The organism is Phycisphaerae bacterium, assembly GCA_035384605.1.
In the GTDB taxonomy this organism is placed as follows: Bacteria; Planctomycetota; Phycisphaerae; order UBA1845; family PWPN01; genus JAUCQB01.
In genome coordinates, this window is the sequence record DAOOIV010000002.1 from 1 (window position 1) to 115,343 (window position 115,343).

A 115,343-nucleotide genomic window follows, 5' to 3' on the forward strand; every position below is an offset into this window, starting at 1 on the left:
TTTTTACGAACAAAGCGAGAAAACCTCGCCGGAGTATGCTTGATCAGGGCCTAGTGGCCTGTCACCACGGGCACGGCCCGCGTAACCTTGTGATAAAGGCCGTCATGTTCGTCGTGTCCGGCGGTCCCGACTCTCGCCAGACGTACGGCTGGCCGAACTCGGCAAACAGCTCCCGCCCCATCGTCTTGGCCGGGTACAGGCGGCTTTCGGCATGGCCGTCGAGGAACACCACGCTCGTCCGCCCCTCGGGCGTTCCGCCCTTGGCCCCGCCCTTGAGCAGATGCCGGGTGGCGATCCGGTCCAGGCAGTTGAAGTTCCCCTCTGGGAAACTCGTGTTCATGTGGTAAAAAGGGTGTTCCTCGAACAGCACCATGAAGGCCCCGGGCGAAAAGACCACCCGCTGCCCGGCCGCAAACGAGCGCCTTTTCTGACCGCCCGGCAAGCGGTTGTCCGGCGATGCCGCGACGTACGTAAAGCTCTGCAGGTGCTCAGGCGCCTTGTAACCGATGTAAGCGTTGAGCGAATACCCGAGCCGGCCGTTGCCTCCCCCGCCGAGGGCCGTGTCCTCGGCCTTGCCGGGCCTGTCTGAAGGGCACGTGTAGATCCGCTCCTCCTTCGTGTACCGGAAGATCGTGCCCTTCCGGGGTACGTCGGCAATGAACTCCGGATCCAGATGGTGCGGTTCGGCATAAGCGGCTTTGAACGTCAGCCCCACCAGCCGGTCCCTGGCTCCGTCCCAGGTCACCCCCGACGGCCGGGGCCAGGCCGCGCCGAAAAGAGCTTGAAAAAAGAAAAGACTGTGCGTACCCGGCAATACGTGGTAGTCCGCCACATAGAATGACACGCCGTTCATGAGCTGCTTCATGTTCGAACGACAAGCCAGGCTGCGGGCTTGATCCCTCGCTCCCGACAGCGCCGGCACCAGAATCGCCGCCAGCAGCGCCACCACCGCTACGACAATTAGAACCTCCAGCAACGTGAACCCGCGCCGCCACGCCCACGCCCGGGCAAGCCTGTCTCCTCTGAAACCCGCAGCCCCGGTGCGGGACCGGCATCTGGCCGGTCGGACCTGAAACCCAACCCACACTGTCTGAGGATACGTCCTTGTCGGCAACGGTGGCGAACTCTTCGCAGCTATGCAAAACACTTGGGCCATCAGCGTCTGTCTCCCAAACGGCGCAGCGCCGGTTTCAGCATCCGGCGGTTTCCGCTCACCTCGCAAAATCATTATTCTACCTCGTCCCGGTCTGCCCCTGCCAATAGGGCGATTCTCCTGCCGCCGGAATACCACACGGCTTTAGTTTGCGCCGTGCCGACACGACCCGAATCATCGCCATCATCATGGGGAATAATAGTGACAACTCCAGTCACCGAGCCGGGCCACCGATCGGCGATGAGTTGTTCAAGCCATACCACTTGCCTCGCCTGCGGCGGCGGTGTTCATGCCACCAGTTGTCGCCAGGACCTTGTCGCGCCGGCGGAGGCGTCGTCGGCGCGCGGGGTTGAACGCCTCCTCTTCCGGCCGGTGACATTCGCCGAACGGTCATCGGCGAGCAGAACCCGCCTTGACGAGTTTGCTCGCGGAAAGAAACACTCATACAATGCGGCGCTGTGCGCGCCTGGGGGATCACCAAGCTTCTGAGGAGACAACCCTTTGAACCTCTGCGGATCGGCCTGTCGGACGGCCGGTGTGTGCTCGTTCGCCATCCGGACCAGGTCGTTGTTGCCGAGCGCCATCTTCTCGTCGGCTTGGCCCGAATCGAGTCCTCGCACCCGATGGCCACTCCCCGTTCTGCCGACGCCATCGCTCGGGATTGGATGATCATCAACCTTCTGCACATTTCGATGATCGAGCCGCAAAACGGCAATGGACGCCGCAGACGTTCCGGTCGCTCGACGTGATCGGTGGACGAAACCCACCCTACCGTCTCTATGCCCGTCGGCCGGGCTTGTGAGATCACCGTCTCGGGCTACACTGTCAGCCGATGCGAACACGAATCGACCACGCAACGATCATCACCTGCCGCGGAAATGATCCGGTCGTCCTGTCAGACCATTCCGTCGAGTTCTGCGACGGCGTTATCACGGGGGTGGGACCGACCGATCACGTGACTGAAACAAACGGCCGGCCGACGAACCAACCGCCTCCGGAACTCAAGGGACGGCCGCTCGGGACAATCCTGTTGGCGACCGGCAAAGTCACCCAGGAACAGATCCAGGAAGCCCTGCAAATCCAAGGCCAAAGCCACGGCGTCATCGGCCAGGAACTGCTTCACCTCGGCTACGTCAGTGAGGCTGACATCGAGTACGCGCTGTCCATACAGTCCGGCGGTATCTCGCAAGCCGGTACGGCCCGCGCCAACGACCTCACCGTCATCGACGGCCGTGACTGCCTGGTCATTCCCGGGCTGATCAACACCCACCACCACCTTTTCCAGTCACTGACCCGTTGCGCCCCGCACGTACAAAACGCTTGCCTGTTCGACTGGCTCGTCGGGCTGTATCCGCGCTGGCAGCATCTGACCTATGACGCCCTGCACCTGGCCGCTCTGATCACCATCGCGGAGTTGATTCTCAACGGCTGCACGACGACCTCCGATCACATGTATCTGTTCCCACCGGCCAGCGATGTCGCCGCTGAGGCGGTGTTGAGAGCCGCCGAGACCCTGGGCATTCGCATTCATTTCTGCCGGGGCAGCATGACACTCGGACGATCGGCGGGAGGGTTGCCACCCGATGAGTGCGTGGAAACCGACGAGCATGTCCTGGCCGACTCGGTACGAGTTATCGAGCTTTACCACGACCCTTCGCCGCTGGCCATGCGCCGGATCGACCTGGCCCCGTGCGCGCCGTTCAACATCACGCCGGCGTTGCTCGACCAGACCAGGGATCTAGCGGCCGAGCGCGACGTTCTGCTTCACACGCACATCGCCGAGACGCTCGATGAGGAGCGGTATTGCCTGGATCGGTTTGGCGTAAGGCCGCTGGAGTACCTGAGGCAACACCGGTGGCTGGGACCGAACGTCTACCTGGCCCACTGCGTTCATGTGGACGAAGCCGAGATACGCCTGCTCGCAGAAACCTCGACCGGCGTGGCCCATTGCCCCTGCTCGAACATGCGTTTGGGCAGCGGCATCGCGCCGGTTTGCAAGATGCTCGATGCCGGCATTAAGGTAGGCTTGGCTGTCGATGGCAGCAGCAGCAACGACGCCGGCAACCTGCTGGCCGAGGCCCGGCAGGCCCTCCTGCTTCAGCGAGTGGTCAACGGGGCGGGCGCCATGAGTCCCGCGGATGCATTTCGCCTCGCGACGGCCGGAGGTGCGGCGGTCCTGGGACGGCCCAAACTGGGCCGAATCGAGCCCGCTTGCGCTGCCGACTTGGTTTTGTACGATGCCACTGACATCGCGATGGCCGGCGGCGCGGCTCAAGATGCCTTGGGAGCTCTTCTTCTCTGTCAGCCTTCCCGCCCCAAGCGCGTCATTGTAGCAGGCCGGACCCTGGCCCAGGACGGACGCCTCGTCGGGATCGATCAAGCCGGGCTTGCGGCCGATTTCAACCAACTTGTCCGGCAACAATTCACAAACGGATAAGAACCGCTTAGAATAGCCCCGCGTCAGCTTTTGACAAGAGGCACTCGATCATGATTGTTGATTCTCTCAAGAACGCGGATTTGTATAAGACCATTCATCCCCTGTTGCCCAAGGCGATCGATTTCCTTCGGCGTCCCGATCTCGCGACGCTGCCGGCCGGCCGATATCCGATCGACGGCGACCGGCTCTTCGCCTTTGTCTGCGATAATCAGACCAAGCCTGCGAACCAGGGCAAGTGGGAAGCCCACCACAAGTACTGGGATGTTCAGTATGTGGTACGAGGCCGCGAGCGAATGGGATATGCCCGAATGAACGGTGCTTCGATCAGAGAACCTTACAACCCTGAGACGGATCTGGTCTTCTTCAACACCCGCGGCGATTTCTTCGACGTCGAAGAGGGCATGTTCGCCGTCTTTACCCTGCAAGACATTCACATGCCCGGCCTGGCGGTGGAAAAGCCGGAACCCGTGCGCAAGGTGATTGTCAAAGTCGCCCCGTAGCCCTCACCGGACGTGCCCAGCATAGACCTCGTCAGTTCTCGCCGCCATGATGAAATCGTTCCGGTGCAGGCCCTTGATCTTGTGCGTCCACCAGTGCACCGTCACCCGGCCCCATTCCGTCAGAATCGCAGGGTGATGGCCGACCTCCTCCGCCAGGGACGCCACCTGGTCGGTGAAATCAACCGCCCGAGCGAAGTTAGAGAAGGTGTAAACACGCTCCAGCCGCTGCAAGCCGTCACATTCGATGATCCGCCAGTCGGGGATTGCTTTCAACAGATCAAGGCTTTCCGCCCTGGTGACGCACGGCTCGTCTCTACGGCATGCCTCGCACTTCAGTTCAGCCAAGCGCGACATCGTCAACCTCCTTCTTCTATCCGCCGTCCGCAAAGATTCTCATACGCACATCCTCAAACACTTATAGGTCGGCTCTTGAAACTAGACCACGCACAGCAGAACTGCCCGGCGGCACAGGAGGAGCGAGGCGGCATCAAGCCCGGCCGGCAGGACAGACGTTGGTGGTGCGCAAGTGCGGTCCTTCAGCAGCTTTCCAGACCGAGTTCTGTCGTCCTGCCATCCGAACCGAATGATGCCTGCAGGGAAACTGGGGACATGGCGAGGCACAAGCCGGCAGATCAGTCCACGGCCCCCTCGGCCATGAGTCTTCGGATCTTGTCGCGGATCAGCTTGGGCGTCAGCCCCAGCGACTTAAGGGCCTCGTAGCCCACGGAGCCCTTTTCGAGCAGCAGCCCGATCAATAAGTGCTCGGTGGAGACTTCCTTGCTGCCGAAATTGCGGGCCTCTTGAATCGCCTTGGCCATCACATTGCGAAAGTGGGGCGTACCCGGCAAACGCCCGAAAACCCATGTATCCTCAAGGCTGTTCTTGATCAGCCTGTCCACGGCGGCCTTGGTTTTCTCCTCACTGGCACCCACCTCCGCCAGCACTTGACCCGAGAGCCCTTCCCTCTCTCGGGCGATCGCTAGAAGCAGATGTTCCGTGCCCACGTACTCCTGCTCATACTCCCGCGCAATCTCGTGGGCGACTTTTATGACCCGCTCCAGCCCCTTGTCCAACCGCTCGTACATATCAGTCAATCCGCCTCAGCCGGCCTTGTTAAAGCACCCCCCGCAGGCGCGCTCACGGGGATCCCCTCCACGCCGGCGGGAACAGGTTTGATATTCGACTTGAGCAGAGTATAGCCGTAGCTCATCAGCGCCACAAGAATCGACGCCACCAGCGTGATCTTGATGATCTTGAGGCGGTTGGCGATCTCACGGTCCCGCCATTCCGCAAGACGCCGGTCGATCTCATCGAGCTTGCGATCGATCCTGGCTTCGATCTCGTCCATCTTTTGACGAACGTAATCGTCTGCCACGCCCCGAATAGTCCGAGCCAGGCCGCTCACCACCCCTTGCTCGGCGATCCGCTCCTTGAGCGAGGTATGACCGCTCTCTTCTGGAAGAAAACGATAGGCCTCTTTCGATTCAGGCTCCGCATCGTCAAGCAGGTGACTGATGAGCGACCCGATCAGCCGCCGTCGCTTGCGCGTGATCTTGTCCCAAAAGGGTTCGCTCGCGCGAACGGCTTTCTCGAGTTCTTTCCGCGGCTGCTTGGGCGAGACGGGCACGCCTCGCAGTCTGGCCAGGGCCACCAGACCCCTGTCGCTCAGGCCCTGAAAATCAACCCGCTTGACGGAGGCGATTTCCTTGGCAAGCTCCTCTTTGCTGGCTGATTGGCGCACCGGCCGGCGTGCCCAGACGACGATGTCCAACAGGACCTCGTGCTCCAACTCTGCCAGGAGCGCTTGCCGCTCGCGCACCAGACGCAGCAGCTCCCCCCTTCCGGCGTTCGCGTTCAGGTGCATCCCGAGTGTCCGACCGTAGGCGACCAGTTCGTCAACCGGCAGGTCGTCAATTGCAGCCGATTTGCCTTGCTGTTCGCTCATGATTCCCGCTACCCCCGTCAACTCGGGACACAAGCCGCCTTGCGAGCCGCAAACCAAAGAGTGCGGCCATCATAAACACGCGCGTCAAACACAGGTCTCTCAGGCCGTAAGGTCTCAAAAGCCGCGATGAGCATAGACCAGCCCAACAAAGATCGCCAACAGTACCCCGATCTGCCACAGGTCACGCGCAAAGCGTCGCAACCTTGCCCTCAGAAGCAACACCACCGCATAGTGGCCGAGAACCTGTGTCCGCCTCGACTGGCTGAAATAGTCCAGCCAGCCGACCAACGTCTGCCCCAGGCAGGCCAACGTGTAGACGCCGCAGATGATCATCAGCACCCAGCGGTACATCTCGAACAGGTCCGGTTCCTTGGGCATTGTGCTTTCCTGCTACGCCGCCGCAATGCCCCGTCAGGGTTGTCCCCCGGGCACAATCCGGGCGCTTCTGCTATGATAACGGAAAATAACCCCTGCAACGCCAATAGCGGGAAGTGAGTTGCTCTTATGCCAGACCAATCCAAACAGACCGTCGTTTCCTTCCGTGTCGATCAGCATCTGGCCGAGATCCTGAACGATATCCCCGACAAGTCCACGTTTATCCGCGACGCCATTCTTCAGCGGTTTCATGCCGTCTGCCCTTTTTGCCGGGGCCGGGGCGTGCTTCCGCAGCTCCTCGCCGACTGGCTCAAGGCCCATACGCCCGACTTCGAGGCCGTCGTGTGCACCTGCTGCCATTTCGCCTACCCGGCAGAGATAGCCCAGACTCAACGGGGCAAGACCGACAATCAGGGTTTCGTCTGCCCCCACTGTGAACAGCACGACCACCTTCATTGAGGCCAACTCCGCTCGGCGGGTGCAACCCGCGAAACCCTCCCACGAAGACACGTGCGCGGGACGCAGGACTTCTTGCGGGGAAGGCCTTCATTAACCGGCCGCCTGCAAGTCCTTTATCACGAGCCAGTTGACACTGTAATACGCGCGCCTATGATATGGAAAGGGGTGAAACCCGTAGGCCCTGAGGCCAAACCGTGTTGGCATCGTTCGCAAGCACCTGAGAGGAACGAGAATGAAACCTGCATCGGGCGCGCACTGGCGAACCATCCTCCTGATTGCGGTCATACTGGCCATAGTGGTTGCCGTCGTTTTCTTGCCCAGCGGACGCGACTCCCAACAGGCAGCCAGGCTCAAGGTCGTCTGCACCTTCCTGCCCAACTACGTGTTCACCCGCAACGTCGTCGGCGACACCCCGGGTGTCGATATCCGCCTGCTCGTATCCACCGCTGTCGGATGCCCCCACAACTATGTTGTGACCCCCGCAGATCTCAAGGCCGTGTCGCAAGCCGACTTGATTGTTGCCAATGGACTCGGGCTTGAATCGTTTCTGGATACGTTGCAGAAAGCCAATCCCAAAGCCAGGCTTATCACCATTTCCGACGACTGTGAGATCCTGCAAAGCCGGACCTCGCACCATCACAAGCACCACTCGGCAGAAACGGCTGCTTCAAGACCGGCGACGGACCGTCAAGCCGCACCCAACCGGAACGAACACGAGCACGACAATCACCACCAGGGTGCGGCAACCGCCCCTGCCCCGGAGACTGACGACCATTACGATGAGGAACATGCCGCCGGTGAACCGAACCCTCACGTATGGGTCTCGCCCATTCAAGCCATACGGCAGATCCGAAACCTGGCTCACCGGCTCTCCGAGGCAGACCCCCAATACGCCGCTCGCTATCAGGCCAATGCCGAAGCCTACGTTGCCCGCATCCAGGCCCTTCACCGGCGACTGCGGGAAGCATCTGTTCGCTTCGCCAACCGCCGGATTGTGACTTTCCACGACGCTTTCGCTTACCTGGCAAAGGATCTTGACCTCGAGGTCGTTGCCACATTGACGCTCGATCCATCAAGGCCCCCTTCCGCGGCGGAGATGACGGAGGTCATCGATGCCATACGCCGGACGGGAGCGGCGGCCGTGTTCTTTGAGCCCGCCTATTCGGATGCGGTCGCCCGCACCATCAGCCGTGACGCCGGCGTACCCGCCTTCCCGCTCAACCCCTTCAACAGCCTTGACGTCGATCCAACAGAACGGTCTTATGAAGAGGTCATGGAAGCAAACCTTGAAGTGCTGGTAAAGGCCCTTGGATCATGACCTTGAACGCGGTTCCCGACAACGCGGCGCCCACCTTCGCACTACGCTTGACGAACGTCGGCGTCACGCTCGGTGCGCGACCGATCCTGGAACATATCACCTTCGAGCCTGCCGTCGGGCAGATCAATGCGATCATCGGTCCCAACGGAGCCGGCAAGACTACGCTGCTGCGGGCCATTCTCGGCTTGGTGCCCTATACCGGTCGCATCGAGTGGGGTGCAAGCAGGAATGGCAAGCCGTTGCGGGTGGGCTACGTTCCGCAACGCTTGGACTTCGATCGCGGAATCCCGATGACCGTCATGGATTTCATGTGCGCAGGCCTTCAACGCACTCCCGTCTGGCTCGGACACCACAGGCAGGCTCGCCAATTGGCCCAGACCTGGCTGGATCGCGTCGGCGGCAAGGACTGGGCCGACCAGCCGCTTGGAAGGCTTTCGGGCGGCGAATTGCAGCGAGTGCTCCTGGCCATGGCCCTGTCCGACGAACCGGAAATCCTGCTGCTCGATGAACCCGTATCAGGCGTGGACGTGACCGGCGAGGAACTGTTCTGCGACCTCCTGGCCTCCCTGCAACGTGATTCTCGTTACACCATGCTGCTGGTCAGCCACGACCTGAGCATCGTCACGCGGCATGCCCAGTATGTTCTGTGTCTCAACAAAACGGTGAAATGCAGCGGAAGAACTGTCGAGACACTCACGGCAGAGAATCTAAAAGCTCTCTACCAGCAGGAAGTCGCCCTCTACGCCCATACCGGCGAGCACGAGGGGCACTCTCACGGCCACACGCATCATCACGGGGGCAGTTGCGGCAAATGAGTACGGCGTTGGCCACTATCGACCTCTGGAGCAGCGTTATCCTGCCGGCGATTGACGAGGCGCTCCGTCGTATCCTGCCCACAAAGTGGGGCGAATATCAGTTCATGCGATATGCTCTGCTGGAATGCCTGCTCTTGGCTCCGGTTTGTGCCGCCGTGGGCGTCAAAGTGGTCAACTTCCGAATGGCTTTCTTCTCCGACGCGATTTCGCACTCCGCGTTTGCCGGCGTGGCTATCGGCCTGCTGCTGCACGAATCCTTTTCTGCGGCCGATCCGCGCATGACGCTGGTGCTATTCGGCCTGATCGTCGGCCTCGGAATCGCCTACGTACGCCGTACCACCGATCTGTCGAACGATACGGTCATCGGCGTGTTCTTCAGCGCCGTGGTGGCCCTCGGCATCGCCATCGTCACCCGAAGCGGCGCCCGGACGACGCAGTTCCAACGGTATCTCTACGGCGATATCCTGAACCTCGACAGCGCAGACCTCGGACTGAGCCTCCTGTTGGGAATCGCCGTCCTCGTGTTCATGATCGCCGGATTCAACAGGCTGATTCTCGTCGGCCTGAACGACGAGTTGGCCCATAGCCGCGGCATCCGCGTGCGGCTCTATGATTACTTGTTTACTCTCCTCTTGGCCTTGGTCGTGACGGTGTCCATCCGGACCGCGGGAATCCTCCTGGTCACTGCCCTGCTGGTCATTCCCGCCGCAACCGCCCGCAACCTCGCACGAAGCGCCGGTGGAATGTTCTGGTGGGCAATAGCCTTCGGCTTACTCAGCGGCGTGGCCGGGACGCTGGCTTCCTTCTCAGACTACCTGGCCAACGTAGGTACCGGCGCCGTCATCGTCCTGGCAAGTGTGTTCTTCTTCATTATCAGTGCTCTTCTTCGGCACAAATAGGCCCCGCCCTGCTCCGGGCGGGTCCGTCGCCTGCGCCGGCATGGCTCGGAAGGGCCGAAGACAACCCGGCCCGCTGAATCGTCCGGTCCCGCACCTTGCACTGAAGCCTTTTCCCGGTGATTATTGGGGACGGTGCCCCATGGCTGAAACAACCGCCCCGACGCTTTCCGGATTATCCGTGCCCCAACAACAGGGCCGTCTTGTCAGCTTGGACGTCTTTCGAGGAATCACCATCGCGGGAATGATCCTGGTCAATAATCCAGGCTCGGGGTCACACGTTTACGCGCCGCTGCGGCATGCGGACTGGAATGGCTGGACGCCGACCGACCTGGTGTTCCCCTTCTTCGTGTTTATCGTCGGCGTGGCGATGACCTTCTCGTTTGACCGGCGAATCGCTCAAGGGGCCGGCCGGCCGGCTTTGTTCGGGCAGGTTGTCCGTCGAACCATCATTCTTTTCGTGCTCGGCTTGATCCTTAATGGCTATCTCACCTGCTTTCCTGCCTGGGACGCGTTGGCCAAGCCCTCGGGCTGGAAAATCATGGGACCGTTTGTCGCAGTCATCGTCGGCCTGGCTCTGATGTTCGCTGACAGAGGCCCCTTCTGCTGGCCTCGCGGCACGTGGCCACAGATGCGCATGGTGGCCGGCTGGCTTCTGACGATCGGCGCGATTGCAACCTTCGCGACCTGCTTTGACGCCTTCAAGGAATCCAGGATTCGCGTTCCAGGCGTCTTGCAGCGCATCGCCTTGTGCTACTTCTTCAGCTCGATCATCGTGATGTACTCAGGCGTCCGAGGTCGGGCCATCTGGACCGCAGTTCTCGTTGTCGGATACTGGGCCCTGCTGAGATATGCCTTGCCGCCGGGCGATTTTCGCGCAGAGCTTCTTCCGCCCGATCGTCCGGAAGGTCTGCTCCACGAATGGGTCGACCTTCGCATGTTCCGCCTGGGCAATCACCTCTATGGCGAGCGCCCCGACCCCGAGGGGGTATTAAGCACCATCCCAGCCATAGCCACGTGCCTTCTGGGTGTCCTGGCCGGCAACTGGCTGCACAGCAGCCGTGACAAGCGCGACACGGCCGCCGGCCTGTTTCTGGCGGCCAGTGCCGCCATCGCGGTCGGCTACTTTATGAACTACAGCGTGCCGATCAATAAGAAGATATGGACCAGTTCATACGTACTCTTCACCGGCGGGCTGGCCCTTCAGTCTCTGGCTGTCTCCTTCTGGCTGGTCGACGTGAAGAGATACCGCCGGTGGGCATGGCCGTTCCTGGTATTCGGCACGAATGCGATCGCCGTCTATTTCGTTTCCGGCATCTTCGGACGGCTCATGATGACATACAAATGGCACTTGGCCGACGGCAGCGAGATCAGCCTGAGAACCTGGCTCTACCAAACCATCTTCGCCTCCTGGGCCGGCCCCTTCAATGCCTCCCTGCTCTGGGCGATCACCTACGTTCTGCTCTGGCTACTGCTCACCGCGCCGCTCTATAGAAGGCGGATCTTCATCAAGGTCTGACCCCCCCACAAAAACGCGGACGACAAGCCGGCTACCATCGTTCCGCTCTCAATGAATCATGTGGCCTGCAGCGGGCCCGCTGCAACTTTGCCCCGCGCTCGGATCAACACAATAAGACCCACCGCCACGGCGAGCAGTCCAACCACGGGTAGGAACCCCACGATCACGGCGATTAGCCCCAAAACGATCGTGACCACGGCCCCGCGCCGACTGGTGCAGCAGGTGAACGCCTTCTGCGCCAACGCGCGATAGCATGCCAGGGCCGCGCCGGCGAGTACCAGCACCACGACAAGATACCTAAGATTGCTCAGGAAGCCGCGTGAGACCGCCCGGGCAGTGATCTCCGCTTTGCCTTGGGGAGTGGTAAAGAAGTAGACTTGGCCGCGGACCGGGATATCCACATCGAGGCTGGCCAGTCCTTTCGCCGAGAACCCGCCAGGTACTCTTGCGGTCAGGACACCGGCACCTGCACCGCCCGTCATTACATCGCCCCCTCCGGCGTACGCGCCATATCCGGCGCCCATCCCCTCCATCCCTCCGCCCATGCCTCCCATGCCCATGCCGCCCATGGTGCCGCGGTATCGGCTACGATCCTTTGCATCATCACCGTCGGCATCATCCATCGCGTCAAGCGTTATCGTGCTCCTGTGGCCCAGCTCCACACCATGGCCATACGACATACTCGAGCGGCGTTGCGACACCGATGCCCGCTCACGCACAACGTCCTGGTAACGCGTCAGAGTGTCGCCTTTCCCATCGAGAACGTCTTCCTTCTTTCTTTCCCTCGCGGATACCTGGACCCTATCGAGGCTCTGGCGAAGATCCTCCATCTGCGCCTCCTGAATCACCTGCGGAACCGCAGGTTGCCTGGCCTTAGCCCCTTCCTGCCTCACGCTGAAATAGAGATTCGCGACACCCTGAATGCCGGCGAGGTCTTGCACCTCAGCAGGAGCGGTTGCTGGAGCATCCCAGATGATGGATTGCGGCGCGGGGCTCACCAGGCCGTTGGCGACGAACCAATCATGGCTGAACCCGTCGTCCCCGCCCGGTTGAAGTGTTGCCGCTGAGGCGTCTCCTGTTTCGAAATTGGTGCCCAGCTCCATGACCACATTGCTTGATCGGGTGTTCGCCTGGCCGGCGAAGTAATCGTTCAGATCCCCGCGGTTGTCCGTCACAGCCCCTTGTTCCAGTACCTTGGCAAGTTCTTTGACCTGCTCACCAGCCTGCGAGATGACCATGGCGTTCGAGAGGAGCTCTTTTCGTAGCCTGCCCTCTTGGACAATCGCGCTGTTGAAACTCTGGAACTCCTGCATCTGCCCTCCGAGAACTCTCACGTTCTCGGCCGCCCGGACCTTGGCGTAATCGTCGGCCGAGCTCAGCGCCTCTGCCAGTTGGCGGGCCTTCCTGGTCTGATACGTCACGTAGTCGGCCGCGAGCTCGACCTCGTCGCCCGCCTGCCGCATCGTCCCGCCGAAGCGAAACCACCGATGAGTTTCCGGAAGATATAAGCGAACTTGGCTCAGGGCTACCTCGATGTTCACCGTCTCAATCACCGGAAACGTCACCGAGCCGGTTATCCCGATGGGGCCAAGCCGGCCGCCGTACTTGAGAACAACCTCATAGTCGAGGTCGCCGGTGGCTGTCTTGATCAGGGGAATGCGTACATGACGGGCCTTGGTCCGGTCGGGCACCTGCGTGGGTTTCACCGGCTCGCCCGCGACTCGCGCGGTCCAGAGCACCGCCCCATCCGGCATGAGAATCTCCAGATACTGCTCCGTGGCGTTGTTCACCCTGAGGATCTGGCCCGCCCGATATGTGCCCTGTGCGTCGACGACCATTAACGTCTCGGCCAGGCCGATCGATGCCCCGGCCGTTTCGACGACGGCCCGCTCCTGCGTGCGGAATTTCAGCGCGGGCTGCTGGGCTTCGGGCTGTACCAGATAAGCCTGCGTCACCTTCCCGCCAAGAACCGAACTGAGCCATCTCCACTCCTGTTGCTCGCGCGTCAGGGCGTCGAGCCCCGGCGAGGACTCGATGACGACCTCGCTTCGCCCGGCACTTTCAAGCACGACATATCGGCGAACCGTGCGTCCCGTCTCGACCACCGGAATCGGCACGCTCTGAACCGCTGCCGTCAGAAGCCGATCGTTCTCGATCAGCACCCGCACCTGCCCCATGAGCCTGTCCTGCAACTCCAGACGCACGCGTATCGGCGCACCCGTTCCGTCGGAGGTCGGCTGAATGGTCTTCAGACGCAGTTGGGGCACGCTGATACGGGCATCCTTCATCTGTGCCGGCAGGAGAAAACTGAGTTCCCTGATCCCGGCATCGCGAACGTTGAAGTCCAGAAGGACCGTCTCCTCGATCGCCCGGCTGGTCACCCGAACGCTGCTGACTGTGTGGCATGAAACGTCCGGCTGCCTTTGTGTCACGCGCACCGAGCCTTTGTACTTGTCCCCACGGTAGTGAACCGCAAGCTGAGCCGGCGCACGTTGAGCATCCGTCAGCCAGCCGAAAACGCGCGTGAGCAGGACCGACTCGCAATCAACCAGATCCTCCGCCTCGATGCGGTACGCCGGATCGCCCTGAACGACAATGTCGCCCTCCTGCTCGGCAACGTCCTGAACCGCCAGTCTAGGCAAGGGTACCTGCTCAACCGGACCCGGCTTGCCGAGCGTACCGGTGAGCGTGATCGGAACGTCCCCACGCTGCCCGCCGGCCAGGTAGATGTTCAACAAGGGTCCGCCGGCTTGCTGCGCGATCGCCCATTCGAAGACCCCCGGGGCCGTGACCCGATCGACCTTCAGATCCGCCGGCAAGGCGATGCGAACCTGGTAAAGCGGTCGGTCTTCCACCTTGAGAATTACTCGTGACTCGAGCATCCGCTCTCGTTCCGCAACCCGAAGGATGGTTTGAAACCGAGCCGTGACACGAGCACTTACAGGCGTGGCCTCCAGGCGAATCACAAACGGTGTTGCCGCGAATCGATAGGCCTGGTACGGCCGGATCCCCAGCGGGCTTGTATTGTCGGCCGGTCGCGAGGCTGAGGTGTCCGTCAGATCGGTGCGAGCCACGCCGGATACCTCGATGGTCCTCAGATTCAACAGCGGGCTCCGGCGAATGGCCACCGAACCCTGGTGAAGAATCGCATCCGGCACGCTCACCATGGGCAATTCAAAGGTCGAAAACGACTCGTCTCCCACTTTCCCCCGATGCCAGAGGTGAACAGCGATTTCATCGCGATCCTTGGCCGGCTTCAGCAGGGTCACTTCGATCTCCCGGCGGCCGTCGACATCGCGAGTTTCCCAGCCGCGCACGTTGCTGCCGGTCACCTGAAGCACGATATAGTCGGTCGGCAACCCGAAACGGAAAAACTCCCGCTCGCCGCGGCGAAATGACAACCGCAACGTCCAATCCAGCATCAAACCGTCCTCTTGGACGTCGAATCGCGCCGAGGATTCAACTGTCAGGCTCCGATCGATGGCCGCTTCCCCGACCTTGGGCCGCCAGCTCACGTCAAACTTACCATCAGCATTGAGTGCGGTATTAAGGACCTCGCCGGGACCGCTGGTGACGAGCGTCCGCCGGTCCGCAACCTGGCCAATGCGGAGTTCGGTTTGTGCCTGTGGGATGACGAGGCTGAGCGCCGTCGCAGGAGCCGCAGGCAGTTGCCCTTGGGCTACCCGCCAGCCGCCGGGACGATCAAGGCGCATCCGTACACTCAATTCGAGACGGTGACGCCCTTTCCCGGTGACATGCAGTAAAAAGACGCTCCCCCTCGGCGGGCGCTTGCCTTTCGCGGGGACTTGAACCGCTTGCGAGGGCTGATCTGCGCTCACCGTGGCGATGCTCAGCCGGGCCGTCCTGCCGTCCAGCGTTGCGCCGGCAAGCACCCCCCCTTCGAGCCCCAGCGGAATCGAAACCATCTCGTCGGTGTATACCTCGATCTCCATGACCCCTTCGACAAGCAAGTACTCATCGCCCTGCAGCGTCGCCATGTAGGTCGCCCCCGCAAGACCGTAAGATTTCGGCGGCTTGATCGCCTCGATCTGCCGATCCGGGTGAGCCTGGTTCCACAACTCGACGAACTGGTCGTACGGCACAAGCAACTGGGCGGCATCCCGGATACCCGTACCCGTCTTGGGGTCATAGGGCACGATAACCGCATCGGCCGGCACGCCGGCCGGCGCCGGCGGTTGCAGCCGCTCGACCAGCGAGCGAATCATGTGGTCATTGCTCATTTCAGCATGGGCCGCCGGACACAAGACCAGCATGACCAAGAGCGTGGCTGCGGCCGTGGCAACCAAGTTCGAGACTGCGGAGTTGGGACGAAACCGGACGGCCAGTCGGCGAACCACCGAGATGGCGACATAGAGCGGAATCAGTGCGAACCCGGCGTAACAGGCCGGGTTCAGGACCTGGGCCAGAGCCGCCGATCCGGCAATCAGCGGAAGAATCGTGGCAACCCCGATGATCGCAACCACCATGGTTGCGCGAGACTTCACCGACCAATTCACTCTTGCCAGACCGACCAGAATCACAAGGCCCGCCAGTGCCCACGCCAGGGAGCTTGATCGCCGCGTATGGGCGACACCCACCACAAGCTTCGGCTCCTCGCCAAGACTGTGGAACACAATCTCTTTGCCGCCTCGCTGCAGCTCAATTCTCAAACTGCGAACGCCCGACAGCGCCCAGCCAATGCCGGCCTGCTGTGGCTTGAGCGGCGGCTTTGTGGTCGATGCCGCTTGCGGCGCCAACGCCACCGATGGCCGTGGCTGACCAGGGCTGCCTGCGGTCTGGACAGCCGGTGGCGGGGGTGGCGGCGCAGGCTGTCGCGGTTCAATGGCAGCTTCGCGTGGTTGCATAGAAACACCCCAAACAGGGCGTTTGTCCTCCTCCTGCGAAACGGCATTAAGTTCGCCATATTTCAGCCTCATGCCGACTTTCGCCATTGCACGAGCACGGGCCAGTCCAGACGATCCGTAGAACCAGTTCACACCACCGCCGGTCTTGAACAACCACTGGGCGACGTTGCTTAAAGCGAGACTCGATGGCGTTACCTGCTCGGTGACGACGGTTCCGGCTGTTGAGAGAACCTCATAGCCGCTGGGCGTGTACAATCGCCACAGGAGGTCGGCAGCGGGAACGTCAATCGCAGTCGCCTCTTCTTCACCTCGCAGACGAAGCCTGGGAGCTGACACCTCGAGATTGCCGAATAATGCTACGCCCTCGATCTGTGTTTCATAAACGACGCGCAAATCGCGCAATGTGCCGCCCGCCTTGGCCGGCAGACTGATCATCAACGACTCGCCCTCTCGTTGCGGCGCGGCTGGCAGACCGTCGACTTCAACCGACCACAGCTTTGAACCGGAAGGCAGTTCAAGCTGCACGAACGGCGCCTTGGTACGCAGCGCATAGCGGGCCGCCGTCTGGGCCAGGCCACCCGCGTCAAGCAGCGTCGCCAGCTCGGCTCGCTGGACAATGACCGCCGGCAGCATATAAGCGACATCCCGCGACACGTTCACGGTGATCGCGGGTTGATCTCCAACAAAACGATAAACGCCGAGCAACCGCTTCCCGGGCTGATACTCAGCGTCAACGAGTTCACCCACGTCGGCCTTGCCAAGGTCCGTCTTGACCTCGACGTTCAATTCCGCGCTTCCTTCCACGGATACGAGGCCCGACTGATATGACACTCCTTCGGCCTTCACCACCGGCAGAGACAGCGTGCTTGTGCCCTCTTCGGTCAAAGGCTGCCGGCAATCCACGGCCAGACGAACGCTCCCTCGGCCGGGCTCGGCCAACAAAATCTGCCAGCGCCTGTAATCGCCGTCCAACTGGCTTGAGTATTCCTTCAGGCGGGCAGGACCGAGTCCACGAATGACCAACGATTCAGGCATGCTCTTCGGCAGCAGCAGGGCCAGCTCGCGGGTGGCGGCCTCCTGGATTTCATAGAAGACTTCATAGTGAGCGATCAGAAAGTCAGGTGTGACAACAAATGATGATATGCTTCGCGCCGTCAGTCTGGGCTTCACCCGCTCGACGGCCAGTGTCATCCGGTAATCAGCTCCCTCAAAACGGAAAGCCAACTGGGTCGGTACGCCCCCCAGGCCGTATTTCTCCTTTTCATGCTCGTCGAGCGGTTCAATCCGTTCGGTCTCGCTCGGCCTCACGGCAATGTCATCCTTAACCGCCACGGCCAGCGCGCCACTTTCACGAGAGGCTCCCAGAACACCGAAGATCGGAAACGCCGTTTCTCTTGTCGTCCAGAGGGCCAGCCACCCGGCCGGCTGGTGTGAGGCCTGAAAATAGATTCGATACTCCTGCAGCGGTGCCACCCCCTGCGGGAGCCTGACGTGAACTCGTGTACCGCCTTTCGGGCGGTCAAAACGCTCGATCGGCAGTGTCTTGTTCTCGGCATCCGTGACGGTGGTGACATCCCACCCTTCCGGGACCGCGAAATCCAAGCTGAAGCGCTTCTCCTCTTTGGGCAGAATGGCAAAGCCGCCGCGCATCTCGTGCCCCTTGTCCGTCAGGGTCAGCAGAAGATTCGTGGTGACGAACATCTCGGCCTCGGGTTTGTGAAACTCGGCCAAGATGCTGAAATCGCGCTGCGGAGCATACCCCGCAATAATGGGTCGCACGCGAGGCGATCCCGGCTCCGCCTGAAACACCGAGGCCGGCAAAGCCCGTGTCAACACAAGCGTATCCACGGGAATCAGGCCGTCCGTCTTCAGGGACCGGGGTTGCAGACGATCCTCAAGCACCAGGCCGACAACAGATACCTGTCCCTCAACGTCGAGCGGAATCAACCTGGGCATGGACCATGCGTCAAGCTTGGGGGCGGCCCGAATCGCCGAAAGGCTCAAGACCACAAGCCCGGCCGTCTGCTCGCGCAAATGAATACGAAGAATGCGATCACCGCCGCTCGAATCAACGCTCCACCGCGCCATCTGCGGCGACTGGACATAAGTCACCTCGAAACCCGCCGGCAACCGGAATTCGAACGCATCAACGGCCTTGTGGAGAGCCGTCATGGAGAAGGTCGCGTGCAACCGCTCATAGACTTGCGTCACTTCAGCCACTATGACACTGCGAGCGACAACCACGCGTTCTTGCCGAAGCAGCTTGCTGTTCAGTGTCACGACCAGCGACACGTCCCCCTGCCGGGGAACGAGTTCGAAACGGGTGGCGCTGCCGTCCTGCTCAACCTCGCGGCTGATGGTTTCCGCACCCGCCTTGACCTCCACGTCACCCGGAACGGTCAGTCGCACTCTCGTGGCCGCCGGCGTCGGCAAACGGTAGTTGAGCACCTGCGTCGCCGCCGTCGTCTCCAGCGGCGCAACAAGCTCAAGCCGCAGGCTATGGAGGCCTTTGCCGCTCACGAACAAGTCGAGATGACCGTCATCCGAGCGACCGATCGCGGCGTTGCCGCCATCAAGTTCCGCCTTGCGCAGCCCCACCCCCGCCAGATCCAGGGCCAAGGCATGAATGCCCGGCACGAGCACCTCGATCGAAAGCTCGCCTGTGATCGCCGCACGCCCGGCTTGGACTTCCACGCGATAATCGGCCGCAAGAATGGCCGCGTCGTGCCCGGGCCGAGCCTCCGCCTCGGCGACGGCCGCCTTCTTCAACTGCGCATATTCCTCTCGCGACAGGAGCACGCGCCGGGGCTGACCTTCAAGAATAACATTGAGATCTTCATATGGAACGTACAGCTCGCGAGCGGTCATTGCATCGCCGGTCCGCGTCAAGCCGATCCCGCTTGCCGCGGAGCCGCTCAAGTGCGGTATAGCGACCGCGGCCAGGAGTGGAAGGAGTGTCTTACGCATGGCTTGAGTCTCCTTCCCTCACCTCTTTGTTCGCAGCATTTGTCTCGCTCGGCGAGCCCGCGTTTGGCCCCGGAGCAGCCGGTGAGACTCCTGCTCCTGCTCCTGCCGCCGCCGCTTGCATCCCCAGCCGGGCCAACTTCATCTGCTCGCGGGCCTGGCGACGGGCAATCAGGACCGGATCATATGGTCGAACACGAATGAAGTAATGCAGGCACCAGATGGTCAGCACGATCACGACCGCCGCCACAAGTTTTCCGTCAACGATTTGTCGACTCAGCGTCGGGAAGAAGATCCCTATTGCGATCAGCAAGACCACAAAGACGCCGCAGGCCGTCCACCGAACCGACGCCCTTGTCCATAGCAGCACCACGCCGGGCACCAGGACGATCGCCAACACCAGGAATGCGAGCCAGTCTTCGTCCATCGTGATGAGATGCAGCGCTCCCGCCGGCGGCGCCGCCGGACAAAGGGATGAGAACAGGTACATGCGTCCGTCGGTCTGGAACGTATCCACCGGGCCCGCCGCAGTGGAAACCCCTTCGTCAACCCAGGAAACCAACTGCGTATTCGTGCAACTCGCCGACGGTTGCCGATCAAACACCGGCCGCCATGTCCAGTCCATTTCATCCGTCCACGGACCGGTTGAACCCAGGTACGTCCATTCCGGAGGGAGAAATACGCACAGATATACCTTCTGCACTGCCGGTTCCGACGGGAAGGCCGGCGGAGACAGCCGCCGACCGGCCCCCGCAATCCGGTATCGCAGTTCAAGCAGGAACGGCTGCTCCGGATTGAGGCCGACGAGCGGCACAAAAAACTCATCCTTGTCGCCCCGCTCCAACGGAACCCGACGACCGTTGATCCGAAGCGGCTCGCTGTCGAACTCCACCCCGCCGGGCAGGACCACCGCGAGCCGCTGGTGCGCGCTGCGGATTCTATAGAGCGCCTGCACCGTCGTCTGACCGCCTCTGGTCACGACCATCTGTATCAATGCACGCTCGATACTCGTGCGTTTGACTTCTTCCAACTTGTAGCGCGTCACTTGGATGCGAAGCCGCCAGTCATCATGAAACTCGAAAGCCCTTGCCGCGTTCGGAACGCTCGCCCCAGGCATCAGGTCGTGCTGCGGGTCGATGGGTCGGACGCCCGTGGGCTCGCCGGTTTCCTGGACGTCAATGCTCTCGGCCTTGATCAGGACGATCTGACCCCAATGCCGGTCAACCTCTGCCGGTCTGAGCTGAGGGACCGCCACTTCCACGCTCTTGCCGAGGTCAAGCTTGTCGATCTTCCTCTCCCACGTCAGACGAATCGCGACCGCGCCAAGGAATTCGGTCTCCCCCGTGAAACTCCAGGCGACGTGGTGCTCGCGAAGGTCCTTCGGCGGCGGTTCGATCACCTTGTCGCGTATCCCCGGCGAGTTGTTCCGTACGTCCGGGGCCAGATCGGCCGGAAGATCGATCCGCAGCGATTTGACCCCGCTGTATAAGATGTCGTAGAAGAAAGCGGCTTCGTACTTGACCACTCCCGAATCCACCGACGCCGTCAGCAGTTGGCGAGCAGTCACCTGAGGCTTACGCCGCTCGGCCAGCAGCGTCAGCGCGGCGGGCTCCTGCCCGAAGATGAACGCCAGAACGGGCCTCGCCCCGGCAAACCGCTTCTCGCTGGGCGTTCCCATGCCCTGCACGGCCTCACCAAAAGACGCGGGCCGCAGGCCTTCCGTGGCTCCCGGATTGACCCGAAGTCCCTCCGGCGCGTGAATGATCATTCGCCCGATGCTTCGCTCAATGGCTTTGCCGGCCACGCGAGGCAGCGGTATCGCCAGGGCCGCGGGCTTGCCCGTCGGTGCAAGCAGATCGGGCTCCGTCAGCACCCTCTCCAACCGAACACCCAGACCCGCACGCCCCATCGCCTTACGCGAGAGGTTCATCACCAGCCTGGTCTTGTCGTCTCCCTGCCGATCATGCGTGTCGACCTGCACCGGAGCAATCCCGGGAGCCTCACGGCCGGCAACGTGCCTGATCTCAAAATCGGCCGGAACCGTCATCTCAAGCTGGAAAACACCCGCCTGCTCGATGGCGTACACGGCGAATACCTCGATGCTCAGCTTGTCCGGCTCCAGCAGAACCTCGACAAGCGAGTCAGTCGTGATCCGAGGCTGAATCTTCTCGATCTGAATACGCAGGTCGAAAGGCACCGCCCCATACCGGTACGCAAAACTCCACGGCGTCTTCGCAAGCGCAGACGGCAGTTCCCCGGCATCGATTTGGAGCACGCCCGTATGTCGTGTCGTCTCCGCTCGAAGTCCGGAAGCGACTTGGACCACTACAATGCCCTGTTGACGCCCCACGCCGACGGCCTCAACCACTGCTATGCCCACCTCGCTGCGATCGGCCTCGCCCCGGAAATGTTCGAGCTCAACCATGACACGCTGGGAAGCTCGCGCCGCCTCAAAAAGCTGAACGGTGATGTGCTGTTTGCCATCGGCATCCTTGACCGTCCATTGACGCACGTTCGCATCCAGAACGTTGACAATCTTCTGCTCGGCCGGAACCGCAATTACCAGTTGGCTGAGTTCGGCACGACTGATCTCATAGGTCAGCGCCGCCCGGGACCGGGTGACGCCCTCCTCGATAAGTACCTGCTGCTCTCCTTTTACACTGACCAGGGCCTCCAGGCCCGTTGCCCCCTCGGCCTTCGGCGTCCAATCCAGCCGAACGGACGACGCCGCCCCCACAAACGCGAGGACGACCGTCTCACTCGGCTGCGTCGCCGTACCGGAACCCCCGCCGGGTACTTCCGTCGCAGCGATCAGCGGCTCGATATTCACCTTGATGCCCGGCTCCGGGATGCGGATCGTCCATCTGCTGACCGGCGCCTGCGGGCACATGAAACGAACGCTGTTCTGGCCGGGCGCCTTGCTGTAGGCTTGAACGTATTCGAGCTTGACGTCGACCGTCTCTGAACCATCCTCCGCCTTGTCGAGCAACAGCTTGTACCCTGCCTCCGGCTGGAAGATGATCCGCGCCGGCTTGCCGCCGATCGTGGCTCCTGTTATCGCCGATGTGGCAAGATGCAGCGGCACCTCCCTCCACCCTTTCTTCAGCAACTCAATCTTGAGGCTGGCCGTCACTCTTACAACATCCTTTGTCACCACCGCGTCATGCGAAGCCTCTGTGATCAACGCATCCACGGGCGGTCCCACCTCTGGGGGTGGTTTTGTGCCTGCGCGGGCGGCCCGCCAAAGCTTCTCGAACTCCTCGTAGGGAAGAAACACACCTCGCCCTTGCTTCTCGAAAACCTCCCGCAGTTTCTCATACGGGATATAGATGCTCTGCTCGGTGAAGACCTGCGTGTCTGCAGGACGGCTGGCAACTCCGACAGCCGCCGACCCACCTGCCGCATAGGCAGTCGGCAGGATAAGAGCGGCAACAAACACGGCGAGGCTCCAAAAAAGGATACGGATCGATCGCGGCTGGGAACTGGTTTGCATTTTCATTCCCTCGAATCTTGACCGGCCTGACAATCTACACGACAGGAGAAGCGTCATTCATTCCTACACCCCAATGCACCGGGGGTTGCTTAACTCGTCACGATGACATGACGTCAGGGTCGCCATGATCGGCAGGTCCCTACGTCGGTACGCAGGTAGACTGCTCTGCCACTAAACCGCCGGCTTAGCCGCCCTGGCAGCGTCCTGCCCGTACAGCAGTTTAGACGAAAGCGCCCACCCGTGGTTTCGTTTTCCTGTAACGGCCATGTAACTTTTTTCACCGGCGGCACCGAAGGCGCTCCTTCACCCATGACTCTTCGCTTACCTGGCTAAAGCCTTACGGCCAGAAAGCGGTGGGGTTTGCACGCATCTTTTTGGATCGCGCTCCGCTTGGGTTGCGGCCCGCAAAAAGGCGGTCCGCCTTAGTCTCTTCCGTCGCGACTGGTGCGCATTCTGCGCGCGCGTTCTGGTTACGGCTGAAGGCCGCCTTGGATTTCTGAGGTCTCCACAAGCGCCGCAGCCAACCAACCCTCGAAACGTGCATTCCCGCCCGCAAGAGCCGCGCATGACGCCTGGGTACCACTGGGCGCCTCAAACCACCCGAAAGGTTCCTGCGGGTTCAGGCGGGGGGCACTGGAAACCCGTCTGCCACCCCCCTGACAGAGGGTCCGTGACAGTGCCCGGGTATGCAGCCGCTTCCGCACGTGTTGCAGACCCCGGACGCCGAAACGGCTCAAGCTGCACACCCAAGGTTCCTGCGCCAGGCACAGTCCGAAATCTGAGTCACGAGGGAATACGATTCTCACTTATTTATTTCTATTTTTGCTGTCTAAAGGCCCCCAACGTGCTCATCGCCAGGCTGCGAGCTGCCCCACCGGAGATCGCATATATAGGCTGGCCGACCTCGTTGGAGGTCTACCGGATGAAATGCCCCCCGGATATTTTGTCGACAAGGTTGACTTGGCTCCGTTGACACGTTAAAATACTTGTGGTTGGCGAGTGTTCCGTCGGTGCCTGTCGGTTTGGAACGGCTGGCAACGCAAGAACAGCGAGGTGAGGGCCCCCATCATGAAGCGTCTTTGTCGGATGACCAATAGTACGATTGCACCTTCTCGGCTCGGCTTTACCCTTATTGAGGTCCTAGTCGTTGTGGCCATCATCGCCCTTCTGATCGCCGTACTGCTCCCTTCTCTCAGCAAGGCGAAGGAAAAGGCCAGGCAGTCGGTGTGTTTGTCCAATCTCCACCAGCAGGGAATCGGCTTTGCGGCTTATGCCGCCGAGAATCGCCACATGCTCCCCATGGTGGGGCGTTTTAGGTACACGCTCGCCGAAGGCAAGTATTACACGTTGGGAGACCCCAACCGAAGTGACTGGATCAAGGTCAACAACGGCCTCCTTTATCGCAAATACGTCGGCGGCAATCCCGAAGTATTCTATTGTCCCAGCAACACTGATGCCGATGCGGATGGCGACCGCGGCATGGCTGTCTTCCTGCAAAGATACCAGCACCCGGCTGCCTCCGATCCCCAGTACGTTGACTCGCACAACGCAGCCAATTCTCCCATCGGTGCCTACACCTATGCTTTGCCCATCGCCGCAGGAAAGTCTCCCACGGACGCCGGAGCCAAGATGTACCCGGTCGAGGCGATGATCGGCGGGCCCTATTACTCCTACATGACGGATCCCACCGAGCTCGACCACCAGCAGGCTCTCGAGTTCCTCGGACACTTTCCCCAGTATCTTCGAGGTAAGCACAGCATGCACGCGCTGCTCACCGATGCCTATTTCGGCGGGTACAGGGGATATCACCTCAATGGGTTCAACGTCCTCTATGGCGACTACCACGCCAAGAGAGTTCCCGACCCGGCGGGTAAGATCATCAAAGGCGTCGGCGGCGGGGCCGTCTATACGCCCGGAGAACTCGCCACCAAGGGCAAAGCGTTCATGGTCTGGGACTACTTCTCCCGAAATCCTTGAACAACGGCTAAGCCCGCCGGCCGCAACCGAGGTTCTTCCGCCTCTATCCGGACCGGGCGGAAAACCCGCGCCAGATGGTTACCCACTGGAATATGGGGAGAACGGCGGCGGAATCTCCCACGAACCCAGCATGGCAATCATGTCCTTGACGCCCACCGGGCGAGGCAGACAGTACAGCTCCCCGTACCGGTAGCCGGCTTGGCCGCCCTCCGCGCCTGCCACGCTGGTTACGTAATGTCGGAGTCGATCAAATCGCTGGCCGTCGAACTGCGAACGGTAACAACGAATCGCCTCAAGCTTACGTTCCAGTGTGTCCGTGATATCCACCACGAACTGCCCATGAAAGTGCATCCGCTCTGCGGCCGACGGGATCGGGCGATAGACGAGATGATCGATCCGGTGCGGGGATGTGTGGCCAAAACGGTCATCCCACTTGGTGAGCTGTGAGTAGAAGCGCGCCGCCTCAACTATTAGCTGTGCCTGATAGTGGTCGGGAGAAGCCGCGGTCGTCCGCCCTGCCAGGCCGACCAGGATCCGCGGGCGATATCGTCGCAAGATTGTTGCCAGCGCATAGCGGGCCGGCGGCCCATCCATGAGTTCGCGGTTTGTCAGCGGCAGGATCTCGCACACCGCCGCCCCCAGCACTTCTGCCGCTTTCACGGCCTCCTGCGATCGGCGTTCGGGCGACCCGTTCGGCGTCGGCTCGCCATTGGTCAAATGAACCATTCCCACCTGATAGCCTTTGTCCGCCAGCGAAGCAATCGTGCCTCCACAGCCGATTTCCAGGTCGTCGGGGTGAGGTGCGGCAAAAACGATATCCAGTTGTCGGTCGTCCATCATGATCTCGATCCCAAGGCAAAGGCCGGGCGATTCTCGGGTTAACCTCATGGACACTATAGGCCCTGCCGGCACCTGGGAAAAGACGGCCGTCCGCGCTTATCGGCCCCACTTAATGTCTTATCGCTGCGGCGGTCCCCCGCCTCGGAAAACGCCGTCATCCTCCCGTCAGGCCGGAATGACAACTCCGCGGGACGGTCACCAGGCGGACAAACACGAGCGGGACTAAACACGCATGCTTCGAGAACCGATCCAACCCCCGGCGCCAAGGCATTTGCCCTGGGCCGATAATCGACAAGGAGAGTGCAATGAGATCCCGCACGCGTCTGGTCGGTTCCTGCATCGGTGCCATGATGTTCTTGCCGTTAGCCGGTTGCTCGCCACCCACCGTCAACAGCAATGGGGATCGCGGAACAGTGCTGTCAACGCTGACCAAGCTGACCGATCCCGTGAAGAACATCGGCGCCCTCAACTCAGCCGAATTGCAGATTCTTGTCACTCAACTGCCCACGCTTACCGACGAGTTGGCCAAGCTCGGCTTCTACTTGCCGCCCGACATAGCCCTCCCTGACTTGGACGACCAGGAAGCCGAGGCTCTCGAACAGTTCCTTGCAGCGAATGGCGTGAATACTTTCGAAGACCTGGCAGACCTCGCAAGCGCGGTGACCGCCGGCTTGGTCCAGATCCCCGAGATTCTGCAGGACGATTTCGACGCCTTTGCAGCCCAATTCGGCCGTCCGCGACCGACGTGACCACGTCGTGCTCCGAGTCGCCTGTTCGATGGCGGGCCGCGACCAGCAAAGCCAAAACCAGAGGATTGGGCTGCCATCATCAGGCGGTTCCCTCGCTGGAGACAGAAAACCGCCATGGCCGATCCTCACCGTTCGACCGCGAAACTCTGCCGCAACCATGGTATGATCGCATGCCATGCGAAGAAACTTTCATTCCCATTCGACATCGCATGGCATGATTGCAGCGCTTGTTGGTGCGACGACGCTGTTAGGTTGTCGCCTCGACACGGCAAGTCCTACCACCGTCCCGGCAGGCACCGAGGAATTACCCATCCTCTGGCAGGCATCAGGGACGTATTCCCGCCTCACAAAGGCAGTTCGGTTGGTTGTTCGTGATCCGGCCACACTCGCCCAGATACCCTTGTGCGAGGTTCCCGTTGATTTCCGAACCGAGATGATTCTGATTGCCGGTCTTGGCCCCACGCCGCGAGATGACTGCGGGATCATCATCCAGCATGTCTGGAAAGAGGGTGACAGACTCCGCGTTCTCGAACGGCAAATCTACCCTGGTTCGCGCATCAGACCCGGGTTTCGACTGGCAAGCCCCTGGACTGTTGTCGTCGTCCCGCGATGCGACTTGGACGTGGAAGGCTACTCCTCGCGCTTGCCGCGGGGCACCTTCTTATCCGCAAACCCGCCTCGCTGAGGACCCGCCGACCCCGTCAAGGCCCGTTGGCCGCCTCGTCAATTTTCGGTAAGCTCTCGGGCGGCGGAGGCTAACAGGTTTATGGTCATCTCCACACCCGCAACAGATCGTGAGCTTCAGCGCGGGCTTCAGCGGCTCGTTTACCATCCGAAGTTGTCCCCGGCAGAGATCGACCGTCGGGTCAAAACACTGGTCAACCACGCCGAAAGACGCGGCCTGTCGCTCAAACACTGCCTGATCGCACGCCACGAAAGGAATATCCTCTATAGCTGCTTGTGCATCGATTCGCCCGGCCGATCGTCGGCGGTCTACCTCCCTGGTTGGCTGCCCGATCCCCAAGCCGCTGAAACGCTTGTCAGTCTTCTGCGCAAAGCTGCTGATGAGGCACGCAACCGCGGCATTTCTTTCCTGCAAGCCATCATTCCGCTCGACGCTGCCCTTGAGCGAAACGCGTATGAACAAGCGGGGTTTCAACGTCTTGCTGAGCTGATCTACATGGAGCGCGAGTCCACCGAACCGCTCGTCGTCGAAAAGCCGTCCCCTGCCCTGTCTTGGATTACCTATTCTCCCGAAACCCACCAGCTTTTCGCGCAAACCGTTCAAGACACTTACGAAGGCAGCCTGGATTGCGCAGGTATCAGCGGAAAAAGAGACATTGAGGACGTCATGGCCACTCACCGCTGCACCGGCGTGTTCAATCCTCGCACTTGGTTCGTCGGTGTTGCAGACGGCAGGCCGGTCGGTACTCTCCTGCTCTCTGAAGTGCCGGAGCAGGCCGCTCTTGAGGTCGTGTATATGGGATTGCGACCCGGCTATCGCGGCAAAGGTTACGCGTCCACGCTCCTCGAGCATGCGGTGCGAACCGCACGCAATCGCGCGGCCCTCAGATTGACGCTGGCTGTGGATGCCGAGAATTCGCCGGCCCGACGGCTGTATGCGCGATTTGCCTTTGTGGAAACATCGCGACGATCCGCATGGGTGCGAATCCTCAGTCCCGCCAACAAACCCCCAGACCGCTGAAAAACGCTGGTTCATAAACCAACGCGAGTTATGCAACTACCCACGGCTTTTCCACATTCTGTGCCCCAAACGCGTGGATAAGTTTTTTTCTCGTCGCAAGTCTCGGTATGACCGAACACTTGGCGCACCGGCCTTTGCGTGGGGCATTTTTCCGTATTGATTTCGTGAAGAACGCTGTATAAGTTACGCCCCGCTGAGTTTCAATTCCGCGACGATCCTGAGGCGCCGTGGATCGTCGCCAACATCAGCGACAGTTGAGACGGTAACCTCGCTCTACTCTCTCAAGCAAGGAAGGAGTCGCCAGTGATTACTCCGCGCATGGACAGCGTTGCTTTGATTCAAAGCACGATCGCCCAGGAGGTCGGTCCTCAGCGTTACAAGGTGTGGTTCAAGAATGCCACGCAGTTCACCATGACCGACGGTCATTTGAAAATCAGCACTCCCAACGCGTTCATATGTGGCTGGATTGAAAGACATTTCGCGGACACCATCAGCGACGCGGCCCGCCGGGCCACCGGCCAGGACTTGCAGCTTTCTTTCGTCGTCGACCCGAACCTGTTGCACGCCCTCAGAAAGCGACAACTCAACTCACAGGCCGACTTCATCGCCAAGAACCCCGACCGCGTGGCTCGCCGCCATCGTCACGAACCAACTACCCCCTTGTCCCGCCTGCGCGGCCGTTTCGACTCTCTCGTCGTCGGTCCGTCAAATGAACTGGCTTTCTCCGTGGTCAAACGGATCGCCGATCGCGACCCGGCCGCATACAGCCCCGTCTTTGTCCATGGCGGCTGCGGTGTGGGCAAGACCCACTTGATGCATGCGTTAGCCAACCACTTGGCTGAGCATCATCCGGATTGCCGGTGGCTCTGCGTAACCGGAGATGACTTCACCAACGGCTTCATTCATGCGCTGCAGACCAAGCGGATCGAGGCCTTCCGGCAGCAGTACCGCAACGTGGACGTCCTGATCATCGATGACGTCCACTTCCTCGCCAACAAAAAGGCGACTCAGGAGGAGTTCCTCCACACCTTCAACGCCATCGACGGGCATCGCAAACAGGTCGTCTTGGCCAGCGACTCGCATCCCAAGCTGATCGGGCAATTCAGCGAGCAACTCGTCAATCGCTTCGTCGCGGGGATGGTCGTGCGGATCGACGTGCCGGATTACCGCATGCGCTGCGAAATCCTCAACCGCCGCGCCCGCGTCGCGACCTCACAACCCGTTCCGCAGGAAGTCATCGCATACATCGCCGAACATCTTCAAGCCAACGTCCGGGAACTCGAAGGCGCCCTGCTCAAGCTGATCATGTTCAGTCGCGTGGCACATCAACCGATTACCCTTTCCCTTGCCCGGCACGCGCTCGCCGACCATTTGGCCCGCACGCAACGAGCCCTCGGCCTCGATGACATAGACCACATCGTGGCCACGTACTTCGGCCTGACGCCCGCCGACCTTCACACCTCGCGCAAGACGCGCACCCTTGCCCTGGCTCGCAACATCGCCATGTATCTCGCCCGCAAGCACACCCGCATGAGTTTCCCCGAAATCGGGCGCTTCATGGGCGACAAGAACCACTCGACTGTGATCCTGGCCAATCGAAAGATCGAGCGACTACTGGCGGCGGATGAGATCGTGGCCCGACAAACGCCTGCCGGTATCAAAGAGGAGCGCCTCCGAGACATCATCACAAGCATCGAGGAGCAGATCGCTCGGCAAAGAACCAGCCAGCATCCAAGACCATCGTCCGAACCGGCGACGCCCGACTCCGGCGTCGTTCGGCAGCCTCGTGTGGCAATCGGCTGATCCGAGAAGATGGGTACCGGGGGCGATCAACGCCGCCGTCACTCACCACGGCGATTCCGCGTTGTCCGGCAACGTATCCGCCTGGCTCGCCGGACACTCTGGCCGTTCCGCCCCGAGCCTCTCAATCAAAACGTTGCCTTCAACTGAACCGTGATGTCAACATCGCTTTTCGATGGGCGGAGCCTCAAAACAAGCGGCGCACCGCGGCTCATAGCAGTCAGCGCCGCCAACCATTTTCTGGCCCGTGATCGGGGCTACTCGCTGAGTGTGATCCGCGGGCCTGCCACATCTTGCGCAGACCGCCTGAAGACGAATGACGCGATCGGCTGTTCCTGCAAGCCCTGGCATCGGTCCGAACGGCAGGCCCCACGAGTCCAGATCCAGCCCCGCCACAAGAACCTCCTTGCCGGCGACGACCAGCTCTCGGCAGACGTCGACCAGATCTTCGGCAAAAAACTGCCCCTCGTCGATCGCCACCACCTCGGCCACCTTGGCCAGATCTGCAATTCGCGACGCCTCCGGCACGGCCATCGCCCTGAAGCGTCGGCCTGTATGCGACGCAATGTCGCGATGACAGTAGCGGTTATCGGAACTGTGCTTGAAGGCGGCGGTCGCCCGGCCCCGTCGGGCAGCTTCCTCGAGCTGCGAAACCAGAAACTCGCTCTTGCCGCTGAACATGCAGCCCACGACGACCGTGAGGCTGCCCCGATTCCCTTGCTCGCGCCCGTCGGTCATCCTTGCCACCCCCGCTATGCCTCCTCGTCCGTCCTGCCAACGCCCGCCGCAGGGCCGACCTGATCATCTCGAAACCGCAGCATACCGGCAAGCACGCGTACCGCCGTCATTCTCCTCTTCGCCGCGTTGTGCAATCCTCCCCGCGCTAACCACATGCTCCTCGGCATGTTGCAGTGTCTCAAGCGCCTGTGAACAGCCCCCAACACAAGCGCATCGTCATAAACGACATAAACCCTACGGCCCGATCGCCCTTCGCAACCTTTTGACAGTGCAATACTTACACGTACCTACGGCATAGTTGTTTCCCCCCTGTCGGGCCGGTACGCCGTCTGCCCCATGCCCCTCCAAGCGGGGGAAATGCGGAGAGCGCCAGTCCCGGAGGAGGAACGATGAGCGCGGTTTCACCAATCAGTGGTTACGGCGGAAGTCTGCCCACTCAGCCGCCGCAGTGCACACAACCAGCCCAGTTGGGCGGCGTTGACGGCGGCCAAGCAGCCAAGGCCGGCGGGCCCATCGCTGGAGCGTCCGTCTCGGCCGGCCAGTCGGCCGTCGCCATCTCGCAGACATCCATATCCGCCGGCGTCGAGTCCTTCGTCAGCACCTACGGTCCCGTGCTCGCGGATAATCAGATTCTTGGGGCGATGCTCCTCCTTCTGATGCTCGAATACATGCAAAGCGACGACGACGATGAGAAGAAGGGTCTACTCGGCCTCATGTTGAGCCTCCTCCAGCAACAACAGGCCTCGCAGGCCGGCGGCACCTTCATATACTCATCCTCCCAGTTCAGCCTTCAAAGCACCCAAATGGTCGCCGTGTCGCAGCAACTGGCGGTGGACGTCTACGCCGGCGGCGGATCGGCCGGAGCGGCCGCGCCTGTCTCAGGTCCCGCCGGCGGCGGCGTCGATGTGGTGGCCTGAACGAGGCTCTCGGCAATCGCCCGTCAGTGATCGCCGCCAGAGCCGGCTACCGCCGAAATCCCAGCGCGCTTTGCATCAAATCGCGCCGATCCCGGGAAGTGTTCACCCATTCATCAACGCTTCAACATGCGCCTGCGTCGAGTCGGCCAGCGCATCCAGGTTGTAGCCCCCCTCCAGGGTGCTGACCAGGCGATGTCGCGCAACCTCGCCCGCCAACTCGACCAGGCGGTGCGTCATCCAGTGATAGCATGCGGTGCTGAGCTGAATATATGCGAGCGGATCCCCCCGATGACCGTCAAAACCAGCCGAAACCAGGATGAACTCCGGCTTGAAATCAGCGACCGCCGGAAGAATCACCTCCTCAAAAGCCCGTTTGTACTCCGCATCGCCGCTGCCCGCGGCCATCGGAACGTTGAGCGTCGTGCCGACGGCGTCGCCCTGTCCCCTTTCCCATTCAAAGCCCGATCCCGGATAAAGCGTATTCGGATCCTGGTGAATGCTGCAGAAGAACACGTTCGGGTCGCGCTCAAACTGGTGCTGCGTCCCGTTGCCGTGGTGCACGTCAAAATCGACGATAGCCACGCGCGACAAACCATGATGAGATCGCAAGTACTCCGCGGCAATCGCGATGTTATTGAGATAGCAGAAACCCATCGCCCGGCGCCGCTCCGCGTGATGACCCGGCGGCCGAACCGCGCAGAAAGCATTGCGAATACGTCCCTCCATCACCGCGTCGACCGCCTGCAGCAATCCCCCCACGGCCATCAGCGCAATCTCATACGTTTCGTCGCAGACGGGACACTCGGGCGTGTCGATAAAGCCCGCCCGCATCTCGCAGGCGTGCCGGAGCCTGGACACGTATTCGGGAGGATGAACGGGATCGATCACCGAAGGGTCGGCCGGCCTGGGGTCGATGAGCAAAGCCGCATCCGCCAGACCGCTTTCCCGCATCCGCAAGCGAATGGTCCGCACCCGCTCAGGCGCCTCCGGATGGTGCGGACCGGTGTCATGATCTTCGTACCGTTCCGAGAGTACCAAGCCGGTATGTGCCATGAGCCTGCCCATGCTCCGGATACGAACGCGCAAGAAACCACGTCAGACTTGTCAATCGGCCCGGGACAAACACTCTCTGGACGCGCAATACCGAAGACGAGTCCGCACATCATCTGAACAAATCCGGGGGGAAAAGTCAAAACACGAACGCTCCAACGCGGTTTCTTCCCGTGGCGGAAGTACGCGGGAGTTGCCGCCCTCTCCCCGCTCCCGCCGGACATCAGCGATGACCTGCCGGCCAACCGTGCAATCTGCCAATCCTCCGCCACGTGCATTCCGATCCGGGAAGCCTCTTGGAGCAAGCCGCCCGCCTGCTTGCGGATGCAAGCAAACCCGCACATAATCGGTTGTGGCGTCTGACGCCGTCGCGGCGCCTTTGCCTCAATACCAAAATACCAGGCAAAGCAAGCACGAGCATTCGACCATGCCCAGCCGCTTGAGATACATCGGCCGAGTGATCAGCCTCTTCTTCCGGCTCTTTATCGTGCGCTCGGCGAAGGTGATGTTCCTTCCGAAGTCCGGGCCCAAGGGCGCGCCCGTGCCGCCGCCGGTGATCAAGAGGCTCGAGAACAGGCCGCAAATGGTTGCAGGCGCCTTATTGGTCTTCCTGTTCTTCTTGCTGAATCTTCTGTATTTCCTTCATGTCGACCCGGTGCAGCACGCTCACTACGCCGTCTACATCGTGGGCGGCGTTTTCGTGATCTGCTTCCTGATTCTACCATGGAGCAGGAAGGAAATTGTCGTTCTGCTTCGCGAAGCTGGAGCCAATGACTGTCGCCTTTGCCTCCACTGCGGGTACAACCTTAAAGGGCTTCCGGCGCAGCACCGCTGCCCCGAGTGCGGCAGCCCCTACGAGATCGAGCAGGTGAAGCGCACATGGTCGGAATACCTCGCCGACCGCGCGGCCGGACACACTCTATTGTAAGTGCCCCCTACCGACAGGCCGGTGTCGGCAGATCAGCTTGACTGCACGGCAACGCAATTGTACGAATGTGCCATGCCGTCACAATTCTCTGACATGCACACGCCGACGGGAAACTCACGCTCAGCCCTGCGGGGCCAACCGTCCATTCTCGCCGGCCCGACGGACCGTCCGGGTCCGTGGGTCATAGAAAGGGTGCTTGAAAGGTACCGAAGTCTCGAAATCCTCGCCGGTGGTTTGGCTTTGTTCGTCATCGTCTTGCCGGGGCAATGGCCAACGTTCTCGTCCGGCTGCGTGGTTGTGGCTCTCTGTGCACTCGCGGCAGTGGCGCTGCTCCTGGAATTCCTGGCGCGTACAGAGGTGCGCCGAATCGAAAGGTCAGCGGTGGAGTACGACAACAGCCTTTGCCTGATCTGCGGTTACTGCCTGAAACACCTGCCCGAAACGCACATGTGCCCGGAGTGCGGCACGCAGTATGACCTGAACCACGTTGTCGCTGAATGGCAGGCCTACTTCATTTCGCGGAAACGGAAACGCTGAACCGATTGGTACTGTCCTACCTCGGCTCTTCGAGCTTCCGCCGCCACTGTGGCATCCGTTCCGTTGTGACTTCCTTCCACAAGCCCCGTTTCTGCTTGCGGGCCCGTCTTTCAAGATCGATGAACCGCGGCGTCCACGGGTGCGGATACGTCGTGTAAGCGTAACCGTAGCCCTGGGCAATGATCTCCTCGTTAAGCATCGTCGTACCGTCGCCTAGGTACACGTACGCCAGCAGCCGGCGAAACCGGTCGCGAGTCTCCTTTTCCTTCAACACGATTCTGACCGGTTTGCCCTCCGCCTGCGAGCGGGTGAACGCCGAGGCCTCAGCCCCGAAATAAGTCGGCCGCCCAAGGCTCTCATCGACCTCGGGTGTGTCCACGCCGATCAGTCGAACGGACGTATACGACTTGTTGCCGTCGGGGGCATCAATATATAACGTGTCGCCGTCGATGACCTTGATGCAGGTGAAAGTGCGATTGTTGTAGCGGTCGTGGTCCGTGCCGGCGATGATCGCGGCAGGCTGCTCGCGCCCACCGGGCCCGCCAAACAGGCCGAACCGCTCAAACAGGATGACCGTCGCCAGAACCAGTAGAAAAACCAGCCCGACCCCTCGTCGCCGCCAGAACGGCAGCCAGATGTCAGGCCGACGCGTGCCACTGGCTTTTCGGGTTTTACGTCGCACCAGACTGCTCTCGCGATACCGACCACCGTGGCAGTGAGCAAGCGGCGATTAGTGACGCGGGAGATGATGGATGACAAGCGATGAATGCCGAATCGCCGCTAATGGCTTCTGTCTCGATTCATCCTTCAGCCTTCATCCTTCTCTTCACAGGTTCCCCCGATACCACTCAATCGCCCGCCGCAACCCCTCGTCGAACTTCACCACCGGCTCGAAGCCGATGATCTTGCGGGCCAGGCTGATGTCGGCCAGCGAGTGCTTCACGTCGCCCGGACGAACATCGGTGTAGATCGGCTTGACATCCTTGCCGAGCAACTCGTTGATCAGCCGGATCGTCCGGTTGACGCTCACGCTCTCGGCACAGGCAATGTTGATCACCTCGCCACTGAGCCTGGGAGCCTGAGCCGCCAGCATGTTCGCGTGAACCACGTTGTCGATGTACGTGAAATCGCGGGTCTGCTCGCCGTCACCATGGATCGTCGGCGGCTTGTCATTGAGAATCGCCGTCACAAACGCCGGAATGGCCGCTGCGTACTGGCTCTTGGGATCCTGCCGCGGGCCGAACACGTTGAAATACCGCAGCGAGATCGTCTCCAGGCCGTAACACAAATGAAAGGCCTTCAGGTAGTACTCCCCCACCAGCTTATTGACCGCATACGGGCTCAGCGGGGCCGGCCGCATCGATTCACGCTTGGGAGACTCCACCTGGTCGCCGTAGGCGCTGCTGCTGGCGGCGTAGATCACCCGGCGGCAGCCGCAATCACGGGCCGCCATCAGAATATTGAACGTGCCGTTGATGTTGCAGTCGTGCGAGGACCGCGGGTCGGCCACCGACTTGGGCACCGACGGCAAGGCCCCCTCGTGAAAGATGATCTCAACGCCTTCGCAGGCCTTGCGACAATCGTCCATCGATCGAAGATCGCCCTCGATAATCTCGATATCCTTGCTCACCGCGGCCAGGTTGGCCCGCTTGCCGGTCGAGAAGTTGTCCAGAACGCGGACCCTCTGCCCGTCGGCCGCCAGCCGATGAACGATGTGCGATCCGATGAAGCCCCCGCCGCCGGTGACAAGATATGTTGACATAGAATCACATCCCAATGCCCAAAAACCATCCTTCGCTTGACGAGCCGGCGGCTTTATGCCGCCGGTCTTCCATGAAACAGCAGGGCAGTGAGCCCCGGCTCATCAAGCCTCACGGCCGCAAGCCGCTCCTACGAATATCGACCGATTCGAGCGAACATGCACACGCAAAGCCGTGAGCATCGCACCCGACGCGCATCTCACCCGATCCACTCCGGCCCGGTCGGTACGGCGGCGTCGAGGTCGCCGCAGCGACCGAGGCCTGCCGCATTATTCAGCCGGGACGCCAGGTCTCCGCCTCCTTTGGTGGCTCCGACCGCGCCTTACTCAATCAACTCTGGGCCGGCGGGCCAGTTCGGCTCCTTGCCCTGCAGAACCGCAATGACATCGTCGACCACGTCGTCCATGGCCGCCAAGCCCTCGGGGCTGCGGGCTCCAATGTGCGCGGTCAACACGCAATTGGGCGCTGCCAGAAGCGGGTAATCCGCCGGCGGCGGCTCAGGATCGTGCACGTCGACCGCCGCTCCGGCCAGATGCCCCGATTCCAAAGCTTCGGCCAGCGCCCTTGCCACCACAACCGGCCCGCGAGCAGCGTTGACCAGGTATGAGCCCTGCTTGAACGACGCCAGTGCATCAGCATCAATCATTCCTCGCGTCAACTTCGTGAGCGGCACGTGCAGGGTAACCACGTCGGCCTCAGCATACACCGCCTCGTGGCTGCTCTTGCTCTCGGCCGGAAACGGCAGCCATCCGATCTCGCGGATGTCATGATAGATGATCCGAGTCCCGAAACCGTTGGCCAGTCGAAAACCCACGGCCGTCCCAATCCGACCCATGCCGATCACGCCCACCGTCTGGTGGCGAAGCTCCTTGGCCCTGGGCCTGACTGACCGGATGGAATCGAACTCGCCGCCCCGCATCCCCTTATCGTTCTCCACCACCCGCCGCTGCAGCGCAATAATCAGCCCCACCACCAGATCGGCAACCGCGTGCGTCGAAGCGGCTGGCGTGTAAACCACCTTGATGCCGGCATCCAGCGCCGCCTTCAGGTCGATATTGTCCAGACCCACTCCGCCCCGACCAATGACCTTCAGCCGTCCACCCGCCTTTGCCGCCTCGATCACCTTCGCGTTGATCAACGAGTACGTCCGCACAACCATTGCGTCCGCCGTTGCAGCCGCCTCAATCAGACTGGCTTCATCGCATTTGGGAAGCACAACGACGTCGCCGACGGCCGCCAGCCGGGCCATCGCCGCCTCGCTGGCCCGCTCGGTCACCACAATCTTCAATCGGGATGCTTCACTCATGGCCGGGAATTATGGCCGGATTCCCTTCCCGCGACAAGGCGACATCCTACTCCTGCCGACCGGTTGAGCCCAGGCTGGCAGATTCTTATACTACCCCACTCGTTTCAACACTGAGTGAGAAACGACGGGTTCTGCAAAGGGATACAAATGACGGAGATCAAGGCAACAAACATCACTTGGCATGAAGGTCACGTCAGTCGGGCCGACCGCGAAAAGCTCCTCGGGCAGAAAGGCGCGACCATCTGGTTTACCGGCCTCAGCGGCTCCGGCAAGAGCACCATCGCCTTCACGGTCGAACACGCCCTCGTCGAGCGAGGCCACTTGGCCTACGTGGCCGACGGCGACAACATCCGCCACGGCCTGAATAAGAATCTGGGGTTCTCCGCCGCCGACCGCGAGGAGAACATCCGCCGCATCGGCGAGGTCGCCAAGCTCTTCGCCGACGCCGGCTGCATCATACTCACCAGCTTCATCAGCCCTTACCGCAAGGACCGCGACCAGGCCCGTAAAATCCACGAAGAGGCAGGCCTGGCCTTTATCGAGGTCTTCGTCGACGTCCCGATCGAGAAATGCGAACAGCGCGACCCGAAGGGCCTTTACAAGAAGGCCCGCGACGCACTCGCCGCCGGCAAGGGCATGGGCTTTACCGGCGTGGACGACCCCTATGAGCCCCCGCTCAAGCCCGAACTGGTCATCCATAACGACAAGGTGACCCCGCAAGAGGCCGCCACCCAGGTCCTGGACTACCTGCAACAGAAGGGCCTGTTGACCAAGTAGGCCGTGCTCTGCACGCCAACGACAGCCCGGCCAAGCGTCGGGCAAGCCCGACCTACATCATCATGCTCCACACAGCCAGCGTGCTGATCGCCAGGGCCTGCTGCATCTCGGCGATATCCACGTATTCGTGATCGCTATGAGCAACATCGAGACGGCCGGCCCCGAAGATGGCCACGGGATACCCCCGAGCATGGTACAACCGGGCGTCGCAACTCGTCCGCCAACCGACGACCTCGACCGGCGGCAACCCGACCGCCTCGCGAGCGGCCAGCAGAGCCCGCATCGGCTCGATGCCTGGGTCGGCCGCGTAGGCATCATTGTGCAGCCGGTCAAAGCTCATTTCGATCATGCTCTCGTCAAAACGGAAACCGCAAGCCGCGCTGCAATCCATCGCCCCTCGCCGCGCCGCCGCCGCCAGTCGAGCTTCGATGTCCTCCATACGATGACAGGGTGTGAACCCCTGCCCACCCTCGAGCACAACCTCGGCCGCCTCCTCATCCGCATCGGCCAGTCGAACGATCACATCCCGCAAAGGGATATCCGCCGAATCGAGAAGACCACGCAACATGTACGCTGCCTTGGTGATCGCGTTGTCGCATTCAGACAAAGCACCCATGTGCCCGCCAACGCCGAAAACATCGATGCGAAACCCAGGCGGCCCTGACTGAGAGACGCATTCAACCGAGAAGTGCTTCTCAAGCATCGGCTTGCCGGTGGCCGCGTCAAGTATGACGGTCTTGTCGCCATGTCTGCGACAATATGCCCTTAGCGAATCCGCCAGGCATCGCTCGATGCTCACCGCAGCCTCTTCTGGACTTGCCTGCGAACCCAGAGCCACCACCACCGCCACATGATCACAGACCGTTCCGGGCGTCCTGCCGTAAGGACCCAGGATGCCCGGGTTCGCCTGAACGTGCTCGAGCCCGAACAGCGGATGGCGCGTCTCCTCCTGGAAGCGACGACCCTCCTCATCCAGCGCCGTGACAACGTACGGAACCATTTTCAACGCGTTGCCCTCGGTGCCGTTGCCGACCGACAACCGGCATCGATAGTACACACACCCCCGGTGGGCACAGTAGGGAACAAGCCCCGTACACTCGTGCACGATCATTGGGCAACCCGAAAACCGCGGGTCCATCGCCAGCGACAGCGAGCCGTTTCCGCCAATCTCCTCGTCAATGACAAACTGGTACACGCGCCCGCGCCGGCCCTGACGCCCCAGATGACGCTGCAACTCGTCCAACAGGCGCATCTGTGCCAGAAGCACCGCTACCTGGGCCTTGTTGTCGCACGCCCCGCGCCCGACGACGCGATGCCCCACCGCTCGCGGTGCCGTCCAGAATGGCACAATGTCCACGTGAGCGTGTTGAACCACCGGTCGTGGGTTCGTACCGGGGTTCCCGTCGAAGATAACCACCAGGTTCGTCCGGCCTGCATAGACCTGTTCAGCCGGCGGCACCCGCCCCCGCCGATCAGCCGCGTATCCCGGCGCGGTGTACGCCGGCTCTGACTCGATCGCGGGGTCGATAGGCGGACGTTCCACTTCCCCGCTGCAATCACGCAAGCCCTCAACTTCTCGCTGAATCAGGTCAAAAAGCTGCTGTTCTCGTGATGCGGTTGAGGCCAAGTCTGAATCGGGCGCCGTGTCCACCGCACACAGACTCAGCAACGTATCACGTAGGTACGTCGCATAACCATCGCTGCCGGCTAGGTGGCTCACGAAGTCAACAGCCGCCGGGTCGAGCTTTGGCATACACCGGTCTCCCCCGTCTTCCCGTCACGGCACAACCTGCAACCGCGGCTGATCCACGGCATTCAGTGTGCCGTCGAACCGGATGGGGCGGAATGAATACCCAACCGCGGCCCGCAGAGCCTGTCTCCGCCTTGGCGAAGCCATGTCCGCAAGCGAGTCAAGCAGCTTGCCTGTCGACGCCCGCCGGCGGCTGCGCCAGTAATCCTCGAAATCATTCCGACGTCGCAGGATGAGTTGCCAGACATAGATCGAATGAGTGGCCGAATCGATTTGCAGGATGCGCGGATCATCCAAAGCCTTCGCCGCCGCCGCCGCCAATTGTTGATCGAGCGCCTCAGCGCGGATCGGCTCCTGACCCAGAAGCGGCGTGCTGACCGCCGCGCGACTCGTTGCAAACAACGTCCGAACGTCATTATCGCTGGCTCGAAGCATCTCCTGCTCGACTTCCGCAAGGGTCACGATTCGCCGATCCACGCGGAAGGTGTATTCCGTCTCCAGCCGTGGCAACGACACGTCGTACACGGATCGGGCGGGGTAGTGCTGCAGGACCACCTTCAACACCATCGCATTGAAAGCATTAACCCAGTAAGCCGTCGCCGCCGCACGCGTGGGAAACTGATCCGGCGTGCTGGCAGGGCCGGTCACGCTCAGCAGCGCGTAGTAACGGTCCAGATCCTCGGGGTGCGCCGCCAACCCGACGTAATCAACAAGGCCGTTTCGCACATAAGCCTGAAGCACGCGGGCCCAATCACGGTCGGAGTACCGGTAGGGCCGCTCCAACAGTGCTGTCTCCGGACGAATGTCCGGTTGCGTGCAGCCGACGATCGCGGCCAGCCAGACGACCGCGACCCATCTGCAACCCGGCTCCCTTGTCGATAGTCTCACGCTTGGGACACTCCAACGAACACGACCACCGTATTCTATCAGGCAACGACACGCCGTCGAGTGGTATCACGATGCGCCCATCTTCCGGGGTACATGACAGTCTGGGCGGGCATGCCGACCGGTCCAGGTTGGGCGATCAACCCCGTTCAGCGGGTTTGCCCGCCAAAACGGGCTTGATGGGGTAACACCGTGAAGGAGGAATCGGCCGACCGTGAACCGGTCGTAAAACGACCGACCTGTTTGCCCTTCGGGAAAGACCGCTACAGCGGTCTGCTTTCGGCTTGCGTTCACGACAACCGGGTCAGCCGCCAGGAGTGCCGCCGCTTCTGTCACGGGCCCCATCTTCCAGGCCCCGTGACACGTCGCCAGTGTGTGCCACCGGTAGCTTGCCTGCCCGTGTCCCTCGCGCACGCGGGCAAGTCGCCCGTGGTGCTTGCGAAATGACCTGCCGAATACCAAGAATCCCGTTCCGCCCACGCCACCACAACCGGCGACCGCGCCAGGACATCATCGCACCCGAAGACCGCCTCGCCAGTTTCAGCGCAAAAAAACCCGAGGCCGTGCCGTCCAGCCGGGGTGAACCAGACGGACTTTGGGGGGTGCCTCGGGTACGATCATGTTAACCGGCTCCGCCCACCGCCTGCAAGCCCCGTCAGTGAGACCGCCGCAGCGACAGTACCTGAGTCTTGGCACCACAAAAAACGCCGGGCCGGTAAGCGTCGGCCTTTTCCACCAGCCCCTTGACAGATATGCTGTGGGCATCGATCAAGAGGTCGCGCGAGTCGCAGCCGCGTTCTTGCTTGAGGGCCGTTTGTGACTGAGCCAACAACAGTTGCTCTTGTCTCGCTGGGATGCGTCAAGAACCTGGTGGATTCTGAGAAGATCCTCGGCCAATTGGCGGAACGAGGGGCCGTCATAGCCGCCGACCCGGCCGACGCCGACATTATTGTGATCAACACCTGCGGTTTCCTCCAAGCCGCGCGGGCCGAAGGCCACAAAGTCATCGCCGAGATGCTGCGTTACAGACGGTCCGGCCGTTGCCGCCGCATCGTGGTGGTCGGCTGCCTGGTCCAGCGCGACGGGCACGCGCTGCTGGACGCCTTCCCCGAAATCGACGCCCTCGTCAGCGTCCACCGCCGAGACGACGTCCCTGACGCGGTACTGGCCGGAACGACCAAACCGGCAGCGCCCCCGTCACAACCCCGGCGCAGGTCGGGTGCCAAGGCCGGCCATCGCCGCCAGGCCGATCTCTACCTGGGCGCGTACCACCCCCACGTTGCATTGGATACCGCTCGCCTCCGCCTGACGCCCCGCCACTATGCGTACCTGCGGATCAGCGAGGGCTGCAACCAGAAGTGCAGCTTCTGCAACATCCCGGCCATCCGTGGCCCGATGCGATCAAAACCCCCTCAAGTCGTCCTTGCCGAAGCCCGGGAACTGATCTCCGACGGTGCGGCGGAACTCAACATCATCGGCCAGGACACCACCGCTTACGGAAAAGATCTCCACTACCGGCCGGGTCTGGCCGGCTTGCTTCGGCAACTCGATAAACTCGACGGGCTGCGATGGATTCGCCTGCTCTACGCTTACCCCACGGCTTTCACCGACGACATGATCGACGCCGTTGCAGAATGCTCCAAGGTGGTCAAATACGTCGACCTGCCTTTGCAGCACATCAACGATCGCATCCTCAAGGCCATGCGCCGCCGGGTAACGCGAGCTCAGATAGAGGCGCTTCTCGACAAGCTTCGCCGTCGCGTCCCCGATGTCGCCATCCGCACAACCCTCATTGCGGGTTTTCCAGGCGAGACCGAAGAGGAATTCGACGAGTTGATCCACTTTGTCAGGCAGATGCGTTTTGCGGCCGTGGGGGTGTTCGCCTATTCTCAAGAGCCGGATACCCCGGCCGGCCGATTCGAAGCACAACTCCCCGAAAAAGTCAAACAGCAGCGCGTTGAAGTAATCATGAAAACTCAGCAGGAGATCGCCTTCGCCCACGCCGCCGGCCTCAAAGGCCACGTGCTCGAAGTCCTCGTGGATGAGAAGGCCGCCAGAGGCCGGTACATCGCCCGCCATGCGGGTCAGGCACCCGATGTCGATGCGGTCACCTATGTCCTGTCCGACAAAGTCCACCCCGGCCGGTTTGTTCAGGTCCGTTGCGAAGCCTCGGAGGGTTACGATTTGATTGCCCGCCCTGTCGACGATATCCTGCCGAACCGAAAGACCGGAAGAACAAGCCGACGTGAGGCGGGACGATCCAGGCCCACGCTGGAAAGCCTGTTGGATCCCGTCGGAAACACCACGAAAAACCATGAAGATTAACCTCCCAAATCAGATCACCATCGGCCGGCTGCTGCTGGCAATCGTCTTTTTTATTTGCCTCGAACAATACGACGCTAAGGCCCCCAAGGCCTGGCTTATGGATTTCTCCCTGGCTCTCTTCGTCGTCGCCGCCTTGACCGACGTGATTGATGGCTACTTGGCCCGCAAGCATAATCAGGTGACGTCCTTTGGTCGTCTGATCGATCCGTTCGTGGACAAGATCCTCGTTCTCGGAGCCTATATCTTTCTGGCCGGCGACGGCTTCATCGACTCCGCCGGCCGAAAAGTCACCGATGTCGCCATGTGGATGGTAGTCGTCATCCTCGGACGCGAACTGTTGGTGACCAGCCTCCGCGGCGTGACCGAGGCCGCTGGAACGTCCTTCGGCGCAAATATCCACGGCAAAGCCAAAATGTTCCTGCAGTCCGTGACCGTCGGGTGGATTCTGGTTACCGTCGGCCATCCACAATCACTGGCGTTCGCCGTCGGCCTCCGAGCGCCGCTCATCTACCTGACGGTCATCATCACCGTGCTCTCCGGCTTCTCCTATCTCCACGCCGCCCGCCATCTGCTCTCCGAGACGTCGAGGCCGACCACATGATGCGTAAATGGGCGGTAACCGGGCTGGGGCTTGGCTTTGCCCCGCTGGCCCCAGGCACTTTCGGGTCTGCCGGAGCAATCCTGGCGGGCACGGCCGCATGGACGATCTGCCACAAGTCCGCGACCGACCCGGCTGTTCTCAACGTCATCTGGGTACTGCTGACATTGCTGGCCGGCATCGGCTGCGTCGCTTGGGGCCCCTGGGCCATCGATTATTTCGCCGCCAGATCCCGCAAACCCGGCGACCCGGGACCCGTGGTCATCGACGAGTTCGCCGGACAATGGATCTCGCTCGTCGCGTTGCCCATGGGTAGCCTCCGCCAGGCACTGACGGTGCTGGCCGTCCAGTTCTTTCTCTTTCGCCTCTTTGACGTCATCAAGCCGCCGCCGGCCCGACGACTGGAAAGGCTGCCCGCAGGTTGGGGCATTCTGCTCGACGACTTGGCCGCCGGCATCTACGCCAACATCGTCGGGCAGGTCATCTTCAGGTACTTTAGTCTATGGAGCTGAGCTTCCGGCCACCGGAGGCTCTAGAGAAACTGGCATGAACGACATTCTTCGAGCCGTCATCCTCGGCGTCGTCCAGGGCTTGACCGAATTCCTGCCCGTCTCCAGCACAGGGCACATGATCCTGACGATGCCGCTCTTGGGTATCCATGCAAGCGACCCGGATTTCCATTTCTGGAACGGGGCATTCGACATCTTCATCCAACTCGGCTCGATCCTGGCCGTCTTGATCTACTGCTGGCGCCGGCTCTGCCGACTGACATTCAATCCCTCCCACACGCCCTGGTACGAACATTTCTCCGTCAAGCTGCTCATAGCTTTCCTGCCGGCCATCGTCGTTGGATACCTCGCGCATCACTTCATAGAAGAGAAACTCAAGGTTCCTTCTGTCGTCGCCTGCGCCCTCATCGTGGGGGGAATTCTCATACTTGTCATTCAGAAGGCAATCAAAACACCGTCGATCAACGATGCCGGCGCTGTCTCGCTGCCGCGGGCCGCCATCATCGGGCTGATCCAGTGCCTGTCTCTGATTCCGGGTACTTCTCGTTCGGGCGCCACGATCATGGGTGCCCTGAGTGTGGGCATGGCTCCGGCCGCAGCGGCAGAGTTCTCCTTCTTCCTCGCTATCCCCACCATGTTCGCCGCTGGGTTGTTCTCTCTCTACAAGCATCGGCACGAGATCAGCAGTGACCAACTCATGCCGTTGGCCGTCGGCTTTGCGGTCTCATTTGTCGTCGCTTGGGCTGTGGTGGCGGCTTTCATGCGCTTCATCCAGACACACAGGTTTACCATGTTCGCCATCTACCGGATCGCGCTCGGTGTCATCGTCTTGGCGTGGGTACTCGGCCGATCCTCAATCGGCTCGCCATAACATCAGTGACCGGCCGAAGTTGCGACATCGCCAATACCTGACACCCATTTCTATTCACAGGCGAACCAACCAGCCTTAACGCTTTGACCGCAAAGCCGCCGATACTTCTAGAGCCGGCTTATAGCCTGTCTCAGTGGGCTGTGTCGGCTGCGCGGGACAGGCTTCCGGCCTGTCGATAGGCTCCTGGTTTTCACGCCACCGCATGCGAGTATGGTTAGCCGCGGCCCAAGGCCGCTGGGGCAAGCCGCCCCTTAATTGGAGTCTTGTCACATGGTATCCTCTCTCGGAACGCCGTTCAGTCAGGCCATGTCAGCCTTCACGGATGAGCAGATCGCTTCGCTGGCAAGAACCTACGGCAGCGCCATCCATCCGGTCTGGATCACCGACTTCCAAGACCGTTGCGTGTATCGCAATATCCCGGCCACCCGGGACAAACACCCCATGAACGGTGCCCTCGCCTTCGACATCCTGGACCACAACGGAAGAGTAATTGGCAGGCTCAAGACCATCGTCAGATAATCTTTTGCTGCCGCCCCTTTACCGGGCTCATCTATTCGGACGCATCTCCCAGAGCTGCCGGTTCCGGCTCGGTTGGCTGCCAGTGCGGCCGTCGGCCAACGGCAAACCCCAGCCTCAAGCCCCCCCTTGTCCCAACCGATAGACGGAAACGGGACAAACCGACTTATGTCTCCCTGTTGAAGGGCGGTTCGCCGGCACAATTGAAGTGTGAGTACCGCTTCTTCATGTAAGCGGCCTCCAACATGTTTGCACCGTGAGGTGTCCGGCGTGCTCGACCGCCTGCGGGCAGGCAGACGGCGGTTGACCGGGGTCTGGACGTCCGCCCCGCGGATGAAAGGCCGTACCCGACTGATCGGCGAGGCTCGCGGGACGTGCAGAACCTTGGTGTGCCTGCGTATGCTATAGTGAGTAAACGACTGTGAAATGGAGACGGACAAGACATACTTCGGAGATTGCGTGCTTGAGCCCATGATTGCTGCGTTCGCAAAGGCGTTCAGACTCATCGCCGACACGGACGCCCCCGGGTAGGCCCGCAAGAACGTCAATGCCGGAAATCGCGCAGAACCATCCCCACATTGTCGTATCCAAGGACAAACTGCGCGTTGAAATCGACCTCAGGAAAACCGCCCTCGAGGACGTCAAACCCGATCGCGTCAAGGAAACGCTCGAAAAACTGGGCGTCTGCATTACCGATGAAGGGGCCGCCCGCATTCAGGACGTCGCCAAGCTGGCCGCCGAGGCCAAGCGGAACAAGCAGGATACCCTGGTCCTCTTCTCGGGTAAGAAACCGGTCGCGGGCCAACCCGCCGCGTTCAAGCCGGTCGAAGACCGCCAACAAGCCGGCTCCGAAAAGTCCGGCGATGCCTCATTCGACAACCGCAGTTGCAGAATTCACACCGTCAAGAGCGGTGAGGTAATCGGCGAATACGTTCCCGAGACCCCGCCCCAGCCGGGCATGGACGTCTACGGCAAGCCCATTCCCGGCGCGCCTTCCCTCTTGCGTTTTGAACTCGGCGCCAACGTCAAACTGGCGGACGACGGCAAGACCGTCTACGCCACCTCCAATGGCATGGTCCGGGTCACCCGGCAGGGAGTCTCCGTCGTTGAACAGGTCAAAGTCGATGGCGACGTCGATCTCAAGAGCGGAAACGTCGACGCCCCCTCTGATGTCCTGATCACCGGCAACGTCGTGGAAACCTTCCTCGTCCGATCCCCCAAAAGCATAACCATCAAGGGAATGGTCGAAGCAGCCAACGTCGAGGCCGGAAGCCACGTCATCATCGCCGGCGGAGTCGCCGGAAAAAGCAAGGCCCTCATTCGCGCCGGTGGTGAGCTGCAGGTCAAGTTCCTGGAAGAGGCCGCGATCGAGGCGACCGGCGACGTCATCGTCACCAAGGAAGTCATGAACTGCCGCATCCGGACAATGGGCAGACTCCTGGTCCCCAGGGGCCCGATCATTGGCGGCTCCGTCTATGCCCGCCAGGGCGTCGAAGTCCTGGCCCTCGGAAATGATGTCGATGTTCCTACGCAGGTCGCCGTTGGTGTCTTCCCCCCCGCACTCCTCGAAGTTGCCAAGATGAGTGACATTATTAAGAAAAAACGCGAGGCGGCAACCAAGGTTCGGAATACCGTTCAGCCTCTGCTCGCCCAACTGAAGCGCCTTAATCCCCAGCAAAGAGAGAAAGCAACAGAGCTGATGTACGAGGCCGACCGGCTCGAAGAGGAAGCCAACGCGCTCAATGCGAAGAAGGATGAGATCCTGCGCCCCTTCATTCCCTCGGGCGATCGCGAGGTCTCCATCCTGGTAAACAGAATGGTCAATTGCAGAGTAAGCATCGTCTTCGGTGACAAGGTCGCCACGATCCTCAAACCCCGCCGGGGTCCGGTCAAGTTCGTGAGTCGAGTCGTGGATCGCGTCGAGTCGATCCTCATGGTGGACGCGGTTTCGGGTAGCACGCAGATTCTACCCAGCCAGCCTTACGAGCCGGAACCGTCAGCAACCGAGGCTGACACGAAATCACCCGGTAACAACGAGAATGAGCCCGCCGCCTCCCAAAAAGCGACAAGACCCGTCGCCCCGGCTCAACCATAGTCCCGGCCGATACCGGCGCGCCAGGCCTCAAGACTTCATCGCAAATAGGCATCGCAGCCGCTTAAGCAGCTTCTTCTGCGTGGAATCCTTCGTGTCCAGGAAATTGCCCCAATACAGAATGCTCGAACGCCGGGCGTCATGCCGCACGCGCGCAAGCAGCTTTTCGATCCGTTTGACGCATTCCTTCATCACCTCGCCGCCCTTGCCTACCCCCGTGTTGATGACGACGACGTCCGACTCGACGAGAGCGTGATACTCGGGCTGAAGCTGAATACGCGACGCGATCTCAACGCCCAGCGGCGAGTTGAGAAAGCCGCGAATCTGCGATTCGGCAATCTCAAGCCGTTCGACCGCAACCTGGCAAGGATCTATGACAACCGGCTCATGGTGCGACACCCCAACGCCGTCGTCAAAACCGGCCGCATTGAACAAACCGAAAATCTCTGATGCAAACGCTGCCGTGTCCTGCATCACCTGCTGCAGCGCTTGGGTCGCCTCACGCGTATCCCGAAACACTTGGTGAACGTCCGTTGGCGGCGACATCACAAAAACGCGGTAGTCGTAAGGGTATGCATGCCGAAGCGGCGGATCTCCGTCAGCCTCTATGATCGCGAATCCGTATCGGTCGATCTTGCGAACCTCTCGGAGCCCGTCAGGCAAAGTCTCAAACACGCGCTCGGGAGTGTAGCCGACCATAAAACAGGAAGCCCAACCCGTCGCGAAGCCATCGTTGGCCGGGTCAAGAGGTATGATCGCATTGGTGTATCCGTCGGCCGATCGGCGCGTCCGAAGGTAGTGCGCTGGCCGGTCCAGCACTTGACTGGCTATAAGACGGGCCAATGTGCTCTTTCCGCCTCCGCGCGGACCGCTGATCAACAGAGTCTCCACCGGCATGTCGTGTTATCCCAACGGACCACTCTTGAAAAACGTGGATCCCAAGAGAAAGGGCCCGATACTCATTCTATTCACGAGATTATCGATTCTCCACCGCCGAAAGATTAAGTTCACGTCCCTATTGACTTGGCCGGCCTTTTCAAAGCCGAGACTCCGATTCGCCGAGCCGACCGGGCTTGCCCTGCAGAGGCCCCTGGCAAAACCGCAACGGAGCGGCCCCTTTTATGGCGTCACCGCTTGGCAGTCCGGCCGATCCCCTGGGCTTTCACCTCCGTAAGCGCCACCCGATCCCTGCTCGCCCCACGATCGCCCGTAGTCTATTGCCCCATATGAGCTTAACTGGATCCAACGGCCGGCCTCAAGGCCGCCATCCGCACGAGCCGGCAACCTGCCTCACCCCGTTCGATGGCGCCAATCTACCTCGCTCGACTGAAACCCAGATTCATGATCCGCTGAACGAGCCGCTCATAAGAAATGCCCACCGCCCTGGCTGATTCGGCGAAGTCCTCCCCTCGTGCCAACTGGGGGTTCGGATTCGCCTCCAATACATACACCTGCCCGTCCGCCGTCATCCGCATGTCGATCCGCGCGTAACCCTTGAGCCCCAGGTTGCGGTAGATGCGCTTACACAGCCTCAAAATCCCCTTGACCACTTCGGGCGCGAGATCCTTGGCTTCCGAAGTCTCCACTCCAAGCTTCTTCTGGTATTCCAGGTCGAACTTCACCTTTGCCGTCGCGATCAGCGGGACGCCGTTCCCGGCCTTCGTGAACTTGAGCTCCCAGATCGGAAACACCTCCAGCCGCCGATTGCCCAGCACACTCACGTAAAACTCCCGCCCTTCAATGTACTGCTCGGCAATCGCGTCCGTGCCGATCCGCTCGTGGATGAAAGCCACCCGTTCTCTGAGCTTCTCGTCATCGTCGACGATCGAGGCCTGCGCAATGCCCAACGACGCCTCTTCAATCAGCGATTTCACGAACAACGGAAACTTGAGGCGACTCGGCCGCTTGACAGCCTTACGCCTCGGAAAAACCGCAAAGGCCGGTACCCGGATGCGATGGTAACTCAGGATCTTCTTCGACAGCCCCTTGTCTCGGGCCAGGATCAGACCTCGCGGCGAACAGCCGGTATACGGCAGCTTGAGCAGCTCAAGGTAGCTCACCACGTTATGATCCATCACCGCCTCGCCGTCGAATTCCTCAAGCAGATTGAAGACAATGTGCGGCTTCCACTCCTCGATCGTCTTGCCCAGGACGCTCAGATCGCTCTGAATGCCCAGCGACCGCACCTCATGTCCCAACGACCGGCACGCCGCGATGACGTCGTATTCCGTCTTGAACGGTGCAACCTCAGCCTCGGTCAGCCCCTCGATGCTGTCGGGGGGAACCAGATCCTTGTGCATGATGGCCAGAACGCGCTTCTTCCTCATGGCTCACATGATCAGCAATCGCCGGCGGCCGCTGTGAATGTAGTTCATCGTCTCAACCGTCAGCAGAATGGCAAAATCCATCTTCACCTGCTCGCCCGGACCCTGCACGTACAAATTCAGCTCCTGGCACCGCGCGATCATCTCTCGCATGACCAGATCCAACGTGTACTGGTACTCCCGCGTCCACCGCGACACGATCCGCCGGACCTCGGCACGATGGCGGCGAATAAACGAAGCCGCCGACTCACGCCGCGGGTGGTCGCCCGTTCCACAGAAGAGCCTGCGAAGGTCCCGATCGTAAAAGGCCGGCAGCCCTTCTCCGTAACGGGCCCGCTTCTGTTCGTAGTGCTCGCGCAGCGTCTTGCGAATCCTCGACAAAGGCTCGATAACCTTCCGACTCGTGACCACGGGAGGCTTCCCCGCAATCTCCCGCATCAACTCGTCGACATACTCCAGCTTCTTGAGCGCCGGCCAGCCCTGGTACCTCTTTCGCCACCATGCCTTCGGCCGAAGCCAGACGGCAAAGGTCTCGGCAAAATCCTCGTCCGGATGACTCTGCGCATACCAGTGATCGAGATGCAGCACGTACCGCTTGCTGTTCGGCTTGGGAACGTAACGCTCCGGATACGGCTGCGATGATTTGCCGAAAAGCTGCTGCCAGCGTCGACGACGATGCAGCAGATAAGCATGGTCGATCGCGTGACCCACCTCATGGCGAAGAATCCGCATGCACCACTTGTAAGTGCCCCCCTCGGCCTCGAGCATCTGGCTTCGCTCGAGCCGCGCCAGCCTCGGGTGAGCCAGATAGAAGGGAATAGCCGCGCCCGGAATCCCGTCCGGAGTGAACCACTCCTCACCCAGCCAGAAGTGAGGCCGAAAACGAATCTGCCGCTGCTCCAATTCCTGGTGGATTCGCTCGATGCAACGCTTGATCGGCCTCCGCGACAGACTCACCCCAAGGTCACATAACCGCATGTCCAGGAGCCGATCCTCGGGATAGTTGCTCCACACGTGCGGCGGAATCGGCCCGGGCTTGTTCCCACGCTTGCGCTTCGAGAAACCTGATTGCGGCACCATCGTTCGATTTGTCCCGACTTGCGGCACGGCCGGTATCAACGGGAACCATCGACAACCACGCCGCCCGCTGACCAGATATATCGGTCCTCCATCAAAGGATCGTAACACCCCGTCCCCCAACGTGCGAATCAGCAGCGCAATTCACTGATCGGCCGGTAAACTTCCGCTCATCCGGACGCAACGGCTCGCGGCTTGTTCGCCACGGCACAACCGACGCACCGGAGAACGGTCCCCCCGCCGGCCGGCCTTACACAACCGGCGCCTTTCCGTCCGTCGACGCCGTTTTCAGTACTGCCCGAAGCATTCTTCCATGGCGCATAAAAATGGGAAGTACCACGCCGTGGCGAGGGGTACTTCCCACATGGTGTTGTCGTTCTTCCGTACTCAGCGAAGAGACGACCGCCGCAGCCTCGCACTGATGGGGCCGTTCACGGCACGCACTGTCAGGCGCCAGCCGCGGCTGATGCTTGCTTCGGCTTATTTCTTCTTGCGAGCCGGCTTCTTGGCCTTCTTCGCAGCCTTCTTGGCTTTCTTCTTTGCCACCGAAGTATCTCCTTTCTGGTAGCAGGCCCAAACGAACATCTCAACGCTTGTCAAAGAGCATTGGCGTTTCCTGAGATTTTCCTGCAAAAAATCCTCAAGTTTCAACGCCGTTCGTTATATCGACCAGTTGCACCGGGTCTCTTTACTATTTTCACTTGCCGATGCAGAAGCGAGAGAAGATCCGACCCAGCAGCTCCTCGGTTGCCACCTCCCCCACCAGCACCGACAGCCCGTTGATCGCTTCGCGAATCTCAACCGCGAGCAGCTCGGCAGCGTTCATCACCTCCCTGTTCTCCTCGCACAGGTGACGCGCACGACCCAATGCCTCATGGGCGATCCGAAGCGCCTGCCGCTGACGATCCGAAAGCATCACAACATCCGCCTCGCTCGATTCACCCGCCGCAAACAGGGTCCTCCCGATCTCCTCGCGAAGCAAATCGAGACCCAGCCCTGTGACCGCGCTGACAACCCGGACCGGTGCGGCTCCTTGCAACTCTGCCGCCAGACGATCCGACTCGATCTCCCCGACCAGATCGGCCTTGCTGAGCGCAACGCACATCGGTCGCGGCGGCAGAATGCGCCGCAGTAATTCAAGCGTTTCCCTCGGCGAATCCGTCGCGTCCACGACCGGAATCAGCATGGCGGCTCGCAACATCAAGCGACGAGCCGTGGCTTGTGCCTGCGCGTCCGGATGCCGATCCTCTTCATCAGCCGATTCACCGATGCCCGCCTCCAGGCCCGCCGCATCCAGCAACATCACTTCGCCCCCCGGAACGTTCAACGGAACCGAGAGCACGTCACGCGTCGTACCGGGCATCGCCGACTGAATCGCCCGGTCCATGCCCGTAAGCACATTCATCAGCGTGCTCTTCCCCGCGTTGGGCCGGCCCACGAGCATCACCTCGGGCAGGGTCTCAAGCCGCTCGATGGAGGGGGCCTGATGAATCAGCAAAGCCAGCTCCTCATATACGCGGCTCACCACCTCCGCTACCCGTTGCGGCGCCACGAACTCAACCGCTTCTTCGGAGAAGTCGATTTCCGCTTCGATAAGAGCCAGCAGATCGATCAGTTGCTCGCGCAGCTCATTGGAGCGTCGACTCAAACGGCCGTGCAGGAGTGCCTCCGAAGCACGCAACTGCGAGTCATTGCGGGCATGGATGATCCCCGCAACACCCTCGACGCGAGTCAGGTCCATCGCCCCGGAGAAAAACGCCCGGGCGGTGAACTCGCCGGGCTCGGCCGGCCGTGCGCCGGCGCTGGTCAAGCGCTCCAAAACCGCCCCAAGCACCGCCGGCGAGCCGATGGTATGAAGCTCGATCACGTCCTGGCGCGTGTAGCTGGCGGGCGCACGAAACGTGTATGCCTCCGCGGGCACTGAGGCCGTCGCCTCCATCCACAATCGGCCGGCGACCCGACGATGGCCGGCCAACTCCGCCACAGATCGCCCATCGTTGCAAGTGAACACACCCGCGGCCAAGCCGAACGCACCCGGCCCGCTGAGCCGTAGGATCCCCCGCACGCCGGTCCCGGCCGGAGACGAAACGGCCACAATGGTGTCGTCCAACTGGTGGAACATCGCACACATGATACGCGATCGGATGGGGAGTCTGTTAGTCTATTGGTCTGTTAGTCTGCCCGTCTGTTGGGGTGCCATACTCCCGGGATCCCTGCCTGCTGAACCGTTGCGTCTGGGACGGACTGGGGATCTCAAATTGGAGATTTCAGATTGCGGACGGAATTGACCGCCCTTAGCATACTGGCCGGGCCAGACGGATACCTTCAATGGAAGTACACGGGCAATCCGATGTTGCGAAAGCCGACGAGGTGTCGGCTGCGACATCATTGCAGGCCGATTCCGTCCCGCATGACGACCCCCTCGCCGACGCATCATGCCTTCACTGCGGCTACTCCCTGCGCGGGCTCACAGAGAATCGCTGCCCGGAATGCGGTGCTCCATTCGACCGGCAGGAGATGGCGAGCAGTTACCTGCCGGAATGGCCCCGGCTGATGGTCTGGTACCTTACGGCTGCCTGCATGACCGCTTTTCTCCAACTGCTCTCGCACGGGCTGTGGGCCGTCGGTTCCGGAGGGGCCGGATTGCCCCTTTTTGAGATGGGCGGGGCGATCGGCTACCTGTTCCAGCCGGTAGTGACGCTCCTGATCGCCCCCTTCGCAATCATCGGGCTGCTGCGAAAGACCGACTGGGGCCGCAAGGCCGCCATCGGTTTGTTCGTGGTCCAGTCCTTGCCGCTGCTGCCTGTCTCCATCTACATCATCTCCAGGCTCGTCTCGCCCAGCCCGTACATCGGATTCGTCGCGCCAGGAATCATCGAGTTCATACCCGCGTGGAACTTCGCCGCTCAGGTGTCTCTCCCATCCATCTTGCTCGCCTGCGTCCTCTCAACCCGGCTTCGGCGAAGGTCCCTGCGTCGCAGTGCGTCTGACCCACCGCTTGTTCTGTCTCGCGCGGCCTTCTTGCCCAGCAACGACTGGCCACTCGTACTCGTCAGCCTGCTGACCGCAGGAGCCTTCACGCACTTCGGCTCCCTGGGGACAAAGGCGCTGTGGCTTGTCGCTTTGTCTGACGGCACAGTAAGTGTCCGTGGCTCCTGGGCCAACATCGTGACCTCAATGGCATGTTGGATGCTTCTGACAGCCCTCCAGTGCGGGTGGCTCATATGGATCGCCCGCGAGATTGGGAGAAGACCAGCCTCAGCTCAGCAGCGACTCAAGTCCTTTCTCATCGTGGCCTTCGTCAGCAACGTCGCCGGCCACGTCATCAACGTGGTTTTCACACCCGAGCGGTACTCCTTATCCTCGCCGGAATCCGCTGCTCTCCACGTATCGGGATCGGCCGTATACACCCTGGCCTCGCTGGCGATACCACTCGCCCTGTACCTCTATGCCTCGCGCGCACTGCCGCCCGAGGCCGTCGCTCGCGTGGCACGACCACAGGAGAAAATGACAACCGCTACCCGGCATTCTTCGGCTGAAAGCTGATCGCTGATAACTGACGGCTTTCAAACCACAAACTTCTCCTGGCTGAGCTGCTCCAGCATGTTCTCCATGAATTCGCCGACGTTGACGGAAATGACCACGCCGATCTGGCGGGATTTGTCCTTGACTACCACCGGTTTGCACCGCCCCGCCTGCTCACCCGAAACAATGACCTCCAGCCCCATCCTCGATCGCATGAACAGCTTCGGCCAGAGCAGTACGCCCATCGCAACCGCGTCGTGCACAACGAACGAGCCTGGCAACGCATCCGCCGTCTCACGTTCCATCGGCAACCGGATCATGCGGCCCAGCAGGTCCCCCGCCCGCGTCCCCCCCCGAGACAGGTGAGCGGTGTGAGATTCATCCATCGCCACCTGCCGCGTCACATCCAGCGGCACCACCGTCAGCGGCAACCCCGCCGATAACACCGCCGCGGCCGCCGCCGGGTCGCGGTAAAAATTGAACTCAGCCCAGCGGGTAACATTGCCCGGACACCAGATAGCCCCGCCCATGACGACGATCTGGCCCACCTTGGCCAAAACCTCCGGCTTCTCCTGCAACACCGCCGCAAGATTGGTCAGCGGACCAAGGGCTAACACCGTCAGCGAGTGGCCATGCTGCTCGGCAAGCCGCTCGTAAAGCTCCAGGAATTCGCCCGGCGCAAAATCGGGCGGCACTGCCAGCTCGATTCCGCCCAGGCCATCCTCGCCGAACACGTGCGTCGCATCTCTCAACTGCGAAACTCGCTGCCCCAAACCACGGGCCACCTGAGGCAACGACTCCGGCACCAGACCGCCGAGCAGACGCCCGATGTTGGCCGTCGCCTGTTCGATCGACACGTTGCCCGCCACGCTGACCAGACCCGCTACTTGGATTTCACTGGAACTGAGTGCCAGCGCAATCGCCACGGCATCATCCACACCCATGTCCGTGTCTATCAGAACCGGCCGGAACATGACAGGTCCACCAATTCCCTGGGCCTCCACCGCCCCCAGTATAGGGCGGGCACCTCGCCGCTCCATCTTCGGGTACACGCCTGGGCGTTTCTTGACAGGCCTGAACTGACGCCCTACAGTCGCACCGCCTATTGTTGAGGAGATCATGAGCATGGTCAATACCGGCGAACTGAAGGACCTGCACGCCCGCCTTTACCCGGGTTCGGCCCCACGCGTGGCCGTGCGGGCGCCAGGTCGGGTAAACCTCATCGGCGAACACACCGATTACAACGACGGCTGCGTCCTGCCGATCGCCATGTCTCAGGCCTTGTACGTCACCGCAAGCCCCTCGCCCGACGGCCGCATCGCCGTGCATTCCAACGCGTTCAATGAGACGGTCGAGTTTCCCGCCGACAATCCCGGCTCGCCGTGCGATCCTGCGTGGGCAAACTACGTCCGCGGTGTCGCAGCCATGCTCATCCGTCAGGGAATCCCCCTCAAACCCTGCCGCCTCGCCATCCACAGCGATGTCCCCTTGGGCGCCGGCGTGAGCAGCTCGGCCGCCCTTGAGGTCGGCTCCGCCTTGGCCCTGTTGGCAATGGCTGAGCAACGCATCCAGGCCATCCCCCTGGCCCTGCTGGCTCGCCAGGCCGAGCATGAGTACGCCCATTCGCCATGCGGCATCATGGACCAGTTTATCTGCGTCCTCGGGAAAGCCCGCCATGCACTGATGCTCGATTGCCGCTCACAAACCTACGAGCAGATTCCTCTGCCTTTCGAGAACACTACGCTGGTTATTATGAATACGCAGGTGAAGCACGCCATCGGATCCAGCCAATACCCCGTCCGGCAGAAACAGTGCCGCGAGGGGCTGACCATCCTCCAGCGATCCGACCCCAGGCTGATCGCCTTGCGCGATGCCCACATGGGCATGCTTCTTCAGCACCGGTCCCGCATGGACGAAGTGGTCTTCCGGCGATGCCGCCATGTCATCACAGAAATCGCTCGCGTGCCGCTGGCCGCCGAAGCCATGAAGGCCGGCGACGCCGCGACCTTCGGCCGGCTCATGTTCGAATCCCACCAGTCCCTGAAGGATGATTATGAGGTGTCTTGCACCGAACTCGATACCTTGGTCGATATCGCCCGGCAGGTACCCGGGGTTTATGGCGCCCGGATGACCGGCGGCGGTTTCGGTGGCTGCGCAATCGCCTTGATCGACAGCGGCTCCGAACACGCTTTGCGAGCCGCCGTCAAGAACAAGTACGACACACGCTTCGAGCAGCCCGCGATTGTCTACACCACCACGGCCTCGGAGGGCGCAACCATCATCCCGCTTTGATAACGCCTGCTTCCCCGCAGGCTCCGACTGTGACGGAGAAAACAATGACCATCTCGATCCATGAAATCATCGCTCACCTCAGTGCCGGTCGCCACCTGTCGCGGGAACACATGCGCGAAATCTTCGAACTCATCATGACCGGCCGGGTCGAGCCCGGACCAATGGGCGACTTCCTCAAAGCCCTTGCCTCCAAGGGTGAGACCGTCGATGAAATCGCCGGCGCAGCCGACGTGATGAACGAAAAGGTCACGCGCGTCCGATGTGATGCCGATTGCATTGATACCTGCGGCACCGGCGGCGACAGAATCAGTACGCTCAACGTCTCATCCACTGCGGCCATCATCGCCGCTGCCGCCGGCGCTGTCGTCGCCAAGCACGGCAATCGAACAAACACCCGCATCAGCGGATCGGCCGAGGTGTTCGCCGCTTTAGGTGTGAATCTCGACGCGCCCGTCCCCGTCCTCGAACGCTGCCTGCGGGATTGCGGCATCGCCTTCCTGTATGCACCCAACTTGCACCCGGCAATGAGATATGCCGGTCCCGTCCGCAAACAACTGGGTATCCGCACAATCTTTAACTATCTCGGACCATTCACCAATCCCGCGGGGGCCAGACGGCAAGTCATGGGAGTCGCCCGTCCCGAAATGACCGAAACACTGGCCGGCGTGCTCGCCGCCCGCGGGGCAACCCTCGCCTGGGTCGTCACCGGATATACCGGCGTCGCCGACCATCCATATCTCTGCGATATCACCATCACCGGCAACACCAAGGTCAGCGAGGTCCGCAACGGACAAGTCAGAACCTTCACGATCAATCCGTCCGATGTCGGCTTCGACATGGCCCCACTCGATTCCCTGTTGATCGATTCCGTACAGGCCAGTGCCGACGCCGTCCTTGCCATCCTTTCGGGTCGGGACCAAGGCCCTCGTCGCCAACACGCCTTACTCAACGCCGGCGCCGCCCTGGTTGTCGCCGGTCTGGCCCCCGACCTGCCGGCCGCCATCGCCAAAGCTGCCCAGACCCTTGACTCCGGCGCCGCCATGGCCAAGTTGGAGCAGTTGGTAAGAACGTCCAAGGCTTGAACCCGGCTGAAACCTTCCCACCGGCAGGGCAGGGTTTTGGTCGCCGCGACGACCGCGACCTCACGCGGACTTGGCTCCGGCCCACCCTGTTCGCGAGCGTTCTCAGTGACGGCTTTCGAGCCTGTCAAGCGGCACACCCAGCCGAACAAGCTCCCCGCGCAAATCCTCCATCCGGACCATCTCAGGTAAGCGACCATTCATCGACATGCTGAAACCCGTTGAGCTCGGCCTGCGCAGGTTGCCGTGCGCGGCCGTAAGATGAACGATGCTCGACATGAACGCGCTGCCGCAATGGTAGCCGTCCTGCGTGGACACCAGCACGTCAGGAGTATGCTGAACCAACCCGTGGAAAGCCCGCCATAGCCGATGCACGACGTCGGGGTAGCTGTGAGTCGCCGTTGCCTCCTTCAGCACTCCGTCACCGGCGAAACCATCAGCGTCCACCTTGCCCTCGGCCCGCAACGACGCGTAGATCGGCAGGAGATCGAGCGGGTCGCCGAAGTCGGCCCGGTACGCGAATCGACCCGCCGAATGCGTGATCCGCGCACGCCCCGTCCGGCTCAGAACGACAAGATTATCCGAGGCATCGCGATAGGCGGTCAGTTCCACGCCCTCGATCCCCAAAACGTCTCGTGCAACTTCCGCCGCCTCTCGTGTGTGAATCACGGCGCAACTCACCATCCCAAACTCGGGCACCACTACGTCGCCGGAACGTTCAAGCCCCCTCCCGGGACGATAGCCGAACTCCGCCAGCAGCCTGCTCAGAGGAATTCGCTTGCTGCTCGAATAATGGTGACCGTGATCCGAAAGAAGGCTGATCCGTACGCGACCGCGGGACTCAAATACCAGTTGCCGGCAAAAACGGTCCAACTGGATCAAGCCCGCTTGATGCCCGTCACGCCCGACTCTGGCTCCAAGAGCCGACGTCCCAACGATGTAGGCGATCACCCGCGGTCCGCCGCTCCCCCGAAAGTGCTCCTGCACCTGTCGAAGCTCGTGCAGGTACCATTTCTTCGCCCCAAGATAGACCGATACGTGAGTCGCCGGCTCCAGATGCCAGTCCACAAGATCCATCCAGGGAACATTCTCCTTGCTCGCATAGGCGACGTACCCGTTCCTGAGCTGCTCCCCGTCGAAGTACTCCGACTCCACACCCGGGCAGGGCGAAACGCCGAAAAAGTCTGACAGACACAAATCGGTCATCACCGGAAACGGGCTGATGACCCGACTCGGCTGCGAAAACAGGCGAAAACGACCTTCGGCCCACAGACTCTCCACCATCGCAAACGGAACGCTGTCCAGGATCATGATCAGATGACGCCGTTCCTGCTCAGGAACGTCAGCCAGCACGACCCACGCGTCGCGATCGTCAAGGCAGCCGTCCTTGTTGTCGTCAAATCGGATAGCCTCGACGACCCCCGTCGCATTCACGCGTTCGCTGCAATCGGCTTTGCCGTCACCCGTCGTGTCATAACCCTGCTCCACGCTCCCGTCGACCCCGACTCGAACGACCATGGGCGTCACCGGGAACAGCTCCGGGCCCGGGCCCGGAAGCGCGCAACCGACCAGCGCCGACACGACGCAATTGAGAACAACCACCCTCCGCACCGTAAGACAAAACCATCTGAACATAACTGGGTCCGACTCAACAACAATCACCTGGCGATCTCTGCTAATACGCGGCTTTGTGATGTGGATGGAATGCTAAATGGCGGCGAGTCAGATGGCAATATCCAGTAGAAACCCTGCCGGGCTGCCTTCGCCGGCTGCTTCGTCGGTATAGCGGCGTTCGGTGCTGCTCTCCTGACCAGCAACACCGTCGCCGGACAACCCCTCACTGGATGCCCCCTCGGTCTTCTTCTCGGCCAGCTCGGCGCGTGCCTTGGCTTCAATACGACCGGCTTGTGCTGCCACCAGCCGGTCCTGAGATGACGGCTGGGCCGGGGCCAAAGCTGCCCGCCGAATCTGCTGCATCTTGGCGATCGTAGCCTGCGGATCACCCGGCACCGGCGAGAGGTCTACGGAAACCTCACCGCCGACGGCATACGGACGGCCATCCGGGCCGGTCTGATAGCTGTAGCTGGCGCTGCCCGCGCATTGCCCACCGGCCGCCTTGTGAGCCTGCTCGTGTGCGCGGACCTCCCGGTCGCGCTCTTTGAGCTTCTCCAGCTTCTCTTCCTCCTCGGCGGTCAGCACCTTGCCCAAATCAACCAACCCGCCTTGTGTCTCCCCTCCCAAGGCACGCTCGGTTGCGACCCAGCTCGGTGACGCCCATCCGTCTTGGCCGCTGATCTCCACTCCGCAAAGTGGGCAAGTCCGGCCTTCCTCATGGATGTGCCCCGCTGACAGCTCCAGCCGGTCTCCGTCCCTCGGCTGCGGCTTGGGCTCAGGCCTGACTTGAGACAGACCAGAGACGCGCCGCAGCGCGACCGGCGCGACTATCCCAGCAGCTAGGGCCGATAATCCGGCAATCGCGTCAAGCATCTTCAGGCTCGATACGTGGCCTTTCGTATCACGTGCTTCGGCTCGCTGAATGAGCTTCTCAAGATAACGGTGGCAGAAAGCTGTCGCCGTTCAGCGGCCGGCAATCAGCCGCCCCACCTCCCAGCGGGCGCGAAACTGAACTCACAGGACCTGGCCTTGATTCCTCCTTCATCCTGCCGTCTTCATCCTTCACTTGCCCTTGTCGGAGTTGTCTGCCCCCTGCCCGCCCGTTAGATTGTCGGGATGGGCAAACGCAAAAAGACGATCACTTACAAAGACAGCGGCGTGGACATCGACGCGAACGACGTCATGGTCGAGCTGATCAAGCCCATCGTTCGCAGCACCTACGGCCCCCGCGTGTTCGGCAAGCACGGCGGTTTCGCCGGCCTGTTCCGCCTCGATTACTGCGAAGCTCTGTTCAAACGCAACTACAAGGAGCCCGTCCTCGTCGCCTGCACCGACGGCGTCGGCAGCAAAATTCTGCTGGCCCGCGACTCCGGTCACTACGACACCGTCGGCATTGACCTGGTGGCCATGAACGTCAACGACATGCTGACCCTCGGGGCCGAGCCCCTCTTCTTTCTCGATTACGTGGCTGTTAACAAGCTTGATCCCAAACGTGTCGCCCAGATCGTGGCCGGAATCGCCGCCGGATGCCGCGAATCAGATTGCTCCCTCATCGGCGGCGAGACGGCTGAGCTGCCCGACATCTACAAACCCGACGACTTCGATCTGGCCGGATTTGCCGTCGGCGTAGTCGAACGAAAGAAGATCATCGACGGTTCCGAAATCGAGGCCGGCGACTTGATCATCGGCCTGCCCTCGACCGGCCTCCATTCCAACGGCTACGCTCTCGCCCGGCGGCTGGTCTTCAAAGAAGCCCGGCTTAAGTATGATTCAGTAGTGCCGATGATCGGCGGGCCGATCGGCGACGAGCTCCTCCGTCCAACGCGGATCTACGTTATGCCCGTGCTCGACCTTCTGCACAACTATAGGGTCAAGCGCGTCGTCCGCGGCATGGCCCACATCACTGGCGGCGGCCTGCCCGGCAACGTCGACCGCGTCATCCCCGACGGCCTCAAGGCCGTGATCAACACTAAGAGCTGGACGCCCCCGCCTGTTTTCCGCTACCTGCAATCCCTCGGCGTGAGACGCGACGAAATGTTCCGGGTCTTCAACATGGGAATAGGCTACATCCTCATCGTCCGACCGGCCTTCGCCCACTCCATCGTCGGTCGCTTCCGCCGCCGCCATCAACTTGACGCCCTCATCATCGGCCGGATCGAAAAAGGCCCGACCACCGTGGAACTCGTTTAGCTATCGGTCATGGTGATCGGGCCATCAGCAATTGCTCGGCCCACCTGCTCCGCAACCCGCACCACCTCCGGATCACCACGTGTGTTCTCGTCCCGCACCGAGCACCCGGACAGACTGCGCGCTCTTTGACAACCAAAGATTGGTCGCTCAGCACGAAAACCCCGCGGCTCGTCCAGCGAAACAAACCCAAATGTCAAAATGGAGAATCTCTCCCCCTCGCTTGTTTTTCCGAAGCCTCAAATCTGAAATCCCTGATCTCCCTCTCCCCGACCGCGCTGAACGAACCCACCGTGGATAACTCCGCAACACCCGTTCTCGGCGGAGATTAGGGCAGGAATCTGCCCTTCGCAAGGCTCAATCCGGCCATCCTCCCAATACCCTCTCGGAGACCTTGTGACCGCACCAACCCCGATGGCGAACCGAACACTCCGCGACATCACACCTTCAATCCCATTCGCGCTACCGTTAGGATGACGTCATGGCTGGAAGCATTCTTCTCGTTGACGCCGACCCCCAAATCCGGCAGCTGGTCGAATCGGCCTGCTCCGACCTCTCAGTCGCCCTGAGGGTCGTCGAAACGCTCGACGAGGCTTTCCAGACCATCGAGGCGTCGCCCCCCGACGTCACCCTCCTTGATATGGGTTCCCCCGAAGGAGCCGGCCTTACGATGCTCGTGCAGCTTCGAGCCCGATGGCCAAGGCTTTGTGCCGTCCTGATCGCCGAGCGGGCCCGCAGCGACCAGGCCATTGAGGCCATCAAACACGGGGCCATCGATTATCTCCTCAAGCCGCTTCGCCGCGAGGATCTCATCCATCACCTCAGCAACGCCCTGCGGATCAGCCACGACATGATCGTCCCTGCGGTTTACGAAAGCTCCGATCGCGACCAGCCTGTTGACCGAATCGTGGGACAGTCTCCGGCGATCCACGAAGTCTTCAAACTCATTGGCCTGATTGCCCCTCGTGAAGTGAACGTACTCATCACCGGCGAAAGCGGCACCGGAAAGGAACTCGTCGCCCGGGCCATCTATCAGCACAGCCGGCGAAAAGATCGGCCCTTCCTCGCCGTCAACTGCGCCGCCATCCCCGAAACGCTGCTCGAGAGCGAGCTCTTCGGAAACGAAAAAGGCGCCTACACCGGCGCCGACGTCCGCCGCATCGGCAAGTTCGAGCAGTGCAACTCCGGCACCCTCCTGCTCGACGAAATCGGCGATCTGCCCCTCTCCACCCAGGCCAAGCTGCTTCGAGTCCTTCAGGATGGCACCTTCCAGCGACTTGGCGGGAACGAAACGATCCACTGCGACGTGCGAATCCTCGCCTCTACAAACCAACCCATCGAGCAAATGATCGCCGAACGACGCTTCCGCCAGGACCTTTTTTATCGCCTCAAAGTCGCTTCCATCCACCTGCCCCCTCTGCGGGATCGCGACGTCGACGCCGTCCTGCTGGCCCACTATTTCGTTCGTCGATTCAACCCCCAGATCGGCTCGAACGTGCAGAAGTTCTCCCCCGAGGTGATCTCCGCGTTCCTGAACTACCCCTGGCCGGGCAACGTCCGCGAGCTGGAGAATGTGATCAAGGCCTCCCTCGTTGTCGCCCGCGGTTCCGTGTTCCAGATCGGGTTCTTGCCGGAGCCCATTCGCGCCTGTGCCCGGGCTGGAGCACCCGCGCCCCTCGAGCCCCAGCCCGACGCCCACACTGAGGCCCGCGAACCCCATCTTCGAGAACTGTGTGCCCGGTTACTCGATCATCAGCAGTTCCATGGTCAGCTATATGAGCGAGTAATTCAGACCGCCGAGCGGGAGGTCATCCGCGCCTGCCTGGCACGCACCAACGGCCAAATGGCCCCAGCCGCAAGGCTCCTGGGAATCACCCGAACCACCCTCCGAAAAAAAATGGCAGAGCTCAACATCAAGATCCGCAGGTCAGTCTCAGAATGAATAAATAACGATCTTCGTGGACGTTTAGCGATCTACGTGGCTATTTACTAGCCAGATATGGCCGACACTGTCTCGCCTCCCGTTTTCTTAAACTATTGTTTCAAAATCACTTACAGAAACAAGTGAGGCTTGGACCATTGGCACGGCAGATGCCAGATCTGGAACCTGCGGAGAGCCTGTCTGTTCGACAACCCTCGTGCGCGGCTTTGGGGAGTCAACTGTCCACAAGGGTTGTCGAACTGTTGGCGGATTCCGGGATCAGGATGGCTTCATGGACCGGCTCCGGTTACCGCTGGCACGACGGCCCCGGGGAGGGCAGCATCAGCCGAAGGAGGACTTGCCAATGACAGGGTATACAACATCTGCGGATTGGAGAACCGATACGCCTCCCTCCGGCATTCCTGTGCCCGCTCGCGTCACTGAAGGGCGCGGTGATTCTTCATTGCCATTGGAGATCTTGGATGAATTGCGCCAGATTCTCCTTGAACGCCGCGCGTCCCTCTCCCAACAGCTTGCTGCACTCGAAGCAGAGGCAGCCGTCTGCCAATCCCGCCTGTCAAGCAGCCCGGCAGACCCCGCAGACAGGCGACGGGCCGCCTGGGAGTGCGCTCTCTCCCGCACCAACATCAACCGCAAAACGAGCCTTCTGTGGGAAGTCGACCAGGTGCTTCGGCGCATGGACGAAGGAACCTACGGTTTCGACGTGACGACGGGAGCCCCCATCCCGATCGAACGGCTCCGTGAGATTCCGTGGGCAAGACACGCGTGAATACCCCAGCCGAGAACGGCTTGATCCCCATTCCCCCTGAGTTGAAACTCTTCGCAACGCCCGCCGACTACACTGTGGGTGTTCTTCTTGCCCCCCAACAGCCGATGTACACTTCAGAACGACGTGGCGGCAGGCTCGGCACGCCCGTAGGTGGTTGCATCAACAGCCCGGCGTCATATCATGGTGCCGGATGGGAGAGCTTGTGGAGAGAATTGACCCTGAGCCAGGGACGGCTTCCCTATGGTGAAGCACAAAAAGCATTCGGACGGCGGACAGATGCTCATGGCGTTTGCGTCGCCCGCAAACGCCGGTAAAGGCAACGGGAACAGGACGACATCTCCTGCTGCGGCCCAATCAGCCGCCAAGGCAGCCGACGCGCATTCGACACCGCGATCGACCGCCAAGCCCGGCCCGAAGTCCGGCCGCGACGACACCGATGACAGAAAGCCCGCCCGTTCCAGGACAACACACGCCACGGCCGAGTCCATGGCCAAGATGCAGCGAGACATCTCCGTCTCCGAGTTCTTCGCCAAAAACCGGCACCTCTTGGGTTTCGACAACAAGCGCAAGGCCCTGCTGATGTGCGTCAAGGAAGCCGTCGACAACGCCCTCGATGCATGCGAGGAGGCCGGCCATCTGCCGGAAATCGAAGTCCGGATCGCACAGACCGCCGAAGAACGCTTCCGGGTGACCGTCAAGGACAATGGCCCCGGCATCGTCAAACAGCAAATCCCCAACGTGTTTGGAAAGCTGCTCTACGGGTCCAAGTTCCATCGACTCAAGATGTCCCGCGGCCAACAGGGCATAGGCATCTCCGCGGCCGGCATGTACGGCCTGCTCACCACCGGCAAGAGCGTCAAGATCACCTCGCGGATTTCACCGAAGAAAGACGCTCACTACTACGAGATCCAGATCGACACAAAGAAGAACGCGCCCAACATCGTCAAGGATGAAACCATCAAGGTCGACTGGGACACCGGTACTCAGGTCGAGATCGAACTCGCCGGTTCATACAACAAAGGCCGGCAGTCGGTCGATGAGTACATCGAGCAAACCGCCATCGCCAATCCGCACGTCCGGATCCACTTCCGCCCGCCGGTCGGCGAACCCGTCACTTACGACCGCGGCACCGACGTCATGCCCGCGCAGACCCAGGAGATCAAACCCCACCCACATGGCGTCGAACTCGGACTGCTGATCAAAATGCTTCACGATACCAAGTCTCACTGGCTCAGCGGTTTTCTTCAGAGCGAATTCTGCCGCGTCGGGCCGAAGGTTGCCGAGGAGATCTGCCAGGCCGCCAGGCTCAGCCCCAGGGCCCACCCGAAGCGCATCGCCCGCCAGGAAGCCGAGAAGCTTTACGAGGCAATCCAGAAAACCAAGCTGATGTCGCCGCCGACCAACTGCCTGGCACCCATCGGTGCCGAGCAGATCCTGACCGGCCTGCTCAAAGGCGTGAAAGCCGAGTTCTTCACCGCCTCGACGCGCCCCCCTGCCGTCTATCGCGGAAACCCCTTCCAAATCGAGGTGGGACTGGCCTACGGCGGCTCGCTGGGACCCGACCCGAAGGCCGAAAATGAAGGCGACTCCGAAGTGGCCGTCGATGCCCTGAGGGCCTTCAGACGCGGCGGTAAGCTCAAGACCGGCAACGGCAACGGCTCCGGCTCGCAGATGCTGGCCCGGGTGATCCGCTTCGCCAACCGCGTCCCGTTGCTCTACCAACAGTCGGCTTGCTGCATGTACAAGAGCGTTATTGACGTCGATTGGCGCCGTTACGGCTTGTCCCAGAGCAGCGGGGCCTTGCCGCAGGCCCCGATGGTGGTGCTCGTCCATATGGCCAGCGTGTGGGTTCCGTTTACCTCGGAGTCCAAGGAGGCCATCGCCGATTACGATGAGATACGCGCCGAGATCAAGCTGGCCCTGCAGGACTGCGGCCGAAAACTGTCCGCCTATCTCAACCGCCGGCGCAAAATGAAGTACCAGGGCGAGAGACGAAGCATCTTCGAGAAGTACATCACCGAGGTGGTCAACGCTTGCGCAACCATCAAACGAATCAACAGGACCGAGTTGTGCGAGAACCTCCTGGCTATGTCGAAGAAGGCGACTGCCCAGGCCGATGACCAGCTCGACAAACATGGCAAGCGCGTCGGCGGGGATTCCGAGTACGGCGAGAATACCGTGGTGGTCGAGCAGCAGGACGAGGCATCGGGCAATCCCGGTCCCCTTTTCCAGGCGACGGGGTGAGCCGGCTGCCGGGATCTCTCCGGCCCACGCCAACGGGAGACGCGACGCGTCGCCCGTCAGCCTCAAGCTCCGCAAAGCCGCTGGTCATGGTTTGTGGCACCAGAAACCGCTGGAATCGTGGCGTATGAAGATTGCTGATGTGACCACCTCGATGACTCCCGTGTGTTCCTCATGGGAGGTTGAGATGAAGGCCCAACGAGCAGGGGCGAACGCCCCGGAAAGGCTTCGTCGGACCGTTCAGCCGCTGCTCGCGGCCGAAATACCTTTTATCGTGATGGGTGGCAACGCCGTGGCCGCAAGGGATGAAGGTGCAGTCCCCAACACCAGCCATGCCGGCTTGATGGACGATGCTCCTGCAGAAGCAGATTCCTTCGGAGCTTCGGCCCCGCCTGCAGAAGATCCGCGTCAACCCAAATGGACGAGTGAAGAGACGTCGACGCACGGAGGATGTTTGATTGGCCAGAACTAAATCAACTGTTCCGGCGAGCGGCTCCGGAGGCAGAACCAGTGCCGCCGCAAAAGCCAAAGCGAAGGAAACGGCCCGCAAGATCGAAGAGCTTGCGGAGATGATCGTCGAGAACGCCAGGAGGCGCAAGAGCCCCAAGCTCGAAATCCCCATCCGGGCCCTCTCGAACGTCAACTTCAACCCCAAGAAAGCCATCCTTGAGATGGGCGACGCCTCCCAGACCCGCCAGTTTTTCGACCTGTCCATGGCCAGGAAGTTCATGCAGACCATGCTGGTGGCCGCCCAGTGCAAGAAGCTTATCGACGAGGAAAAGACTTCCTCAATTCGTGGTCTGTTCTACCTCTGCAAGCACGACGTGGCCGGCAGTAAGGAGAAAACCTTTAATGACCAGGATGAGTCCGATCCGATCATTGAGGATCTCGAGGTCACTATCGACGCGCTTCGCGAGGAACTGCATGTCTATGCCAGCAACCGCGGCAACCTGGTCGGGCCGATCACGCTTGTGGACGACGGCAATACGCTTGATTGTATGCGAATGGGCTCGGCCGGTTATGCCGTACCGAGTATCTGCGAGCCCGATGTGATCCAGTTCAAGAAGTGCAGCGCCAAGTACATCCTCCATGTCGAAAAAGATACCGTCTGGCGGCGCTTCTACGAGGACCGCTTCCACGAAAAGCACAACTGCATCATAACTCACGGCAGCGGACAGCCCACCCGAGGCATGCGACGGCTGCTGCGACGCATGCATGACGAGCTGAAGCTGCCCGTCTACTGCCTGCTCGATAACGACCCCTGGGGATATTACATCTACTCCGTGATCAAGCAGGGCTCCATTAATCTCGCCTATGAAAGCCGACGCATGGCCGTCCCGCAAGCCAAGTTCATTGGCGTGTCCAGCTTTGACTACGAACGCTGCGGCCTCACGGACGACGTCAAGATCGGTCTGGATGACAAGGACATCAAGCGGGCCAAGCAGATCCTCGAGTACCCCTGGTTCCAGGGCAAGAAGCAGTGGGAAAAGGAAATCCGCAAGATGATGCAGAACGGCTTTAAGATGGAAGTCGAAGCCATGATCAACAAGCGGCTCACGTATCTCACCGAAGAGTACGTGCCAATGAAGATCAAGGACCCGAAACAATGGTTGGATTGAAGAGAGAGCGGTCAGCGATCAGCTTTCAGCTCTCGAAAATGTTTCTGGCCGATGGCTGACGGCTGATCGCTGACAACTTCTTTGGAGTTCCCCGTGCTCGAAGCGATTCGTCAATGCATGTCCCGTGCCATGAAGCTCGACGCGACGACGCTCGCGTCCATCACCGAGCAGACCACGGCCGCTGATGTCCCCGGATGGACCTCCGTGGCTCATCTCTCCCTGATCCTGGAGCTGGAGAGGACCTTCAAAATCACCTTCGACAACGACGAGATCGTCTCTATGGGCAGCGTGACGGCAATCATCCAAGGACTCAAGGCCAAAGGCGTTTTCGGAGGATGATACTTCCTGCACGAGCGCGCTCTGCGGGAGAACGGCACGACGTGTTATCATGCCCGCACCGACCGGATTCACTCTCCGGCGACACCGACGATGACTTCATTGCTCTCCCTGCAATCTTTTCTCAGTCCCAGTGCTGCGTAGGGTGCCTACCAGATCGCGGCGTTCACGCCGGGATTGGCGAACGGCGTGGCAGCAATTGGTGTCCTTCCGGGAAGCCTGCATAGCGTGACTTTTTCCGACGTGGTCATCCGCCGCCGATAACGGCGAGACTTTGCCGGTAGTTCCTGGGTATCCGGTGTTCGGGCTGGGCGGCGAGCTCTACGGCGCGGTGCCGCAGTTCGGTCAGGCAGTCGAAGGGGTCGATTTCGTCGCTTTGGCAGGTGTGTATGAGGCTCATGAACAGGTCGCCGACGTGGGCCCCGTGCAGGGTTCTGTAGAACAGGGCGTTTTTTCGATGCAGGATCGCCCGCTTCAGAGTCCGTTCGACAACGTCGTTATCCAGCAGGGCTCCGGGCTGACGCGCGAAGACGGTCAGCTTCTGCCAGTGCTTGGCCAGGTAGGTGATGGCCTGGCCGAGCGCTGAGTTGGGCTCCACCAGCCGTTCATCGAACTGCCGGATGCACCAGGCCCGGAGCTGCTCCATGATCGGGCCGCTCTCGGCCTGGTGGAAGGCCAGCCGCCGCTCCGGCAAAAAGCCTCGTTCGCGGGTGATTGCGTCGTTCCGGTTCTCATCCGCCGTCCTCCATGCACGCTCGCACCGGCCGCGGACAATATCAGACGCGTCACGATTCATCCAGGCTTACCGAAAAAACACGATCCAGAGAAGTCCGATGGCGGAATCCCGCGCCCGGTGCTGCACCTTGTACACCGCGCAACGGGCCACAAACCGGTCAAAACCGCGACAAAGTCCCCATATCCTGCAATTCGCAAACCCCGTTGGTAACGTGGTTTGCGCGTCTCGGACTGTGCGGTCGTGGGCTCCAGGCCAGGTGTTGCCGGTCCGGACCTGGTCGCCCGCTTTTGGTGGGCACACTCCCAGGAAGATCTGCCACATGGCGACCCTACCGGGCTTCGCCTGGGCGGCAGTCAAAGGCGTCCCCTCTTCTGCTCAGACCCGGCCCAATCTCGAAAAACAAGTTATCTCACCCCCCCGTGTAACCGAAATACCGAAGAGAGGCTGTGGGTCTCCGCCCTGGAGGGCGGACAGCCTGGCTTGGAGGGTCCGGGTGACGGCGAGCCTGGATCCTCTTTTTTATGCGCCTTCACATCACAAGGCCCCGACCGCGCTCAGGCTTTCCTGAACCACGTCGCCGGCATGGTTGATGATCTCTTTGCTCTTGAGGAACCAGTTGCCCGAGAGAATCGCGGTGCGCACCTGGCGGCCCAGCACGATGTCCGGCTTGTCGACCCCGAAGCGCGAGTTGCTGATGTTCAGGTGTCCCCCGTTAGCCTCGACGGTCACGTTATCGCCCTGCTGCCGAGGCTTGCCGTGATTGAGGAAGTTGCACTGGCTGAGGCTGACGCTGCCTTTTCCGTCGACGCGGACAGCGGTCGGGCACGGGCCCCAGAATGCGCAGTTACTGAGTTGAACGACGCCCGCGTGTGAAGCAGTCACATCCATCATCACCACCGAGCCTTCTCCGCCGACGAACTCGCCGTTGGTGATGAGTAGGCCCGGCGGCTGGCTGGCCTCGACGACAACCGCCCGCTCGCACCAGTCGGCGCCGATGCCAAGGAAGTTGCCGTTCACCGTGCCGTGCCGGGTCTGACGGAAGAGATAGCCGATCTTCGCTCCATAGCAGAAGGTGTTGAGCACGTACTCCCAGTCGGTCCGGGCGAAGTCAAATGCAATCAGGTTTTCCCACAGATAGCGGCTGAGATCGGGCCATTGGGGTACGCCGGGAGCTTCGGCTCTGGCCCAATAGTGCGGGTTGAAATGGACATTCTCGATCCGCCCAATGTCCGTGCAGCGGTCGACGCGGATTCCGACCTTGAGCGGGCACCCGAAGCAGTTGCGAACATAGTGCAATTCATTGGCGTGGGTGGCAAAATCCATCGCCTGGTATGCGTTGACGAAGGTACAGTCGATTACGCTGTTGTGCATGCCGCGTCCCTGGATGGTCCACGGGTAGGCCTTGGTCCCGGGGATCCGCTGCTCGGGATAAAAGAAGGTAATCCCTTTGACCGTACTTGATGGGCTGAGCGTGATCAGCGGCGGGCCATCCTCCCGGCCGACATCGGCGTAGACGAGGAACACCGTGCCTTTGGCAAGTTGAGCGTGATGAGGACCCTGCCAAGTGCCCTGAAGGCATACGCCCTCAGGAACGATGATGGGTCGATCCAGTCGAAACCGCCCGACTCCCAGGTCCACCGTGCCGCCCTTGGGAGCCGCTGCATCGAGGAGCTTCTGAATGGCGGCCGAGTCGCCGGCCGGCGCGTCATCAAACGGCCGGGTGCTCGCGACCGCGGCTGCCTGAGCCATCACAGGTACCGCTGCAACAAATGTCGCCATAAACCAAGTTGTTGAGCGCTTTCGCATGCCTGGCAACTTTCTCATGAGATAACGGTCTTGAGCGGTGCCCGTCCTGCCGACCAAACACAAATGCTTCATTTCTTCTTTGGGGCAGTCTTTGTAACGGTGTTCTTCTTGGCCGTTGGCTTCGCCGGGCTTGGCGTGCGGACGGCCTTGTCCGGATTCTCCATCACCCCGGCCGGGCGAGCCTCCCCCGGCCTGAGGAAGATGATCTCCCACCTCGACCGGCCGGCCACGAACAGCCGGGCGACACGGCCTGCCAGCTTGTCCGTCTCACGACCGGCGGCATTCGTCCCAATCACCTGCGGATACCACTTCGACGCCTCCAGTCGACCAGCGTCCAGAATCTTCTCCGGCTTGCTCCAACCCTCCGGATTGACAATGTCCCGATTGATGCTGACGTAGATCCCCTCTTGCGTCCAGTCCTTGTCCCGGGCGAGGTTCAACAACATCACATAACGCTCCAGGTGCGTATTCCAGTGGATTGAAGGGCCCCAGAAAACGTTCGCGCGCGGTTTGTGCCAATCGATCGTCGGACCGAAGATCGGTGTGACGCGTCCACCCAACCCCGGCTCCTTCCACTGCCCACGGTGCCATTTGAAGACTTTGCCGACGGGCCCATCGCGATCGGCGTATCGCATCCTTGCGATGGCCACGCCCTGCTCCTTCGGATCCTTGTGATAAGTACTGACCAAGAAATATAAATACTCCTCCTGTTGGTCCAGGATGACGGAGAAGTCGCCGTTGCCGCCGGCGAAATACTTGTTGGGCGTGTCACAGAAGATCGAGTCGTCCGGGGCCTTCAGGATGATGCCCAGGTCGCGCCAGTTCATGCCGTTGTCGGTCGAGACCACCGCTCCGATCTCCGGGGCGGTCAGGGGGTTGCCCGGGCAGACGCCCCCGGGCTCGCGGTGATACCAGCCGTAGAGCTTGCCGTCCTCCGCTTTGTGCGTGGCCTCTATCCACCGCCCGCCGTTGTAGCCCTTCTCGTTGTCGTAGGTGCTGCGTTCGGACTCCGGGTTCAAGTGCATCAGATCGGGCCCCGAAGACCGAAAAGGACGGCCCTCCGACGAGAAAATGTACATCGTGTCGCCGTCCCAATGGCAGGGACTGTTGCAATCGACGGCGCCCCCCTGCGGCGCGTCCGGCTTGGGAACCCCCGGCATGCGGATCAGCGGTGCCTCGCGGAGAACCGCCGCGGGACCGACGGCTGCTTTTGCACAAGACGTCGAAGCGATTGCTAAGAACACGCTCAGAGCCGAGTGTACTTTTCTTTTCATACTTGCCTCCTGGTTCTCAGTGGCGAATGTGGCCGTTGCCGGTCACCACCCACTTGTACGTGGTCAGGTCGGCAGCACCCATGGGACCGCGGGCGTGGAGCTTGTCGGTGCTGATACCGATCTCGGCGCCCAGACCATATACCCCCCCATCGCTCAAGCGGGTCGAGCAATTAACCATGACGTTGCCGGAATCCACTCCGGCAACAAAAGCCTCTGCCGAGCGAATATCGGGCGTGAGAATGGCGTCAGTATGATGTGAGCCGTATTGGTTAATGTGGTCGATCGCATCCTGCAGCGAGTCCACAACCTTCACCGCAACGACCAGGTCGAGGTATTCAGTGTACCAGTCCTGCTCGGTCGCGGGTTTGCAGCCGGCCAGCCGCTTGCAGGTTTCGGCGCAGCCGCGCACCTCGACCTTCGCATCCATCAGCTTCCTACCGATCACAGGCAACAGCGTGTCGGCCGTGTCCCGATGGAACAGAATCGTCTCGGCCGCGTTGCACACACCCGGTCGCTGGATCTTGGCATTCAGGACCACGCTCTCGGCCATCTCGGCCGGGCAGCCGGAGTCGACATATACATGGCAGTTGCCGGTGTAATGCTTAATGACCGGAATGCGCGACTGCTCGACGACCGCACGGATCAGAGACTCGCCCCCGCGAGGGATAACCAGGTCAATGCTCTCGTTCTGCTTGAGCAGGATGGGCACGAGGTTGCGGTCGGTGGTGTTGACGATCTGCACCGCCTCGGCCGGCAGATCGACCTTGGCCAAGGCAGACGAGATCGCCGAGCCGATCGCCACGTTCGAGTGAAATGATTCCTTGCCGCCGCGCAGGATGCAGGCGTTGGCGCTCTTGATGCACAAGGCGGCCGCGTCGGAAGTCACGTTCGGCCGCGCCTCATAGATGATCGCCACCACGCCCAGCGGCACACGACGCTTCTCCACCCTGAAGCCGTCGGGGCGCATACGCCCTTCGATGGTCTCACCCACCGGATCGGGCTGATCGGCAATCTCCAGGACCGCCTGGGCCATCTTGGCCACTCGCCCTGCGTCGAGCTTGAGCCGGTCGATCATCGCCGAGGTCAGGCCGTTAGCCTCCGCGGCGGCCAGATCCTTGGCGTTCTCCGCCACCAGGGCATCGGTCTGCTCGCGCAGGGCCGCAGCCATCGCCCGCAAGGCTTCGTTCCGCTGCTTGCCCGAAGTCAGGGCCAGTTTTCGACCGGCTGCCCGGGCATCCCGGGCCAGCCGTAACGCATACTGTTCTAGTGCTTCGTTGCTCATGGCCTGGGATTATATCGCTTTACAGGCCGGATTGGCACGGCGCCGGCTTCCACCGCCGGCTTGTCCTCCACACGCCGTCATAGGCGGCTTGTCCGCCAGTGCTCTGCTTCCAAGAGTACGGCATCCGTCCGCGGGAACTTGTCACGGAGCAAGAGCAGCTCGATTCGATCCGTCACGACGCCGCCGGCGTCGGCAGGCCGGTTGCGTCGGTCGTCTTCCTGTTGACGCGAAGATTGACCGTCGGAGGCGGGCCAACGGGCTTGATGTCCTCGAAACCGGGCGGGAAAACGAAGTGCACCTGCTTGGGTCTATAGGTCGCGCTGGTCGTGGGAGCGGGAACAGTGGTAGCCGTCGGTCCGGCAGTCGTCGGTTCCGGGGGCAGGTCACTGCTGTCGATGATCACGTAGGCCAGAATGCCGGTGCTCTCGATCTGGCGAAAGGCGTCCAGCTTGGACACCGGCACACGGCAGTTGATCGACTGGGTGAATTGCGCCCCCGTCTTGTCTTCCCATTCGATTTCATAGCCCTCGAAGAAATCCTGCGTCCTGACCATCACCGACAAAGGGCGGACCGTTTTACGTTCGATGCTCGACTGGTCTTTCAGTTCGACGGTCACGTGAACAACCGGCGGCTCGAAGTCGGCATCAACCGCGAGTCGCAGCGACTGCAACTGCACGGGGAAATGAAGACTCAGCGGCCCGGCCGCCTCTTCGGTTCGCCTCTTGTCGAAGGCCTCCCTGATGGCATCTTCCAGCGGCAGGACCAGCGGATAAACGGCGAAATCCTTGCCCACCTTGCTCTCCAGCACGCGGGCGGTGACCTTCTCCGCAAGGGTCGGCTGGCCGACCAGCGCGCTCTTGAAAGCCCCCGCCTCCGGCTTGAACTCGACCGGCACCCTGATGTAACGATCCACCTCGAACTCGATGACCTCGGGCATAACCGACTGGAGATTCAATCCTCGTTGCAACAGATCGGGAGAACCGCTCAGGTCGGCATAGAGATTGCGACTATTGGTCTTGCCCGGGGTAAGCTGCTCGGCCAGCTTGACGGTCAATGCAAAACGCCCCTGGCCAGTCTCACTTTCCAGCATGCGGATCGCCTGCTTGGGGCCGCGGACAGTCAGCTTCACCTGTCGGGTATTGGGTTGGTCCGCCGGGGCGTCGGCAACACGCAGAGCCCAGGAGCCGCCGGTCTCGGCGAGAGCAAGCTTGACCGGAACAAGCAGCGTCGTGGTGCTGTGGCTGGCCTGATTGGCATAGATCCAGATCAACACCGTAAGAACAATCGTCGATGCGATGAGGCGGAGCTGGGTTTTCATGCAGGGGCCTCCGCCGGTTCATGGTGCGGTGACTTGGCGGGGTCGGCCGCAACCTCCTGGTCGAGCGTCTCACCCACCGGAACCTCATCGCCGACCTTACCCTCCGAGACCGCAGGACTCGGCACCGGTTCCGGCTCGGGTTCTGGTACAACCTCCTCTCGAGGCACGAGCGGCACCCGGGTATGACTCAAATGGCGGCAGATGGTGTCGTAAAGATCGGCCGGGCGGATATGGGGATACAGACGCCCTCGTTCGGCAATTGAGATCGAACCGGTCTCTTCGCTGACCACGACCACAATGGCGTCCGATTCGAGACTGAGGCCAATCGCCGCCCGATGCCGGCTGCCCATGGAGTGGTCAACCCCCTCGGCATCGACCAGCGGAAACTCACAGGCTGCCGCGGCGATCCGCCCGTTTTGAATCACCACCCCGAGATCGTGCAAGGCCGAGCCCGGCCAGAAAATGGTATTGAGCAGTTCGGCCGACAAGCGGGCATCGAGGCGCACCCCCTCTTCCGCAATAGCCGAGAGTCCGACATCTCTTTCAATGGCGATCAACGCTCCAATCTTGTTCTTCGAAAGCTGCGTGCAGGCGGCCGCGACTGGAACAGCCACGCGGTCGATTTCCGATTGGCTGATCCGACGCCAACGGGTCTCCCCCAGGCGCATGAGACCTCGCCGCAGCTCCGGCTGGAAGACGACGAGGGTTGCCAGCAATACCGACAACAGAAAGGGCTGATACAACACCGTCAATCGGTCGAGCCCGAGAAACTCGGCCATCACGTTGACAAGCAGGAATCCGACCACCAGAAGAATGATCAGGCCTTGCAGCAGTCGGGCCCCGCGCGTTCCATGCAGAAACCGCAGGACGCTGTAGACCACCGTGCCGATCAGCGCCATCTCCAGCAATACCTGAAAAGGCGGATACGCCTCGGAGGTGAATATGCTCCGCAGATAATTGAGCATCGCCTGGATCATGGGCTCGCTCGGACCTGACAACGCCTCGACCAACTTCACCCCTGCTGCTCCCAAAGTATACGACATTGAACTCTTCTCGCCAACCGGTAGACACGGTGCCAACCGAAAAGTTGGGCCTTCAGCGGTTTCACAGGTGTCGCCACGCCCTGACGCCCTTTTCGGCTGCACGCCGGGCGGGTGGCACTGACGGCTTGCCCGCCGGTGCACCACCGACCCAGCGAGAACAGCAGCAGCCTCTGTACTCGTTGTGAGGTTTCACCCGGACCGCTAGAATCCACGCTGTTGCCCAGGAACCGCCGCAGTAGTCCCAGCAGAGAGGACGGGCCGGAAAAACGGCTTGGTTGCCAATATGCCTCAATGTCGACATCTATTGCCCATCCGATTGTGTCTTTGCACCGCGTTGGCGGCGGCTGCCTCCGGCCAGGCAGCCGACCCCAAAGCCAGTCTGACGACCATGGTTCCCATGACGGACGGGACTCTTCTGGCCACCGATGTCTACCTCCCAGCAACCGGCGGCCCGCAATGGCCGGTCCGGGTGGTGCGCACGCCCTACGGGCGAACCCGCTTCAACCGTGAATATGGCGCCAAGGCGGACCGGGGTTATGTCATGGTCATCCAGGATATGCGCGGCCGGTTCGATTCTGAGGGCAAGGACTTGGCCTTCATTGACTGCGGGTGGGGCGACAACCGCGACGGTCTCGACACGATCAAGTGGATCCTGGACCAGCCCTGGTGCAACGGGAAAATCGGCACCGAGGGAGCCTCGGCCATGGGCATCACTCAATGTATGCTCGCTCCGACGGACCCGCCGGGATTGGTCGCCCAATACATCATGGTCGCAGCTCCCAGCCTGTATCACCATGCCTCATACGTCAGCGGCGCATTGCGGGCCGCCCTCGTCGACGGCTGGCTGACCGGCGCGGGCTTCCACCCGGACAACTTGTGGCTCACCTGCTTGCATCCTTTTTATGACGGACACTGGCGCAAGCTGGACTCTGTCGCCGAATCTCATCGGATCAAGGTTCCGGCCGTCCATTCCGGCGGCTGGTATGACGTCTTTCTCCAAGGCACAATCGACGGCTTCGTCAGCCGCCATAACGACGGCGGACCAGGGGCCAAGGGCAAACAGAAGCTGATCATCGGCCCCTGGGGGCACGGAGGACCCAAACGCGATTCCGATCTGCCCCTGGCAGCCAAGGCCTCGCCCATCGGCGAACTGACTTTTCCTGCCAACTCACTGAAAACGCCGTTCAGTTGTGGCGCCGACGAGTGGTTTGACTTTCACCTCAAAGGCATCGACACCGGCGTGGAAAAGGTACCGGCCGTCCAGTACTACACCATGGGAGCCGTGGGGGAAGAGGATGCGCCAGGCAACCAGTGGCATACGGCCGATAACTGGCCCGTGCCCGCCAAGCCAACCCCGTTCTACCTCTATTCTGACAACAGCCTGTCGCGCAAGGCCCCGGAAACGACCAGCGAGCAGGTAGCCTTCATCCATGATCCGCTCAACCCGGTCCCGACCAGAGGCGGATGCCTTTTGCTGTCGTGGAACGAATACGGAACCAAGCGAAAGGTTGCTCCCGGAGTATACGACCAGCGCGATATTGAGCAACGACCGGACGTTGTCACCTTCACCAGCGAACCACTGGCCGAGCCACTGGAGGTAACCGGGAGACTGACCGCCAGGCTCTTCGTGGCCAGCGACCGGATCGACACCGATTTCGCGGTCAAGCTCACTGACGTCTACCCCGACGGCCGCAGCATGAACATCGCCGACGGCCTGGCCCGCTGCCGCTATCGCAAGGGCTTCGACCGGCTGACTCTGCTGCAGCCGGGTCAGCCGACCGAAATCGAGGTGGATCTGTGGTCGACAAGCATGGTCTTCAACAAGGGGCACCGTATTCGAGTGGCCGTGACTGGCAGCAACTACCCTCGCTTCGATGTCAACCCGAACACCGGCTGGCCGGCCTGGCCGATGGGTACGATGCTCAAGGCCCACAACCAGCTGTTCTGCGGCAGGGAGCATCCGTCACGCATCATCCTGCCGGTAACAGGCAAATAAGCCCTGGGTGTCCGATACCGTGCCCGCGGCAGACCGTCCTGAACCCAGATCGTCAGCGGCCAATACAATACCAGATAAACGTTCCTTGAGGACCGACGACGGCAGTCTACCGCCGCTCTGCCGGCATTCGACTCGGTTCGACTGCTCTGCGGACTCCGCCGTCCCTATGATGCGCATCCGGTCCAACGATAGCGGTCCGGCAACATCAGTGACGTTGTGCGACATTCCTGTGTTGATGATACCCGACGTTTTCGGCGCCGACGAAGATATCGATCAGAAAGACTGTGTCCGGATGCGGAGTTACGGAGTTGCGCCTCAGGCGCCGGCGAGAACACCATCTACCTCCGCTTGGCCCGCTTGCGGTAAGAGGCTTCGAGGTCGCTCAACGACTTCTTGTTGGCCAGCCTGTCGGCGAAATTCATGTGGTCGACGATCAGCCGACCGTCAAGGTGATCCATTTCGTGCTGCCAGATACGGGCAACAAGATCCTCGCCAATCTGGTCGATCGGATTGCCTGCCAAATCCTGGGCCTGGATGCGGCATCGCCTGGCTCGTCGGATGTTTGCCCTCACATCCGGGAACGACAGGCACCCCTCCTCTCCCTCCACCGACCCGACCAACTCAGACAATTTGGGGTTGATGTAGACCGCGTTGTCCTGGGGATTGCCCGTGGGGTTGGCTACAAAGAGCGAGCACGAAAGACCGACCTGCGGTGCGGCCAACCCCACTCCGCGGTCCCTCAGCATGATCTGGAACATCCTCTCGACGAGAGCGGCCAGAGAATCGTCAAAAACGCTGATCGGCTCGCACTTCCGACGCAACCGAGGATCAGGATATCGGACGATCATGGACGGCAGGGTTTCGACAAGCATCTCCGTTTTCCTGTATCGGCCACCGTGACAAAGGTCGCCAAGGCTGTTCTCGCGCACCGCAGCGCGATCTAAACAAATTATAGTGCTTCATCCACGCGACGGCCAGCCGCCAGTGGCGACTTGCCTTGACCCGTGGGCCGGTCGTGATACTATCTCAGTTAGCAGTCTTACACTCAGCGTGAACGACGCGTTAGCGCCCTGTCCAAAGGCGCGACGGAGCTCATGCTCGGGCGGGACTCGGGCGGCCTTGGGCACCAGATATGGCGTGGCACCGTGAAGGCTCCTGCTGCGCGACGCCGTATCGGGCCAAGATCTCCTGACAAACACAGGACTTATGGCTAAGAGCGCTGCCAATCCAACACGACCGACTTTCGGCCCCGACGAGATCGCCAAGGCCAAGGAATGCTTCACGAGGGCCCAAGAGCTTGTCAGCAAAAAGAACTACGACTATGCCATCGAATTATACATCCTTGGGCTCGGCCACTGGCCGGAGGCTGTCGAGGAGGGACACAAGCCCTGTCGGGCGGCAGCCTTGTTTCGCGGCCCCAAGAAAGTCGGCTTCGTCGACCAGATGAAGTATAAGACCTCGGGGAAAGACTACAAGACATGCATGCTCAACGCCGAGCGGCTCCTGTCCATGGACCCGCGGAACATCGGATACATGGAAGCATTGTTCAAGAATGCGGCCCAAGCCCGTTTCGACAAGACCGCGATGTGGATCGGCGAGATCCTGGGCGATGCGGTGGTTCATGAACCCAAGCCCAACCCCGCTCGCTTCATCACCTTGCGCCAAACTTATGAAATGCTTGGCGACCTGAACGCCGAAACCGACCCGCCCCTGGCCATTGAGGCCATGGACCGCGCCGTGGATGCCCTTACCAAACTCCGGGCCCTCAAACCCCACGACGGTGAATTGGCCGTGGCCCTCCGCGATGTCGCCGGAAAACTGACTATCCTGAAAGGGCGCTATTCGTCGGCCGAGTCGTTCACCGATTCCATCATGGACAAGGATTCGCAGCGAGACCTGCACGACAAAGACCGGCTCGTTCAGTCCGACGACCGCCTTGACAACCTGATCGCTCAAGCGCGACAACGCTACGAAGCCGATCCCACCAACGGGACTCTGATCCATGAGCTTGTCGATTTGCTTTGCCGCCGCGAGCAGGACCAAGAGGAAGCCCAGGCCATGAGAATCCTGCTCAAAGCCTATGAGCAAACCGACGAGTATCGGTACAAACTGCGGGCCCATGACATCTATATGAAACAACTCAGGCGAAAAGCTCGCCTGCTCGAGGAAGCCGGAGACCCCCAAGCGCACGCCGCAAGAGCCAAGCAACTGAAAGTCGAGCTGGCCGTCTATAAGGAACGCGTTGAGCAGTACCCGACCGAGCTGAACTACCGCTTTGAATACGGCCGCAGACTCTTCGAGGCCGGTCGCTACGACGATGCCATTCCTGTTCTGCAGGAGGCCCGAAACGAACCCAAGAATCGGTTCCGATGCAGCCTGTACATCGGCCGCTGTTTCTTCGAGAAAGGCTTTTACAAGCAGGCGGCTAACGTCTTCCGGGAAGCCATTGCGAGCTACGAAATCCCCAACGACGATCTCGGCAAGAGACTTCACTACTGGCTGGGCCGCGCTCTCGAAGCTGACGGCAACGCCCCGGAGGCCTTGAAAATCTACGGTCAGCTCATAGAATGGGATTATAACTACCGTAAGGGAGATGTTAGGAAACGCATAGAAAACCTCCACAGCAAGAGTTGACGCGACAAGGTAGGAGATTCAACTAGTGGCTCATTCACTTTCCGCGAAGAAGCGGATTCGACAAAACGCCAAGAGACGGGCCAGGAACCGGGGTCGCAAGCGGGCTCTCAAGGTCGACGTGCGGGAATTCGAGGCGGCGCTGGCCGGTGGCGACAAGGCCAAGGCCGCCGAGGCGCTGAAAGCCGCCGTGAAGTCGATCAGCAAGACGGCGGCCAAGGGAACGCTCCACAAGAATGCCGCCAGTCGGCGGATTTCACGACTTCAGAAGAAGTATAACGCCTTGGCCGCCAAGGCGTAAGGTCTCCGTCGTTGGGCCGGATCGGTCAAGATCATCCGCGGGCGATCGATCGGTCGCCCGCGCTTCTTTTCATCCTGGGAAACCGAGGCACGCAACTGACACCCAACCCCCCGAAACCTCGAAAGGCTCGTCAATCTGCCTGAGCCGGACTATGACTCAGCCCAGCGACAAACCTTATGTCAGCCGAGGCGGAGAAAAACTCGCTGCCGCCCTCAGCGCGTTCGGCATCGAGCCTCGTGGCTGGATCTGTGCCGACCTGGGCAGCAATGTCGGGGGCTTCGTGGATTGCCTGCTGCGCCGCGGTGCAGGCCGAGTCTATGCCGTCGACACCGGCTACGGCGTGCTCGCCTATGAGCTGAGAACAGACCCTCGCGTCGTGGTCTTGGAGCGGACCAACGCCATGCACCTCGCGCTGCCCGAACACGTCGATCTGGTGACCATCGACGTCGCCTGGACCCCCCAGAAACGCATACTGCCGGCGGCCCTCAGAATGCTCAAACCCAACGGCAGAATCATCTCCCTGGTCAAACCGCATTACGAGACCGACCGCAGGCACCTGCGGCACGGCGTACTCGACCCGACCGAATCCAAGGCCGCATTTGAGAGTGTCTGCGCCGAGATCGAGGCCGAGGGTATGGCCGTCGCCCGATGGATCGAAAGCCCGATCAAGGGGCAAAAAGGAAACGTCGAGTACCTGGTCCTGCTCAAACGATAAGATGACCGTCATCCCCTCCCCTTGCCGCCACAAGGGACGCCCCCAGCCATTTACCGGCCGGCAATGCCCACAAGAAACGAAAAGGCAGGGAACCAAACCATGTCGTCGGGGGCTACATGGATGACAAAGATGCACTGTCGCTTGGGCAGGGGCGGGGGTAGGATGCAGACCGGCCCTGTGGGTGGGCCGGCCTTGTCGGTTACTCATGGGAGGTGCCTTATGCGGTCACGACCACAGATCCTTGCTCTGATCGGATTCACATGGTTAACTACGATTCCCCTTTTATTGGGCTGCGCGTACTACGGCAAAATGCAGGCAATGCGGGCGGCCAAGGAGCTTGCGGAGCCGCCTGCGACTGCGGACGATGCCCCGACCGCTGGTGTCGCGATGGAGCGGCCCTTGGCCCGCCTGGCCGCCGACAAGGGCGTGGACTCGGCTGCGCCGGCCGCCCAGCGGATGCTCATCTACACCGGCCGTCTGGGCATGGCGGTAGCCGATATCGAAGCTTCCGTCCAGGCGACCCAGCGACTGGCCGACGAGGTCGGTGGGTACATGCTGGCCATGAGCGCCAACTCAATCACCATTCGCGTGCCGGCCAAGCAGTTCTTCCCCATCCTCGAGAGGCTCAAGGCCCTGGGCCAGACCCTCTCGAAGAACGTCACCGCTCAGGATGTCACCGACGAGTACACCGATCTGCAACTGCGGCTCAAGAACGCCGAGGCCCTGCGAGATCGGCTCGTGGCGATCCTCGAGAAGGCAGCAAACGTCAAGGACACGCTGGAGGTCGAACGCGAACTGAATCGCGTACGCGAGGAAATCGAGCGTATCAAGGGGCGAATCGCCCAGCTCGACAAACTGATCGCCTTCAGCACCATCGAGGTGTCGTTTACCCAGGCACAGGACCAGCCGGCCAAGATCCGAAGGCCGGAGACGCCGTTTCCCTGGCTGGACCAACTCGGCGTGGAGACCGTACTGGGAATTCGAGGTTGATACGGACATGTGGTTTGGGAAAAAACGAACGGGAGATACGACCATGACGCGAATCATGCGATATGCACTTGCAGCTCTGTTGATCGGAACAGTGTGCGGCTGCCGGTACTCGTTGCCGCCGGGTTTCGTCAAAGTCGACCCGATCTGGGACACCCGCGTCCGAGCGGTGTCGGCTGAAGGGGCTGCCATCACCCTGCGGGTCGAGACCAACCCGGAGAACGGCGACCTGGCCTTCTGGGAAAAAGCCATCATGACGCGCCTCGTGGAATTCCGAGGCTACAGGCTCGCGGATCGCCGGGAGATCAAGCACGGCGACGAGACACCCGGCGTCCAAATGACCTTCGACTACCAGCGCGACGGCATCGACTACACATACGTTGTCAACGTCATGGTCAAGGGTCGCAAGGTCTACTGTATCGAGATCGCGGGAGAAAAAACAGACATCGCTCCGCAGTTGACCGCCATCTCCGACGCCGTCCGCAAGTGGCCTCTGTCATAGAAGTCGCCCGGATCGGCCTGCCGCGGTCGGGTACTCCATCCGCCGCGGCAAAGTACAACGAAGGTGTATTAAGGGGGCTTTTATTATTTGATACGTATTAAAATGCCTGTTTCTACAGGTCGCTTCGCCGTGTCGCGGATTTGCTCCATGCTGGGCCATGCCGGAAAACGGTTGTCAGCATCGCCATGCTGTGCCCCGCCCTCGCGAGAAGCGAGCCGCCCAGGCGACCCTCGACAGGATGCGCAATTCGATACCGCCGTCATCCCTGCCCCAGCGAGGCCATCACGTCGTCGGGCAGCTCGAAATTCGAGTAAACGTTCTGGATGTCGTCGTGTTCCTCCAACGCCTCGATAAGGCTGAGGACCTTCCTGCCGTTCTCGGCATCGACGGTGACCGTGTTCGACGGGATCATTGACAACTCGGAGGATTGTGGAGCGATTCCGGCCGCAGCCAACGCCGCGCGCAACGGCTCATATGCCGCCGGCTCGCAAGTGATTTCCCAGACATCGTCGGATTGCCGGTAGTCGTCAGCTCCGGCCTCCAAGGCGATCTCAGCGATCTTATCCTCGTCGGCCGCACCGACCGGAACGGTCACTTGCCCCTTGCTGCTGAATATCCACGCCACGCATCCGGCGCTGCCCAGCGAACCGCCGTGCCGCTCGAAGATCTTCTTAATCTCGGGCGCAGTCCGGTTGCGGTTATCCGTCAAGGCTTCACAGAGAATGGCTACACCACCGGCTCCGTATCCTTCGTAGCGAACACTCTCGTAACTCGTTCCTCCCAGTTCGCCGGTGCCCTTCTTGATGGCGTTCTCAATGGTGTCTTTGGGCATGTTGGCTTCACGCGCTTTTTCAATCGCATAACGCAGGGGCAGGTTTTCCCGAGGGTCGCCTCCGGCACGAGCAGCCACGATGATGATCCGGGCGAGTTTGCTCCACAGACGCCCTCTTCGGGCGTCGGTTACACCTTTCTTATGTTTGATTCGCGCCCAGTGAGAATGACCAGCCATCTAACGTCTCCTCTAATCTCAGGCACCGATCCGCGAGAAAACCTTCATCCGCCGCCGTCCAGCTCCGCCCGAGCCGGCCAGGCCCTCGCAAGACTCGGACTCAATACCCCAATACCTGCTCAACCTGCTCCCTCGACTTTACCCCATGAGGCATCCATCACTCAAGGGTGACGTCGCCAAAAAGGCTATTCGGTCGGTGCCGAGGATTGCATGAGCCCGAGAGGAGCCACCGCAGGCTCCTGATCCGCAGCCACAGCGGCCAGTTTGCTCCTGAGGCTGGCAAGCAACGTATCGTTTCGCTCCGTGACGCCGTCGGCCAGTTGCCGCTCGTACAAATCCAATGCCTGTCGCCAATGATCAGCCGCCGCGGCCTTCTCTCCCGCACGCCAGCACGCATCGCCGAGGTGATCATGAATCACCGGATCCTCGCCGTGCTCCTGGCCGGCCGCCAATTGCAGCCAGCGGCACGCATCTTCAAACTTGCCCTGTTTGTAGAAAACCCAACCCAGACTGTCCAGATAGGCCGCTTGGCGAGGACTCTCGCCCACTGCCAGTCGCAACATCCGTTCGGCATCGGCCAAGTCCTTGCCGGCCTCGGCCAGCGTGTACCCCAGATCGTTATTCAAACCCACGTCGGCCGGCATGAGCTGATAGGCTTGACGAAGGTGTTGCTCCGCCGGGTTGTGCCGTCCCTGACGCTGAAAGATGTAAGAAAGGCCCCGCAACAGCTCAACCCGTCGCGAATCGTCCGGCTCCTGCTCCAACAGGCCCGTCAGGTAGGTGATCGCTTCGTCCGTCCGGCCTTGCTGAGCCATCAGCATGCCGATCGTGCGCCGCTGCTCGAAAACCGCCCCATCCAGCTCCTGGCGGGTCAGACCGCGGTCGTCCCCCGGCAACTTCTGGGCGGCATTCATCCACTCGCGAACGGTCGCAATGGCATCATCGTAGCGGCGGGCTCGACTGTACGTGGTCTGAAGACCGTAAAGCAAGACCAGCTTTTCATCAGCCTTCGTCGTGGCGGCTGCCAGGCTGCGCTGAATCTCTATCGCCTCATCAAAACGCCGTGAAGCCACGAAGACGTCGGCCAGCAGGCGCATCAACCGCGCGTCCGTGGGCGATCTGTCAAGCCACTTTACCACCTGCGCGACGGCCTCATCGTGACGCCCGGCACCAATCAGCCCGCCGTGACCTCCCAACCTGCCGACCGTGCCTACGGGTGCATCCGTCGTCAGGCCGATCAGCCAGGCCCGAGTGTTGGCATCCTCAGGCTCGGATTTCAGCCACTCCCGACAACGATGCAGGTAAGCGTCGTAATCCTTCGCCGCCTCATCCGCCGCCAGCACAAACCAGCGATAGATAGCGACCAGCGGCGCGGCGGTCTTGGCCTTGGGGTCCACTTCGGCAAGCCACTCCTCCGCACGCCGGCGCGCATCGTCAAGACGACCGAGTCGGCGATAAGCCTCCATCAGTCGGCCGCGATAAACGCCCGGAAAACCTTCCTTGCCCTGCAGTGCAAGAAGTCGCTCATACACCGGAATGGCAGCGTCAAATCGCTGCTGGGTCATTCGCAGCTCCGCCAGAGCCTGAAGATAGCTCGTACGATTGGGATGAATGGCGAGAATCCGCTCGTACTCCGCGGCAGCAGCGTCGAACTCCAGCAACCGGGTCAGGGTCATCGCCATCATCCAACCTGCTTGCCCGGATCGGGGAAAATCGACAACCATTTGAGCCAGAACCTCGCGGGCGGCTTCGTAGTCCCGAAAGGCCAACAGGCTGGCCGCCAGATCCTCGCGAATCCGTTCGTCCTCAGGATATGCCTGAATCAACGACCGAAGCGCATTACCATAAGACTCGCGATCGCGATCCTGAAGAAATCGCAACAAGACGGCGGTCCGAATCGTCGCAGGATCACGCGGACCTCGCCTCTGCATTTCGGCGAACTCCAGCGCCACCCGCCCCGCGACAACGGCGGAGGTGAATCCGCCGCCGGCGCTCATCAGGCTGCGAATGTAGGCCTCGCGACCGGGCATGTAGTTCGGATCGACGCTGATCACCGCCTGATACTGCCGCTGGGCTTCACGGCTTTCCTCCCGGCGCTCATGCAACCCGGCCAACAGCATCATGCTGCGGACGTCCTCGCCGTTGATCTTGATGGCCGCCTTGTAGTGTTCGATCGCCCGCTCCATCTCGTCGAGGCCGTCGTAACACTGGCCCAGCAAGCGCTCGATAAGATGTGATGGTGGACCCAATTCCGCGGCCTTCTTCAGAACGGCGATCGCCTCATCCCAACGACAGCGGTGCATGTACAACTCGGCCGCACCCATGATCGCAGGCAAAAAACCCGGCAGGCGCGCCGCCGATTGGTCAAAAAGCATGCGGGCGTCTTCGATGCGGTCGAGACGACCGCAAATGTGGCCCAGAAGATAATCCAACGCCGCCGACAACACGCCCTCTTCAGGCTGTGCGGGCAAGAGTTGTCGCACTGCCCCCTTGGAAGAGGCCTCGTCGGCCATGCGCCTGGTGATCGACAAAGGTGCTTGATCAAGCTCCCGGTTCGCCTTTTCGTACACAACCGGATCCGCCGCCAGCATCTGGGCGAGAGCAAGAAGCCAACCCGACCAATCCTGCCGAAGCCTCTGAATGGAAACCAGTCTCCATCTCGCCTCCGACGACTTCGGGAACCGGTCGGTCAGCTCCTTGAGCAACGAAGCCGCCTGGCCATATCGCCCGGCATCCACCAGCGCCTCGCAGTAGAGCAGATTCAAGTCCAAGTTGTCCGACTGCCCGGCCACAACCTCCCGCATGGCGGCAACGCCCGCCTCCGGCCGCCCTGCTGCCCTGTGCAGGCCCAGCAGCAGTTCAACCGCCTCCCGGTTCCCCTGGCTGTCCGCAACAAGTCGGCGAGATTCCGCCATGGCTTCGTCCAGACGACCGGCGTGCGCCAGCATCCGCACGTAGTCGGCGCGCAAATCAAGATCCTTCGGCGATTCCGCCACCGCGATCTTCAAAGCATCCGCCGCCGCCGAATAGTCTCCCAGATAACTGTGCGCTCGAGCCAGGCGAATGGCGACCGCACCTCGCTGCAGCCGAACAATGGAAGCGAGTTCGGCGTTCTCCTCGACCTTGTTCCCCAGCGAGCGAATGCCCTTCTCAAAAAGGCCCAGTTGCTCGGCCGCAGCCAAATAGTACCTCTCCTGATCCAGCAGGAGACCAAGTCGGTAGTGGGTCAGAACGAGGTGGTGGACCTCGTCCGGCGATGCTTTGCACTTCAGCGCAGTCCGGTAGGCACGAATGGCCCCCGCCGTATCACGTCGCTTCTCCGCCAGGCGACCGACGACGTAATGACTGATGAGATCGCCTGGATGCAGCTTCAGCGCACGGCCGGCCGACAGCTCCGCGCGCTCATCATTGCCGGCCATCAGGGCGGCGACGGCAACCAGTCGATGAGCCTCAGCCACACCCGCATCAGTTCGAAGCAACTGTTCAAGCAACACGAAGGCTTCGGTGTGCCGCCCTTTATTGAGCTGCTCACGGGCTTCAGATAACTGACGCCGCATTGCTTCGGGCAACTCGGTCTGCTTTCCCTCCACGACCGTCGGAGCGGGCGGATCATCCGGTATCTGTGCCAAGGAATACGCAGCCCGCTGGCGATCAAAACCCGCGGGAGGCTGTATCGGCGGCAACCACGGCAATCTGACCGCACCCCCGACAGGTCGCGTCGGGCTTTCGCAGCCGCTCAACATGCATGCCAGAACCACAAGGGCCGGAAGCAATCCGCCCATCCGCCGGTCCCACGTTACCGACATTACGCGTCTCATGACTTCATCACACCGCCGCCATCGCGATCTTCGGCGGCCGTTCCGCCTTTCATCGCACGCGCCGCCGCACCAGGACATGCCTTCACTCGGGCAACCGATCGCCGGCTACGGAATCACCTTGTTCAGTGGATAAACGACAATCCCCGTTCCGCCGACCTTCTGCAGTTGCGGCACCAATTGCCTCTCGACAACCGCCTCAAGGATTACCTCCACCGCCGCATACTGCTCGTCAGCCAGAGACGAAATGGTCGGCGACAACTCCGCGGGCAGGATCTTCAGCAACTTTTCCAGGCTCGCCTTCGGAATATTGAGTTTCAATCCCACTTTGGCCCGCGCCTCGATCGCCCCTTTCAGCAAGAGCGCCAGGGCGTCGATCTTCTCGCGCTTCCAGGGATCTTCGTAAGCCTGCTTATTGGCAATGAATCGTGTCGTCGAAGCAAGAATCTCGTCCACAATCTTGAGGTTGTTGGCCTGCAACGATGATCCGGTCTCGGTCAGCTCGACAATACCATCAACGAGACGCGCTTTGACCTCCGTCGCCCCCCAACTGAACTCGACGCGAACGTTGAGCCCCCTTTTCTCGAAGTATCGCCTCGTGACGTTCACCAGCTCGGTCGCCACAATACCCCCGTCCAGATCTTCGGGCCCGCGAGCTTTGGATTCGTTCGGCACCGCCAGCACCCAACGGGCAGGCCGGGTCGTGGCTTTCGAATAAATCAGTTCGCACACCTCGCGCACGTCGCTGCCGTTTTCGCAGATCCAGTCATAGCCCGTCAGGCCGGCGTCAATCACGCCGTCCTCGACGTAACGGCTCATCTCCTGGGCCCGGAACATCACGCACGAGAGCTCCGGATCGTCAATCGAAGGGTAGTAGTCGCGACCCGAAACATAAAGCTCAAAACCCGCACGATGAAAAAGATCGACCGTCGAGTCCGTCAAACTGCCTTTGGGAATACCGATCTTGAGAACGTGATCCTGTGCCAATGAGTCATTCTCCTTGAAAAGCATTGCAGCCGGCGGTCGGCGGTCGTGCTCGACTCAAGCAAGGACCGGCTCGATCCCGGTCTTGAGGGCCGGCTCCTCATTTCCGCTTGCCGGCCTTGGCCGCTCGACTTGCCGGCGACCGGGCGCGTTCGCCGGCCGTCGGCGACGAGCGGGAAGGCTTGATTCTCCTGGGTGACCGTATAGGCCGGACGACCGATGAACCGGCCATCGGCCTGCTGCCGGCTCCTTGCGAACCGTGATCTCGCGCATCCGCAGCCGATCTACTGGAAGCGGACCCGCTTGGCCCCGCAACCGCTTGAGATGCAACCCGGTCGACCGGCTCTCCCACCGGCGCCTCCGACAGCCGCAGACCGCGACTTGCCGCGTAACGATCCAGCAGCAACGAAAAAACCGCGGCATCCGACGCGCCGATATGGTGCTCCAGGAAACTCTGAACCGCCGGCAGGTCCGCAGCGGGATCCACCACCTCGTCCTTCCGCAACATTTGGAGGGTCAGCTCGTCCACCGGTATCGCATGACCGCCGAGGCTGAACAACGCCACGCTGGCGGCGGCGTAACGGTCCACTCCTTCCAGGGACTCCAGATATTCGCGAGCTTCGCGCCGACCTCGCTGCTTCAGGAAGGAAAGGTCAAGCGTGTCATGCCTGCGACGAATGTCATTCAGAGCGTCCACAATACGCTGAGCCTTCATCTCCGCCTGCGGGACCAGAGGACTGATGATCTTCGCCAACTCGCTGACGGGCGTGACACGCAACTCGTTCAGATCGACCATCTGTTCGCGCAGTTTCTTGAACGCCGTGAACCCCTTGTAGTGAGACGTGTTGCTCCCGAGAATCGCCACCAGCAGTTGCTCGAGCGGGTCCGGAGGTTCCGGAATGGTCGGTTTGCCGAACTTGCGCACCAGCCGGTTGAACAGTTGCCTGAGGCGCCTGGCATAATCACCGCCATGCTTCATGCCTGTTCTCCCGAGGAAGCCTCCATGGAGTCTTCGGGATCGGACGATTCCGCCTCGCCGACCCGTCGTCTTGCCTCCGCTGCCGCTTCATTGATCAGCCGGATCGTCTCCGCCGCCTTCTTAAGCGAGGTGTCAAGATGAAAACTCAACTTCGGACAGTGCCGGATTGACAACTCGCTGCCCACCAGCCGCTGCACGTACCCCGCCGCCGAACAAAGACCCGCCAGCGTACGTCGCTGGATGGACTCCTCCCCTAGCACGCTGATCCAGACTTTCGCGTACTCCAGGTCGCCGCTCACCTCCACGCGGGTCACGCTCGCCAGCGGCGCGATCCGCGGATCGCTCAGTTTGGTCGCGATCGCGTCGCTCACCACCGCTCTCACGATCGTCGCAATCCGTTCCGGCCTGTGACCTCTCATGCCCATCACCGCCCCGCCCGACAACGGCCCGACCCCACGGTCCGGAATTCTTGTACCCGCATCCGGACCCCGCCGTCGCACTAGAACACTTCGATCCGATAGTCGACCAGCGCCGCGGATGTGTCCTGGCGAACATAGTCAACCATCTTATCCAGGGCGCTCTCCACAAACCGGCTCTCGTTCGCCACCATCGCCACGCCCAGCTCGGCCTGTTGCCGGAGATCCAACGACCCGACCTCGGCGACCGAAACGTTGAACCGCCCCTTCAACCGGTCTTTCAGGCTGTTGACCACCCGCCGCTTGTCCTTCAGCGAATAAGCGTCAAAAATCGCCAGCCTCAGGCTGAGAGTCCCCACCACCATCCGATCGGAGGCCATGCTGATCCGCCCACACGTCCGCCGGTTCCGCCCGCCTACAATTTGCGGGTCGTCTCAACGATTTCATACGTCTCGATGACGTCCCCGGGTTTGATGTCATCGAAGTTTTCGATCCGGATCCCGCACTCCATCCCTGCGCGAACCTCTCGAACGTCATCTTTGAACCGCCGCAGGGATGCGATCGCCCTGTGCCGTTCCCGCTTCAGATCGTCCGCCGTCGGAACAATAATCTGCCCGTCGCGGATCACCCGCGCCAGGTGTGACCGCAGGATCGGCCCCTCGGTCACCATGCAGCCGGCAACGGCCCCGACGCGGGAAATGCGGAAAACCTCGCGCACCTCGGCCCGGCCGCGCTTCTCTTCGGTCCTCTCCTTCGGCAACAGGCCCTCCAACGCGTTCCGAACGTCGTCAATCAGGTTGTAGATCACCCGGTACAACCGGATGTCCACGCCCTCGGTCTCGGCGAGCCGTTGAGCGCTCGGGTCCGCCACCACGTTGAAGCCGACTACCAACGCATTGCTCGCTGCAGCCAGCACGACGTCGCTTTCCGTCACCGCCCCGATGCCGGCGTGCAGGAAATGGAGCTTCACCTGCTCGCTCGGAATCTCGCTCAAGGCCTTGTTCAGGGCATCCAGGGAACCCTGAACATCGGCCTTCAGGATGATGTTCAACTCGGGAACCGCCTCGCCCTCACGCTGCCGCACCAGCTCTTCCAGCGTCTGCGGCTTGCGCGCCCGGGTCAGAACATTCGCCCGTCGCTGATTCCGGACCGACTCGGCCACCGCCTTGGCCCGCTGCAATGAATCCACCTGATAGAAGTTTTCACCTGCGTTGGGCACTTCATCCAGTCCGGCCAGCTCGACGGGATAGCCCGGCAGGGCCTCGTCAATCTGTCTGCCGAGATCGTCCCGCATCACCCGGACGCGCCCCGCGGCGCTGCCACACACGATGAAAGCCCCCGGCCTGAGCGTGCCCTCCCGAATCAATACGCGAGCAAGGGGACCGACTCCCTGAGTCATCTGGGCTTCGATGACCGTGCCGGTGGCCGGCACGTCGGGGTCCGCCCGCAGGTTCAACAACTCCGTGAGCATTCCCAGATGCTCGATCAACTCCGGGACGCCCTGGCCGGTGACGGCGGATGTCTTCACAACGTCGATTTCCCCGCCCCACTCGGTGGGCGCCAGCCCAAGCTCGGAAAGCTGGCCGTAGATCTTGTTGATGTCCACTCCCGGCAGATCGATCTTGTTCAAAGCCACGATGATGGTGACTTTGGCGGCCTTGGCATGGTTGATCGCCTCGACCGTCTGAGGCATCACCCCGTCGTCGGCGGCAACGACAAGAACAACGACGTCGGTGAGATGGGCCCCTCGCGCCCGCATCGCCGTGAAGGCCTCATGACCCGGCGTATCCAGGAACGTTACCGACAGGTTGCCGCGCTCCACACGGTAAGCGCCGATGTGCTGGGTGATGCCGCCCGCCTCACCCGCCGCTACCGAGGTCTTTCGGATCGCGTCAAGCAGGCTCGTCTTGCCATGGTCAACGTGGCCGAGCATCGTTACAACCGGAGGACGAGGCTGCGGGTTCTTGCGCTCGCGGCTCGCGAACTCTTCAATCAGCTTGTCGAGCTCCGTCTTCGGCTTGACCACCTGTATCTCGACCCCGAAATCCAGCATCACCATCTCGGCGATCTCGGTGGGAATCACCGTGTTGCGATGCACGAGCCCCATGTTGTGATCGTGCATCAGCTTCGGCATGATCTGGGCCATCCCCACGCCCGTGGCGGAACACAGCTCATGAAGAATGATCGGCTCGGTGACCTCGGCCTTGGTCTTGCGCGGGGCGATTCGAGCGGGCGCCGACTCGGCGGCCTTCTCCCTTGCCCGATGATGGATGCCCCGCCCGCTGGCCGACTGCAGGCGCTCCTGACGTTCGAGCAGGTCACGGTCGTTCCATTCCCGAAGACGCTCGCCAATCTCATAGAGAGAGGTGGTTGAGCGCCGCGGGTTGAGCCGCTGGCGGCCCTTCTTGCCCGGCACATCGTCGTAGACCGGGCCCTTGCCTCCTTTGCCGCGTTTGTGTCCGCCCCCCTCAAACTCCAACGGCTCCGGAACCACCGCCGGCCCCTTGGGTGCCCGCGGAACGGGGCGCGTCACAGGATCAGGCCGAGCATAACCGACAATCTTGGGTCCGCGCATTTGGGCAGGGGCGGGCACATTCTGCGGCCCGGCCGGACGCACGGGCTCGGGAGGTTTCGGCGGGGCAGCCGCAGGAGCTTGGGCAGCCGGCTTGGCCACAACAGGCTCCTCGGCCGGGACCGCCGGCGGCGCTTCCGCTGGCGGAGATGACGGAGGCTCCGGCTCGCCGATCACGACGGCCGGTGGAGCTTGCTCCGCCCCACCCGCCCGTGTTTCCACGACCGGCGGGACAACCACAACCTCCGCCGGCGCCGTGGGGGGGGCGGGCTCAGCAACAACAGCCGCAACCACAACCTGCTCACCCGCTTCCTCGACCGCCGTCTCCTTCGGAGCCTCTGCCTTCTTCCTCCGGGTGCCCTTGCGCTTGATACGCACGGCATCGATGTCCACGGGGGCCGCTTCCTCAACAGCCGTCTTGTGGCCGGCAGCACTGAACCACTCCCGGATTGTCTCCGCCAGGCCGGCCGAGAGCGCGGACATGTGGTTCGTCACCCCTTCGACGCCTTCGCTCTTGCACTTCTCGATGATCGCCTTGCTGGTGACGCCCAGTTCCTTGCTCAGCGTGTGGACCCGAAGCTTATCCGACAAATTCAACCTCCTGAACCGGCCTCATGGATCCCCCCCCGCCGTCCGGCCAATTTGCACAGGATGGCCGGCTCAACGGCGGAAAGATCCCATCCCGGACCCGTGATTCTCAGCCTTCGGCTGGTGCCTCACTGTTGCCACCAGTCGATTCGGATGCCGACGTTCCATCCTCGGCAACCATAGTCGATTCGGATGCCTGCGTTCCATCCTCGGCCATAGCCGCTTCACCCGCCGCTGCAGCCTCCGCAGCGGCTTCAACGGCCAGGGCTTTGGCTGCCGCCGTCTCGATGGCCAACCGCTTGGCCGCCTCCGAGGCAATGCTGACCACCTGGGCGGCCAGCTCCTCCGACAACCCAACATCTTTCACCAGCGGGGCAGCGCCAACCTCTTCAACATCTCCTAGGGAGATAATGCCCAACGCCTGGATCTTCGCGATTTTGTCCTCCCCCACTCCCTCGATCTCGCTCAGCACCTTCTCCAACTCGTCAAGGTTCTTGTTGTATTCCGCCGGCGTAAGGATATCGATGTCCCAACCCGTCAGCCGAGCGGCAAGCCTCACGTTCTGACCGCGCTTGCCGATAGCCAGCGAAAGCTGATCCTCCGCCACCACCACGGTTGCCCGGCCAAGCTCGAAACACAAGGCGGTCTCCTGTACCTCCGCCGGCTTCAGGGCGTTCCCGATCAGGATCTGAGACGACTCATTCCAGCGAACAATGTCGATCTTCTCGCCCCCCAGTTCCAGAACGATGTTCTTGATCCGGCTGCCCCGAACTCCCACGCACGCACCCACCGCGTCAACCTTGCTGTCAATCGACGACACCGCGATCTTCGTGCGATAGCCCGCTTCGCGCGCCAAAGCCCGGATCTCGATGATTCGTTCGGCTACCTCGGGCACTTCCAGCTCGAACAGCCGGCTGATGAAATCGGGGTGCGACCGGCTCAGCACGATCTTGACCTGGTGCGGCGCTTCGCGCACGTCCAGAATCAGGCACCGGATCCGCTCGCCCGGATGATGAGTCTCGCCCGGAATCTGCTCGCTCCGCGGCAAAAAACCCTCGGTCCGACCCAGGTTGACGATCAGGGCGCCCCCCTCGAACCGCGACACCGTACCCGTCACCACCGTCCCCTTGCGCTCCAGGAACTCCTCGTAGATGCTGCCCCGCTCCGCCTCACGGATCTTCTGGATCATCACCTGTTTGGCGGTCTGAGCCGCGATACGCCCCAGCTCCTTCATGTCGATCGGCTGGTTGTTGCAGCTCGCAGTGATCTCGCCGCTAAGCCGGTCGATGTTCACCACGACCTCATCGTTCGGACCATGGGCCTTGCGGACCGCGGACACCATCGCCTGTTCGAGGTCTGCAAACACGACCTCCTTCTCGATGTTCTTGTCCCGAGCGATGCTGTCGACAATCCGAACAAGCTCAACATTCATCTCGCATCACCTCTGCTGAAAGGGCTTCCATTCGCCCTGTCTGGCTTTCTCTTGCCTCGCCGGAAGCTTGCGCTGCCGTTCTCCCCGCACTCGCTCGCCTCGAACCGGCCAGGACAAACAAAAAAGTGGGACGTTCGCCGGACCCACTTCTTGAGCCGCCATCCCACTCGGGACAAGACGGCATACACAAAACGAAGGTACAGGACGATCGCTTAGTGCATCGCCGTCCTCCTTGCGATGCAGCGGCGACCGGCTGCGGGGTCCTGCCCACGGCTATCAAACCGCTCGGGCCGCACTGACCTGTTCTCCGGCACCGTTCAGACCCACATTGACACCTTCTTCGCCCGGCTCAAACACATGTATCTGATCAAGATTCAGGTACATGGGCATCTGCATGCCGTCCTTCAATGACCGGTCCGCTTCGATCCGGCAAACCACATGAGCGTGCGACCCGGTCTGGACGTACAAATCCATCTTGTCGCCCAACGGCTCGATGACACTAATCGTCACGTCGATCCTGTTGCCCTGACCTGCGAACTTGCCCTCATTTGAGCAGGACAGACTCTCCGGGCGAACCCCCAGGACCATCGCTTCACCAACCCGTCCGCTGAGCGGCTTCTCCAGACGTTCTGGCATCCGAATCCGGCTCGAACCCTCGTCAAACCATAAGGATCCGTTCTCGGCCACGATCCGTCCCGAAAAGAAATTCATCGGCGGCGTGCCCAGAAATCCCGCAACAAACCGGTTGACCGGCAGATCATAAACCTCCAGCGGGGCTGCACACTGGTGCACCACGCCATCCCTCATGACCACCACCCGATCACCCAACGTCATGGCCTCTTCCTGGTCATGGGTGACGTAAATCGTCGTCGTCGACAACCGCCGATGCAGTTTCTTCAGCTCAGCCCGCATTTCAACCCTAAGCTTCGCATCCAGATTGCTCAGCGGCTCGTCAAACAAGAACGCTTTGGGGGTTCTGACGATCGCCCGTCCGACAGCGACCCGCTGCCTTTGGCCGCCTGACAGCGCTTTCGGCTTGCGGTCCAGGAGATCCTCTATACCAAGTAGCCTCGCGGCAGCACGTACCCGCTGGTCGATTTCCGCCTTCGGGACCCGCCGCAGCTTGAGCCCAAAGGCCATGTTCTTGTACACCGTCATGTGCGGGTACAGGGCATAGTTCTGGAAGACCATGGCGATGTCACGATCCTTGGGCGGAACGTCGTTCACCACCCGCTGGCCGATGCGAATGGTCCCGGAGGTGACTTCCTCTAACCCGGCCACCATCCGCAACGTCGTGCTCTTGCCACACCCCGAAGGCCCAACAAGAACCACGAACTCCTTGTCGTGAATCCTCAGTGACACATTGTCCACCGCCTTCACCGGGCCGGGATAGACCTTTGTCACGTTTTCAAGGACCACTTCCGCCATAAAAGCTACACTCCAAAGCGACGTGCATAATGAGCCGCCTCGGTCCCTGTCATGGTTCCGATTATAGTTGGTGCCTCGCCGCTGTCAACGACGCTACACATCGCAGCCAAGCGGTCAAGCCGGACTCCCGACCTCTGAAGCCCAGGTGCGGCGAGCAGCCTCAGCATTCTGTCCATACATGAGTTACGAGCGATCGATAGCCGTCGCCGCCGCGAGGTAGGCGGGCAACGAGGCTGGCGTCCGCTCACGGACCCATCAGAGCGTCGATGCGGCGGATCATTTCAGCCCTGACGCCGTCAGGTTCCTCCTTGCCGGTCAGGCGCCTCAGCCACGTCGCACTCTCCTCGACTTGCGGAACCTCGCGTCGAGCCTGACGATACTGCCAAATGGCCCACTCCAACGTGGCAGCATATCGAAGATCATCAACCGCCTCTCGCCAGCCCGCAAACCGAATGGTGTCAACCGGTTTGCCCACAGCCGGATACGCGAAGTTGTGATCCCGGTAATGAGGATGGTCAAAATCATCCCAGGCCGCTTTGTCGTCCATGGTCCGGTACTCGTAGTCAATTGCCCCATCGTAGCCGGCCACTCGCAAGGCTAAACCGTAGGTGCGGCGGTAAACCTCCGGCCGCTCGACCCCGGCATGAGGGTTGCCGTAGCTCAGGATCTTGTACCCCCTCGCGTGAACCTGCCTTGCAAGCGAAGGCAAGAGCGTGCCGCTCACCACCGGATAGTCGAGGATGTCACCCATGTCCGGAAAGTAGCTTGCCGAACAGGCAACCCACATCTTGCCACCACCGGCACGGGCTGCCTCCCAGGCTGGACACTGAGAGCGCAAGGCCTCTCCGGTCGCCTCGTCGCGCCCCTGGAAGCAATAGGCCGGGTGACCGTTCCTCAACGCCCAAGCGGTGGCTTCACGGGCATGCCGGGTGACGGCCGCCAACCTCCTTGCCAATCTGATCGAAAGCGCGATTGACGACCTCCATGTCGGGGTCGGCCGACGGCGATACTTCATCAGTAAGCCGGCCGAACACGAGATATCCGAACCGCACGGGATTGCCGTGATTGCCATCCGTCGGGCACCAGAGCGAGTTCTCCCGCTGTTCTCCCTCGGCTTTCGGCTCACGCCCGCGCGTCAGATTCATGCCCCACCGCTCACCGGGAGCCGGCGCAGCTCCGAAAGTCCTGAAGGGAATCCGCACCTCGAGCGTCCATGCGTCGTTCGTTCGACCCGCTGCCGCCTCGGCCGGCAGGTCGGCCGAGAAGTCACCGCAATAGCTGCACGCGATCAAACCCTGGCGTTGATAATGCACTGGTAGTATCGCTGCCGAGTAGCCTGAGGATCGAGGAAGATTTCGATACAGTCATCATTCCACACTCTGTGCGGTGCGTCCGCCTCGTCGCGGCACTTGAGGCGGGATATGTCCGGCTCGCACGCCGGCACCGAAACGTATATCGCCTCGGCAGCGCGCACGAGCCGAAACTCGGTCGCGAACTTTGCCGGCTGCCGCTTGTTGGACACAAGGCCGGTAATGAGTGGAGCGGCCTTGCAGGCTTTATCCTCCAAGCGCCCGTCAATCGCGGGTGGCTCAATCACTCGCTTGGCAAGGTATGTTTGGGGATTCTCCGCCGCCGTGATCGCGCGTAGCAACCCCAACGTCACACAAGCGGATACGAGGCAGTTTCTCATGTAAGCATCCTCCCCGTTCGGCCGCAACCGAAGTCCTACCTTTCGGCCGCACGCCGGACAACGGCTGGGTCAGGTTCACGAGTGGTGCCGACGCCCCCTCGGCGCGTCTTCGCGCATCAGGAAGGGTAGGACAACCACTCGTCTGCGGCTATCATCTGCGCCATGACCTCACGGGACCGAATTCGAGCAGCCATGCAACACGAGCCGGTGGACCGGGTGCCCGTTATGTGCCAACTGGCACTGGGACACTATTTCCTGCACAGCGGCCGCAAGCCTTCGGAGATCTGGTTCGACACACCGACGTTTATCGAAACCCTGGCGGATTTCCAGCGGCGATACGGTTTTGACGGCTTTCTTATCAACCTCCCGGGACGCCCGGCAAACTGGCGGGACTACCTGCAGACCGCCGAACCGCATGACAACGGCGAGTATCTTGTTTGGCGCTTCGGCATGGAGACTTTCGTTCCAGCCGATGACAACCCGCACACCTTCCTGGTCGGCCACCGCGATCTGCCACGCGCCGACTATATCACGGTCGATCCCGACGATCCTGCCACTTTCCGCCTCCCTGGCTACGTCTGGAACACGTGGCACGCGCCGATATTATGGGACATTCCGGATGACGCTGATCTGACGCGGCCGGATGTCTATCCTGACTGGCTGACCCGCGGCCTGCGGCAGGCCCGGGTAGCCTGCCCCGACGTCTCCGTCCACATCGAGGTCTTCTCACCGTTCACGCACCTGCTCGAACTGTTCGGATACCAGTCGGCCCTCATCGCACTGATTGAGGCCGAAGAAGCCTGCCACCGGATGCTCGACCAGTTTGCCAGGCAGGTTAGTGCCCAAGTCGAATGTTTCGCCTCTTGCTTGCCCGACGCCGTTCTCATCAGCTCGGCTTTCGCAGGCGGAGGTTTCATCAGCCGCGAGATGTACGTCGATTTCGTCGTGCCATACGAGCGTCGGGTTGTCGAGGCTATTCACAAGCACGCCTTGCCGGCCTATGTGCACACCTGCGGCAAGATCGGTGATCGGCTCGACCTGATGGCTGAAACCGGCGTGGATGGCATCGACACGCTGGACCCGCCGCCGCTGGGAACCGTGGACCTGGCCAAAGCCAAGGCGGAGTTCGGGAAGCGATTCTTCTTCAAGGGCAACCTCGACGCCGTGAACGAGATGCTCCGGGCCGACGATGCGACGTTCGAGAACGCCGTCAGACAACGACTTGCAGTCGGCAGCCGGGGCTCGGGCTACATTCTCTCGTCGGCGTGTTCAGTAGCCCCCGCAGTACGACCAGAACGGCTCAAGCGAATGGTTGAACTCTCCCAGGAATGCGCATGAATCAACGCCGGCAAAGTCCCCTGCTTCGCAATACGTGCCCCCCCCTTCTCCCCCGTCCGACCTTGACGGCGACCAATCGAATTCGTCCAAAAATCGCAAAAACAACTTGAAATCCCGTGGAGCATGTGCCATACTGAATGTTGCCGAAGCGATATAGCACGGGCCCAAGTACCAGGTTCGAGGTCATTGTCCTGGGGCGTCAGGGCTTTCGCCAAGAGCGACCACAATCCGGTTCGCCGGAGCGCCTAACCTCCTTGTGCATGCCGCTTCGGCATTTTTGCGCGCTCGAGGTGATGCTGTTACCTGCCGAGGTCCAAGCCATCAACATGGACACCCCCACGCTCATCCATTAGCATTCCCGAACGTAAAGTGCGCCTTGGGCGGCCGGCGTCGCGACGCCCAACAAGGGCTGTGGTTCAACAAGCGAGGTTTCTCTATGGCTCACGAGACCCCACAACTGGCTCCCGAACAAAAGCCGAGATGGTATCAGGGGCTCACCGGCTACCAGTGGTGGGTCGTCTGCGTCGGCTCGCTGGCTTGGCTGATGGATACCTTCTCCCAGCGGCTCTTCGTGCTTGCCCGAACGCCGGCACTCATGGATGTGCTCGGAGCATCGGCGACGGCTGACGAAGTCAAGGCCTACGCCAACTACGCCACCGCAGCCATGATGCTCGGCTGGGCGGTCGGCGGCTTCTACTTCGGTATCGTGGGCGACAAGTGGGGCCGGGCAAAGACCCTCTCGGCATCGGTCCTGGTCTATTCAATCTTCACCGGTCTGTCAGGCTTCGCAGCAGGCGGATGGGATTTCTGTGTGTGGCGATTCCTGATGGGCTGCGGTATCGGCGGGGCCTTCGCGACCGGTGCCACGCTGATCGCCGAGACCGTCCCGCCGCATTCGCGAGCTTTTGCGCTCGGCATGTTCCAGGCCCTCTCGGCCGTCGGCAACATCACCGCGTCGGCGATCGGACGCTTTCTCATCCTGCCCGGTACGCCGGTGCTGCAGGGAATCCTCGGGGAGAATGGCATCGCCGGCTGGCGAATGTTGTTCTTTGTCGGGGCGCTGCCCGCCATCCTTGTCGTCTTCATCATGACCACGATCAGGGAGCCGCAGAGCTGGCTGGAGGCTCGAAAGGTCGCTGCTTCGGACAAACTTCACAAGCAGATGGGCGATATCAAAGGAATGTTTACCGACCCGCGATGGCGCCGCAGCACGCTGGTCGGCGTCGCCTTGGCTGTCGCCGGCGTCGTCGGCCTCTGGGGCGTCGGATTCTGGTCACCCGAACTGATCCGCCAGGCACTCCCCAATGCCACTTCCCAACAGATTGATCGCGTCATCGGATTGGGCACTCTCCTCCAGGATGTGGGTGCCTTCTTCGGCATGTTCGTGTTCACTCTGATCGCCACGCTGTTGGGGCGACGAATTGGATTCGGCGTGTCTTTCCTCGCCGCGTTCATCGTGGTCTCAGGCGTGTTCCTGACGCTCCGCGAGGCATGGCATGCTTACCTCATGCTGCCGATGGTCGGGTTCGTGACGCTGAGCGTGTTTGGCGGCTACTCGATTTACTTCCCCGAGATCTACCCCACGCGGCTTCGCTCCACGGGAACGGCTTTCTGCTACAACGTCGCTCGCGTGCTGACCGCCGTCATCATACTGTTGGGCGGAGGCCTTCAACTCGCCTTGAAGAAAGCCGGCGTCGACGAGGTCTTCCGCTGGGGCGCGGTCATCCTGTGCGGCTTCTACTTCCTCGGAATCATCGCCTTGATCTGGGCACCCGAGACGAAGGATAAGCCGTTGCCGGAGGATTGACCGGCAGGCTTTGCCTGCCACCTTTGGGAGCGTAAGGCGTGCAGTTCCCATCTTGGTCTTATGGGCGGAGGAATGGGCCCATGAAGCTTTCACGACGACAATGGCTGGCAGGCGCGGGAACCGCAGCGGCCGGCTTGGCTCTCACGCGGCTGCAAGCCATGGCCGATGAAACCCGCAAGTCGGGCATGAAGTTCGGCATGTGCGACTGGTCCATCGGCCGCGATGACCCCGGCGTATTCGACGTTGCCAAGCAGATCGGCCTCGACGGCGTCGAGGTCAGCATCGGCTATCCAAAAGATGGTCTCCAGCTTCGCAGGGCCGAGGTGCAGAAAGCCTACATGGAAGCAGCCCACAGAACGGGCTTGTCGATTCCTTCGACGGCCATGGGGGTGCTCAACGACGTCCCGCTGGTGTCCGAACCGAAAGCCGCGCTCTGGGTCGCCGATGGGATCGAAGCCACCGCCAGACTGGGTGCCAAGTCGATGTTGCTGGCTTTCTTCGGAAAGGGCGAGTTAAAGGAAGATGCCAAGGAAGACCTCCGGCGGGTCACCGAGGCGCTGGTCGAGCTGGCCCCGCGGGCCGAAAAGGCCGGAGTGATTCTGGGCTTCGAGAGCTACCTCTCGGCCAGGACCCTGATCGGCATCCTCGACCAAGTGAAGTCGCCCGCGCTGCAGGTCTATTACGACATTTACAACAACGCCCACGTCAAGCATGATCCGCTCGAAGAAATGCGCCTGCTGGGCCGCAATAAAATCTGCCAGATCCATTTCAAGGACTATCCGATGCTCGAAAAAGGCAGCGGCAAGGTGGACTGGCCGGCCACAGTGAGAGTGCTGCGCGAGATCAAGTACGACGGCTGGATCGTCCTGGAAACCGGCAGCCCGAACAAGGATATCGTGGCTGACACAAAGAAGAATCTGGCATACGTGAAAGGATTGTTCGCTTAAGACCGTTAGCCTATCAGCCCCTTGCACGATCCGGGCACGTCAGGCAAGCTCATCGCCCCTTTCGCTTGTCCTGATTACCTGAGGATCTGATGGGCTGGAGGCTTTTTCTCCTCGGAGCCCTACTCATGACCATCGGCGATTTTCCGCCTCGCGACGATCGTTACACCATTCTCCAGGGTGAAATGGATTGGCTGCGCATACCCGTCTGGGAATCGCTGTTCAGCCAGAGCAATGGGCTGCTGGGTATCCGCGGCAGCTTCGAGGAGCCGATGATCGGCACGCGATCTCGAAATCTGACCCTCATGGCCGGTCTCTATGACACCCTGCCTGACGGTCTGCCGGAACTGCCCCCCCTTCCAGATGCTTTGACCACGCACATCGTGTTGTGCGACCAGCCTTTTGACTTGCGTCGCGGGCATATCCGCAGCTTTTCGCGATGGCTGGACATGAAACGAGGGTTGCTTTGCCGCGAAGTCACTTGGCAAGACGCGGCCGGCCACACAACGCGCCTGACTTTTCAACGATTTGTCAGCCTGGCCAATCGCAATATCCTCGCGGTGCGCATCCGAATCGTCCCGGTTGACTGGTCCGGACCGGTCGAACTCAAAACGGGCATCCGGCATAGCGAGCCCGCCGCTTTCGGCAAGGTCTCGCACTGGGACCCGCCCAAGCTCACGTCCTCGGCCCACGGGTTGGCGACCCTGGAAACCCGGACCAGCCAAAGTCGGCGCCCGCTGGCCGTGGCCGGTGCTTACGTCGCCGTAGACCAGCAGAACCCCATACCGGGTGAAGCCTCCTCCGATCCCTGTACGGCCGGCCAGTCGTATATCCTCGACGTCTCAGAAGACGCCGTCTACTGCTTTGACCGCTTTGTCGCCTTCATGGCCGGATCGCCGGATGCCGAATCACCCGCCAAGGCCGCCCGAAACGCTGCCCTGTCCGCCGCCAAGAGCGGATGGAACGAACAACTCGAAGATCACATCGTCGCCTGCGCGGAACTCTGGGACCAAATGGACGTCGAGATCGACGGACCGGTCGAGGATCAACAGGCCATCCGTTTCAACCTCTTCCAGCTCGCCACCCTCTGCCCGCCGCCCGGCGAGATCGCCGGCATCGCCCCCAAAGGCCTGGGCGGCACGCATTACGGTGGCCACGTCTTCTGGGACACCGAGATCTACATGCTGCCGTTCTTCGCCCTGACCAATCCGCAAGGCGCCAAGACCCTGCTGACCTATCGTCGTGCAACATTGGACGGCGCCCGCCGCAAGGCACGATCCAACAACTACCGCGGCGCCCAGTATGCGTGGGAAAGCGCCGACACCGGCGATGAGACCTGCCCCGCAAGCTGGACCGACCCGACCACCGGCGAGAAACACCGTATCTGGTGCGGCGACATCCAGGACCATATCTCCGCTGACGTATCGTTCGCCATCGACCAGTACGTTCGCGTCAGCGGAGACGAGGATTTCCTCTGGGAGCACGGGGCGGAGGTCATGTTCGAGACCGCCCGCTTCTGGGCCAGCCGCGTCACGCGCAACGCCGCCGGTCGATTCGAGATCCGCGATGCAATGGGACCGGATGAGTTTCACATCCACGTCGACAACGACGCCTTTACCAACTACATGGCCCGCTGGAACCTCCAGGCCGCCGCCGACCTGTGGGACAACGCCGCCTTCCCGAAAAGCAAACGAAGAGACCTTGCCGCCCAACTGGGCTTGGACTCCGACGAAGTCGCCACCTGGCGAGACATTGCGAAGAACATCGTTCTGCTCTGCGACGAACAAACCGGCCTCATCAACCAGCACGCCGGTTTCTTTGACCGGCCGGAGGTCTCGCCGGATATTCTACGCATCACGCGGAGTACCTCGATCACGGAGATCATCGGTGCAGGAATGGCTATCGAAAGTCAGGTGCTCAAGCAGGCCGAGGTGGTGCTCCTCCAGACCCTGCTCGAGGACCAGTTCAGCCGCGAATCACGCGAGGCCAACTACAGGTACTATGAACCTCGGACCAGCCACGACTCATCGCTGAGCGTCAGCGCCCATGCGTGGGCCGCCGCGAGCCTCGACCACATCGAAGAAGCTTACAGCTACTTTCGACGAGCCGCCTATCTGGACCTCAACGATCTGGCAGGCAACACGGCCGAAGGCCTCCACACCGCCAACATGGGCGGCGTCTGGCTGACCGTCGCAATGGGCTTTGCCGGCCTGAACCTCAGGGGCGAATCCCCTACCGCGACCCCCGCCCTGCCGGCTAACTGGCGACATCTCAAAATGAACATCTCCTTCCGCGGCAAGCGATTCCGCGTCGAATGCAGCAGCGATCGCGGAGCAGTGGAACCAAGGTAGCACACAACCCTCGCCCGAGTATGTCGCCGCGCACGGATCGCGTCCGTCGGGCGATCATCTCCGCGCAATCGCCCTTCGCTATCGGATCTCCTCACTTCCTGGACGGAAGGGGCTGGCCCGCCGATGGCGGCAACAGCTCCGCCCAATCCCGGATTCCGATGATCGGCTTGGCAAACTCAAAAGCCGCCGCCCAGCCCGGCGTGTCCGCCATCCGAAAAACCTCGTGAATCCGCTTGGGTCGTCCGGGGTCGCCGGGACCCGGAGACGCTTCGTTGCGGGTCCACAACCCCAGTTTGAGCCCCCCTTCATCCCGGTAATCCACGTGCCGATGCAGAATGAACGCGTCGATGCCGTCAATGTGAGCAACCTTGACAAATGCCGCGCAGAACGCTGCGGCTTGCAATATCTCACCGTCCGGCCCGGCCTTGGTGTGGAAACCCTGCTCGGACAGGATCAGGCGCCGAGGCTCGCCTTTGTAAAGCAATTCCGGCCGTCGCAGGTACTCGGGCAGCAACTCAATGTTCTTGAGCGTGATCTTGGGCGTCGTGTTCACATCGGTCGTCGCGGCCCGGTCTCGCCAGAACGCCGGCTCCGTCAGGTTGTCCGGGTACGGGTGATAAGCCAGGTGCCAGGCAAAGTCGCCCTGCTCCCGCGCCCGCCTGGCGAAAAGCTCCAGAAAGGCACGACCGGGAAAAGATTTGGTCTGCGAATCGAACCTCGCGTTCCAGTGATGCTCGAGCGACATGTAGACGCGTGCGGTGGGACAGATCTTCTCGGCTGCCGTCGCCGCAATCCGCATCGCCCGAAGATAATCCTCCGTGAACTCCTCCATGCTCACCTCGCCCATGTTGCACCAGTGCCAGTGCGAGTTGACCTCGTTGCCGATGATGTAGCCCAGCGCCTGACCGAACCGGCCATCAGGCTGGGTGTAGCGGTCGATCAGAAACTCCACGGCCGCGCGGTAATGCCTCAGACCGTCGGCCGTCGCCGTATTGAACGCGCTGATCTGGTTCGGGCAGCCGTCGTTGTAGTTCGGATGCCGTAACACCTCTGCCGCCCCAGCTTCCGCGGTGTTCGCGTAATTCAGGAGAATCAGTGTGACCGTCATCCCCGCCTGCGACAACATGGTCACCCGTCGGTCCAGATCGACGACCAACGACGGATTCAGGAGAAACCGCTCGCCGTCGACCACGTGGGGAATCGCGTCCGGCATGGGCGTCCAGGCAAACAGTCTGGCCAGATCGACGTTAAGAGCCGCATGCTGCACACCAAGCGCAATCGCGTCATCGACCATCTGCACCTGCAAACCCTTCTTGGAACGTGTTCGAGGAAAGGGCAGCCTGCGGCGCTGCAGCGAAGTGAAATCCTCCACGAAACGGGCCGGCATAATCGGCTCCTGCCCGTTCACCGGCACCACCACGAACTTGGAATATAGCCGATCCCGCCGACCGCCCGGCGTCCGCTCGAAACGGTCCACGTTGAGCTTGACCATCCGCCGGGCAGCCATACCGGCCGTCTCGATCGGCTTTTTGCCCCGCCAGGCATCGTCCTTCTCGTTCGGCCGAAGCTCGTACACGACCACCTTGCCGGCATGCTCACCGGGGGGCAATACGATCTGAATCTGGCCCGACGTCGCCTTGACGACCGGCGCCTCCGTCTTACTCGCGGGCTGCACCTGCGATTCTTGCGCGGACGACTCCGCGGGAAGAGACCCCCGCCCCAGTTTCTCCCTGGACTTCTGCACGGGAGCCGCGCCGGCACAAAACAGCATCGCAAAACTCAAAAACGTGACCGTGCCCAAATCCGGATTCATATGTCGCCTCACGGTGGATGACCGTCTCCCCTCGTCGACCCTGCGTCACCCGATGTACGCACCGCAGAGCCGATTCTACCCTCCACTCGCGTGGGTCGCTATAATGCTCGACCGTCATCGGCCGGCAGTCCGTGACACCCGGAAGAGTTGCCGCCGGCGGCGCGATTGCCACGGCAGAGCCTTGGCCAAGCCGGATCCGCCGGAGCCGCGAGGTGTCACCCACTTGCCGACCGGTTCGGATGCCGGCCTCCTTCTGGACCGCGCGCACCGCGCAGTAAATGGAGAATACTGATGCACAGCTTGAACAAGGACTCTCGCACGCCGCTCAAACGGACACTGCACCACCCAAGCCGATTTGCTCTCTTCCTGCTGATCACTCTGGCAATTCCGGCATGCACCACTACCAAGGTCGTCATGCACGATCGCCTCGCCGCCGACGGCTCCAACTCCTTCTACATCGGCAACCGGGCACCCTTGCTGCCCGGTCCTCTGATCAAACTGCCCGTCGGCGCGGTCGAGCCCAAAGGCTGGCTCCGCAGCCAGCTACAATTCCAGGCCGAAGGCATGGTTGGGCACCTCGCCGAAATCAGCCAGTGGTGCAACTTTGCTGAAAGCGCGTGGGTGACACCCGACGGCACCGGCAAGTGGCCCTGGGAAGAGATGCCCTATTGGCTCAAAGGTTACGTCGACCTTGGCCTGCTGCTCAAAGACCCGCGGATCATGGCCGAGGCCACTAAGTGGATCCGGGCCATCCTCGACTCCCAACGCCCCGATGGCACCTTCGGTCCCAAGGACAACTTTGTGAACAACGACCTCTGGCCGCACATGTGCATCCTCTACGCCATGCGCTCCTACTACGAGGCCACCGGAGACCCCAAGGTCATTTCCGTGATGACCAACTACTTCCGCTACGTGCAGAAGATCCCCGTAGACAAGCTCTACACGTGGGGTAAACAGTACGGCGCCGGCTGGTGGCAGTGGATTCGGGCCGGCGATCATCTCGATAGCATATACTGGCTCTACAATCAGACCGGCGAGCCGTGGCTGCTCGACCTGGCCAAGGTCAACCACGAACGCACCGCCGACTGGACCGGCGGCATCGCCAGTTGGCATGGCGTGAACATCGCGGAGTGCTTCCGCGAACCGGCACAATACTACGTCCAGAGTCACGATCCGAAACACTTCGCCGCTGCCGCCCGCAATTACGACGAAGTGCGCGCCAAGTTCGGCCAGGTCCCCGGCGGAATGTACGGAGCCGACGAGAATTGCCGTGAGGGCTTCCACGACCCGCGACAGGGAACCGAAACCTGCGCGTTCGTCGAGATGATGCACAGCCATGAAATCCTGCTGAAGATCAGCGGCGATGGCCTCTGGGCCGATCGCTGCGAGGAGGTGGCGTTCAACTCCTTTCCGCCGTCGCTCACACCGGACCTCAAAGGCCTGCACTACCTGACCTGCCCGAACCAGATTCAATGCGACCGGGCCGACAAGACCCCCATGATCGAGAATCGCGGCGACATGATGTCATACACGCCATACGAGCAGTACCGCTGCTGCCAACACAACGTGGCTTTCGGCTGGCCCTATTTCGTCGAGCACCTCTGGATGGCCACACCCGGCAACGGCCTGGCCGCCGCCATGTATGCCCCCAGCAAGGTCACCGCAAGGGTCGGCGACGGAACGAAAGTCACCATCGACGAAAAGACCGACTACCCGTTCGATGACGTCATAGACCTGCACTTCTCGATGGCCCAGTCCGTTGAGTTCCCGCTCTCGCTGCGTATCCCGGGCTGGTGCAAGCTTGCCCACATTCGCATCAACGACCAAGCCCAGGAGCCCGTGTCTTCGCGCTGGGTTGTCTATACACGCAAGTGGTCCGATGGCGACAAGGTGCGCATCGAGTTGCCCATGGAAATCAGCACCCACGTCTGGACGGCCAACCGCAACAGCGTTTCGGTCAGCCGCGGACCGCTCACTTACTCGCTCAAGATCGGCGAAAAGTGGCAGGAATACGACAACGGCAAGCCGTGGGCGGCCTACGAGGTCTTCCCCGCCACGCCGTGGAACTACGGCCTGATCGTCAATCCCGGAGATCCGGCCACGTCCTTTGAATTCAAACGCACCGGCGTCCGCGTCGGTCAGCAACCGTTCCGCCCTGAGGCCGCTCCGGTAATGCTCAAGGCCAAGGGCAAACGTATTCCCGAGTGGCAACAGGAGAAGAACGGGCTGGTGGGCGAGGTTCCTGAAAGCCCCGTCCGCAGCGACCAACCGGTCGAAGAACTCACGCTGATCCCGATGGGGTGCGCTCGCCTGCGCATCGCAGCTTTCCCGCGAATCGGCGACGGGCCCGACGCCAAGACCTGGAAGAAACCCCCACCTAAGCCGGCGTTGACCGCCTCGCATTCAAACCCGGCCGACAGCCTCCAGGCCGTGGCCGATGGCGTCATCCCCAAGAGCTCGAGTGATCAATCCATTCGTCGTTTTACTTGGTGGCCTCACCGCGGCACGAACGAATGGGTCGAACGCGCGCTGTATGAGCCTCAAACGATAGGATACTGCGAGGTATACTGGTTTGACGACGGCGGCACCGGCTCCTGCCGCGTCCCTAAGTCATGGACGATCGAGTACCGGCCCAAGAGCGGCGGACCGTGGACCTCCGTCAAGAACACCGGTCCCTACGGCGTGGAAAAGGATACCTTCAACAAGGTGTCATTCGAACCGGTCGACGCAATCGAAATCCGCATCAAGGTCGAATTGCAGCCCGGCTTCTCCGGCGGAATCCTGGAGTGGCGCATCGGCGAGTAGACCGTCGGAAACGCTGTCTGCCTCCAGCGCGTCCTGACACGGACCGCCTTTTTGCGGGTCGCAGCCAAAGCGCACCCCGAGCCGAAAAGGTACGCCCAAGCCGCACAGATGTCTGGCCATGGGTTTGCAACAATCCCGGCGACGCCCATCGCGACCAAATGGGTGGAGGTGCGATGATGATACTCCGCTCAGCGCGGAGTCTTGTGGGCCGGGGTGTGGGTGACCTTGCCGTCCGCACGCCCCCCTCACAAGGCCGCATCATCCGCCGCACGGCGGGCTTCTTCCCACGCTGACTCCGCTTCCTCAAGCCGCCGCTGGGCGCTTTCGTAGGCGGCCCTGGCATCCGCCGCCTCCGTTCGAGCCTGTACCAGCTTCTCACTCGCTTCCTGAGCCCGCCGGGCGGCCTGCTGGTACATCTTGGCCCGAGCCAACCTGTTCTCGGCTTCGATGTGCGTCCGGTCCATGTGATCCAACAACTGAATCAACCTCTCGAGACCTGTCTGAATCGTCTCGCGAACCGTACGCAACTCTTCGCGCATGTTCAGGCTGGGCAGATTGGATGTTTGAAATGCCGGCTCGTCCTCCATGCCGGCAGCGTTCAGATCGCTGCTGATCTCGGCGACCTCATCCGCGGACAACTCCATCCCTTGAGCGGCTTCCGGTATCTCGGCCGCCCCGATCAACTCCGCTTCCGGGAGCACCGAATCACCCGGCGGAATCGCACTATCGCATACTTGATCCGCCAGCGCGCCCAGGTCCGCGGTAGCCTCTTCGAACGCGGAAGCAATGGCATCGATCTCGGTACGGCTGGCCTCAATGGCCTGAGCGACCTCTTCCGCCGCCAAGTCCGGCTGACCCGCCTCATCTTTCGGCACGCAAGCCGTATTCTGACTCGCATCTGCTTTGTCCACCTCCGTCTGATCCCTTGCGTCCGTCACCTCTTGAGCACGGCCGCCGTTCTCCGGAATCGATCGCGAGGCATCAACCGCGTCAGTCGCGTCGATTCCGCTGCCTTCCGTCACCGACTCTTGGCCCGCCGGTGAAGGATTCGCCTGTCCGGCAAGCAACATGTCCGCAAGCTGGTCGAGCGAGACCTCGCTATCCGGCAAGCCGGCCTGCTCAGCCATGATCTGTTCGAGAGGGTCGACTGTCGCCTCGCCACCGGCAGTCCCCTCGGCAACTCCGGCTTTCCCAGTGAGTGAGTCGCCCTCGGTCATGCCCTCCACCTCATCCGCCTTTTCACCTTCCGTGACCCCCTCGGCTTCGAGATCCTCAACCGACAAGCCTTCCTCGTCGAACTCGTCGCCGACGCCTGACATATCGCTGGTCTCACCGGCAAGTGCGCCCTCGGCTATTCCCATCGCTTCTCGTAGCGCCGCCTCCACCGGATCGGACTCCGTCGTTCCCGCCGATGACTCGGCCGGTACCTGTTGACCGCTGGCCGGTTCCGCAGAAGCCGGCTGCTGACCAGAGGCCGCTCCCGTCTCGCTTGCATTCTCGCTAGCCGGCGTCTCGGAAACACCGCTGGTCTCTGGCGCGGCCCGGCGAGCGGCCACGGCCTTGTTCAGCATTGCTTGCTTGAATGCTTGGCCCACCCTCCCCGCAGAAGGCTTGCCCGACGCCGTAACTTCGTTGCCGACGTCCTCGTGAAAGTCGTTGCTTTCCTTCTCCACTGCGGCCATGTCGATTTCTCCCCTGGCTGTCGGAAAGTCGGCGTCAAGCTTGGCAATGGCTTCCCCGGTCGACGGATGCATGGCATCGCGCAGAATCGCGACCATATCCTTGATGTCTTCCGCAGTTCGCCCGCCTTCCTCCGCCGCGCCCGACTTCACCGCAGCCAGCCGGTCCTCCAGGGCTTCCACCAGCTCCGGCGTCGCTCCCTGGGCGAAGCTGGACATCAACTCCAGCTCTGTGCGCAGCGCGATCACATCCTCGTCGTTCCCGACCGTTACAGGTCTCACCGCGCCTTGCCGGGCAATCTGGTAGGTCTGCGGATAACTGGCCACCCGCACCTCCTCCGCCCGCCACCAGCGGAGACCATCGGCCCCTTGTCCACGACCCCAGAGGGCAGCCAACGCTGCCGCCACCGGTCCGAGCGGTCAGACGGAACGACCTATCATTTATCGACTTCCGTGACATGCTGCGTAATATCTGCTTACCGCCCCCGCTTCAGACCCGAGAAAAAAGCACCCCGGAGGGCCATCCCGGCGCGCGTTTTTCAGGCTCCCGGAGATACCCGGTACCAAACCCTCATTCCACGCCGCACAGTACTGCCGTGGTATCGCTTATAGGACGATGGAACCATTCGCCGCAACCGGTGTGAGAAGGTTCCCCGCCCGACAGTGACCACAACGCGCCGGACACGAACAGCCCCCACGGCTCACGCCCCCTTGAAAAACCGCCAACGGCCCACCTCACCGGCAATCGGCTGCCCAACGCCAGAAAAGAATGCTGAATGACCGTGCAGAATCTCGCAACGCCGGGTGAGGATGCTGGCAAAGACAATGGAATTGACCTCAACGCCGCCTGACCACCCACGGTCATTGGCCTCTTCCGGCCCGACTGCCACCCGTCCTGGACGCATCTTTCTCAAGCATTCGCTAGCCCGACGCCCTCGTCGCCGATTATCGTTCTTCCGATCCCCAACCCAAGGCGGCCTTCGGCCGCAACCAAGAAGGGCAGTCCGTTTACGACCACAAGCCCTTGTTTGCAGGCGGGTTACGCCTTGCAGCCAGCAAGATGCACGCAAAATGCGCACCAGTCCCGACGGAAGAGACTAACCCAACCATCACGCCCTTCCCGCATAGCAGATGCTCGCTCTGGACACGTATTTCAGTTACGGCGTCCAACCCCCTCCTACGCCCCTCGCTCCCCAAACCGATACTCTCGTCCCAAACCCCCAGCGCCGAGGCAGACCGCCTCGTCATGGGCTGCAACCCAAACGCACTGCGGTCTTGAAACACGCGCCGCAAGCCGCAGTCATCTGGCCGGGAGGTTCCAGACCCCGCTGCGCAGGAACGTTGCCATACTATCACGGGGGTCTTGACTTCGGCGCGTGAGCCCTTTACCGTTCAGGAAACAGTCCTGCGGGCGTAATTCAGTGGTAGAATGCCAGCTTCCCAAGCTGGACGTCGTGGGTTCGAATCCCATCGCCCGCTGTGAACGTAAATACGCCAGCCCTCGAACGTTACGAGGACCTGCCGACGGTCGGCAGTGCGGCTTGAGACGCAAAACCGCGCGGTTTTACACCGCGCAAGCGTTTCGGAGGCCGATACATGCCGACGAAGGTTCCTTCCTACCGTAAGCGCAAAGGCTACAGCCAGGCACTGGTCACTCTCACGGATGCCGCAACGCGGCGACGCCGCGACTACTGGCTCGGCGAGCATGGCACGCCTGAGAGCCGTGAGGCGTATCACCGCATCATCGCCCAATGGGAGGCCGCTGGCCGCCGATTGCCTGCCAATGACTCTGCGGGAGCCTGCTCCGCGACCACCACGAGCGTGACGATCACGGAACTGGTCCGCGATTACTGGCGATGGGCCGAGGAGTACTACCGGCCCAAGCACACGCAGGCTTTGATCTGCGCACTGCGATTGATGCGCCAGTACTACGGCCAGACACTCGCGGCCGAGTTCGGCCCCAAGAAGCTGCGTCTCCTTCGCGAGGAGATGATTCGCGGCGACGAGGGGGCCGTTCCACCGCGTCGAGCCTGGGCACGCAAGTTCATCAACTCCCAGGTCCAGCGCATTCGCCACATGTTCAAGTGGGCCGTGGCCCGCGAGATGGTGCCCGCGTCGGTCTATCAGGCGCTCTGCACGCTCGAGCCGCTCAAACGCGGCCGTACCACCGCCCGCGAAGGCCGTAAGGTGGGGCCGGTATCGCAACCGCTGCTTGATGCTACGCTGCCGCTGCTCAGCCGCCCGGTCAGGGCCCTGGTCGATCTCCAGCTCCTTACCGGGGCACGCCCCGGGGAGTTGCTCGAACTGCGAGCCTGCGACCTGGAGATCGACGAGAAGGCGGGCATCTGGACCTACCGCCCGGAAAGACACAAGAACGTCCATCGCGAGCACGATCGCATCATCTACTTCGGCCCCCGCGCCCAAGCGGTCATCCGACCATTCCTGGGCAACCGCCCGACCACCGCATTCCTGTTCAGCCCGGCGGACGCGGAGGCCGAACGTCGTGAGGCGCTGCACGCCGCGCGAACGACGCCGCTTTCTTGCGGCAATCGTCCCGGCACAAATCGCCGCGATGAGCCAGCCTGCTCGCCTGGCGACCGCTACACAACGAACACGTATGCCCAGGCGATTCGCTACGCGTGTGACCGGGCATACCCGCCGCCGTTGCCCTTCGGCCGCGAGAAGAAGGAGACCAAGAAGGCCTGGCGTGAGCGACTCAAGAAGAAGCCCGAGCTCAAGGAGCAGCTTTTGGAGTGGCAACGGGCGCACCGCTGGCATCCCCACCAACTCCGTCATAACGCGGCGACGCTGCTCCGACGCGAGTTCGGCCTGGAGGCCGCCCAACTGGCCTTGGGCCACGCCAGTGCGCAGATCACCGACGCCGTCTACGCCGAACGCGACCACGCCAAGGTGGTTGAGATCATGCGGAAGATCGGCTGACGCCCGTCGTCACGCCAGCGCGAAGCTTTGCGCCGGGCTGTCGAGTTACCAAACTCGGCAGCCCGGCCTCGTTCCACATTTTTCTGCGAATTCGTAACCGCTTGTCACATGGGCTGTTACGCATCTCGCCAGCCGCTTGTAGCGCGGTAACTGGAGTTACCGAGTTACCGCGCGAAATCGTGTTGTAAGAACCCGTGCAGAGGATGCATGGCCGGCAAGGCCGTGGAGGTTTCGATGCACGGGCAAACGATCACAGACGCACACATCACCCTGACGGAGGCGGCCAATATCGCGCCGGGCCGACCGTCGGCGAATTGCATCTGGCGCTGGTGCCGGCGCGGCGTACGGTCGCGGAACGGCGATCGCGTTCGCCTCCAGCACATGCGGATCGGCGGCAAGATCTTCACCACCGCCCGGTGGCTCGAGGAGTTCGGCCGGGCACTGGCGGACGCGGACGCCCGCTACTTCGACTTGTGCGAGGCCGCCTCGCACGCCGCCGCGGCGGGGCCGCGACGACGGCGCCTGCGGTCACCATCCGCGTTTGAGGAACAGCGTCGCCGCGAGATCGCGGAAGCCGAGCGCGAACTCGAGGAGGCCGGCCTGTGAGAACCAACAAATGCCTTCCGCTCGTGCGGATCGGCCAAGGGACAAGCCAGAGGGACATCTACCCCGAGGAGATCATGACCCCCAAGAACGGCATCGACCTTCGTTTCCTGATCCGCGAGCCCGCAGAGGTATACCACGCGAAGGCCAAGGACTACCTGAGCGCCCACGCCCTGGCCGACTTCCGACGCTGCCCGCTGCTGTACCGCAAGAAGCAGCTCGGCCTGATCCCCGATCACGACAGCACGTTCTATCTGATCGGGCGTGCGGCCCACACGCTGATCCTCGAAGGGCGCGAACGCTACGCCCGCGAGTTCGCCGTCGGAGGCCCGATCAATCCGAAGACCGGCCAGCCGTTCGGGTCGAACACGAAGGCCTTTGCCGAGTGGGCGGCGCAGCAGAGCAAGGCCGTACTCAGCGACGACCAGGCCGCCCTCGTGGAACAGATGGCGGCGGCGGTCAAGGGGCATGAACTTGCCCGTGAGCTGCTGGCCGACGGCTCGGCCGAGGGTGTGGTTCGCTGCGAGTACGAGGGCCACGCGTGCCAGGCGCGGATCGATTGGATCAGCGCCGATCGCGATCAGGGGATCGTGGACCTCAAGACCGCCGACACCATCGACAGCTTCGAGCTCTCGGCATCGGCGTTCGGCTACATGCACCAGTTGGCGTTCTACCGGGCGCTGGTCGCGCGGGTCAGCGGCCGCATCCTGCCCGTCCACCTGATCGCCGTCGAGAAGCGCGAACCCTATCGCTGCGGCGTGTGGCGCATCAGCCCCGCCGTGCTCGATGCCGCCCAAGAGCAGAACGAAAGCGACCTTCAACAGCTGTCCCGGTGCCGGGCAACCGGCATCTGGCCGACGCGCTACGAGGCGTTGCGAACGATCGACCGGCTGTGAGCCCCGACCCGGGGCCGGATGGTGTGGCTGCGGAGGCCTTTCGCCGGAAGCCCACCGCAGTCGGGACGACCTGTACCGGCCCCGAGTCCGGATTCACGGTCACGAACAGACAAGGAGGAACCATGAGCCTTATGAATCAGATCCAACGAGGCAAGGCCGAGATGCCCCGGCGCGTGCTGGTGTACGGCACACAGGGCATCGGCAAATCCACGTTCGGCTCGATGGCCGATCGCCCCGTCTTCATCCAGACGGAGGACGGGCTCGGCGGCATCGACTGCGAGCGGTTTCC

89 protein-coding genes, 1 tRNA gene and 1 pseudogene (1 of these 91 running past the window's edge) are annotated in these 115,343 nt (G+C 61.6%); 47 read left to right on the forward strand and 44 right to left on the reverse strand.

Going from position 1 to position 115,343, the window contains the following annotated elements:
- Positions 1–61: 61 nt before the first annotated feature.
- On the reverse strand, positions 62–976 hold the full coding sequence (locus tag PLL20_00605; GenBank protein ID HPD28465.1) for a hypothetical protein: 915 nt from the start codon (positions 974–976) through the stop codon (positions 62–64).
- Between the two features lie 716 nt (positions 977–1,692).
- Between PLL20_00605 and PLL20_00610 the strand changes: the two genes are divergently transcribed.
- From PLL20_00610 to PLL20_00620, 3 genes are all read left to right on the forward strand, one after another.
- Positions 1,693–1,902: a hypothetical protein gene (locus PLL20_00610; GenBank protein ID HPD28466.1), complete on the forward strand. Its 210-nt coding sequence runs from the start codon at positions 1,693–1,695 to the stop codon at positions 1,900–1,902.
- An 83-nt stretch (positions 1,903–1,985) separates the two neighbouring features.
- Entirely contained in the window at positions 1,986–3,590 is a 1,605-nt protein-coding gene (locus tag PLL20_00615; GenBank protein HPD28467.1) for an 8-oxoguanine deaminase, read from the forward strand.
- A gap of 50 nt (positions 3,591–3,640) precedes the next feature.
- Positions 3,641–4,090 (forward strand): YhcH/YjgK/YiaL family protein, encoded by a 450-nt coding sequence (locus PLL20_00620; GenBank protein HPD28468.1) that lies wholly within the window; start codon positions 3,641–3,643, stop codon positions 4,088–4,090.
- A 3-nt stretch (positions 4,091–4,093) separates the two neighbouring features.
- Here PLL20_00620 and PLL20_00625 read toward each other — a convergent pair whose 3' ends face one another.
- The 5 genes from PLL20_00625 to PLL20_00645 all read right to left on the reverse strand — a co-directional run bounded on the left by PLL20_00625 (position 4,094) and on the right by PLL20_00645 (position 6,866).
- Positions 4,094–4,444: a 4a-hydroxytetrahydrobiopterin dehydratase gene (locus PLL20_00625; GenBank protein ID HPD28469.1), complete on the reverse strand. Its 351-nt coding sequence runs from the start codon at positions 4,442–4,444 to the stop codon at positions 4,094–4,096.
- A 278-nt stretch (positions 4,445–4,722) separates the two neighbouring features.
- Positions 4,723–5,175, reverse strand: a complete 453-nt coding sequence (locus PLL20_00630; GenBank protein ID HPD28470.1) for a Clp protease N-terminal domain-containing protein — start codon at positions 5,173–5,175, stop codon at positions 4,723–4,725.
- A gap of 5 nt (positions 5,176–5,180) precedes the next feature.
- Complete coding sequence (locus PLL20_00635) at positions 5,181–6,035, reverse strand: hypothetical protein (GenBank protein HPD28471.1); 855 nt, start codon at positions 6,033–6,035, stop codon at positions 5,181–5,183.
- A 114-nt stretch (positions 6,036–6,149) separates the two neighbouring features.
- A complete protein-coding gene (locus PLL20_00640; GenBank protein ID HPD28472.1) occupies positions 6,150–6,413 on the reverse strand; it encodes a hypothetical protein in 264 nt (87 codons plus the stop codon).
- Between the two features lie 33 nt (positions 6,414–6,446).
- Positions 6,447–6,866: a hypothetical protein gene (locus PLL20_00645; protein ID HPD28473.1), complete on the reverse strand. Its 420-nt coding sequence runs from the start codon at positions 6,864–6,866 to the stop codon at positions 6,447–6,449.
- 235 nt (positions 6,867–7,101) lie between these two features.
- Here PLL20_00645 and PLL20_00650 point away from each other — a divergent pair, with 235 nt between their 5' ends.
- The 4 genes from PLL20_00650 (at position 7,102) to PLL20_00665 (ending at position 11,417) form a co-directional block, all read left to right on the forward strand.
- Positions 7,102–8,187 carry a metal ABC transporter substrate-binding protein gene (locus tag PLL20_00650; GenBank protein ID HPD28474.1) on the forward strand — a complete coding sequence of 362 codons (1,086 nt, stop codon included), beginning with the start codon at positions 7,102–7,104 and terminating at the stop codon, positions 8,185–8,187.
- Complete coding sequence (locus PLL20_00655) at positions 8,184–9,002, forward strand: metal ABC transporter ATP-binding protein (GenBank protein ID HPD28475.1); 819 nt, start codon at positions 8,184–8,186, stop codon at positions 9,000–9,002. The genes PLL20_00650 and PLL20_00655 overlap by 4 nt, the downstream gene beginning before the upstream one ends.
- Positions 8,999–9,901, forward strand: coding sequence for a metal ABC transporter permease (locus PLL20_00660; protein ID HPD28476.1), 903 nt, complete (start codon positions 8,999–9,001; stop codon positions 9,899–9,901). Before PLL20_00655 ends, PLL20_00660 begins: the two co-directional genes overlap by 4 nt.
- Positions 9,902–10,040: 139 nt before the next feature.
- Positions 10,041–11,417 (forward strand): DUF5009 domain-containing protein, encoded by a 1,377-nt coding sequence (locus tag PLL20_00665; GenBank protein ID HPD28477.1) that lies wholly within the window; start codon positions 10,041–10,043, stop codon positions 11,415–11,417.
- 56 nt (positions 11,418–11,473) lie between these two features.
- Here the strand turns inward: PLL20_00665 and PLL20_00670 are convergent, their stop codons facing one another.
- Positions 11,474–19,249: a hypothetical protein gene (locus tag PLL20_00670; GenBank protein ID HPD28478.1), complete on the reverse strand. Its 7,776-nt coding sequence runs from the start codon at positions 19,247–19,249 to the stop codon at positions 11,474–11,476.
- Positions 19,242–22,745, reverse strand: coding sequence for a hypothetical protein (locus tag PLL20_00675; GenBank protein ID HPD28479.1), 3,504 nt, complete (start codon positions 22,743–22,745; stop codon positions 19,242–19,244). Before PLL20_00675 ends, PLL20_00670 begins: the two co-directional genes overlap by 8 nt.
- 1,062 nt (positions 22,746–23,807) lie before the next feature.
- Here PLL20_00675 and PLL20_00680 point away from each other — a divergent pair.
- Positions 23,808–24,716 carry a type II secretion system protein gene (locus PLL20_00680; protein ID HPD28480.1) on the forward strand — a complete coding sequence of 303 codons (909 nt, stop codon included), beginning with the start codon at positions 23,808–23,810 and terminating at the stop codon, positions 24,714–24,716.
- Positions 24,717–24,794: 78 nt separating this feature from the next.
- Here the strand turns inward: PLL20_00680 and PLL20_00685 are convergent, their stop codons facing one another.
- On the reverse strand, positions 24,795–25,556 hold the full coding sequence (locus tag PLL20_00685) for a PIG-L family deacetylase (protein HPD28481.1): 762 nt from the start codon (positions 25,554–25,556) through the stop codon (positions 24,795–24,797).
- 305 nt (positions 25,557–25,861) lie between these two features.
- On the opposite strand from PLL20_00685, the gene PLL20_00690 reads away from it, so the two are divergent.
- The 4 genes from PLL20_00690 (at position 25,862) to dnaA (ending at position 29,813) form a co-directional block, all read left to right on the forward strand.
- On the forward strand, positions 25,862–26,305 hold the full coding sequence (locus tag PLL20_00690; protein HPD28482.1) for a hypothetical protein: 444 nt from the start codon (positions 25,862–25,864) through the stop codon (positions 26,303–26,305).
- Positions 26,306–26,519: 214 nt separating this feature from the next.
- Positions 26,520–26,990, forward strand: coding sequence for a hypothetical protein (locus tag PLL20_00695; protein HPD28483.1), 471 nt, complete (start codon positions 26,520–26,522; stop codon positions 26,988–26,990).
- A gap of 81 nt (positions 26,991–27,071) precedes the next feature.
- Positions 27,072–28,010, forward strand: coding sequence for a GNAT family N-acetyltransferase (locus PLL20_00700; GenBank protein HPD28484.1), 939 nt, complete (start codon positions 27,072–27,074; stop codon positions 28,008–28,010).
- Positions 28,011–28,313: 303 nt separating this feature from the next.
- A complete protein-coding gene (gene dnaA, locus PLL20_00705) occupies positions 28,314–29,813 on the forward strand; it encodes a chromosomal replication initiator protein DnaA (protein HPD28485.1) in 1,500 nt (499 codons plus the stop codon).
- A 156-nt stretch (positions 29,814–29,969) separates the two neighbouring features.
- On the opposite strand, the gene PLL20_00710 is transcribed toward dnaA, so the two are convergent.
- Entirely contained in the window at positions 29,970–30,548 is a 579-nt protein-coding gene (locus PLL20_00710; GenBank protein HPD28486.1) for a thymidine kinase, read from the reverse strand.
- A gap of 389 nt (positions 30,549–30,937) precedes the next feature.
- On the opposite strand from PLL20_00710, the gene PLL20_00715 reads away from it, so the two are divergent.
- Entirely contained in the window at positions 30,938–31,465 is a 528-nt protein-coding gene (locus PLL20_00715; GenBank protein ID HPD28487.1) for a hypothetical protein, read from the forward strand.
- Positions 31,466–31,567: 102 nt separating this feature from the next.
- Here the strand turns inward: PLL20_00715 and PLL20_00720 are convergent, their stop codons facing one another.
- The gene (locus tag PLL20_00720) at positions 31,568–32,518 is read right to left on the reverse strand and encodes a histone deacetylase (protein ID HPD28488.1); all 951 of its coding nucleotides are present in this window, start codon (positions 32,516–32,518) and stop codon (positions 31,568–31,570) included.
- A gap of 424 nt (positions 32,519–32,942) precedes the next feature.
- Between PLL20_00720 and PLL20_00725 the strand changes: the two genes are divergently transcribed.
- Together PLL20_00725 and PLL20_00730 are read left to right on the forward strand one after the other, a co-directional pair.
- Positions 32,943–33,443 (forward strand): hypothetical protein, encoded by a 501-nt coding sequence (locus PLL20_00725; protein HPD28489.1) that lies wholly within the window; start codon positions 32,943–32,945, stop codon positions 33,441–33,443.
- A 192-nt stretch (positions 33,444–33,635) separates the two neighbouring features.
- Positions 33,636–33,980 (forward strand): hypothetical protein, encoded by a 345-nt coding sequence (locus PLL20_00730; GenBank protein ID HPD28490.1) that lies wholly within the window; start codon positions 33,636–33,638, stop codon positions 33,978–33,980.
- 16 nt (positions 33,981–33,996) lie between these two features.
- Here PLL20_00730 and PLL20_00735 read toward each other — a convergent pair whose 3' ends face one another.
- The 3 genes from PLL20_00735 to PLL20_00745 form a co-directional block, all read right to left on the reverse strand.
- Complete coding sequence (locus PLL20_00735; GenBank protein HPD28491.1) at positions 33,997–34,662, reverse strand: thermonuclease family protein; 666 nt, start codon at positions 34,660–34,662, stop codon at positions 33,997–33,999.
- Between the two features lie 144 nt (positions 34,663–34,806).
- Complete coding sequence (locus PLL20_00740) at positions 34,807–35,742, reverse strand: SDR family oxidoreductase (protein ID HPD28492.1); 936 nt, start codon at positions 35,740–35,742, stop codon at positions 34,807–34,809.
- Between the two features lie 320 nt (positions 35,743–36,062).
- Entirely contained in the window at positions 36,063–37,046 is a 984-nt protein-coding gene (locus PLL20_00745) for an NAD(P)-dependent oxidoreductase (GenBank protein HPD28493.1), read from the reverse strand.
- A gap of 147 nt (positions 37,047–37,193) precedes the next feature.
- On the opposite strand from PLL20_00745, the gene cysC reads away from it, so the two are divergent.
- The gene (gene cysC / locus PLL20_00750) at positions 37,194–37,823 is read left to right on the forward strand and encodes an adenylyl-sulfate kinase (protein HPD28494.1); all 630 of its coding nucleotides are present in this window, start codon (positions 37,194–37,196) and stop codon (positions 37,821–37,823) included.
- A gap of 52 nt (positions 37,824–37,875) precedes the next feature.
- Here the strand turns inward: cysC and PLL20_00755 are convergent, their stop codons facing one another.
- Complete coding sequence (locus PLL20_00755; GenBank protein HPD28495.1) at positions 37,876–39,576, reverse strand: M20/M25/M40 family metallo-hydrolase; 1,701 nt, start codon at positions 39,574–39,576, stop codon at positions 37,876–37,878.
- A 24-nt stretch (positions 39,577–39,600) separates the two neighbouring features.
- Positions 39,601–40,461 (reverse strand): DUF547 domain-containing protein, encoded by an 861-nt coding sequence (locus PLL20_00760; protein ID HPD28496.1) that lies wholly within the window; start codon positions 40,459–40,461, stop codon positions 39,601–39,603.
- Positions 40,462–41,274: 813 nt separating this feature from the next.
- Here PLL20_00760 and rimO point away from each other — a divergent pair.
- The 6 genes from rimO to PLL20_00790 all read left to right on the forward strand — a co-directional run bounded on the left by rimO (position 41,275) and on the right by PLL20_00790 (position 47,372).
- Positions 41,275–42,783 (forward strand): 30S ribosomal protein S12 methylthiotransferase RimO, encoded by a 1,509-nt coding sequence (gene rimO / locus PLL20_00765; GenBank protein HPD28497.1) that lies wholly within the window; start codon positions 41,275–41,277, stop codon positions 42,781–42,783.
- Positions 42,773–43,384 carry a CDP-diacylglycerol--glycerol-3-phosphate 3-phosphatidyltransferase gene (gene pgsA, locus PLL20_00770; protein HPD28498.1) on the forward strand — a complete coding sequence of 204 codons (612 nt, stop codon included), beginning with the start codon at positions 42,773–42,775 and terminating at the stop codon, positions 43,382–43,384. Before rimO ends, pgsA begins: the two co-directional genes overlap by 11 nt.
- Positions 43,381–43,893 (forward strand): phosphatidylglycerophosphatase A, encoded by a 513-nt coding sequence (locus PLL20_00775; protein HPD28499.1) that lies wholly within the window; start codon positions 43,381–43,383, stop codon positions 43,891–43,893. Before pgsA ends, PLL20_00775 begins: the two co-directional genes overlap by 4 nt.
- A 34-nt stretch (positions 43,894–43,927) precedes the next feature.
- A complete protein-coding gene (locus PLL20_00780) occupies positions 43,928–44,761 on the forward strand; it encodes an undecaprenyl-diphosphate phosphatase (GenBank protein HPD28500.1) in 834 nt (277 codons plus the stop codon).
- Positions 44,762–45,031: 270 nt separating this feature from the next.
- Entirely contained in the window at positions 45,032–45,280 is a 249-nt protein-coding gene (locus tag PLL20_00785; GenBank protein HPD28501.1) for a hypothetical protein, read from the forward strand.
- Positions 45,281–45,824: 544 nt separating this feature from the next.
- Entirely contained in the window at positions 45,825–47,372 is a 1,548-nt protein-coding gene (locus PLL20_00790; GenBank protein ID HPD28502.1) for a FapA family protein, read from the forward strand.
- Positions 47,373–47,399: 27 nt separating this feature from the next.
- Here PLL20_00790 and PLL20_00795 read toward each other — a convergent pair whose 3' ends face one another.
- The 4 genes from PLL20_00795 to PLL20_00810 all read right to left on the reverse strand — a co-directional run bounded on the left by PLL20_00795 (position 47,400) and on the right by PLL20_00810 (position 52,901).
- On the reverse strand, positions 47,400–48,266 hold the full coding sequence (locus PLL20_00795; GenBank protein HPD28503.1) for a hypothetical protein: 867 nt from the start codon (positions 48,264–48,266) through the stop codon (positions 47,400–47,402).
- Positions 48,267–48,682: 416 nt separating this feature from the next.
- Positions 48,683–49,696: an ATP-grasp domain-containing protein gene (locus tag PLL20_00800; GenBank protein ID HPD28504.1), complete on the reverse strand. Its 1,014-nt coding sequence runs from the start codon at positions 49,694–49,696 to the stop codon at positions 48,683–48,685.
- Positions 49,697–49,699: 3 nt separating this feature from the next.
- Complete coding sequence (locus tag PLL20_00805; protein ID HPD28505.1) at positions 49,700–50,671, reverse strand: putative zinc-binding metallopeptidase; 972 nt, start codon at positions 50,669–50,671, stop codon at positions 49,700–49,702.
- Positions 50,672–51,467: 796 nt separating this feature from the next.
- Entirely contained in the window at positions 51,468–52,901 is a 1,434-nt protein-coding gene (locus PLL20_00810; GenBank protein HPD28506.1) for a tRNA modification GTPase, read from the reverse strand.
- 197 nt (positions 52,902–53,098) lie between these two features.
- Between PLL20_00810 and PLL20_00815 the strand changes: the two genes are divergently transcribed.
- Positions 53,099–54,316: a hypothetical protein gene (locus PLL20_00815; protein ID HPD28507.1), complete on the forward strand. Its 1,218-nt coding sequence runs from the start codon at positions 53,099–53,101 to the stop codon at positions 54,314–54,316.
- A gap of 20 nt (positions 54,317–54,336) precedes the next feature.
- On the opposite strand, the gene PLL20_00820 is transcribed toward PLL20_00815, so the two are convergent.
- A complete protein-coding gene (locus PLL20_00820; GenBank protein HPD28508.1) occupies positions 54,337–55,269 on the reverse strand; it encodes a nucleoside hydrolase in 933 nt (310 codons plus the stop codon).
- Positions 55,270–55,414: 145 nt separating this feature from the next.
- On the opposite strand from PLL20_00820, the gene galK reads away from it, so the two are divergent.
- A complete protein-coding gene (galK, locus tag PLL20_00825) occupies positions 55,415–56,587 on the forward strand; it encodes a galactokinase (GenBank protein ID HPD28509.1) in 1,173 nt (390 codons plus the stop codon).
- 44 nt (positions 56,588–56,631) lie between these two features.
- On the forward strand, positions 56,632–57,669 hold the full coding sequence (gene trpD, locus PLL20_00830; protein HPD28510.1) for an anthranilate phosphoribosyltransferase: 1,038 nt from the start codon (positions 56,632–56,634) through the stop codon (positions 57,667–57,669).
- Positions 57,670–57,771: 102 nt separating this feature from the next.
- Here the strand turns inward: trpD and PLL20_00835 are convergent, their stop codons facing one another.
- Both PLL20_00835 and PLL20_00840 read right to left on the reverse strand, forming a co-directional pair.
- Positions 57,772–59,301: a hypothetical protein gene (locus PLL20_00835; protein ID HPD28511.1), complete on the reverse strand. Its 1,530-nt coding sequence runs from the start codon at positions 59,299–59,301 to the stop codon at positions 57,772–57,774.
- A gap of 225 nt (positions 59,302–59,526) precedes the next feature.
- Positions 59,527–59,853 (reverse strand): annotated as a pseudogene (locus PLL20_00840) (putative metalloprotease CJM1_0395 family protein).
- Positions 59,854–60,396: 543 nt separating this feature from the next.
- On the opposite strand from PLL20_00840, the gene purM reads away from it, so the two are divergent.
- From purM to PLL20_00870, 6 genes are all read left to right on the forward strand, one after another.
- Positions 60,397–61,470, forward strand: a complete 1,074-nt coding sequence (gene purM / locus PLL20_00845) for a phosphoribosylformylglycinamidine cyclo-ligase (protein ID HPD28512.1) — start codon at positions 60,397–60,399, stop codon at positions 61,468–61,470.
- Between the two features lie 478 nt (positions 61,471–61,948).
- Positions 61,949–63,409 (forward strand): sigma-54 dependent transcriptional regulator, encoded by a 1,461-nt coding sequence (locus tag PLL20_00850; GenBank protein ID HPD28513.1) that lies wholly within the window; start codon positions 61,949–61,951, stop codon positions 63,407–63,409.
- A gap of 343 nt (positions 63,410–63,752) precedes the next feature.
- Positions 63,753–64,178, forward strand: a complete 426-nt coding sequence (locus PLL20_00855; GenBank protein HPD28514.1) for a TraR/DksA family transcriptional regulator — start codon at positions 63,753–63,755, stop codon at positions 64,176–64,178.
- Positions 64,179–64,418: 240 nt separating this feature from the next.
- Positions 64,419–66,422 (forward strand): DNA topoisomerase VI subunit B, encoded by a 2,004-nt coding sequence (locus PLL20_00860; GenBank protein ID HPD28515.1) that lies wholly within the window; start codon positions 64,419–64,421, stop codon positions 66,420–66,422.
- Between the two features lie 455 nt (positions 66,423–66,877).
- Positions 66,878–68,038 carry a DNA topoisomerase IV subunit A gene (locus PLL20_00865; GenBank protein ID HPD28516.1) on the forward strand — a complete coding sequence of 387 codons (1,161 nt, stop codon included), beginning with the start codon at positions 66,878–66,880 and terminating at the stop codon, positions 68,036–68,038.
- 93 nt (positions 68,039–68,131) lie between these two features.
- Complete coding sequence (locus PLL20_00870) at positions 68,132–68,377, forward strand: acyl carrier protein (protein ID HPD28517.1); 246 nt, start codon at positions 68,132–68,134, stop codon at positions 68,375–68,377.
- A gap of 244 nt (positions 68,378–68,621) precedes the next feature.
- On the opposite strand, the gene PLL20_00875 is transcribed toward PLL20_00870, so the two are convergent.
- The 6 genes from PLL20_00875 to cdaA form a co-directional block, all read right to left on the reverse strand.
- The gene (locus PLL20_00875) at positions 68,622–69,170 is read right to left on the reverse strand and encodes a transposase (protein ID HPD28518.1); all 549 of its coding nucleotides are present in this window, start codon (positions 69,168–69,170) and stop codon (positions 68,622–68,624) included.
- 474 nt (positions 69,171–69,644) lie between these two features.
- Complete coding sequence (locus tag PLL20_00880; protein ID HPD28519.1) at positions 69,645–70,859, reverse strand: hypothetical protein; 1,215 nt, start codon at positions 70,857–70,859, stop codon at positions 69,645–69,647.
- Positions 70,860–70,984: 125 nt separating this feature from the next.
- Complete coding sequence (locus tag PLL20_00885) at positions 70,985–72,190, reverse strand: hypothetical protein (GenBank protein ID HPD28520.1); 1,206 nt, start codon at positions 72,188–72,190, stop codon at positions 70,985–70,987.
- 16 nt (positions 72,191–72,206) lie between these two features.
- Positions 72,207–73,472, reverse strand: a complete 1,266-nt coding sequence (locus PLL20_00890) for a glutamate-5-semialdehyde dehydrogenase (protein HPD28521.1) — start codon at positions 73,470–73,472, stop codon at positions 72,207–72,209.
- 172 nt (positions 73,473–73,644) lie between these two features.
- The gene (locus tag PLL20_00895; protein ID HPD28522.1) at positions 73,645–74,790 is read right to left on the reverse strand and encodes a hypothetical protein; all 1,146 of its coding nucleotides are present in this window, start codon (positions 74,788–74,790) and stop codon (positions 73,645–73,647) included.
- Complete coding sequence (cdaA, locus tag PLL20_00900; GenBank protein HPD28523.1) at positions 74,787–75,833, reverse strand: diadenylate cyclase CdaA; 1,047 nt, start codon at positions 75,831–75,833, stop codon at positions 74,787–74,789. The genes PLL20_00895 and cdaA overlap by 4 nt, the downstream gene beginning before the upstream one ends.
- Positions 75,834–76,116: 283 nt before the next feature.
- Here cdaA and PLL20_00905 point away from each other — a divergent pair, with 283 nt between their 5' ends.
- Positions 76,117–77,829, forward strand: coding sequence for a CocE/NonD family hydrolase (locus tag PLL20_00905; GenBank protein ID HPD28524.1), 1,713 nt, complete (start codon positions 76,117–76,119; stop codon positions 77,827–77,829).
- A 338-nt stretch (positions 77,830–78,167) separates the two neighbouring features.
- Here the strand turns inward: PLL20_00905 and def are convergent, their stop codons facing one another.
- Complete coding sequence (gene def, locus PLL20_00910) at positions 78,168–78,701, reverse strand: peptide deformylase (GenBank protein HPD28525.1); 534 nt, start codon at positions 78,699–78,701, stop codon at positions 78,168–78,170.
- Positions 78,702–79,035: 334 nt separating this feature from the next.
- On the opposite strand from def, the gene PLL20_00915 reads away from it, so the two are divergent.
- The 5 genes from PLL20_00915 (at position 79,036) to PLL20_00935 (ending at position 82,965) form a co-directional block, all read left to right on the forward strand.
- Positions 79,036–80,463 (forward strand): tetratricopeptide repeat protein, encoded by a 1,428-nt coding sequence (locus tag PLL20_00915; protein ID HPD28526.1) that lies wholly within the window; start codon positions 79,036–79,038, stop codon positions 80,461–80,463.
- 25 nt (positions 80,464–80,488) lie between these two features.
- Positions 80,489–80,761, forward strand: coding sequence for a 30S ribosomal protein S20 (rpsT, locus tag PLL20_00920; GenBank protein ID HPD28527.1), 273 nt, complete (start codon positions 80,489–80,491; stop codon positions 80,759–80,761).
- Between the two features lie 151 nt (positions 80,762–80,912).
- Entirely contained in the window at positions 80,913–81,476 is a 564-nt protein-coding gene (locus PLL20_00925; GenBank protein HPD28528.1) for an SAM-dependent methyltransferase, read from the forward strand.
- Positions 81,477–81,695: 219 nt separating this feature from the next.
- Positions 81,696–82,466 carry a DUF4349 domain-containing protein gene (locus tag PLL20_00930; GenBank protein HPD28529.1) on the forward strand — a complete coding sequence of 257 codons (771 nt, stop codon included), beginning with the start codon at positions 81,696–81,698 and terminating at the stop codon, positions 82,464–82,466.
- A 43-nt stretch (positions 82,467–82,509) separates the two neighbouring features.
- A complete protein-coding gene (locus tag PLL20_00935) occupies positions 82,510–82,965 on the forward strand; it encodes a hypothetical protein (GenBank protein ID HPD28530.1) in 456 nt (151 codons plus the stop codon).
- A 259-nt stretch (positions 82,966–83,224) separates the two neighbouring features.
- Here the strand turns inward: PLL20_00935 and PLL20_00940 are convergent, their stop codons facing one another.
- The 12 genes from PLL20_00940 to PLL20_00995 all read right to left on the reverse strand — a co-directional run bounded on the left by PLL20_00940 (position 83,225) and on the right by PLL20_00995 (position 97,878).
- On the reverse strand, positions 83,225–83,974 hold the full coding sequence (locus tag PLL20_00940; GenBank protein HPD28531.1) for a YebC/PmpR family DNA-binding transcriptional regulator: 750 nt from the start codon (positions 83,972–83,974) through the stop codon (positions 83,225–83,227).
- 185 nt (positions 83,975–84,159) lie between these two features.
- A complete protein-coding gene (locus PLL20_00945) occupies positions 84,160–87,780 on the reverse strand; it encodes a tetratricopeptide repeat protein (GenBank protein HPD28532.1) in 3,621 nt (1,206 codons plus the stop codon).
- A gap of 117 nt (positions 87,781–87,897) precedes the next feature.
- On the reverse strand, positions 87,898–88,800 hold the full coding sequence (hisG, locus tag PLL20_00950; protein HPD28533.1) for an ATP phosphoribosyltransferase: 903 nt from the start codon (positions 88,798–88,800) through the stop codon (positions 87,898–87,900).
- A gap of 73 nt (positions 88,801–88,873) precedes the next feature.
- Positions 88,874–89,752 carry a hypothetical protein gene (locus PLL20_00955; protein HPD28534.1) on the reverse strand — a complete coding sequence of 293 codons (879 nt, stop codon included), beginning with the start codon at positions 89,750–89,752 and terminating at the stop codon, positions 88,874–88,876.
- Positions 89,749–90,171, reverse strand: a complete 423-nt coding sequence (gene rbfA, locus PLL20_00960) for a 30S ribosome-binding factor RbfA (GenBank protein ID HPD28535.1) — start codon at positions 90,169–90,171, stop codon at positions 89,749–89,751. The genes PLL20_00955 and rbfA overlap by 4 nt, the downstream gene beginning before the upstream one ends.
- A gap of 80 nt (positions 90,172–90,251) precedes the next feature.
- Entirely contained in the window at positions 90,252–90,548 is a 297-nt protein-coding gene (locus PLL20_00965; GenBank protein ID HPD28536.1) for a DUF503 domain-containing protein, read from the reverse strand.
- A 35-nt stretch (positions 90,549–90,583) separates the two neighbouring features.
- A complete protein-coding gene (infB, locus tag PLL20_00970; GenBank protein ID HPD28537.1) occupies positions 90,584–93,331 on the reverse strand; it encodes a translation initiation factor IF-2 in 2,748 nt (915 codons plus the stop codon).
- A gap of 106 nt (positions 93,332–93,437) precedes the next feature.
- On the reverse strand, positions 93,438–94,760 hold the full coding sequence (gene nusA, locus PLL20_00975) for a transcription termination factor NusA (GenBank protein ID HPD28538.1): 1,323 nt from the start codon (positions 94,758–94,760) through the stop codon (positions 93,438–93,440).
- A 276-nt stretch (positions 94,761–95,036) separates the two neighbouring features.
- A complete protein-coding gene (gene ugpC, locus PLL20_00980; protein HPD28539.1) occupies positions 95,037–96,188 on the reverse strand; it encodes a sn-glycerol-3-phosphate ABC transporter ATP-binding protein UgpC in 1,152 nt (383 codons plus the stop codon).
- A gap of 244 nt (positions 96,189–96,432) precedes the next feature.
- Positions 96,433–96,975, reverse strand: a complete 543-nt coding sequence (locus tag PLL20_00985; protein ID HPD28540.1) for a hypothetical protein — start codon at positions 96,973–96,975, stop codon at positions 96,433–96,435.
- Between the two features lie 127 nt (positions 96,976–97,102).
- Positions 97,103–97,501 (reverse strand): hypothetical protein, encoded by a 399-nt coding sequence (locus PLL20_00990; protein HPD28541.1) that lies wholly within the window; start codon positions 97,499–97,501, stop codon positions 97,103–97,105.
- Positions 97,477–97,878: a sugar-binding protein gene (locus tag PLL20_00995; protein ID HPD28542.1), complete on the reverse strand. Its 402-nt coding sequence runs from the start codon at positions 97,876–97,878 to the stop codon at positions 97,477–97,479. The genes PLL20_00990 and PLL20_00995 overlap by 25 nt, the downstream gene beginning before the upstream one ends.
- A gap of 192 nt (positions 97,879–98,070) precedes the next feature.
- Here PLL20_00995 and PLL20_01000 point away from each other — a divergent pair, with 192 nt between their 5' ends.
- The 4 genes from PLL20_01000 (at position 98,071) to PLL20_01015 (ending at position 104,318) form a co-directional block, all read left to right on the forward strand.
- Positions 98,071–99,216: a uroporphyrinogen decarboxylase family protein gene (locus PLL20_01000; GenBank protein ID HPD28543.1), complete on the forward strand. Its 1,146-nt coding sequence runs from the start codon at positions 98,071–98,073 to the stop codon at positions 99,214–99,216.
- 436 nt (positions 99,217–99,652) lie between these two features.
- Positions 99,653–101,023 (forward strand): MFS transporter, encoded by a 1,371-nt coding sequence (locus PLL20_01005; protein ID HPD28544.1) that lies wholly within the window; start codon positions 99,653–99,655, stop codon positions 101,021–101,023.
- 80 nt (positions 101,024–101,103) lie between these two features.
- Positions 101,104–101,970, forward strand: a complete 867-nt coding sequence (locus PLL20_01010; GenBank protein ID HPD28545.1) for a sugar phosphate isomerase/epimerase family protein — start codon at positions 101,104–101,106, stop codon at positions 101,968–101,970.
- Positions 101,971–102,095: 125 nt separating this feature from the next.
- Complete coding sequence (locus PLL20_01015) at positions 102,096–104,318, forward strand: hypothetical protein (GenBank protein HPD28546.1); 2,223 nt, start codon at positions 102,096–102,098, stop codon at positions 104,316–104,318.
- Positions 104,319–104,409: 91 nt separating this feature from the next.
- On the opposite strand, the gene PLL20_01020 is transcribed toward PLL20_01015, so the two are convergent.
- Positions 104,410–106,131 carry a DUF5722 domain-containing protein gene (locus tag PLL20_01020; protein ID HPD28547.1) on the reverse strand — a complete coding sequence of 574 codons (1,722 nt, stop codon included), beginning with the start codon at positions 106,129–106,131 and terminating at the stop codon, positions 104,410–104,412.
- Between the two features lie 291 nt (positions 106,132–106,422).
- On the opposite strand from PLL20_01020, the gene PLL20_01025 reads away from it, so the two are divergent.
- Positions 106,423–108,936 (forward strand): glycoside hydrolase family 127 protein, encoded by a 2,514-nt coding sequence (locus tag PLL20_01025; protein ID HPD28548.1) that lies wholly within the window; start codon positions 106,423–106,425, stop codon positions 108,934–108,936.
- Between the two features lie 245 nt (positions 108,937–109,181).
- Here PLL20_01025 and PLL20_01030 read toward each other — a convergent pair whose 3' ends face one another.
- Positions 109,182–110,942, reverse strand: coding sequence for a hypothetical protein (locus PLL20_01030; GenBank protein HPD28549.1), 1,761 nt, complete (start codon positions 110,940–110,942; stop codon positions 109,182–109,184).
- Between the two features lie 1,080 nt (positions 110,943–112,022).
- Here PLL20_01030 and PLL20_01035 point away from each other — a divergent pair.
- The 5 genes from PLL20_01035 to PLL20_01055 all read left to right on the forward strand — a co-directional run.
- Positions 112,023–112,094: transfer RNA gene (locus PLL20_01035), tRNA-Gly, on the forward strand.
- A 117-nt stretch (positions 112,095–112,211) separates the two neighbouring features.
- Complete coding sequence (locus PLL20_01040; protein ID HPD28550.1) at positions 112,212–113,555, forward strand: tyrosine-type recombinase/integrase; 1,344 nt, start codon at positions 112,212–112,214, stop codon at positions 113,553–113,555.
- 234 nt (positions 113,556–113,789) lie between these two features.
- Positions 113,790–114,161, forward strand: a complete 372-nt coding sequence (locus PLL20_01045; GenBank protein HPD28551.1) for a DUF1580 domain-containing protein — start codon at positions 113,790–113,792, stop codon at positions 114,159–114,161.
- Positions 114,158–115,054, forward strand: coding sequence for a PD-(D/E)XK nuclease-like domain-containing protein (locus PLL20_01050; GenBank protein HPD28552.1), 897 nt, complete (start codon positions 114,158–114,160; stop codon positions 115,052–115,054). Before PLL20_01045 ends, PLL20_01050 begins: the two co-directional genes overlap by 4 nt.
- Before the next feature lie 122 nt (positions 115,055–115,176).
- A protein-coding gene (locus PLL20_01055; protein ID HPD28553.1) for an ATP-binding protein crosses the window boundary here: on the forward strand, positions 115,177–115,343 show its 5' end (the start). The gene runs 616 nt beyond the window's last position; only the first 167 of its 783 coding nucleotides appear in the window; it begins with the start codon at positions 115,177–115,179; the stop codon falls past the right edge of the window.

Bases quoted from the DNA above. Each gene is read 5' to 3' on its own strand.
- PLL20_00615 (HPD28467.1), top strand. From the start codon at position 1,986: ATGCGAACACGAATCGACCACGCAACGATCATCACCTGCCGCGGAAAT.
- PLL20_00620 (HPD28468.1), top strand. From the start codon at position 3,641: ATGATTGTTGATTCTCTCAAGAACGCGGATTTGTATAAGACCATTCAT.
- PLL20_00625 (HPD28469.1), bottom strand. From the start codon at position 4,444: ATGTCGCGCTTGGCTGAACTGAAGTGCGAGGCATGCCGTAGAGACGAG.
- PLL20_00630 (HPD28470.1), bottom strand. From the start codon at position 5,175: ATGTACGAGCGGTTGGACAAGGGGCTGGAGCGGGTCATAAAAGTCGCC.
- PLL20_00635 (HPD28471.1), bottom strand. From the start codon at position 6,035: ATGAGCGAACAGCAAGGCAAATCGGCTGCAATTGACGACCTGCCGGTT.
- PLL20_00640 (HPD28472.1), bottom strand. From the start codon at position 6,413: ATGCCCAAGGAACCGGACCTGTTCGAGATGTACCGCTGGGTGCTGATG.
- PLL20_00645 (HPD28473.1), bottom strand. From the start codon at position 6,866: ATGAAGGTGGTCGTGCTGTTCACAGTGGGGGCAGACGAAACCCTGATT.
- PLL20_00650 (HPD28474.1), top strand. From the start codon at position 7,102: ATGAAACCTGCATCGGGCGCGCACTGGCGAACCATCCTCCTGATTGCG.
- PLL20_00655 (HPD28475.1), top strand. From the start codon at position 8,184: ATGACCTTGAACGCGGTTCCCGACAACGCGGCGCCCACCTTCGCACTA.
- PLL20_00660 (HPD28476.1), top strand. From the start codon at position 8,999: ATGAGTACGGCGTTGGCCACTATCGACCTCTGGAGCAGCGTTATCCTG.
- PLL20_00665 (HPD28477.1), top strand. From the start codon at position 10,041: ATGGCTGAAACAACCGCCCCGACGCTTTCCGGATTATCCGTGCCCCAA.
- PLL20_00670 (HPD28478.1), bottom strand. From the start codon at position 19,249: ATGCGTAAGACACTCCTTCCACTCCTGGCCGCGGTCGCTATACCGCAC.
- PLL20_00675 (HPD28479.1), bottom strand. From the start codon at position 22,745: ATGAAAATGCAAACCAGTTCCCAGCCGCGATCGATCCGTATCCTTTTT.
- PLL20_00680 (HPD28480.1), top strand. From the start codon at position 23,808: ATGAAGCGTCTTTGTCGGATGACCAATAGTACGATTGCACCTTCTCGG.
- PLL20_00685 (HPD28481.1), bottom strand. From the start codon at position 25,556: ATGATGGACGACCGACAACTGGATATCGTTTTTGCCGCACCTCACCCC.
- PLL20_00690 (HPD28482.1), top strand. From the start codon at position 25,862: ATGAGATCCCGCACGCGTCTGGTCGGTTCCTGCATCGGTGCCATGATG.
- PLL20_00695 (HPD28483.1), top strand. From the start codon at position 26,520: ATGATTGCAGCGCTTGTTGGTGCGACGACGCTGTTAGGTTGTCGCCTC.
- PLL20_00700 (HPD28484.1), top strand. From the start codon at position 27,072: ATGGTCATCTCCACACCCGCAACAGATCGTGAGCTTCAGCGCGGGCTT.
- PLL20_00710 (HPD28486.1), bottom strand. From the start codon at position 30,548: ATGACCGACGGGCGCGAGCAAGGGAATCGGGGCAGCCTCACGGTCGTC.
- PLL20_00715 (HPD28487.1), top strand. From the start codon at position 30,938: ATGAGCGCGGTTTCACCAATCAGTGGTTACGGCGGAAGTCTGCCCACT.
- PLL20_00720 (HPD28488.1), bottom strand. From the start codon at position 32,518: ATGGCACATACCGGCTTGGTACTCTCGGAACGGTACGAAGATCATGAC.
- PLL20_00725 (HPD28489.1), top strand. From the start codon at position 32,943: ATGCCCAGCCGCTTGAGATACATCGGCCGAGTGATCAGCCTCTTCTTC.
- PLL20_00740 (HPD28492.1), bottom strand. From the start codon at position 35,742: ATGTCAACATATCTTGTCACCGGCGGCGGGGGCTTCATCGGATCGCAC.
- PLL20_00745 (HPD28493.1), bottom strand. From the start codon at position 37,046: ATGAGTGAAGCATCCCGATTGAAGATTGTGGTGACCGAGCGGGCCAGC.
- cysC (HPD28494.1), top strand. From the start codon at position 37,194: ATGACGGAGATCAAGGCAACAAACATCACTTGGCATGAAGGTCACGTC.
- PLL20_00755 (HPD28495.1), bottom strand. From the start codon at position 39,576: ATGCCAAAGCTCGACCCGGCGGCTGTTGACTTCGTGAGCCACCTAGCC.
- pgsA (HPD28498.1), top strand. From the start codon at position 42,773: ATGAAGATTAACCTCCCAAATCAGATCACCATCGGCCGGCTGCTGCTG.
- PLL20_00775 (HPD28499.1), top strand. From the start codon at position 43,381: ATGATGCGTAAATGGGCGGTAACCGGGCTGGGGCTTGGCTTTGCCCCG.
- PLL20_00780 (HPD28500.1), top strand. From the start codon at position 43,928: ATGAACGACATTCTTCGAGCCGTCATCCTCGGCGTCGTCCAGGGCTTG.
- PLL20_00785 (HPD28501.1), top strand. From the start codon at position 45,032: ATGGTATCCTCTCTCGGAACGCCGTTCAGTCAGGCCATGTCAGCCTTC.
- PLL20_00790 (HPD28502.1), top strand. From the start codon at position 45,825: ATGCCGGAAATCGCGCAGAACCATCCCCACATTGTCGTATCCAAGGAC.
- PLL20_00795 (HPD28503.1), bottom strand. From the start codon at position 48,266: ATGCCGGTGGAGACTCTGTTGATCAGCGGTCCGCGCGGAGGCGGAAAG.
- PLL20_00800 (HPD28504.1), bottom strand. From the start codon at position 49,696: ATGAGGAAGAAGCGCGTTCTGGCCATCATGCACAAGGATCTGGTTCCC.
- PLL20_00805 (HPD28505.1), bottom strand. From the start codon at position 50,671: ATGCGGTTATGTGACCTTGGGGTGAGTCTGTCGCGGAGGCCGATCAAG.
- PLL20_00810 (HPD28506.1), bottom strand. From the start codon at position 52,901: ATGTGTGCGATGTTCCACCAGTTGGACGACACCATTGTGGCCGTTTCG.
- PLL20_00815 (HPD28507.1), top strand. From the start codon at position 53,099: ATGGAAGTACACGGGCAATCCGATGTTGCGAAAGCCGACGAGGTGTCG.
- PLL20_00820 (HPD28508.1), bottom strand. From the start codon at position 55,269: ATGTTCCGGCCGGTTCTGATAGACACGGACATGGGTGTGGATGATGCC.
- galK (HPD28509.1), top strand. From the start codon at position 55,415: ATGAGCATGGTCAATACCGGCGAACTGAAGGACCTGCACGCCCGCCTT.
- trpD (HPD28510.1), top strand. From the start codon at position 56,632: ATGACCATCTCGATCCATGAAATCATCGCTCACCTCAGTGCCGGTCGC.
- PLL20_00835 (HPD28511.1), bottom strand. From the start codon at position 59,301: ATGTTCAGATGGTTTTGTCTTACGGTGCGGAGGGTGGTTGTTCTCAAT.
- purM (HPD28512.1), top strand. From the start codon at position 60,397: ATGGGCAAACGCAAAAAGACGATCACTTACAAAGACAGCGGCGTGGAC.
- PLL20_00850 (HPD28513.1), top strand. From the start codon at position 61,949: ATGGCTGGAAGCATTCTTCTCGTTGACGCCGACCCCCAAATCCGGCAG.
- PLL20_00855 (HPD28514.1), top strand. From the start codon at position 63,753: ATGACAGGGTATACAACATCTGCGGATTGGAGAACCGATACGCCTCCC.
- PLL20_00860 (HPD28515.1), top strand. From the start codon at position 64,419: ATGGTGAAGCACAAAAAGCATTCGGACGGCGGACAGATGCTCATGGCG.
- PLL20_00875 (HPD28518.1), bottom strand. From the start codon at position 69,170: ATGAATCGTGACGCGTCTGATATTGTCCGCGGCCGGTGCGAGCGTGCA.
- PLL20_00880 (HPD28519.1), bottom strand. From the start codon at position 70,859: ATGGCTCAGGCAGCCGCGGTCGCGAGCACCCGGCCGTTTGATGACGCG.
- PLL20_00885 (HPD28520.1), bottom strand. From the start codon at position 72,190: ATGAAAAGAAAAGTACACTCGGCTCTGAGCGTGTTCTTAGCAATCGCT.
- PLL20_00890 (HPD28521.1), bottom strand. From the start codon at position 73,472: ATGAGCAACGAAGCACTAGAACAGTATGCGTTACGGCTGGCCCGGGAT.
- PLL20_00895 (HPD28522.1), bottom strand. From the start codon at position 74,790: ATGAAAACCCAGCTCCGCCTCATCGCATCGACGATTGTTCTTACGGTG.
- cdaA (HPD28523.1), bottom strand. From the start codon at position 75,833: ATGTCGTATACTTTGGGAGCAGCAGGGGTGAAGTTGGTCGAGGCGTTG.
- PLL20_00905 (HPD28524.1), top strand. From the start codon at position 76,117: ATGCCTCAATGTCGACATCTATTGCCCATCCGATTGTGTCTTTGCACC.
- def (HPD28525.1), bottom strand. From the start codon at position 78,701: ATGCTTGTCGAAACCCTGCCGTCCATGATCGTCCGATATCCTGATCCT.
- PLL20_00915 (HPD28526.1), top strand. From the start codon at position 79,036: ATGGCTAAGAGCGCTGCCAATCCAACACGACCGACTTTCGGCCCCGAC.
- PLL20_00925 (HPD28528.1), top strand. From the start codon at position 80,913: ATGACTCAGCCCAGCGACAAACCTTATGTCAGCCGAGGCGGAGAAAAA.
- PLL20_00930 (HPD28529.1), top strand. From the start codon at position 81,696: ATGCGGTCACGACCACAGATCCTTGCTCTGATCGGATTCACATGGTTA.
- PLL20_00935 (HPD28530.1), top strand. From the start codon at position 82,510: ATGACGCGAATCATGCGATATGCACTTGCAGCTCTGTTGATCGGAACA.
- PLL20_00940 (HPD28531.1), bottom strand. From the start codon at position 83,974: ATGGCTGGTCATTCTCACTGGGCGCGAATCAAACATAAGAAAGGTGTA.
- PLL20_00945 (HPD28532.1), bottom strand. From the start codon at position 87,780: ATGTCGGTAACGTGGGACCGGCGGATGGGCGGATTGCTTCCGGCCCTT.
- hisG (HPD28533.1), bottom strand. From the start codon at position 88,800: ATGCTTTTCAAGGAGAATGACTCATTGGCACAGGATCACGTTCTCAAG.
- PLL20_00955 (HPD28534.1), bottom strand. From the start codon at position 89,752: ATGAAGCATGGCGGTGATTATGCCAGGCGCCTCAGGCAACTGTTCAAC.
- rbfA (HPD28535.1), bottom strand. From the start codon at position 90,171: ATGAGAGGTCACAGGCCGGAACGGATTGCGACGATCGTGAGAGCGGTG.
- PLL20_00965 (HPD28536.1), bottom strand. From the start codon at position 90,548: ATGGCCTCCGATCGGATGGTGGTGGGGACTCTCAGCCTGAGGCTGGCG.
- nusA (HPD28538.1), bottom strand. From the start codon at position 94,760: ATGAATGTTGAGCTTGTTCGGATTGTCGACAGCATCGCTCGGGACAAG.
- ugpC (HPD28539.1), bottom strand. From the start codon at position 96,188: ATGGCGGAAGTGGTCCTTGAAAACGTGACAAAGGTCTATCCCGGCCCG.
- PLL20_00985 (HPD28540.1), bottom strand. From the start codon at position 96,975: ATGTGGGTTGCCTGTTCGGCAAGCTACTTTCCGGACATGGGTGACATC.
- PLL20_00995 (HPD28542.1), bottom strand. From the start codon at position 97,878: ATGAGAAACTGCCTCGTATCCGCTTGTGTGACGTTGGGGTTGCTACGC.
- PLL20_01000 (HPD28543.1), top strand. From the start codon at position 98,071: ATGCAACACGAGCCGGTGGACCGGGTGCCCGTTATGTGCCAACTGGCA.
- PLL20_01005 (HPD28544.1), top strand. From the start codon at position 99,653: ATGGCTCACGAGACCCCACAACTGGCTCCCGAACAAAAGCCGAGATGG.
- PLL20_01010 (HPD28545.1), top strand. From the start codon at position 101,104: ATGAAGCTTTCACGACGACAATGGCTGGCAGGCGCGGGAACCGCAGCG.
- PLL20_01015 (HPD28546.1), top strand. From the start codon at position 102,096: ATGACCATCGGCGATTTTCCGCCTCGCGACGATCGTTACACCATTCTC.
- PLL20_01020 (HPD28547.1), bottom strand. From the start codon at position 106,131: ATGAATCCGGATTTGGGCACGGTCACGTTTTTGAGTTTTGCGATGCTG.
- PLL20_01025 (HPD28548.1), top strand. From the start codon at position 106,423: ATGCACAGCTTGAACAAGGACTCTCGCACGCCGCTCAAACGGACACTG.
- PLL20_01040 (HPD28550.1), top strand. From the start codon at position 112,212: ATGCCGACGAAGGTTCCTTCCTACCGTAAGCGCAAAGGCTACAGCCAG.
- PLL20_01045 (HPD28551.1), top strand. From the start codon at position 113,790: ATGCACGGGCAAACGATCACAGACGCACACATCACCCTGACGGAGGCG.